Raw genomic sequence first — 113,950 nt, forward strand, 5'->3', positions numbered from 1 at the left:
CGCCTTGCGATGCACCGCACCAGACGCCGCGCCCTACCCGACCCTGATCCGCCGGACAGGCCCTAGCCGGGGTGGCGACGCGCCGGTCTGCCGTGTCCCCTTCCGCCGCAGAACTGAAACGAGTGATCTCCCATGACACGTCGCCGTGCCCATATCGCCATGATCGGCATCCCCGCCGTGAGCCATGTCCTGCCGAGCATCGAGGTCATCCGCGAACTGGTGGCCCGCGGCCACCGCGTCACCTACGCCAACGACCCGGTGATGGCCGAGCGCATCGAGGCCACCGGCGCCACCTTCGTGCCGTACGACTCCGTGCTCCCGGTCGGTGACAACGTCTGGCCCGACGACCCGATCGCCGCCATGGGCCTCTTCCTGGACGACGCCGTCCAGGCCCTGCCGCAGCTGCGCGCCGTCTACGACGAGGACCCGGCCGACCTCTACCTGTACGACATCGGGGCCTACCCGGCCCGGGTGCTGGCCGAGTCCCGGAACCGCCGCCTGATGCAGCTCTACCCGACCTTCGTCGGCTGGCGGAGCTACGAGAAGGACGTGGCGGCCCAGCTGTGGACGCTGCCCGGGGCCGACGCGTACCGGGCGCGGTTCACCGAGTGGCTGGCCGGGAACGGCGCGACCACGCGGGACATGGACACCTTCGTCGGCCGCCCCGACCACACCCTCGCCCTGATCCCCCGGGCGATGCAGCCGCACGCGGACGACGTGGACATGGACACCGTCACGTTCGTCGGGCCGTGCTTCGCCGGGCGCGGCGAGGAGCAGAGCTGGACCCGGCCCGCCGGGGCGGACAAGGTGCTGCTGATCTCGCTGGGTTCCGCGTACACCAACCGCCCGGAGTTCTACCGCAACTGCCTGGCGGCCTACGGCGACCTGCCCGGCTGGCACGTCGTCCTCCAGGTCGGCAAGCAGACGGACCTGGCGTCGCTCGGCACCGTACCCGGCAATGTCGAGGTGCACCGGTGGGTGCCGCAGCTGGCCATCCTCCAGCAGGCGGACGCCTTCGTCACGCACGCCGGGATGGGCGGCAGCTCCGAGGGGCTGTACAGCGGGGTGCCGATGATCGCCGTGCCGCAGGGCGTCGACCAGTTCATGAACGCCGACAAGCTGGTCGAGCTGGGCGTCGCCCGCCGCGTCGACACCGACGACGCCACCCCGGAGGTCCTGCGCGCGGCGCTCACCGCGCTCGTCAACGACCCCGAGGTGGCCCGGCGTTCGGCGCGGCTGCGCGAGGACGCCCGGGCGGAGGGCGGCACCCCGCGCGCCGCCGGCCTGGTGGAGGAACTGCTCGGCTGAAACGGGCCCGGCCGGGGCGGTGAGCGGGTCGTCCGCGCTCATCGCCCCGGCCGGGCACCTCAGCTGAGGGAGTGTCAGCCCTTGCGGGTGTTGATCTCCTCGGTGAGCTGCGGGACGACGGCGAAGAGGTCGCCGACGACGCCGTAGTCCACGAGGTCGAAGATCGGGGCCTCGGCGTCCTTGTTGACCGCGACGATCGTCTTCGAGGTCTGCATGCCCGCCCGGTGCTGGATCGCGCCGGAGATGCCGTTGGCGATGTAGAGCTGCGGCGAGACGGACTTGCCGGTCTGGCCGACCTGGTTGGTGTGCGGGTACCAGCCCGCGTCCACGGCGGCACGCGAGGCACCCACCGCGGCACCCAGCGAGTCGGCCAGCGCCTCGATGATCGCGAAGTTCTCCGCGCCGTTGACGCCACGGCCACCGGAGACCACGATCGCGGCCTCCGTCAGCTCGGGGCGGCCCGTCGACTCACGCGGCGTACGGGACAGCACCTTCGTGCCCGTGGCGGCGGCGGAGAACTCCACCGCCAGCTCCTCCACCGCACCCGCACCGGCGACCGGCTCGACGGGCGCCGAGTTCGGCTTCACCGTGATGACCGGGGTGCCGTGCGTGATCCGGGACTTCGTGGTGAACGAGGCGGCGAACACCGACTGGGTCGCCACGACACCCTCGGCACCGGCCTCGACGTCGACCGCGTCGGTGATGATGCCCGACCCGACCCGCACCGCGAGGCGCGCCGCGATCTCCTTGCCCTCCGCCGAGGAGGACACCAGCACCGCCGCCGGGGAGACCGCCTGGTGGGCGGCCTGGAGCGCGTCCACCTTCGGTACGACGAGGTAGTCGGCGAACTCGGCGGCCTCCGAGACCAGGACCTTGACCGCGCCGTGCTCGGCGAGGACATCCGCCGTCGCGGACGCACCGGCGCCGACGGCGACGGCGACCGGGTCACCGATCCGCCGCGCGAGCGTCAGCAGCTCCAGCGTCGGCTTGCGGACCGCACCGTCCACGTGATCGACAAAGACGAGAACTTCAGCCATCAGACCCACTCCTGCACATCAGTGAAAACGAACGACGAAACCCCGAAGCGGGATCAGATGAACTTCTGGCCGGCCAGGAACTCGGCCAGCTGCTTGCCGCCCTCGCCCTCGTCCTTCACGATCGTTCCCGCAGTGCGGGCCGGACGCTCGGTCGCGGAGTCGACCGCGGTCCACGCACCCGCCAACCCCACCTGCTCGGCGTCGATCCCCAGATCGTCCAGGTCCAGGGACTTCACCGGCTTCTTCTTCGCCGCCATGATCCCCTTGAACGACGGGTAACGCGCCTCGCCCGACTGGTCGGTCACCGACACCACCGCCGGAAGCGACGCCTCCAGCTCCTCCGACGCACTGTCCCCGTCACGACGACCACGTACGACACCGCCCTCGACCGACACCTGCGACAGCAGCGTCACCTGCGGCACACCCAGCCGCTCCGCGAGCAGCGCCGGAACCACACCCATCGTGCCGTCCGTCGACGCCATCCCCGAGATCACCAGGTCGTACCCGGTCTCCTCGATCGCCTTCGCCAGCACCAGCGACGTACCCAGCGCGTCCGTACCGTGCAGATCGTCGTCCTCGACGTGAACCGCCTTGTCCGCACCCATCGACAACGCCTTGCGCAACGCGTCCTTGGCATCCTCCGGACCCACCGTCAACACGGTGACCTCCGCATCATCAGCCGCCTCCGCGATCTGCAACGCCTGCTCGACCGCATACTCGTCCAGCTCCGACAGCAGACCGTCGACATCCTCACGGTCCAACGTCAGGTCATCGGCGAAATGCCGGTCACCGGTCGCGTCGGGCACGTACTTCACAGTGACAACGATCCTCAAGCTCACGCCGGCTCTCCCTGTACCTGGTGGTCTCCTGCGGGAATCCTATGGCACTCAGTACCCTTCGTAAAGGTACCCAGTGTCGGCGGGCTGCTTTCGGTGTTACGTTTCCGGCATGACCGAAGACCGGCGGCCGGCCAAGAAGCCCCCCATGCGTGACGTGCTCGCCGAGGCGGCCTTCGCGCTCTTCCTGGAGCGCGGGTTCGAGCGGACCACGGTGGACGACATCGTCGCCCGGGCCGGAGTGGGGCGGCGCTCCTTCTTCCGTTACTTCCCCTCCAAGGAGGACGCGGTCTTCCCCGACCACGAGGGGTGCCTCGCGGACATGACCGCCTTCCTGGCGGACGCCGACGGGACCGACCCGGTCGCCACGGTGTGCGACGGCGCCCGGCTGGTGCTGCGGATGTACGCGGAGAAGCCCGAGTTCTCCGTGCAGCGCTACCGGCTCACCCGCGAGGTGCCCGGCCTCCGCACGTACGAGCTCTCCGTGGTGCGCCGCTACGAGCGGACCCTCGCCGGCTATCTGGAGCGGCGCTGGGCCGGGGACCCGGACGCCGGGCCCGACTTCGCGCTGCGCGCCGAGGTGATCGCCGCCTCGGTCGTCGCCGCGCACAACAACGGGCTGCGGTCCTGGCTGCGTTCGGGCGGCAAGGGCGACGCGGGGGCCGAGGTGGACCGGGCCCTTGAGCTGGTGCGCGCGGTGTGGGGCGGGGCGGACGCGCGGCCCGTCGCACCCGCGCCGGAGCCTTCGCAGGCCCCCGTCTCCTCCGCCGTGAGCGACGACGAGGTCATCGTCATGGTCGCGCGCAAGGGCGCCCCGATGTGGCGCGTGGTGCAGCACATCGAGTCCGCGCTCGGCACCGCCTGACGCCGCCCGCGAGAGCCGCATCCGCACTTAGTGGCACGCAGTGCCTTTACTCCTGGAACTAAGTGCCATACGGTGCCGGTGTGCCGTCGCCGAAGCTGCGGCGCACCGAGTCGAGCGCGGGAGGCGGAACGTGTTCAGTACCGGAACCGACGTGATGGGGCGGCCGACACGCGAGGCGGAGGGGGCGCACACCAGTCAGGAAGGGCTCGTCTATCAGGTGTGCCGCTGGTGCCACACCGCCTCCTTCCGCAAACTCCTGTGCCCCGTCTGCGCGTCGAGCGATCTCGAATCCGAGCACAGCGACGGCCACGGCGTGGTCATCCGCTCCAACGTCGTCAACCGCTACTCGCGCGTGATGCGCAACGAGTCCCTGGTCCGCTTCCCCGAAGGCTTCGTCTACCGCTGCCGGATCGTGGGCGCGGCCCCGCACATGGTGAACGTCGGCGACCGGGTGCGCCCCCTCGGCGGCCGCACCTCCGTGGCGGGCGAGGTCGTCCTCGAGGTCTGCGACCCGCCCGGCTCCTCCAGCTGGTACTGAGGGACGCCCGGCCTTCACGCTTCCAGGTAGCGCAGCACGGCGAGGACGCGCCGGTTGTAGCCGGTGGTGTGCGCGAGGCCCAGCTTGTCGAAGACGGTGTTGAGGTTCTTCTCGACGGCGCTCAGCGAGATGTGCAGCTTCCGCGCGATGGCCGCGTTGGTGTGGCCCTGGGCAAGCGCCTCCAGGACGGTGTGCTCGCGCGGGGTCAGCCGGGACAGCGGATCACCGTGCGTGCTGCGGATGACCAACTGCCGTACCACCTCCGCGTCGAAGACGGCCCCGCCCGCGTGGATGCGCTCCAGCGAGTCCAGGAACTCCTCCACCTGCGCGACCCGGTCCTTGAGCAGATAGCCGACCCGCTCCGCGTTCTCTGCGAGCAGCCGGGCGGCGTAGCTCCGCTCCACGTACTGGGAGAGCACCAGCACGCCGACGTCCGGCCGCCGCTCCCGGATCTCCACGGCCGCGCGCAACCCCTCGTCCTTGTGCGTCGGCGGCATCCTGATGTCGGTGACGACGACGTCCGGCGCGTGCGCCGCGACCTGCGACAGCAGCGACTCCGCGTCACCCACCGCGCCCAGGACCTCATGGCCCTCCTCGGTGAGCAGGCGGACCAGGCCCTCCCTGAGCAGGATCGAGTCCTCGGCGAGAATCACACGCACGGCAGCTCCGCGGTCACGGTGGTGGGGCCCCCTGAGGGGCTGTGGACGTCCAGCATGCCGTCGATCGCGGCGACCCGGCCGCGCAGCCCGGCCAGTCCGCCGCCTTCCGGATCCGCGCCGCCGCATCCGTCGTCCCGGACGCGCACGGTCAGCAGGCCGTCGCGGCGCACCACGGCCACCACGATGCCCTCGGCGCCGGAGTGCTTGGCGGCGTTGTTCACGGACTCGGAGACCACGAAGTACGCGGCCGTCTCCACGGGCGAAGGCAGCTCCCCGGAGACTTCGTACGTCACCCGGACCGGGATCGGTGAGCGCTCCGCGACCCCGCCCAGCGCCTCCCGCAGCCCCACACTGTCCAGCGCCGTCGGATACACCCGCCAGGCCACCTCGCGGAGTTCGGCGAGCACCTCGCCCGCCTCCCGGTGCGCCTGCGCCAGCAGTGCGTCGGCGCGGTCGGCGTCCCGGGCGCGGCGGGCCCGGCCCAGCAGCATCGCGAGTGCGACGAGCCGCTGCTGGACCCCGTCGTGCAGATCGCGCTCGACGCGCCGCCGCTCCCGGTCCACCGCCCGCACCACGGCGGCCCGGCTGGCGGAGAGTTCACCGATGCGCCGCCTCAGCAACTCCCGCTCCCCGGGCCCGAAGCACTCCTGGGCGAGCCGGGCGTCCAGCGCGGCGAGCGAGAACAGCCCCTGCACGTCGAGGAAGAGGAGGACGGAGCCCAGGACCGCCTGGGTCAGCAACTCGCCCCAGCCGAGCGTGCCGCGGGCCACGCCCGCCGCGAGCAGCCCGGCCAGCACCAGGCCGAACCCGAGCAGCGCGGTCACCACCGTGCACAGCAGCCCCGAGGGGATGCGGCCGGCCAGATAGCGCAGCACCTGCTGGTCGGAGGCGCGGTGCGCGGGGAACCGGTCGCCGAAGAACACGGACCGGCGCCACCGCTCCGCCTCCGCCGGCCTTCTGGCCCCGGCCACCAGGAGGCGGCGCGCGGAGACCCGGGTGCGGGGCCATAGCAGGAACGGCCCCAGGAGCGCCCCGGCTGCCGCGAAGTACATCAGCCAGGCGAAGGCCGTCACGCAGCCGAGCAGCACCCCCGCCATCCGGGACAGCCGGGCCGCCGGGCCGTGACCGGACGCGCCCGGCACCCAGGGGGTCTCCTCCAGCACCGCGCCCCGCCCCTCCGTCTCGCGCCCGGGGCCCCCTCGCCCGGGCCCGGTCGGCCGAACCATAGTTCCCGGCCCCCTCATCCGGCATCCCGACGGTGCCTGGCCCGCCCCGCCGCGCGTGACCGGACGCGCACGACGACGTACAGCACGAGCGCCACCGCGCATAGCAGCAGTACGGCTTCGGAGAGCACGCCGACGTAGTCGCCGACGGTGTCCCACTGGTCGCCGAGCCAGTAACCGGCCATCACCAGCACGGAGTTCCAGGCCAGACTGCCCACCGCGGTCAGCCCGAGGAACGTCGGCAGCGGCATGCGTTCCAGGCCCGCCGGTACGGAGATCAGGCTCCGGAAGATCGGCACCATCCGGCCCAGCAGCACCGCCTTCGTGCCGTGCCGCAGGAACCACGCCTCGGTGCGCTCCAGGTCGGCCGCCCCGACCAGGGGCAGCCGCGTCCACAGGGCGTGCACCCGGTCCCGTCCGAACAGCGCCCCGATCCAGTACAGGGCCGTCGCTCCCGCCACCGAACCGAGCGTCGTCCAGAACAGCGCCGAGGCGAGCGACAGCACCCCCTGACCGGCGGCGAACCCGGTCAGCGGCAGGATCACCTCGCTCGGCAGCGGCGGGAAGAGATTCTCCAGGGCGATGGCCAGACCGGCCCCCGGAGCGCCGAGGGCGTCGATGAGGTCGGCCGCCCAGCCGGCGAATCCTCCGGCGGGTTCCTGAGGCAGAGCGAGCGGGACGGGGTGCATGCGGGGCTCCAGACGGACGGGCCGCCGGGGCACCCTGCCCCGGCTCCCCGCCACGCTAGAAAGCGGCGGACCGCGCCGGTATGAGGGTCGCCGCCGTCCGGGGTGCGGTTTACCGCAGGGGCGCCCGTCGAGGGCGGCACACCCGAGTCATCCGATGAACTTTGCGCCCGCCCTTCTCCCGGAGGGGCGGCGCCGCTACCATCGGGACGCGAAATGGGAGCGCTCCCACATCCGTTCACGCCCTTGACCGCCCTTGTCGGCGGACCTGTTCGGAGGAGACGTTTCCGTGCGCAGAAGCGCAAGACCCTTCGCTGCCCTGGTGGCGGCACTCACCCTCACCGCCGGGCTGTTCGCCGCGGGCGCACCGGCGTCGGCGCGCGACAGCGACGCCTCCGCAGCCGCCCAGGCATCCGATGTGTCCCTCGCGGCGGACACGTACGACTGGAAGAACGTCCGTATCGACGGCGGCGGTTTCGTCCCCGGGATCGTCTTCAACCGGACCGAGAAGAACCTCGCCTACGCCCGCACCGACATCGGCGGCGCCTACCGCTGGGACCAGTCGGGCAAGCAGTGGAAGCCGCTGCTCGACTGGGTGGACTGGGACCACTGGGGCTGGACCGGGGTGGTGAGCCTCGCCTCGGACTCCGTCGACCCGGACAAGGTGTACGCCGCCGTGGGCACGTACACCAACGACTGGGACCCGACCAACGGCGCGGTGCTGCGTTCGTCGGACCGGGGCGCGACCTGGAAGGCGAGCACCCTTCCCTTCAAGCTCGGCGGCAACATGCCGGGCCGGGGCATGGGCGAACGCCTCGCGGTCGACCCGAACAAGAACTCCGTGCTCTACCTCGGCGCGCCCAGCGGCAACGGCCTCTGGCGGTCCACCGATTCGGGCGCCACCTGGTCCGAGGTCACGGCCTTCCCCAAGCCGGGCAACTACTCCCAGGACCCGACCGACACCAGCGGCTACGGCAACGACAACCAGGGCATCGTCTGGGTGACGTTCGACGAGCGCAGCGGCAGCGCGGGCAGCGCGACCCAGGACATCTACGTCGGGGTCGCCGACAAGGACAACACCGTCTACCGCTCGACGGACGGCGGGACCACCTGGTCGCGGATCGCCGGACAGCCGACGGGATACCTGGCGCACAAGGGCGTACTCGACTCCGACAACGGCTACCTGTATCTGACCCTCAGCGACACCGGCGGCCCGTACGACGGCGGCAAGGGGCGGATCTGGCGGTACACCACCGCGACCGGTGAGTGGAAGGACGTCAGCCCGGTCGCCGAGGCCGACACCTATTACGGCTTCAGCGGACTCACCGTGGACCGGCAGCATCCCGGCACGGTGATGGCGACCGCGTACAGCTCCTGGTGGCCCGACACCCAGATCTTCCGCTCCACGGACAGCGGCGCGACCTGGACCCAGGCGTGGGACTACACCAGCTACCCCAACCGCTCCAACCGCTTCACCCAGGACGTGTCCTCGGTGCCGTGGCTGACCTGGGGCGCCAACCCGACGCCGCCGGAGACCACGCCGAAGCTGGGCTGGATGACGGAGGCGCTGGAGATCGACCCGTTCGACTCGAACCGGATGATGTACGGGACCGGCGCGACGATCTACGGCACCGAGAACCTCATCAACTGGGACTCCGGCAGCCAGTTCAAGATCACGCCCATGGTGAAGGGCCTGGAGGAGACCGCCGTCAACGACCTGGCCAGCCCGCCGTCCGGAGCGCCGCTGCTCAGCGCGCTCGGTGACATCGGGGGCTTCCGGCACACCGACCTCGACGCCGTGCCGGACATGATGTTCACCTCGCCCAACCTGACCTCCACCACGAGCCTCGACTTCGCCGAGAGCAGCCCGAACACGGTGGTCCGGGTCGGCAGCGCCGACGCGGACCCGCACATCGGCTTCTCGACGGACAACGGTTCCAACTGGTTCCAGGGCTCCGAGCCGTCCGGGGTGACCGGCGGCGGCACGGTCGCGGCGGCGGCCGACGCGAGCGGCTTCGTCTGGAGCCCCGAGGGCACCGGGGTCCATCACACGACCGGGTACGGGAGTTCGTGGTCGGCGTCCACCGGGATACCGCAGGGCGCGACGGTCGAGTCGGACCGCGAGAACCCGAAGAAGTTCTACGGGTACAAGGCCGGCACCTTCTACGTCTCCACGGACGGCGGCGCGACCTTCACGGCGAAGGCGTCGAGCGGCCTGCCCACCGAGGGCAACGTCCGCTTCAAGGCGGTCCCCGGCACCGAGGGCGACATCTGGCTCGCGGGCGGCGCCACGACTGGCGCGTACGGCCTGTGGCACTCGACGGACTCGGGGGCGACCTTCACGAAGCTGAGCGGTGTCGGCGAGGCGGACTCCGTCGGCTTCGGCAAGGCGGCGGCGGGCGCCTCGTACCAGACGCTCTTCGTGTCGGCGAAGATCGGCGGGGTGCGCGGCATCTTCCGGTCCACCGACGCGGGCACGAGCTGGACCCGCATCAACGACGACGCCCACCAGTGGGGCTGGACGGGCGCCGCGATCACGGGCGACCCGCGCGTCTTCGGCCGGGTGTACGTGTCCACCAACGGGCGCGGAATCATGTACGGCGACTCCTCGGACAGCGACGGGGGCGGTACGGACCCGGGCACGGACCCCGGTACCGATCCCGGTACCGACCCGGGCACGGACCCCGGCACCGACCCCGGTGACGCGGCCTGTTCGGTGACGTACAAGGTCACCAACCAGTGGTCCGGCGGCTTCCAGGCCGATGTGACCCTCACCAACACCGGTAGCGCGGAGCTGGACGGCTGGAAGCTCGCCTGGACCTTCCCGGACGGTCAGAAGGTCGGCCAGGCGTGGAACGCGACGGTTGATCAGGACGGGGCGAAGGCGACGGCCACCAACGTCTCCTGGAACGGCCGGGTGGCGCCGGGCGCGTCCGCGGGCTTCGGCTTCACGGGCACGCTGACCGGCGGCAACACGGCACCGGGCGCCTTCTCGCTCGGCGGGGAGGCCTGCGCCACCGGCTGACGCGGGGCGCGGGGCCCCGCACCGGGGGGCGGGCCGGGCGGCCCGGGCCCGCCCCCGACACGGTCTTACTGGCCCTGTACAGGTTCGTCGGCCATACTGCCCGCCGTGGAGCAGCGCATAGACCCCAAGACCCAGCCCGCGTACGCCGCAGGGACCGATCCGGCGTACATCCCCGGTCTCACGGCCCCCCGACCCGCGGAAGCGGTGGAGGAGGAGCCGGAGAAGGAGACCACCGAGGAGCCCGCCGTCGCGGACGCCGTCCCCGAGCCGGCCGACGAGGCGCCCGTGGCGCAGGAGGACGAGGAGGACGAGCAGGAGAAGAGCGACGAAGAGGCGGCCGAGGGGCCCTCGTTCGAGGTGAGCGACCGGCGCGGCTCGATCTCGGCCGGGCCCGAGGGCGTCCGGTTCACGCTGGACGACCAGCAGGCGGACTTCGGCTGGGACGAGATCGGCGCGGTCGAGCTGAAGCCGGCCCGCTTCGGCCGCCGGTTCACCGTCACCGTCCACCTGTCGTCCCAGCGTTGGTTCAACGGCGAGGTCGAGGCGCCGTCCCGCGGCAGCCTCAAGGAGTGGACCGAGGGCTTCGACGCGGTCCTGGACACGCACTTCGAGGAGTCCTGACCCCAGTCCTCAAACGCCGGACGGGCTGACATCCAGCCCCGCCGGCGTTTGAGGCGCGGTACGGCATCAGGCGTCCGCCAGGACCACCGAGCGGGTCAGGTGGCGGGGGGCGTCCGGGTCGAGGCCGCGCGCGGCGGCGCGGACCACGGCCAGGCGCTGGACGCGGACCAGGTCGGCCAGCGGGTCCAGGTCGGTCTCCACCCAGCGGGCGCCGGTCTCCAGGAGCTGCTCGCGCAGCCCCTCGGGGGCGGCACCGAACATCCAGGTGGCGGTGGTGTCGGTGGCGATGGAGATCGGGCCGTGGCGGTACTCCATCGCGGCGTACGACTCGGTCCAGGAGAGCGACGCCTCCTTCATCTTGAGCGCCGCCTCGTTGGCGAGCCCGGCCGTCCAGCCGCTCCCGAGGAACGTGAACTGCGTGCAGTCCACCAGGCCCTCCGGCAGCGGCTCGGCGAGCGCCCGCTCCGCGTCCCGGACCACGGCGTCGGTGTGCAGGCCGAGGTGCGCGCGCAGCAGCGTGAGCAGCGTGGTCGCGAACCGGGTCTGGACGACGGACTGTTCGTCCGCGAAGTCGAGGACGACGACCGCGTCGGCGGCCGTCATCACCGGGGTCTCCGGGTCGGCGGTGATGGCCACCGTGGGCGTGGTGCCGCTCAGCCGGCCGAGGAGTTCGAGGACCTCGGTCGTGGTGCCGGAGCGGGTGAGCGCGACGACCCGGTCGTAGCGGCGGCGGGCGGGGAACTCGGACGCGGCGAAGGCATCGGTCTCGCCCTGCCCGGACTCCTCACGGAGCGAGGCGTATGCCTGAGCCATGTAGAACGAGGTGCCGCAGCCGACGACGGCGACGCGCTCGCCCGGCGCGGGCAGCGCGGCGGCGTGACTCGGTGCCAGCTCCGCTGCGCGGCGCCAGCACTCCGGCTGACTGGCGATCTCGATCTCGACAAATGACACTTTTGCACTCCGTACTCGGGAGGGGATGCTCGTTTCCGCACGATACTCGCGAGGAGCGAGCATTTTCAAGCATTCTGCGCGCATGAGACTTGACTCGTCGGAGCCTTGTGCGACGCTTGCGCCCTGTCCGGTGATCGCGCCCAAGGGGATGGGCGCCTACGGCCCGGACCTGTGAGGAGAACCGTCTTGTCCAGGGATGCCCGGTGGAACGCACTGCTGGAACTCGTAGGTAAGCACGGCCGGGTGGACGTCGAGGATGCCGCGAAGACGCTGGACGTCTCGGCCGCGACCATCCGGCGGGACCTGGACCAGCTCGCCGAGCAGCAGCTGCTCACCCGCACCAGGGGCGGCGCGATCGCCCACGGCGTCAGCTACGAGCTGGCCCTCCGGTACAAAACGGGGCGCAACGCCCCGGAGAAGCAGGCCATCGGCCGCGCCGTCGCCGAACTCGTCGCGGTCGGCGAGGTCGTCGGCCTCACCGGCGGCACCACCATCACCGAGGTCGCCCGCTCGCTCGCGGTCCGCGCGGACCTGGTGGGCGACGGCGCCGGCGGCGCGGCCGGGCAGCCGACGCTGACGGTGGTGACCAACGCCCTCAACATCGCCAACGAGCTGGTGATCCGGCCGCAGATCAAGATGGTCGTCACGGGCGGGGTCGCCAGGCCCCAGTCGTACGAGCTCACCGGCCCGCTGGCCAGCGGCGTGCTCGGCGAGATAACGCTCGACGTGGCCGTGCTCGGCGTCAACGCCATCGACACCGAACGCGGCGCGTACGTCCACCACGAGGGCGAGGCCAGCATCAACCGGCTGCTCGCCCAGCAGGCCCAGCGCGTGGTGGTCGCCGCCGACTCCTCGAAGATCGGCAAGCGGGCCTTCGCCCGGGTCTGCGACCTCTCCCTGGTCGACTTCCTGGTCACCGACCGGGGGATCGCCCCCGAGGCGTCCGCCCGCTTCACCGAGGCCGGTGTCACGGTCATCGCCGTCTGACCCCTCGCCGTACCCCCAGCGGGCCGCCGTGCGCACACTGCGCGGCGGCCCGCTTTTTCGCGCACACCCAAACCGGTTCAGGGGGTCGGACCGTGCGTGAAGTGTGCACGTTCAAGCACAACCGCGCGCCGGATAGCTGGTTCTGACGGAGGAACAGTGCATTCCGGTCCCATTTTGCAGGCATCGAGCGCCCGTTATGGGGTGATTGTCTGGCCTGTAACGCCCTGCGGCGCCCCATGGGGTGACTTTTGCCTGCCCATAGATGTTCGTTACCTCTGCGAAATGAACAACTCTTGCCATATGGCCGCACGGTCGTGAACTATGTGCCTGTCGCCGCGAAGAGGCAGCGGACGCGCTTCCCCGAAGTGCGCGCCGCCCTCCACGTATGCGGGACGTTCTCTCGCTCCATCAGCCCTGGAGGTGCCTGTGACGATGGCAAACCCGCCGGTCACAGCTGCGCGGCCGCCCGTGCCGCAGCCCCGCGACCCGGAAGACGCGGAACGCCCCGCGGGGAGGAAGGGCAAGAAGAAGCGAATACGGCAGCCGCTCCGGCAGCGGCTCAAGCGGGACAAGGCGCTGCTGCTCTTCTGTCTCCCCGGAGTGCTGTACTTCGTCCTCTTCTTCTATCTGCCGCTCGCGGGCAACGTCATCGCCTTCCAGGACTACCAGCCGTTCCTGGGCTTCAAGCAGAGCCCGTTCGTCGGGATGGCGAACTTCACCGCGCTGCTGGCCGAGCCCGAGTTCTGGAGCGCGGTGTCCAACACCCTCCAGATCACGGCGATCCAGCTCCTCCTGTACTTCCCGGCGCCGATCGCCCTGGCCCTGCTGCTCAACTCGCTCATCAGCGAGAAGATCAAGCGGTTCATCCAGACCGTCGTCTACCTGCCGCACTTCCTGTCCTGGGTCGTCGTCGTCGCGATGTTCAAGCAGGTGCTCGGCGGCGCCGGATCGGTCACCACGCTCCTCATGGAGCACGGGGTCAGCATCGGCAACGTGATGACCGACCCGGGAACCTTCAAGTTCCTCATCACCGCGCAGGCCATCTGGAAGGACTGCGGCTGGGGCACGATCATCTTCCTGGCGTCCATCGCCTCGATCGACATGGGTCAGTACGAGTCGGCCGCCATGGACGGCGCCGGCTGGCTCCGCCGGATCTGGCACATCACCCTGCCCGGCATCCGGCCGGTCATCCTGATGCTGCTCATCCTGCGGCTCGGCGACATCCTCTCGGTCGGCTTCGAGCAGATCCTGCTCCAGCGCGACGCCGTCGGCCCGGACGCCGCCGAGGTCATGGACACCTATGTCTACTTCCACGGCGTCGTGGACGGCGACTGGGGCATGAGCACCGCCGCCGGACTGATGAAGGGCGTCATCGGATTCGCCCTCATCCTCGCCGCCAACAAGCTGGCCCACCGCTTCGGCGAGCAGGGAGTGTACCGATGAGTGAGTCCGTCGCGACCCGGCTGCGCGCCGCCCGGTCCGGGGCCGCCCGGCCCCGCAGGTCCAACGGCCGCCCGCCGTGGATGGAGCGCCCGCACTGGTACGGGCAGGGCGCCAAGGGCCTCGCGCTCATCGTGCTGACCGTGATCGTGCTCTACCCGTTCCTCCTCGCCATCGGCACCAGCCTCGCGGGCCGCGAGGAGCTGAACGCCAACGGCGGCTACGTGCTGATCCCGCACCACCCGACGCTGGAGGCGTACCGCGTCATCCTGTCCGGGGGCGTGGTCACCCGGGCCGCGGTGGTGTCCATCTTCATCACGCTGATCGGGACCGCGCTCAGCCTGGCGTGCACGGTGATGATCGCGTACGGCACCTCGCGGCCGGGCACGGTCCTCGCCAAGCCGATCCTGCTGCTCGTGCTCGGCACGTTCCTCTTCGCGCCCGGCATCATCCCGACGTACCTCGCGGTCCAGCAGTTCCACATGCTGGATACGTACGCCTCACTGGTCCTTCCGGTCCTGCTGAACGCCTTCAACATCGTGGTGGTCCGCTCGTTCTTCCAGTCCATTCCGGAGGAGCTGTACGACGCGGCGCGCATCGACGGCGCCAACGAGGTCACGGTCCTCTTCCGGATCGTCCTCCCGCTGTCGAAGGCGGTCCTGGCGGTGGTCGGCCTGTTCTACGCCGTCGGGTACTGGAACAGCTTCTTCAACGCGGTGCTGTACCTCAACGACTCCAGCAAGTTCCCCATCCAGGTGATCCTGCGGAGCTACGTCCTCAACGGGCAGAGCATCAACGCCTCCGCGATGGGTGTCCACTCCATCCCGCCCGCGACCTCGCTGCAGATGGCCGTACTGATCATCGCGATCGTGCCCATCTTCTGCGTCTACCCCTTCCTGCAGAAGTTCTTCGTCAAGGGCGTTCTCACCGGGGCGATCAAGGGCTGACCCCGCCCGCCCCGCACCACCGCCCCGTACGCCACCCACTTCAAGGAGCCCCATGTCCACCCACCTGTCCCGACGCGGTTTCATGGGCGCCGCGGGAATCGCCGGCCTCACCGTCGCCGGTCTGACGACCCTGAGCGCCTGCGGCAGCGGCGCCACGGTCAGCAAGGGCGGCGCCAAGGCGTCGGCCAAGCTCAAGCTTCCGACGTACGTGGCGGCCCAGACCGCCCCCGCCGACCTGGCGGGGAACGCGGCGGGCCTCGACGCGACCTACCTGCGCTACCCCAAGAAGCTCACGAAGTCCGTCGCGAAGACCCCTGGTGACGGCAGCCGCATCACCGCCCTCACCGAGACGTTCACCACCCCCGCCCCGCCGCAGGCCAAGAACGGCTACTGGCAGGAGCTGAACAAGCGGCTCGGCGCGCAGTTCGACATGACGATCGTCGTGGACCAGGGCGTGGACGCGTACCTCACCAAGTTCAACGCGATGATGGCCGGCGGCGACATACCCGACCTGGTCTGGTTCCCGCCGAACCAGGGCATCCAGCGCGTGCCCGAGCTCCTGGACGCCAAGTTCCACGACCTCACCCCCTATCTGTCGGGCGACGCGGTCAAGGCGTACCCGAACCTCGCGAACCTGCCGACCACCGCCTGGAAGACCGCCGTCGTCAACGGCAAGATCCGCGGCGTCACCGTCGCGTACGGCTCCATGGGCCAGGTCTACGTCGTCAACCAGGACTTCTGGAAGCCGGTCGGCGGCGCCGAGTTCAGCAGCGCCGAGGACTTCCTCGCCAAGGGCAAGGAACTGCTGGACGTCAAGCGCAACAAGTACGTCCTGGAACCGGCGTACGTGAACCACATCGCCCAGTTCGCCCAGTGGTTCGGCGCCCCCAGCGCCTGGCGCCTCGAAGGCGGCAAGCTGACGCACCAGTACGAGACGGAGGAGTACCAGGAGGCCCTGGCCTTCGCCGTGAAGTGCGCCCGGGCCAAGCTCTTCTGGCCGGACCCCAACCTCAGCACCACCATGGAGAAGATGGCCCAGGGCTCCCTCGGCGCCTACGTGCAGTCCTTCCCCAGCTTCCTGGTCGACGCCAAGACGTACGACTTCCCGTTCGGCGTCATCGTGCCGTTCGCCGCCAAGGAAGGCGCCACGCCGCACTACAACATGGGCTACGGCTCCGTCGGCTATACGGCCATCAACAAGAAGGCCGACGACAAGCGCGTCAAGATGCTGCTGCGCGTTCTGGACTACCTGGCCGCCCCCTTCGGTACGGAGGAGCGCCTCTTCCTCGACAACGGCATCGAGGGCAAGCACTGGAACCGCACCTCCGACGGGGACGTGAAGCTCACCCCCAAGGGCAACTCCGAGGCCGTCACCACCGCGATGCCGCTGGCCTTCCTCGCCGCCGGGCCCGAGTACATCTACCTGCCGGGCCGGGGCGACCTGGCCGGAAAGATCCACGGCTGGCAGCAGGACCTCCTCAAGATCGCCCAGACCAACCCGACGAGCGGCCACTTCTCGGACACGTCCACCAGCAAGAGCCCGTCGCTCACCACCGCCATGAGCGATGTCCAGCTGGACATCGTCGCCGGCCGCAAGCCGATCTCCGCCTTCAAGGACGAGCTGCGCAAGTGGCGCTCCGGCGGCGGCGACAAGATGCGCGCCGAGTTCGAGGCGTCGCTCGCCGGCAAGTAACGTCCGCCCGCACGACCCGCACCAACTGAAGGGACTCCCGTGTCAGACCTGCGAATCGGCGTCATCGGGCTCGGCCTGCGCCGGTCCATCGCGACGTCGGCCCACCACCCCGGCAAGGGGTCGGCGATCACCGCCGTCTGCGACCTCGACCCGGAGGTGCGCAGCCGGGAGGCCGAGCGCTTCGGCGCCGAGATCGCGGTCGAGGACTACAAACTGCTCCTCGGCCGGGACGACCTGGACGCGATCATCGTCGCGACCCCGGACGACACCCACGAGGTCATCGCCATCGACGCCCTGAGGGCCGGCAAGGCGGTCTTCGTGGAGAAGCCGCTCGGCATCTCCGTCGAGAGCTGCGACAACATCCTGCGCGCCGCGTACGAGACCGGCACCCGGCTCTACGTCGGCCACAACATGCGCCACATGGGCGTCGTCCGGCTGATGCGCGACATCATCGCGCGCGGCGACATCGGCGAGCCCAAGGCCGTCTGGGTACGCCACTTCGTGGGCTACGGCGGCGACTACTACTTCAAGGACTGGCACGCCGACCGCACCCGCACCACCGGCCTGCTCCTCCAGAAGGCCGCCCACGACATCGACGTGCTGCACTGGCTGGCCGGCGGCTACACGCAGCGCGTCAACGCCCTCGGCGACCTGCTCGTCTACGGCAACCTGCCGCGCCGCGAGCCGGACACCCCGCGCCCCGACAACTGGCTGCGCGAGTTCGACTGGCCGCCGACGGCCCGCAAGGACCTGCACCACATCGTGGACGTCGAGGACGTCTCGGTGATGAACATGCAGCTGGACAACGGGGTCGTGGCCGCTTACCAGCAGTGCCACTTCACCCCCGACTACTGGCGCAACTACACGGTCATCGGCACCGAGGGCCGGCTGGAGAACTTCGGCGACGGCCCCGGCGACGAGGTCAAGGTCTGGAACACCGGCCCCAGCGGCTACCGCGCCGACGCCGACATCACCTACCGGGTGCCCGAGGCCAAGGGCTCCCACGGCGGCGGCGACAGCCGGATCATGCAGGAGTTCGTCCGCTTCGCCCGCGAAGGGGGACTCACCGACACTTCCCCGGTCGCCGCCCGGATGAGCGTCGCCGCCGGTGTCCTCGCGACCCGCTCCCTGCGCGAGGGCGGTGCGCCCTTCGAGGTGCCGCCGCTCGACCCGGAGCTGATCGCGTACTTCGAAGGCGGTCAGGTCCGTTCCTGACGGCTGACCCCACGGGCCCCCGGCGCACCGCTCACGCGGTCGCGACGGGGGCCTTTCGGCGTCTCTTTTCAGCCATGCTCAATGGGTAATCGGCCCCTTCCGGTTTGACGGTGCCGTCTCCCGTAATGGTGACGAAGGCGGTCCGAAGTGGTGTCGTACGGTCACCGCCCGGCCGTCCGTACGGCGGGTCAAGGTCTGTTTCCAGCCAATCACGTGCCCATCTGGCCGGGTTCGAACGCGCGACCGGAAACCGGTCGGCATAATCGCGTCCATGTCGATCACGGGTGGGGATGTCGTTGACCTTGGCAGGGGCCTGTACGCCTGGCTCCCGCCGAAGCGTGGCTGGGGGCTGGCCAACTGCGGCCTGCTCGTCTCGCCCCGCGGCGCACTGTGGATCGACACCCCGTACGACCCGGTGCTCGCCGGTCAGTTCCTCGCCGAGTCCACCAAGCGGCTGCCCGACGGCGTGACCATCGACCGGGTGGTCGTCACGCACGCCAACGGCGACCACTTCTGGGGCGCGGGCGTGCTCCCGGACGCCGAGATCATCGTGACCCGCGAGGCCCGGGAGCACATCCACTACGAGCCCTCGCCGCAGCAGCAGCACGCGCTCGTCACCGGCGGCGACCCGGCCACCCCGCTCGGGGCCTACCTCGCCCGCCACTTCGGCCCGTTCGACTGGTCGCGGACCGAGCCCGTCCGGCCGACCACCTACTTCACGGGCGAGCTCGAACTGAGCCTCGGCGACTACCCGGTGCAGATCACCTCGCTCGCCCCCGCGCACACCACCGGCGACCTGATGGTCCACCTGCCCGCCCAGTCCACCGTGTTCAGCGGCGACATCATCTTCTCGTCGTCCGACGAGCAGCCCGGCGACCACCCGATCCACTGGGAAGGCCCGCTGAGCAACATCATCGCGGCCTGCGAGCAGGTGCTGGCCACCGGTGCCGAAACGATCGTCCCCGGCCACGGACCCGTCCTCGACCGGAACGGCGTCCGCGAGCACATCGCGTACCTCGCGTACATCCAGGAGCGCGCCCACGCCCTGCACGCCGCGGGCGTCCCCGCCATCGACGCGGCCCGCCAGGTCATCGCCGAGGGCCGCTACCCCGGACTCGGCCTGCCCGAGCGCCTGGTGGTCACCATCGGCAGCGAATACCGGCAGCTCGACGGCTCGGAACGGCGCAGCGTCGTCCAGGTCATGACCGATGTCGCCACGGTCGCCCACGAAGTGGAGCAGGTCAGTGAGCCGGCAGGCAGCGCGGGCTGACCGCGCGGTCCCGCCCCGCGCGCACCGGCGGACCGACCCGACGAGAGAAACGCGGTAACGGCATGGCATGGATCATCGCACTGCTCGCCGTCGTCGCCGCGGTGGCGGGCTTCACCCGCGCCTACCGGACCGGCCTCCTGGAACAGCAGGCCGTCACCCGCGCCGAACTCGCCGAACGCCAGGCCAAGGCCGCCGAGGCCCGCACCGCCGCCCTCCTGGACGAGATCCGGCAGCTCGCGCGCAGGCGGATACCCGCCGCCGCCCTCGCCCTCTCCCACCCCAGCGCCACCGTCCCCGGACTGCGCGAGGCGGCCGAGGTCGACGGCGGCGCCGCCCTCCTGCTCACCGAGGCCGTCCAGGCCGCGCGGACCGCCGTCCTCGAAGAGCGCGGACGCGTCGACGCGGCGGCCCGCGCCGCGATGCGCGGCACCGCCGCCAAGATCCAGTCGCTCCTGAACCAGTCCCAGCAGCTGCTGCACGAGCTCCAGCACGAGTACGACGACCCGCGCATCCTCCAGCTCGACTTCCGCAACGAACTCGCGCTGCGCCGCACCCAGTCCACCGCCGTCCTCTGCGACGCCTGGCCCGGACTCGCCCGGCAGAACTCCCCGCTGGTCGAGATCGTCCTCGGCGCCCAGTCCCGCGTCGCCGGCTACGAGCGGATCAAGGTCTCCAACCACCTGCGCGACGAACGCCTCGCGCTCGCCGCCCGCGCCGCCGAACCCCTCGCCATCGCCCTGGCCGAACTCCTCGCCAACGCCACCGCGTACTCCCACCCCGACACCGACGTCCAGGTCACCGTCCAGCAGAGCGGCGGCCGAGGCGCCTTCCTCGTCGTGGACGACGCGGGCATCGGCATGGACGAGGACGCCCTCGAACGGGCCCGCGCCCTGCTCGCCGGACCCGCAGAGGTCCTGCTCACCGAGCTCGGCGACCCGCCGCAGACCGGCTTCGCGGTCGTCGGCCGGCTCGTCGTGCAGTACGGCTTCGAGTGCCACATCGAGGCGTCCCCGTTCGGCGGCATGCGGACGATCCTGCGCGTCCCGGCCCACCTGCTCACCGTGCTGGACGAGGACCGGAACCTCTCCGCCCTCGCCCCCGCACCCGTGACCGCCGCCGCGGCCCAGCCCGCGCAGACCACCACGGACACCCCCGCGCCGGACGCCGCCGGGCCCGGCGGACTGCCCAGCCGGCGCCGTCGGGCGCCGCGCCGCACCCCCGCCGCGGCCACCGCCGCCCGGGCCGCCGAGCCGGACGCCGCCCAGCCGGCCCGTACTCCGGAGGCGGCAGGGGCTTCCTGGGCGGCCCTCCAGCAGGGCACCCTCAACGGCAGGAGCGTCACCGGGCGGCCCGCCGCACCGGACACCGGCGCCCCCGACCACCAGGACGACCAAGGAGACGACGAGAAGTGAGCACCCCCAGTCCCCACTCAGGCGACCTCGCATGGGTGCTGACCCCGCTGCTTGAACTGCCCGGAGTCCAGCACGCCGTGGTCGCCACCGGCGACGGCCTGGTCGAAGGCGCGTCCCCCGGCCTCGACCGCGCCTCCGGCGAACGGGTCGCCGCGATGACGGCCACCCTGCACGCCGCCGCCCGCGCCTTCACGACCGCCTTCACCGACGCCGAGGCCCCGCAACTGGCCCAGACCGTCGTGGAGTCGGACCTGGGCTTCGCCATCGTCGTCCCGGCCGGACGCAACACCACCCTCGCCCTGTTCGCCGAACCCGGTGCCAAACTCGGCGACATCGCCTACCAGATGCAGGTCCAGGTCACCGCGCTCACCCGGGCGATGCACGCACCCGCCCGCCAATCGGACACCGCCGCCCGGCCATGACCCCCGGCCCAGCACGCCGTCTGATCCCCGCCTATCTGGTCACCGGCGGCAGGTCCCGCCCCGCCGGCCCCGCGCTCGACCGGCTCGCCGTCCTCGTACGCACCGACGCGCCCGTGCCCGACGACGCCGGAACCCAGGCCCGCAGACTCTGCGACCTGCTGGAACCGGGTGCCCTCACCGTCGTCGAGTGCGCGGCCCACCTGGACCTGCCGGTCAGCGCCACCGTCTTCCTGGCCACGGACCTCGCGGCCACCGGACTACTGCTCACCCGACCGCCGATACCCAGTGCCGGGCAGATCGACAGGTCGCTTGTCGAGAGGCTGCTCGATGGACTCCGCTCCCTCCCCTGACCGGACCGGCGTCGGCTATCTGCCGGCCGCCGCCCGGACCCTGATGAAACTCGTCGTCACGGGTCCCTTCGGCGTGGGCAAGACCACCCTGATCCGCACCCTCTCGGAGATCGCCACGCTCCACACCGAGGAGGCGATGACCCAGTCCAGCACCCGCGTCGACTCCACCGCCGGACTCCCCGACAAGACCACCACCACGGTCGCCATCGACTTCGGCCGCCTGACCGTCCCGGACGACCTGGTGCTCTACATGTTCGGCACACCCGGCCAGGAACGGTTCCTGCCGCTGTGGGAGGACATCGCGCGCGGCGCCCTCGGCGCGCTCGTCCTCGTGGACACCCGACGGCTCGCCGACTCCTTCGCCGTGATGGACATGGTCGAGGAGCAGGGGCTGCCGTACGCCGTCGCGGTGAACCGTTTCCCCGACGCCCCCGCACACAGCGACGAGGTCCTGCGCAAGCACCTCGACCTGGACGACACCACCCCGCTCGTCCAGTGCGACGCGAGGGAGCGGCGCGGCAGCATCGACGCCCTGATCGCACTCGCCGAACACGTGCTGACCCGCATGCCGCAGCCCGAGGACGCCTCATGACCACGTACGCACCGCCGCCGCAGCCCCTCGCGCTCTTCGGCCCGGCCTTCGCGGCCGACCCGCAGGGCCACTACCGCGCCCTGCGCGCGCACGGCCCGCTCGCACCGGTGCGGATCGCCCCCGACGTCGAGGCCCTGCTCGTCACGGACTACCAGGCCGCCATCGACGTGCTCCGCGACACCCACACCTTCAGCAAGGACCCCCGCACCTGGCAGGCGACCATTCCGCCGGACTCGCCGGTGCTGCCCGTGCTCGGCCACCGCCCCACCGCCCTGTTCAGCGACGGCGCGGTGCACGCCCGCTACCGCGAGGCCATCAACGACAGCCTCGCGCTGATCGAACCGCACGTCCTGCGCGCCGAGGTCGCCCGCGTCGCCCGCCAGCTCATCGGCCGGTTCGCCGCCACCGGCAGCGGCGACCTCATCGCCCAGTACGCCCGCCGCCTCCCCATGCACATCTTCGTCACCTGGTTCGGCGCCGACCCCAAGGACGGGGAACGCATCGTGGACGGGATCGCCGGGATGATGAACTCGGCCGCCGACGCCGCCGCCGCGTACGCCGACCTGGTCGACGTCGTCACCCGCCTCGTCGCCGACCGGCGCGCCCGGCCGCGCCGCGACCTGACCTCGTACTTCGTCGCCCATCCCGCCGGGCTCGACAACGACGAGACGGTGCGTCAGATCACCCTGGTGATGAGCGCGGGCAACGACCCGATGACCAACCTCATCGGCAACGCCACGCTCCACATGCTCACCGACGAGCGCTACGCGGGCTCGCTGCACGGCGGCGCGATGACCGCCCACGAGGCGATCAACGAGGTGCTGTGGCGCGATCCGCCGATCGCCAACCTGGCCGCCCACTACCCGCGCCACGACACCGAGTTCCACGGCGTCCGGCTGCGCGCCGGACAACTCCTCCTGGTTTCCTACGCCGCTGCCAACTCCCAGTCCCCGCCGCCCGCGTCCGACGACGGGCTCCGGTCCGGGGCCAGCGCCCATCTCGCCTGGTCGGCCGGGCCCCACCGCTGCCCCGCCAAGCAGCCGGCCCTGCTCATCGCGATGACCGCCATCGAACAGCTCACCAGTCTCCTGTGCGACGCGCGGCTCGCCGTGGCGCCGGAGGAACTGCTGTGGCGCCCCGGCCCGTTCCACCGCGCGCTGGCCCACCTCCCGATCCGCTTCACCCCACTGGACACCACCGCCGCGCCGACCGGCGCCATCACGGTCGCGGAGCCCGCGGACGTGATTCCGGCGGCGGCAATCACCATCTGAGCCGTGTCGCTCGTAGGCCGAACGGGTGAGGGAGGGGACAATCGCCCGATGAACAGTGAGCGTGACCGGCACAACGCCGACCGATGTGCCGACGGGGTGGTCCGGTGAGCAGGTACGACAGGTACGACGTCACGGACGAGCAGTGGGAAGGGCTGGCCCAGGTCGTACCGCTGCGCAGCCGCGACGAATGGCCCTCCCGGGTGGACCACCGCACCGTCCAGGACGATCCGGAGCCCGCCGAGCAGCGGCGCATGGTCGTGCTGCGGGTCCAGGTGTTCGCCGACGCCCGCGAGGTCGCGGAGTACCTGGTCGCCCAGGTGCCGGTGCTGCTCGACCTGACCAGTGCGGAGGCCGATGTGGCCAAGCGCATCCTGGACTTCGCCAGCGGTGTCGTCTTCGGGCTCGGCAGCGGCATGCACCGGGTGGACCGCAACGTCTTCCTGCTGTCGCCCGCCGGCATGGAGGTCGAGGGCGTCACGGCGGCCGGGGTGCCGGGGGCGTAGGAAAGCGGTGACCGAACTCGACGTACACACCCTCCAGCGGCGGCTGGCCGCCTTCGCGGACGCGCGCGACTGGGGGCAGTACCACACCCCGAAGAACCTGGCCTCGGCGCTGAGCGTGGAGGCCGCCGAACTCCTGGAGATCTTCCAGTGGCTGACGCCCGAGCAGTCGGCGCGGGTCATGGAGGATCCGGAGCGGGCGCCCCGCGTGGCGGACGAGGTCGCGGACGTGCTCGCGTATCTCCTCCAGTTCTGCGAGGCGCTGGGGATCGACGTCCTTGCGGCGCTCGCGGCCAAGATCGAACGGAATGAGTCGCGCTTTCCGGTCCCTGGATCAACGGGCGACCAAGATCGTCACTCTTCGGAGTGATCGACTTGTTCACATTCGATTCTGTGTCCACAGATTTCCGAAATCCTCTGGCCTTTCGGTGCGACCGCCTTCACTGTGGGTAATGAACGTGGTGAGCGGGTTTTCCGCAGCGACGAGCGGGATTTCGCGTCGAACGGGGGCAGTCGATGGAAGCGGAACGGCTGGTAGCGGTCATCAGGCAGGCGCTGGCGCAGAGCCGGGGCACACCGGACATCATCGCCGAGGCGTGGCAGGCGCAGGCCCTGGCCCAGGCGGTCGGCAGCCGGCTGGCCGCGGCCGGTCCCAAGGAGCTGAGGGCCGAGGCGGGCGCCCTCAGCGAGACCGGGGGCCGGAGCAGCGGCGCGCTGGACCACCCGGCGGCCCGTGCCGGGGTGGCCCGGGCGGCGCGGCTGACCGAGGTCGCCGATCCCCGCGCGGCCCTGACGGGCCTCGCCGCGCTGCTCGGGGAGGTCGGTATGGCTCTGGTCGGGGTGGCGTGCGAGACCGATGAACAGAGCCTGTACTGGCAGTGCATGGAGGCGATCGACGCCGCCGACGAGTCGACGGACCGGGTCCACTCCATGCTCCGTCTCCTCGACGAGCGGGAGCGCGAGCAGCGGGAGGACCTGGAGCGCGGCCGGGAGCGGGACGGCCCGCACGGGATACTGCGCGAATCCGTGGGCCCGGTGACCGGTATTCAGTGACCGGTACGCCCTCCGGTACGCCCTCCGAGGCCGCGACTCCGTGCCGACGGTGCCCCGGAGCGGGGCGGGCGGCGCGTGCGGGTGCAGGATGGAGGCATGGATCTTCGCATCTTCACCGAGCCCCAGCAGGGCGCGAGCTACGACACCCTCCTTACCGTCGCCAAGGCCACCGAGGACCTCGGCTTCGACGCCTTCTACCGGTCCGACCACTATCTGCGCATGGGTCAGGGCGACGGCCTGCCCGGCCCCACGGATGCCTGGATCACGCTGGCCGGGCTGGCCCGCGAGACCAAGCGCATCCGCCTGGGCACGCTGATGACGGCGGGCACCTTCCGGCTCCCCGGCGTCCTCGCCATCCAGGTCGCCCAGGTCGACCAGATGTCCGGCGGCCGGGTCGAACTGGGCCTGGGCGCGGGCTGGTTCGAGGAGGAGCACAAGGCGTACGGCATCCCGTTCCCGAAGGAGAAGTTCGGCCGCCTGGAGGAACAGCTCGCGATCGTCACGGGGCTGTGGGCGACCGAGGTCGGCAAGACGTTCAGCTACGACGGCACGTACTACCAGCTGACGGACTCGCCCGCGCTGCCCAAGCCGGCGCAGGCCAAGGTGCCGGTGCTCATCGGCGGGCACGGCGCGAAGCGCACCCCGCGCCTCGCCGCCCAGTACGCGGACGAGTTCAACATCCCGTTCGCCTCGCTGGAGGACAGCGAGAAGCAGTTCGGCCGGGTCCGGGAGGCGGCCGAGGCCGCGGGCCGCAAGCCCGACGACCTGATCTACTCCAACGCGCTGGTGGTCTGCGTCGGCCGGGACGACGCGGAGGTGGCGCGCCGGGCCGCCGTCATCGGCCGGGACGTGGCCGAGCTGAAGGCCAACGGGCTCGCGGGGTCGCCCGCCGAGGTGGTCGACAAGATCGGGCGGTACGCGGCGATCGGGGCGTCGCGGATCTACCTCCAGGTCCTCGACCTGGACGACCTGGACCACCTGGACCTGATCTCGTCCCAGGTCCAGTCCCAGCTGGGCTGAGAGCGGGGACGCGATGACACCGGGGCCCGCCCGCCCGCTGGCCGCCGCGCTGGCCGAGGGCACGCTCGTCCTCGACGGCGGGCTCTCCAACCAGTTGGAGGCGCAGGGCTGCGATCTGTCCGATGCGCTCTGGTCCGCCCGGCTGCTCGCCGACGGACCCGGGCAGATCGAGGCCGCCCACACGGCGTACGTGCGGGCGGGGGCCCAGGTGCTCATCACGGCCGGCTATCAGGCGAGCTACGAGGGGTTCGCGCGGCGCGGAATCGGGCGGGACGACGCGACTCGGCTCTTCGCCCGCAGCGTGGAGCTGGCCCGCCGGGCGGCCGGCACGGTGGACCGGGACGTCTGGGTGGCGGCGTCGGTCGGCCCGTACGGGGCGGTGACGGCGGACGGGGCGGAGTACCGGGGCCGCTACGGGCTCACCGTCGGGGAACTGGAGCGCTTCCACCGCCCCCGCGTCGAGGCGCTGGCCGCCGCCGGGCCGGACGCGCTGGCCCTGGAGACGGTGCCGGACATGGACGAGGCGCGGGCGCTGCTGCGGGTGGTGAGGGACTACGGGCTGCCGGTGTGGCTCTCCTACACCGTGGCCGGGGACCGGACCCGGGCCGGACAGCCGCTGGACGAGGCGTTCGCCCTGGCCCGGGGGCACGACGAGGTGATCGCGGTCGGCGTCAACTGCTGCGACCCGGCCGACGCGGAGGCCGCCGCCCGGACGGCGGTCCGCGCGACCGGGAAGCCCGCCGTGGTCTACCCGAACAGCGGCGAGCACTGGGACGCGGCGTCGGGCGCCTGGACCGGGGCCGCCACGTTCGACCCCGGACGGGTGGAGGCGTGGCAGCGGGCGGGCGCCCGCCTGGTCGGCGGCTGCTGCCGGGTGGGGCCGGCGGAGGTCCGGGAGATCGCGGCTGCGCGGTGCGATGCGGCTGGGGAGACCGCGAGGGGAAGCCGCCCGGGCTGACGCGATGGCGGCCCGCGCGGAAGCCCCGTTCGCGTCGGCGGCCCCCGCCCCGGCCCGGCCGAGGTCGCGCCGGACAGGAATGGTCGGACAGGCCCTGGAAGTCGGACAGGCCCTAGAACCGGTGGATGCCGGACCAGGTGTCGACCTCGCACTGTCCGTCCGCGTTGTTCCCCGTGCCGACTACGGTGCCGTCGCCACGCAGGCCGAGGGTGTGCGTCGAGCCCGCCGCCACGGCGACGATGTCGCGCCAGCCATCGACCCCGCACTGCCCGTAGCTGTTGTCGCCCGCCGCGAGGACCCGTCCGGACGCCGTGACGCCGACGGTGTGGTGACTGCCCGCGTCCAGCGCCACCACGTCCTCCCACGCATCCACCTCGCACGCCCCGGTCGCCCGGTCGCCGGTGGCCAGGGCGCGCCCGTCGGTTCCGAGGCCGACGGTATGGAGGTACCCGGCAGAGATGGCGGCCAGCCCCCGCCACCCGTCCACGGCGCACTGCCCGCGCCGGTTGTTTCCCGTAGCCACCGCGGAACCGTCCGACCGGACGCCGACCGAGTGCCAGTCACCGCACGAGAGAGCGACCATCTCGCGCCAGGGCTCCACCTCGCACTGCCCTTCCGCGCACCGGCCCGCTGCCACTACGCGGCCGTTCGCGAGCAGCCCGAGCGTGCGGCGCCACCCCGCCGCCACGGCCGTGACGCCCCGCCATCCGGAGACGTCGCACTGCCCGTCGCCGTTCCAGCCGGTCGCCAGGACTATGCCGTCCGAACGGAGCGCCACCGTATGGGATCTGCCCGTGTTCCTCGCGGTGTGGACGTTGCCCGCCACGACCGAGACCACGCCGGCCCATCCCTCGACACGGCACTCGACGGCGGCGAGGCCGCTGCCTGCGGCGAGGACGGTGCCGTCGCGGCGCAGGCCGACCGAATGACGCCTTCCGGCGGCCAGCGCCGACGAGTGCGCGGACATCTCGCCTCCTGGGGACTGGTGTGTGTGCTGCGAGGGACACGGAAATTGCCTGGTGAGGGGAGCGCGGGCGGATCATACTCAAACGTGTGTTCTTGACGATCAGTACCACCGGCTCCCCGGAACGTCCCGCCACCGACCTCGGGTTTCTGCTGCACAAGCATCCCGATCGGGCGCAGGCGTTCTCCACCTCCCATGGCACCGCGCACGTCTTCTATCCCGAGGCGTCCGCGGAGCGGTGCACGGCTGCTCTGCTGCTGGAGGCCGATCCCATCGCGCTGGTGCGCAAGGGGAAGGGCAAGGGCCGGGGTGGGGCACCCGACGCCGCGCTCGCGCAGTACGTCAACGACCGCCCCTACGCGGCATCCTCGCTGCTGTCCGTCGCGATGAGCACCGTCTTCAAGTCCGCGCTGAGCGGTGCCTGCAAGGCGATGCCCGAGCGGGCGGCGGCCCCCATGGAGCTGCGGATCGAAGTGCCCGCCCTGCCGGCCCGTGGTGGTGCCGAGCTGGTGCGCAAGCTCTTCGGTCCGCTCGGATGGACGCGGGTGGAGGCGGAGGCCGTACCGCTGGACGAGACGTTCCCGGAGTGGGGCGACTCACGGTACGTACGGCTGGTGCTCGAAGGCGAGCTGCGGCTCGCCGACGCGCTGCGCCAGCTGTACGTACTGCTGCCGGTGCTCGATGACGCCAAGCACTACTGGGTGGCGCCCGACGAGGTGGACAAGCTGCTGCGCGCGGGCGAGGGGTGGCTGGCGGAGCACCCCGAGCACAAGCTCATCACCAGCCGGTATCTGGCGCGGCGCTGGGGGCTCACCCGGCAGGCGATGGAGCGGCTGGAGCTGGTGCGGCTCGCGGAGGCGGACGACCTCGACGTCGAGAGCGTCGACAACGCCGTGGACGAGGGCTCCGACACCGAGGAGCGGCCGGTGCCGCTGGCCGTGCACCGCCGTGACGCGATCCTCGCCGCGCTCACCGCTGCCGGGGCCGCCCGCGTGCTCGACCTGGGCTGCGGACAGGGACAGTTGGTGCAGGCGCTGCTGAAGGACCCGCGCTTCACGGAGATCGTCGGCCTCGACGTGTCCATGCGCGCCCTGACGATCGCCTCGCGCCGGCTGAAGCTGGACCGGATGGGGGAGCGGCAGGCCGCCCGCGTGACACTGCGCCAGGGCTCCCTGACCTACACGGACAAGCGGCTCCAGGGATACGACGCGGCGGTGCTCAGCGAGGTCATCGAGCACCTGGACCCGGAGCGGCTGCCCGCGCTGGAGTTCGCCGTGTTCGGCTCCGCGCGCCCCCGCACGGTGCTCGTCACCACCCCCAACGTCGAGTACAACGTCCGCTGGGAGACCCTTCCGGCCGGGCACACCCGCCACGGTGACCACCGCTTCGAGTGGACCAGGGCCGAATTCCGGGCCTGGGCCGAGGCGGTGGCCGCACGGCACGGGTACGGCGTCGCGTACGTGCCCATCGGCCCGGACGACCCCGAGGTCGGCCCGCCCACCCAGATGGCCGTGTTCACGACGGGCACCGCCACCACCGACGAGACCGAGAAGGAGGCGAAAGCCGCATGACCACCGAAGACACGGGGCACGCCCCGCACCGCACCCTCCCCGTCACCGACCTCTCCCTCGTCGTGCTCATCGGCGCCAGCGGGTCCGGCAAGTCCACCTTCGCCCGGCGGCACTTCAAGCCGACCGAGGTCATCTCCTCGGACTTCTGCCGCGGCCTCGTCGCCGACGACGAGAACGACCAGAGCGCCAGCAAGGACGCCTTCGACGTCCTGCACTACATCGCGGGCAAGCGCCTCGCCGCCGGCCGGCTGACCGTCGTGGACGCCACGAACGTGCAGCCGGAGGCCCGGCGCCAGCTCGTCCGCGTGGCCCGGGAGCACGACGTGCTGCCCATCGCCATCGTGCTCGACCTGCCCGAAGAGGTCTGCCTCGCCCGCAACGCGGCCCGCCCGGACCGCGCCGACATGCCCCGCCACGTCATCCAGCGCCACCGCCGCGAGCTGCGCCGCTCCCTGCGCGGCCTGGAGCGCGAGGGCTTCCGCAAGGTGCACATCCTGCGCTCCGAGGACGAGGTCGAGCAGGCCGAAGTCGTCCTGGAGCGCCGCTACAACGACCTGCGCCACCTCACCGGACCGTTCGACATCATCGGGGACATCCACGGCTGCCGCTCCGAACTGGACACCCTCCTCGGCAAGCTGGGTTACGTGGACGGCGCCCACCCCGAGGGCCGCACCGCGGTCTTCGTCGGCGACCTGGTCGACCGCGGCCCCGACAGCCCCGGCGTCCTGCGCCGCGTGATGTCGATGGTGGCCGATGGGAACGCGCTGTGCGTCCCCGGCAACCACGAGAACAAGCTCGGCCGCTACCTCAAGGGCCGCAAGGTCCAGCTCACCCACGGCCTCGCCGAGACCGTCGAGCAGCTGGAACGGGAAGACGCGAAGGACCCCGACTTCCGCAAGCAGGTCGGCGCGTTCATCGACGGGCTCGTCAGCCATTACGTGCTGGACGGCGGACGCCTCGTCGTCTGTCACGCCGGGCTGCCCGAGAAGTACCACGGCCGCACCTCCGGCCGGGTCCGCTCGCACGCGCTGTACGGGGAGACCACCGGCGAGACCGACGAGTTCGGGCTGCCCGTGCGCTACCCGTGGGCCGAGGACTACCGGGGCAGCGTCGCCGTGGTCTACGGCCACACGCCCGTGCCCAACACCTCGTGGATCAACAACACCATCTGCCTGGACACCGGTGCCGTCTTCGGCGGGAAGATGACCGCGCTGCGCTGGCCGGAGCGCGAGCTCGTCGACGTACCGGCGGAGCAGGTCTGGTACGAGCCCGTGAAGCCGCTGGAGACGGAGGCGCCCGGGGGCCGGGAGGGCCGGCCGCTGGACCTGGCCGACGTGCAGGGCCGCCGGATCGTGGAGACCCGGCACATGGGCCGCCTCGCCGTCCGCGAGGAGAACGCGGCCGCCGCCCTGGAGGTCATGAGCCGGTTCGCGGTCGACCCCCGGCTGCTGCCCTACCTGCCGCCGACCATGGCGCCCACCGCCACCTCACGCGAGGACGGCTACCTGGAGCACCCGGCCGAGGCGTTCGGCGAGTACCGGGCGGCCGGCGTGGCCAGGGTCGTGTGCGAGGAGAAGCACATGGGCTCCCGCGCCGTGGCCCTGGTCTGCAAGGACGCCGCCGCGGCCCGGGAGCGCTTCGGCACCGCGGACGGCGGGCCCACCGGCGCGCTGTACACCCGCACCGGGCGCCCGTTCCTGGACGACTCCGCGCTCACGGAGACCGTGCTCGGGCGGCTGCGCGCGGCCGTGACCGCGGCCGGACTGTGGGAGGAGTGGGGCACCGACTGGGTGCTGCTCGACGCCGAGCTGATGCCCTGGTCCCTGAAGGCGCGCGGCTTGCTCCGCTCGCAGTACGCGGCCGTGGGCGCCGCGTCCGGCGCGGTGTTCCCCGCCGCCACCGGAGCCCTCGCGGCGGCCGCCGCGCGCGGCGTCGACGTGGGCGCGCTCGCGGACCGGCAGCGCGAGCGGGCCGGGGACGCGGCCGCGTTCACGGCGGCGTACCGGCGCTACTGCTGGGGCACCGACGGGCTGGACGGCGTGCGCCTCGCGCCGTTCCAGATCCTCGCCGTACAGGGCCGCTCCCTCGCCTCCGTACCGCACGACGAACAGCTGGCCTGGCTGGACCGGCTGGTCGAGCACGACCCCACCGGGCTGCTCCAGGTCACCCGGCGGCTCGTCGTGGACACCGCCGACGAGGCGTCCGTCCGCGCGGGCACCGACTGGTGGCTGGAGATGACCGGCCGGGGCGGCGAGGGCATGGTCGTCAAGCCGCTCGGCGCGCTCGTCCGGGACGGCAAGGGCCGCCTGGTGCAGCCCGGGATCAAGGTGCGCGGCCGGGAGTACCTGCGGATCATCTACGGCCCCGAGTACACCCGCCCGGACAACCTGGACCGGCTGCGCGGCCGCTTCCTCGGCCACAAGCGCTCGCTGGCCCTGCGCGAGTACGCCCTCGGCCTGGAGGCCCTGGACCGGCTCGCGGACGGGGAGCCGCTGTGGCGGGTCCATGAAGCGGTCTTCGCCGTCCTGGCGTTGGAGTCGGAGCCGGTCGACCCCCGGCTCTGAGCACACCGGGAGAACAAGCGGGCGATTCGCCGGGTGAACGGCGCGCCGCGCGGTGAGGATGTGGGCATGGGATTCCATGTCGACTCCGAGGCCGGGCGGCTGCGCCGCGTCATCCTGCACCGCCCCGATCTGGAACTGAAACGGCTCACGCCGAGCAACAAGGACGCGCTCCTCTTCGACGACGTGCTCTGGGTCCGCCGGGCCCGCCAGGAGCACGACGGGTTCGCGGACGTGCTGCGCGACCGGGGCGTCGAGGTGCACCTCTTCGGCGACCTGCTCCGCGAGGCGCTGGAGATCCCGGTCGCCCGGCGCCTCGTGCTGGACCGGGTCTTCGCCGAGAAGGAGTACGGCCCGCTCGCCACCGAGCATCTGCGCGCCGCCTTCGAGGAGTTGACCGCCGCCGAGCTGTGCGAGGCGCTGGTCGGCGGGATGACCAAGCGGGAGTTCCTGGACCGGCACAAGGAGCCGGTCTCGGTGCGCTTCCACGTCATGGACCTGGACGACTTCCTGCTCGGGCCGCTCCCCAACCACCTCTTCACCCGGGACACCTCGGCCTGGATCTACGACGGCGTGTCCATCAACGCCATGCGCTGGCCCGCCCGGCAGCGCGAGACGGTCCACTTCGAGGCGATCTACCGGCACCACCCGCTGTTCACCGGCCCGGAGGCGGGCGCCTTCCACCACTGGTCCGAGGGGCAGGACGACTACCCCTCCACCATCGAGGGCGGCGACGTCCTCGTCATCGGCAACGGCGCCGTGCTCATCGGGATGAGCGAGCGCACCACCCCGCAGGCCGTCGAGATGCTGGCCCGGGGGCTCTTCGACGCGGGCTCGGCCCGGACCATCGTGGCGCTGGACATGCCCAAGAGCCGGGCCTTCATGCACCTGGACACCGTGATGACCATGGTCGACGGGGACACCTTCACCAAGTACGCGGGCCTCGGCATGCTCCGCTCGTACACGATCGAACCCGGCGACGGGCCGCGCGACCTCAAGGTCACCGACCACCCGCCCGAGCAGATGCACACCGCCATCGCCGAAGCGCTCGGACTCGGCTCGATCCGGGTGCTCACCGCGACCCAGGACGTGCACGCGGCCGAGCGGGAGCAGTGGGACGACGGCTGCAACGTGCTCGCCGTCGAACCCGGCGTCGTCGTCGCGTACGAGCGCAACGCCACCACCAACACGCATCTGCGCCGCCAGGGCATCGAGGTCATCGAGATCCGGGGCAGCGAGCTGGGCCGGGGCCGGGGCGGTCCGCGCTGCATGAGCTGCCCGGTCGTGCGGGACCCGGTGTGACGGGCGGCGGGGGATCCGTACCGCGAGACGGCTCTGTATAGCGATGCATTGCGTCGTATAGGGTTCCAGCGTTACGGTATGCGTCCCCCCGTCCGACCCAGGAGCAGTCACCATGGCCATAGACCTCGCAGGCCGCCACTTCCTCAAGGAGCTGGACTTCACGGCCGCGGAGTTCCGCGGCCTGATCGAGCTGGCCGCCGAGCTCAAGGCCGCCAAGAAGTCGGGCACGGAGGCGCGGCGGCTGCGCGGCCGGAACATCGCGCTGATCTTCGAGAAGACGTCGACCCGCACCCGGTGCGCGTTCGAGGTCGCCGCCGCCGACCAGGGTGCCTCGACCACGTATCTCGACCCCTCCGGCTCCCAGATGGGGCACAAGGAGTCGGTCAGGGACACCGCGCGCGTCCTCGGCCGGATGTTCGACGGGATCGAGTACCGGGGCGACAGTCAGGCGGCCGTCGAGGAGCTGGCCGCGTACGCCGGGGTGCCGGTCTTCAACGGGCTGACCGACGACTGGCACCCGACCCAGATGCTCGCCGACGTGCTGACGATGACCGAGCACAGCGCCAAGCCGCTGGAGGAGATCGCGTTCGCCTACCTCGGCGACGCCCGCTTCAACATGGGCAACTCCTACCTGGTCACCGGCGCCCTGCTCGGCATGGACGTGCGCATCGTCGCGCCCAAGGCGTACTGGCCCGCCGAGACGGTCGTCGCCGAGGCCCGCGCGCTCGCCGAGAAGTCCGGCGCGCGGGTCACGCTCACCGAGGACGTGGCCGAGGGGGTGCGCGGCGCGGACTTCGTCGCCACCGACGTCTGGGTCTCGATGGGGGAGCCCAAGGAGGTCTGGGACGCCCGTATCGCCGCCCTCCTGCCGTACGCCGTCACGATGGACGTCCTGCGGGCGACCGGGAACGCCGGGGTGAAGTTCATGCACTGCCTGCCCGCGTACCACGACCTCGGCACCGGGGTGGCGCGCGAGATCCACGAGCGGCACGGGCTGAGCGAGCTGGAGGTCAGCGACGAGGTGTTCGAGTCGGAGCACTCCGTCGTCTTCGACGAGGCGGAGAACCGCATGCACACGATCAAGGCCGTCCTCGTGGCGACGATGGCCGGTCGGTAGCCCGGCGGCCCGCATGTTCATACATCCAATTGGGTGAATATGCGGACAGGTGTCTATGATGGTGCCGATTGGTGGGGTTCGAGCTCGCACGCTCGAACCCCCTTTTCGTGCGCGCGACGGCCCCCACCGCCGGTCCGCGCCTCCCCCCACGCGTACCACCGAAATGAGACACCGCCGTGAGCCCCCTGCGCCTCCCCGGCCCCCCGCACCGCGTCAAGGATCCGCACCGGCTGATCGCCGAATCGGGCGCCGACCTGGAGGGCCACGGCCTCAAGCGCACCATGGGCCTGTTCCAGCTGGTGTGCTTCGGGGTCGGCGCGGTCGTCGGCACCGGCATCTTCGTGGGCCTGTCCGACAGCGTGGCCGAGGCCGGGCCCGCCGTCGTGGTCTCCTTCGTCCTCGCGGCCGTCACCTGCGTCTTCACGGCGTTCTCGTTCGCCGAGCTGGGCAGCGCGATCCCCGTCTCCGGCAGCTCGTACTCCTTCGCCTACGCCACGCTCGGCGAACGCCTCGCCTTCCTCGTCGGCTGGTGCCTGCTCCTGGAGTACGGCGTGTCGGTCTCCGCCGTCGCGGTCGGGTGGAGCCAGTACGTCAACGAACTCCTCGACAGCCTCTTCGGGCACCAGCTGCCCGCCGCGCTCTCCGCCGGACCGGCCGACGGCGGCGTGATCAACCTGCCCGCCGTGATCGTGGTCATGATGGCCGCGACGCTGCTGGTGCGCGGGGTACGCGAGAGCGCGACCGCCACCGCCGCGATGGCCGTCCTCAAGCTGGTCGTGCTGGCCCTGTTCTGCGTCATCGCGTTCACCGCGTTCGAACGCGGCAACCTCGCCCCGTTCGCCGCCCACGGCGCGGGCGGGGTCACGGCGGGCGCCTCGCTGGCGTTCTTCTCGTACATCGGCTTCGACGCGATCACCACGGCGGGCGAGGAGGTCAGGAACCCCCGGCGCAACATCCCGCTCGCGATCATGATCTGCATCGGCCTGGTCACGCTGCTCTACTGCGCGGTCGCCCTCGCCGCGATCGGCGCGCTCGGCCCGGACGCCGTCTCCGACAAGCCCGCCGCGCTCTCGCTGATCGTGGACCAGGTCACCGGCTCGTCCGTGGGCGGCGGCGTCATCGCCTTCGGCGCGGTCGTCGCCATCGCCTCGGTGGTCCTCGCGGTGATGTACGGGCAGACCCGCATCCTGATGTCGATGTCCCGCGACGGCCTGGTCCCGAGGGTCTTCGAGCGGGTCTCGCCGCGCACCGCGACCCCGGTCGCCAACACCTGGATCGTCGCCGTCGTCTTCGCGGTCCCGGCGGCCTTCTCCTCGCTCGGCATGGTGGTGAACCTGACCACCATCGGCACGCTCGCCACCATGGTCGCCGTCAACGCCGCCGTCCTCGTGCTGCGCCGCCGCAACCCCGAGGTACGCGGCTCCTTCCGGGTCCCGTTCTACCCGCTGAGCCCGCTCATCGGCATCGGCTTCTGCGTCTACCTGATGTACGGCACCGGCTGGACGACCTGGGTCCAGTTCGCGGTGTTCCTCGCGGTCGGCGCCCTCGTGTACGCGGTCTACGGGCACCGCCGCTCGCGGCTGGCGAACGCCTAGAGCGGCGGCAGCCGGAACCAGACCGCTTTGCCGCGCTCGGTCGGGCGGTGACCGCAGGACGAGCTGAGCGTGCGGATCAGCAGCAGCCCCCGGCCGTGCTCCTGCCACGGGTCCGGTACGTCGTCGGGCTCCGGGCGGGACAGGTCGCCGGGCGGGGCCGGGTCGCCGTCGTGCACCTCCACCTGGCAGCCCGCCGGAAGCAGCTCGACCACCAGCTCTATGGGGTCGTCGCCCGGGGTGTGCTCCACCGCGTTCGCGACCAGCTCGGCGGTGAGCAGTTCGGCGGTGTCGCTGTCGGCGGGCGCGTCGATGTCCGTCAGCACCGACCGGATCAGCGCGCGGGCGATCGGCACGGCGGCCGTGGAGTGCGGCAGGGTGATGCGCCAGGAGGGGGGTGGCGGTCCGTCGGGGGGCACGAGGTTTCCGTTCGGGTGAGCGCGGGGGTCCTGGGCTCAGACGTTTCCGCGCTCAAGACGTGTCGGGTTCAACCTTACGAAGTGGCGCGACGCGGACAAGGGCCTGCGGTCCGGGAGCTTGGGGACATTCGTCACGGGACCACCGCACGCACCGATGTATCGCGTACTCGTGACGGCAGTCACGTAACGGTGATAAATTCGGGGTCAGCAGCAGCGACGGCCGAAGGGGATACCCCGTCATGAGCCCGTTCACCGGCTCCGCACCGCGTACGCAGCACTGGCGCCATCTGCGGGTCACCGTCGAGGAGGGCGTCGCCACCGTCACCCTCGCCCGGCCCGACAAGCTCAACGCCCTGACCTTCGGCGCCTACGCCGACCTCCGCGACCTGCTGGCCGAGCTGGCCCGGGAGCGCTCCGTGCGGGCCCTGGTGCTGGCCGGCGAGGGGCGCGGCTTCTGCTCCGGCGGCGACGTGGACGAGATCATCGGCGCCACCCTCGCGATGGACACGGCCCGGCTCCTCGACTTCAACCGGATGACCGGCCAGGTCGTCCGCGCCGTCCGCGAGTGCCCCTTCCCCGTCGTCGCCTCGGTGCACGGGGTGGCCGCCGGGGCCGGCGCCGTCCTCGCCCTCGCCGCCGACTTCCGCGTCGCCGACCCCACCGCCCGGTTCGCCTTCCTCTTCACCCGGGTCGGGCTCTCCGGCGGCGACATGGGCGCGGCCTATCTGCTGCCCCGCGTCGTCGGCCTCGGTCACGCCACCCGCCTCCTGATGCTCGGCGAACCGGTCCGCGCCCCCGAGGCGGAGCGGATCGGACTGATCAGCGAGCTCACCGACGAGGGCGACGCCGACAAGGCCGCCGCCGCGCTCGCCCGCCGCCTCGCGGACGGGCCCGCGCTCGCCCTCGCCCAGACCAAGGCGCTGCTCACCGCCGAGCTGGACATGCCGCTGGCCGCCGCCGTCGAGATGGACGCCGCGACCCAGGCCCTCCTGATGCACGGCGAGGACTACGCCGAGTTCCACGCCGCGTTCACCGGGAAGCGGCCGCCCGCCTGGCGGGGCAAATGACCGGCCCGCAGCGGATCGCGGTCATCGGCGGCGGCCCCGGCGGGCTCTACGCGGCGGCGCTGCTCAAGCGCCTCGGCCCGGCCCGCGACATCACCCTCTGGGAGCGCAACGCCCCCGACGACACCTTCGGCTTCGGCGTCGTCCTCTCCGACGAGACCCTGGGCGGCATCGAACACGCCGACCCGGTCGTGCACCGCGCCCTCCAGCGCGAGTTCGTCCGCTGGGACGACATCGACATCGTGCACCGGGGCCACACCCAGACCTCCGGCGGCCACGGCTTCGCCGCCCTCGGCCGCCGCCGGCTCCTGGAGATCCTGCACGAACGCTGCGCCGGACTCGGCGTCGACCTCCGCTTCCGTACGCAGGCCCCGCCCGCCGCCGAACTCGCCGCCACGCACGACCTGGTCATTGCTGCCGACGGCGTGCACAGCGCCACCCGCGACGCCCACGAGGACAGCTTCCGGCCCCGGATCACCGGACACCGCTGCCGCTACATCTGGCTCGCCGCCGACTTTGCCCTGGACGCCTTCCGCTTCGAGATCGCGGAGACCGCCTACGGCGTGATGCAGCTGCACGCCTACCCCTTCTCGCAGCACGCGTCCACGGTCATCGTGGAGATGCGCGAGGAGGTCTGGCGGGCGGCCGGCTTCGACGTACCCGACCCGGCCGAGTCGGTCGGCCAGTGCGCCAAGATCTTCGCGAACGCGCTCGGCCACCGTCCGCTGCGCTCCAACAACTCCGCCTGGCTCACCTTCCGTACCGTCGTCAACGACCACTGGTCGCACGGGAACACCGTCCTCATCGGGGACGCCGCGCACACCGCGCACTTCTCCATCGGCTCCGGCACCAAGCTCGCCGTGGAGGACGCCCTCGCGCTCGCCGCCTGCGTCGAGGAGCAGCCCTCGCTGCCCGCCGCGCTCGCCGCGTACGAGAGCGAGCGGCGGCCCGTCGTGGAGTCGACGCAGCGCGCGGCGGCGGCCAGCCTGCGCTGGTTCGAGGAGCTGGGCACGTACGTGGACCAGCCGCCCCGGCAGTTCGCGTTCAACCTCCTGACCCGCAGCCGCCGCGTCACCCACGACAACCTCCGGCTGCGCGATCCGGCGTTCACGGCCGGGGTGGAGGAGGAGTTCGGCTGCCCGCCGGGCACCCCGCCGATGTTCACCCCGCTGCGGCTGCGCGGCCTGGAACTGCGCAACCGCGTCGTCGTCTCACCGATGGACATGTACTCGGCCACCGACGGCGTCCCCGGCGACTTCCACCTCGTCCACCTCGGCGCCAGGGCGCTCGGCGGCGCCGGGCTCGTCATGACGGAGATGGTCTGCGTCAGCCCCGAGGGCCGCATCACTCCCGGCTGCACCGGCCTCTACACCGACGAACAGGCCGCCGCCTGGACCCGGGTCACCGACTTCGTGCACACCGCGTCCCCCGGCACCGCGATCGGCGTCCAGCTCGGCCACTCGGGCCGCAAGGGCTCCACCAGGCTCATGTGGGAGGGCATCGACCAGCCCCTCGACCACGGCAACTGGCCGGTGACCGCCGCCTCGCCGCTGCCGTACGCGCCCGCGGTCAGCCAGGTCCCGCACGCCCTGGACCGGGCCGGTCTGGACGAGGTCCGGGAGCAGTTCGCCGCCGCCGCCCGGCGCGCCAACGCCTGCGGGTTCGACCTCCTCGAACTGCACTGCGCCCACGGCTATCTGCTCTCCGGCTTCCTCTCGCCGCTCACCAACCGGCGCACCGACGCCTACGGCGGACCGCTCGCCCACCGCCTCCGCTTCCCGCTGGAGGTCTTCGACGCGGTCCGGGAGCTGTGGCCCGACGACCGGCCGATGACCGTCCGGATCTCCGCCACCGACTGGGCGGAGGGCGGCACCACCGCCGAGGACGCCGTGGAGATCGCGCGCGCGTTCGTCGCGCACGGGGCCGACGCCATCGACGTCTCCACCGGCCAGGTGGTGCCCGGCGAGCGGCCCGAGTACGGGCGGTCGTACCAGACCCCGTACGCGGACCGCATCCGGAACACCCTGTGCGTGCCGGTGATCGCGGTCGGCGCGATCTCCTCCTGGGACGACGTCAACTCACTGCTCCTCGCGGGCCGCGCCGACCTCTGCGCCCTGGCCCGCCCCCACCTCTACGACCCGCACTGGACGCTCCACGCGGCCGCCGAGCAGGGCTACACCGGCCCGGGCGCCCCCTGGCCCCTCCCGTACCGCGCGGGCAGCCGCACCCCGCCGACCGGCCGCACCGACGCCCCGAAGCCGCGCCTCAGCCTGGGCTGATCTCCGGGGCGACCGGCAGGCACTCGTGGCACAGGCACGGGTCCGGATGCGGGGCCGCGTGGTGGGTGTTCCGGCCCAGCCGCGCGATCCGCTCCAGGAACTCCGCCCACTCTACCGCCTCCTCCCTCGACCACACGAGCCGGTCCTCGCAGCGCCGGAGCACGGCGGGGGAGTACACCAACTGCGCCCGAAAGGTGTGCAGATGGCGGGTACCGGTGTCGATGGTGATCCAGTGACCGGTGTGACGGCCGTGGCCGATCGCCGTCAGCTGCTCGCTGCCCATGCCGGGGTAGGTGTCGACCACATGGACCTTCGCGCCCGCCCGGAACGCCTTGGTGCCGGAGCGGAACTCCTGGCCCAGCTCCCCGTACCGCCGCCACCGCACGACGTTCGCCGCGACCAGCCAGCGCGGCTCGGGCGCCTCAGCCATGGTCCGGCTCCGCGCCGACCACCAGCCGGTCCGCGACCGGCCGGAAGCCGATGCGCCGGTACACGCCGTTGCTCGTCGGGTTCGCCGGGTCCGCGAACAGCAGGACGTGCTCCGCGCCCCCGTCCAGCGCGGTCCGGGCGACCTGGGCGGTGACGGCGGCGGCGTAGCCCCGGCCCCGGTGCTCCGGCGGGGTGTAGACGGCGACGACGCGGACCGCTCCGGCGACGCGCGGCGAGACCACCGCCATCGAGACCAGGGCGCCGCCGTCCTCCCAGAGCGTCAGCCCGTCCCCGCTCAGCCGCCGGTCCGCCGCCTGTGCCCCCGTGTCCGGGCGCCCCAGATCCGCCGCGAAGCCCCGGTGCCAGCGCGCCAGCAGCGCCCGGTCGCCGGGGCGCGCGGACCTCGCCCGGCCCGGGGGTGCCGGGCACGGCGGGACCAGCCCGTCCAGCCGGTACAGCCGGCGCTCCTCGTCCACCCGGTACCCCGGCCAGTGCGCGGCCACCGCGAGGGCCGTCGCCCGGTCGGCGTTGGCCGAGGTCAGCGGGCGGGCGGTCAGCAGCGCGGCGACCGCGTCGGGGCCGAGCCCGTCGAGGAGCGGCGGCCGGGGCGGGGTCTGCACCAGGGTGCCCGCCACCTCCCCGTCCGGTCCGCGCCACCAGCCCAGCACCGGGGCCGGTGCGCCGTCTCCGCCGGGGACGCGGCCGCGCAGGGCGGCGGTGACGGTGAGCGGCACGGTGCGCTCGGCCGGGCGGGCGGCGAGCCAGGCGCCGGCCGCGTCGAGGAAGACTCCGGGGTCATCGGTGAAGGTCCAGCTCATGGACCCGCATTCTGCCGCGCCCGTCCCGGCCAGGCAGCGCTATTTCCGGTGCGCGAACTCCGCCCCCGCGTCCCGCAACCGCTCGTGCAGCGCCCGGAACACCTCGGCCGACCTGGCCCCCGGCCACGCGTCGGGCAGCAGCTCCCCGGGCAGCCCCGGGTCGGCGTAGGGCACCCGGCGCCAGGAGTCCAGGGCGGTGAGGTAGTCCCGGTAGGCCGCCTCCGGGTCCACCGCCGCGTCCCCACGCGCCTCCCAGGCCCTGAGCACCGGTTCGTGGCGTTCCAGGAAGCCGTGGTGGAGCCGGGCCACCGCGTCCAGGTCCCACCAGCGGGCCACGGCGTCCCGGGTCGCGGAGAAGCCCAGGTGCTCGCCCCGGAACAGATCGACGTACGGGGCGAGTTCCAGCCGTTCCAGGGTGTGCCGGGTCTCGTCGTACAGCCCCGCCGGGGCGATCCAGACACCGGGGGCCGCGGTGCCGAAGCCGAGCCGGGACAGCCGCGAGCGCAGCAGGTGCCGCTTGTGGCGCTCCGCCTCGGGCACCGAGAACACCGCCAGCACCCAGCCGTCCGCCAGCGGCGGGTCCGGGTGGCGGTAGATGCGCCGGTCGCCGTCGTCCAGGAGCTGGCGGGCGTCCGCCGACAGCGCGTATCCGGCCGCCCCGTCCGCCGTGCGCTCGGCGACGAGCAGCCCGCGCCGCTTCAGCCGGGAGACGGACGAGCGTACGGCGGGCGCGTCCACGCCGACGGCGCCGAGCAGCCGGACCAGACCGGCGACCGGCATCGGCCCGTCGCCGGGGGTGCGGCCGTACGCCCCGTACAGGGTGACGATCAGTGAACGGGGGGTGTGCGGTTCGACCATGTGATCATTCTCGGCCCGAGCCGGGCCCGTCCGCACCGGGTTCGCCCGCGCGGAGCCTGAACCGTTGCAGTTTCCCCGTGGCCGTACGGGGCAGAGCCGGCAGGAACGTGAAGCGGCGGGGGCACTTGTGCGGGGCCAGCTCCGCCCGCATGAACGTGCGCAACTGGTCCGCCGTCAGCTCCGCGCCCTCCCGCTCCACCACGTACGCCGCCACGATCCGGCCGCGCAGCTCGTCCGCCTGCCCGACCACCGCCGCCTCCGCCACATCGGGGTGGCGCAGCAGGGCCTCCTCGACCTCGGGGCCCGCGATGTTGTACCCGGAGGAGATGATCATGTCGTCGGCGCGGGCCACGTACCGGAAGTAGCCGTCCGCGTCGCGCACATAGGTGTCGCCGGTGATGTTCCAGCCGTGCCGTACGTAGTCGCGCTGCCGCTCGTCCGCGAGGTAGCGGCAGCCGACCGGGCCGCGCACGGCCAGCAGGCCCGGCTCCCCGTCCGGCACGGGAGCCCCGTCGGCGTCCACCACCCGGGCCTGCCAGCCGGGGACCGGGACGCCCGTGGTGCCGGGGCGGATCGCGTCGTCGGCGGCCGAGACGAAGATGTGCAGCAGCTCGGTGGCGCCGATGCCGTTGATGATCCGCAGCCCGGTCCGCTCGTGCCAGGCGTGCCAGGTCGCCTCCGGCAGGTTCTCGCCCGCCGAGACACAGCGCCGCAGCGCCGACAGGTCGTGCCCGTCGAGCTGGTCCAGCATCACCCGGTACGCGGTCGGCGCGGTGAACAGCACCGAGACGCGGTGCTCCGCCAGGGCGGGCAGCAGCTGCTTCGGGCCCGCCTGTTCGAGCAGCAGCGCCGACGCGCCCACCCTCAGCGGAAAGACCACCAGGCCCCCGAGCCCGAAGGTGAAACCGAGCGGCGGACTGCCCGCGAACACGTCGTCGGGCCCGGGCCGCAGCACGTGCCGCGAGAAGGTGTCGGCGATGGCCAGCACATCGCGGTGCAGATGCATGCAGCCCTTGGGGCGGCCCGTGGTCCCCGAGGTGAACGCGATCAGCGCCACGTCGTCCGACGCGGTGTCCACCGCCGGGTACGGGCCCGGCCGGGCTTCCGCCAGCCGCAGCAGGTCGTCCGGTGCCTCACCCCCGTACGCCGTGATCCGCAGCCCGGGCACCTCCGCCTGCGCCAGGTCCTCGACCGACCGCGCGTCGCACAGGGCGTGGCTCACCCGGGCGATCGAGCAGATCGTCGCCAGCTCGGACGCCCGCTGCTGCGCCAGTACGGTGACGGCGACCGCGCCCGCCTTGAGCACCGCCAGCCAGCAGGCGGCGAGGTGGGGCGTGGTGGGGCCGCGCAGCAGGACGCGGTTGCCGGGGACGACCCCGAGGTCCGAGGTGAGGACATGGGCGATCCGGTCGACGAGCCCGCGCAGCTCCCCGTAACTCAGCACCCCGCCGTCCGGCGTGCGGAAGGCGGGGCGGTCCGGGCCGAGGCGGTCGGCCGTGCGGTCCAGGAGCTCGGCGGCGCAGTTGAGCCGGTCCGGGTACCGCAGCTCGGGCAGCTCGAAGAGCAGCTCCGGCCATTGCTCCACGGGGGGCAGATGCTCCCTGGCGAAGCCGTCGATGTGCGCTGAGGTTTTCGGGTCCATGGTGTTCGGGTCCATGAAGGATCGCCCCCTTGTCGCCCTTGGAGCGTATCGTTTGGGTGACGGTAGTCAACGGTCCGCGATAAAGATGCTCAAGTGCCATCGATTTGAAAATCTTTGATCAGATTCGACCAGAGAGGCGCCGGTATGACGGCATTCTCGCTCGATCCGGCACAGACCGCCTGGTGCGAGGAGCTGCGCACCCTGGCCCGTGACCGGCTCGCCCCGCTCGCCGCCGAGGGCGCGCCGGGGCACGTCAACCGCCCGCTGCTCGCCGCCCTCGGCGAGCTGGGCCTCCTCGACCGGCTGTTCGGCTCGGGCGCCCTGGACCTCTGCCTGCTGCGCGAATCGCTCGCCCGGGGCTGCACCGAGGCGGAGACGGCCCTCGCGCTCCAGGGCCTCGGCGCCTTCCCCGTGCTCCGGTCCGGCACCCCCGCCCAGCGCGAGCGCTGGCTCCCCGGGGTCCGCGCCGGCCGCCACGTCGCCGCGTTCGCGCTCAGCGAGCCGGGCGCGGGCTCCGACGCGGGGGCCCTCGCGCTCGACGCCGCCCCGGACTCCGGCGGCTGGCGGCTGACCGGCGAGAAGTGCTGGATCTCCAACGCGCCGGAGGCCGACTTCTACACGGTCTTCGCCCGCACGACCCCCGGCGCCCGGGCCCGTGGCGTCACCGCCTTCCTGGTCCCCGCCGACCGCGCCGGACTGACCGGCACCGCCCTGGACATGCTCTCCCCGCACCCGATCGGGGCCCTCGCCTTCGACGGGGTCCGGGTCACCCCCGACGACCTGCTCGGCGAGCCGGACCGGGGCTTCGCGGTCGCCATGGACACCCTGAACCTCTTCCGCCCCAGCGTCGGCGCCTTCGCCCTCGGCATGGCCCGCGCCGCCCTCGACGCCACCGTGGAGCACACCGCGACCCGGACCGCCTTCGGCGCGCCACTCTCCGCCCTCCAGGCCGTGTCGCACCAGGTCGCCGAGATGGCCACCCGCACCGAGGCCGCCCGGCTGCTGGTCTACGCGGCCGCCGCCGCCCACGACGCGGGGGAGCCCGGGGTGCCGCGCCGGGCCGCGATGGCGAAGCTGTACGCCACGGAGACCGCGCAGTTCGTCGTGGACACCGCCGTCCAGCTGCACGGCGCCCGCGCCCTGCGCCGCGGCCATCTGCTCGAACACCTCTACCGGGAGGTCCGCGCCCCGCGCATCTACGAGGGCGCCAGCGAGGTCCAGCGCACGATCATCGCCAAGGAGCTGTACGCGAACCGGGAGCCGACCGCATGAGCCCTATCCACCGCATCAACCCGCACGAACTCTCGCCCGCCTCCGGCTTCTCTCACGCGGTCACCGCGACCGGCGGCCGGCTCGTCTTCCTGGCCGGGCAGACCGCCCTGGACCAGCACGGCGAGGTCGTGGGCGACACCCTGCCCGAGCAGTTCGCGACCGCCCTCGGCAACCTCCTCACCGCCCTGCGCGCGGCGGGCGGCTCCCCGGCGGACCTGGCCCGGGTCACGGTGTACGCCACCGATGTCGCCGACTACCGGGCCCACGCCCCGGAACTGGGCCGGATCTGGCGCCGGATGGCGAGCCGCGACTACCCGGCCATGGCGGTCATCGGGGCTGCCCGCCTCTGGGACGAACAGGCCCTGGTCGAGATCGACGGCATCGCGGTCCTGCCCTGAACAACGAACGCGCCTGCCCTCGAACGCCGAACGCCCCCGCCGATCCCGGAATCCGGGCCCGGCGGGGGCGTCACGCGCAACGCCTCACCTCAGTACGGCTGCACCAGCACATGGGCCGCGCCCGGGATGCCGATCTTCAGCAGCTCGTCCTCCTCCGGCGTGGTCTCGCCGCCCGTCTCCTGCTTCAGCACCGCGCGGGACATCGCCTGCACCCACATGGCGCGCGGGCGGCGCCGGGCCTCCCACACGTCCAGGGCCGCGTCGACGTCCGCCTCGGCGTCCAGCGACTCGGCGAGCACCAGCGCGTCCTCCACGGCCATCGCCGCGCCCTGCGCGATGTGCGGGGTGCTCGCGTGCGCCGCGTCGCCGGCCAGGACCACCCGGCCCACGTGCCACGGCTCCTCGACCGTCACCTGGGAGATCCGCGAGTAGACGACCGCTTCCGGCCCGGTGACCTCGGCCAGCGCCTCGGCGACCGGGCCCGAGAACATCGCCAGCCGCTCCTTCAGCTGCTCGTGCGCCTTCGCCGGGTCCGGCCGGAAGTCCTCGGCCTCCGCGAAGACCGAGCCCAGGTACATCAGCTCATCGGTGATCGGAGTGAGCAGCGCCTTCGCGGCCTGGCCCGCGGTGCCCATCACGACACCCCGCACCTGCTCCTGGCGGGGCATGGTGACGCGCCAGTTGGCGAAGCCGGTGTACTCGGGGGCGTAGCGGTCCCCGTACAGCCGGGTGCGCAGCGGCGAGCCGATGCCGTCGAAGCCGACGACCAGGTCCCAGCGCCCGGACGAGCCGTCGGACAGGGTGACGTCCACGCCGCTGCCGTCGTCGGCGAGCTCGGTGATGGTCGCGCCGAACCGGATCTTCGCCCCGGCCGAGGTGGCCGCCGCGCTGAGCACCCGGGCGAGCGCGGGGCGGGGGATGCCGTTGTTGGAGGGGGCGTCGCCCATGCGCGGCTGCGGTATCTCGGCCAGGGTGTTGCCGGCCGGGTCTGCGATGGTCAGCACCTCCCACTCGAAGCCCGCCGCCAGGCAGTCCTCCAGCACCCCGATCTCCCGCATCACGTGCAGGGCGTTCGACGGCTGGATGATGCCGACGCCGAGGGCGTCGAGCTCGTCGCGGAGCTCGGCCACCTCGACGGTGTGGCCCCGCCGGGCCAGGGCGGTGGCGAGCGTCAGCCCGCCGATGCCGCCGCCGTGGATCAGGACGCGCAGAGGTGTTGCCATGTCGGATCTCTCCAGAGCGAGGAAGTAAAGGGGGAAAGGGTCAGCCGACCGCGACGGGCAGGCTCATCAGGTGGTCCACGAGGGCCAGCAGCACGTCCCGGCCGAAGGGCCGCTCGCGTACGTCGCCGACCAGCAGCGGCACGTGCGGGTCCAGGTCCAGGGCGGCCCGGATCTCGTCCGTGGTGCGGGTGTTGTGCCCGTAGAAGCAGTTGATCGCGACGACGAACGGGATGTCCCGGCTCTCGAAGAAGTCGATCGAGGCGAAGCTGCTCTCGAGGCGCCGGGTGTCGGCGATCACGACCCCGCCCAGGGCCCCGTTGACGAGGTCGTTCCACATGAACCAGAAGCGCTCCTGGCCCGGGGTGCCGAACAGGTAGACGACGAGGTCCTGGCTGACCGTGATCCGGCCGAAGTCCAGGGCCACGGTCGTCGTGTCCTTCTGTCCGACGCCGGCCAGGTCGTCCACGCCGATGCTGGCCGTGGTCAGCAGCTCCTCGGTGCGCAGCGGGGCGACCTCGCTGACGGCTCCCACGAGGGTGGTCTTGCCGACGCCGAAACCGCCGGCTATCAGGATCTTGACGGCGGCGGGCGCCGCCTGACTGATGGTCATCTTGGGTCAGAGTCTCCGGAGTCCGTCGCGAACAGCGGCCAGTACGCCCATGTCGGCGCCGCCGGACGCCCGGGCCACCGAGAGCGGGGCCCGGGCGGTCAGGAGGCCGGTGGCGACCAGGTCGGCCAGAAGGATCTTGGTCACCGAGACCGGCAGGTCGAGGTCCGAGGCGACCTCGGCGACTGCCGCGGGCCGGCGGCAGCGCTCCAGGATCAGCCGGTGTTCCGGCTGGAGCCGGCCCGGGCGGGCCGCCGCGCCGTGCTCGTCCCGCGGATCGTGCGCGGTCGTGAGCACGGTGATGAGGGTGAGGTCGTCCCGGTCGGGAGCCGTCCGGCCGCGGGTGATGGTGTACGGGCGCACCATCGTTCCCGCGGCGTCCTCGCCGTCGTCCTCGAATTCCCCCTGCCCGTACGGCCAGTGGCCGGTCACGCCCGCGGCCTGTCCCCGGCGCCGAATGCGTCGAAGTCGTCCCGCGCCGGGGTGCTGAGCTTCTGGCCGACCTGGAGGACGAGGTTGTGCATGGCGAGCGACATGATCTCGGCGTCCACCTCCTGGGAGGCGATGACGGCCAGGTGGGTGCCCTGGCCCGCCGAGATGATGAAGAGCCAGAGGTCCGCCAGCTCCACGATCACCTGGTGGACGCCGCCGCCGTTGAAGAGCTGGCCCACCCCCCGGGCCAGGCTCTGCTGGCCGGTGCAGATCGCGGCAAGCCGCTCGGCGTCGGGCCGCTCGATGGTGCGCGAGTGGCTCACCACCAGCCCGTCGTCCGAGAGCAGGACGGCGTTGATGGTCTCGGCCACCGAGTCGACCAGACCGTCGAGGAGCCAGTCGAGGTCCTGGCGGGTGGCGGTAGTGCGTGTCATGTCCGTTCTTCTCTCGTGAGGTCGGGCCGCGTCGGCGGCTCGTCGGTGGCGCGGGCGGCACGGGAGCGGCGCTGGAATGCTCCGATGGCCGCACCCGCGCGGTGCGGGGCGGTCCGGGGCGGCGGGTCCTCGGCCCTGACCTCCGGCCGGGCCGCGGCGGCCGGCGCGGCCGGGTCGACCCGCAGCTCGTCGGCGAGGCTGGCCTGGCGCACCCGGCGCGGCAACGGTGGCTCCCCGAGGGGCTCCCCGAACGGCGCGCCCGGAAGACCCGGCCCCGGCCCCGGCGCGGGCTGCGGAGGCGGCGCGGGCTGCATGGCCTGGGCGGGCGGCCCGGCATGCGTGACCGGCCCGCTGTGTACGGCCGGTCCGGCGTGTGCGGCCGGTTCCGGCTGCGGGGGCAGGGACACCGGGAAGCCGTCCGCGTCCAGCTCGCCCGTCAGATACGTGTCCGGGTAGGGCTGCTGGGGAGCGCCGTACGGCTCCGAGGGCTCCGGATACGCCTGGTGCGCGACCGGGTACTGCCCCTCGGCGGTCATGTAGGGCTGCCCGGCGTCCGCGTACCCGCCGTGATGCGCCGCCTCGTCCTGCCGGGCGGCGGTGCCCCCGAACACGTCGTCCCGCTGCCCGTACGCGTGCCCGTCCGCGTCGGCGTACGGGGCCTCGGGCTCGGGTGCGGGCGGGGCCGGTGCGTGCAGGGAGGTGACCCCGGCGAGGGCCCTGCCCCGGCCCCGGCTGGGCAGCGCGTCGCTGTCCCGGAGCGGGGCGGGAGCCTGGGCGGGCTCCTCCGGCTCCGGCGCGGGAACGGCCACCGGACCGGCGTGCGGACCTGGGACGGTGAGCGCGTCCGGGACCAGCACGACGACGCGGGTGCCGCCGAACGCCGACTGGCGGAACTCCACCCGCAGCCCGTGCTGGTGGGCGAGGCGCGCGATCACGTACAGGCCGAGGCGGATGTCGTCGGCGTGGGCCAGCACGTCCATCCGGGGCGGCCGGCTCATCAGCTCGTTGGCCGCCGCGAGCTGGTCCTCCTCCATGCCGAGCCCGCGGTCCTCGACCTCGATGGCCAGGCCGCGGCTCACCTGGGCGGCCCTGACCTCGACGGGGCTGGGCGGCCGGGAGAAGGTGAGGGCGTTCTCGATGAGCTCCGCCAGCACATGGGAGACCGGGCCCACGGCCCGCGCCGCGAGCCACGGCGAGCCGTCCAGGTCCAGCACCACGCGCTGGTAGTCCTGCACCTCGCCCTGGGCGGAGCGCATGACGTCCAGCAGCGGTACGGGCTTGCGCCAGCGCCGGTGCGGGGAGCCGCCCGCGAGGATCACCAGGTTCTCCTCGTACCGCCTCAGGCGTGCGGTGAGGTGGTCGAGGTCGAAGAGGCCGTCGAGCACCTCGGGGTCCTCGTGCTTGCGCTCCAGCTCGTCCAGCTTCTTCAGCTGCTGGCCGATGAGCTGCTGGGTGCGGCGGGCGATGCGCTGGAGCAGCCGCTCGAAGCCCCGGTGCTGGTCGGCCTGGTCGACGGCGGCGCGCAGGGCGCTGGTGCGGGCCAGGTCGAGCGCGTGGCCGAGCTGGGACAGCTCGTCCTTCGCACCGGGATCGCCGCCGTCCCCGATCGCCCGGGCCTCGGCCTCGACGTCGATGCGCTCGCCCCTGCCGAGCCGTTCGACCACCTCGGGCAGCGCCTTCTCCAGCTCCTCGGCCCGCTCCTGCAGCCGGCTGATCCGGCGGCGCAGGTTGCGGGAGAGCCGCCAGGTGAACCAGATGACCGCGACGACGGCGGCGAGGCCGACGACCGTGGTCAGGACGACCTTGATCAGGAGGGAGATGACACTGTCCTTGCCCTCCGCGACCACCTCGTCGGTGCGGGCCTCCATCAGCTCGACCAGCTGGGGCGTGAGCTCGTCCATCGCGCCGCGCCAGTCCGCCTCCTTCGCACCGAGGGGGACGGCGCCGGAGGAGCCCGGGCCGGCCGCGCGCAGCACCTGGGTCTCCACCCGGGTCTTGGCCTTCCAGGCCGTACTGCCGAAGACCTGCTGCCACTTGGCCTTCTCGGCCGCCGGGAGATAGGGGACGACCTTGGACGTGTACTGGAACGACTGGGCGGAGACGGCCTGCCGGACCTCCTGGAGGTCCGCGGCGCTCAGCTCGCCCTTCTTCCAGCCCCGCGCGAGCAGGGCGTCCGAACGGGAGATCATCTCCTTGGCCCAGAACATGTCCACCAACGGCTGCGAGATGGTGGTCATCCGGCCGTTGTCGACATGGCTGAGGGACGTGAAGAGCCTCAGGTCGACGGCGATCAGGTCCGTGTAGTAGAGGTACACGGCCTTCTGCTGGTCGTTGTCGCCCTCGTCCACGAGCGCGCGCTGCGCCGGGAGTTGGGTGATCGCCGTACGGGCCTCGCCGACCGCGTCGCGTACCTCGCCGGGGGCGTCGTCGGTGTCGGTGTCGGACAGCGACTGGAAGCTGGTGATCGCCTTGTCGGTCAGCTTGCGCTGCTCGCGCAGGGCGTCGGCGGCGCCTCCCTTGCGGGCCAGCACCTCGGCGCTGAGCCGCCGCTCCTCCTGGAGGTTGTAGTACACGATGTTGGACGGCTGGCCGGCCTTCTGGGCCAACTGCCCTTGGGCCGCTTGCTTCTGGAAGTCGAGCAGAGTCTGACCACTGGTGACGGCCCAGAGGGCGGCCAGGGCAACACCGGGGACGACGGCCAGTACGAGCAGGGCCGTCCGCAGCGCCATTGTGGTCGAGCTGCTCCGCCGTGACGCGCGCGTGCGCAGGGCATGCTCCTTGACGTGGTACCGACCTCACGGCCGGTCAAATCCGTTGAGAACCAGGACGGATAGATAGTAGTCACAGTGCAAAAAAGAACTGTAAGTGGGATCACATGTTCAACATCTGGCACGCACATGATCACCACGAAGCGGCGATGCCTCTTGTGTTGTGACCGGCCGCCCGGGGTGCGGCGGGTCGGACGGGTGAAGCGGCGCCGGGGATATATCTGTATTTAGTGCCCTCTGTCCGTTCGGTAGCCCCGCACACCCCGCCGCCCGCCGCCGCGCCCCGCAGCCCCGCCGCATGACCGCGCTCATCGTCGCCCACTTCGTCCTCGCGGCCTTGGCGCGCCCGCTGGTGCGACGGCTGGGCGCGCGCGCCTTCCTCGTCCTCGCGCTGCCGCCCGCCGCCACCACCTGCTGGGCGTTCACCCGGTGGGAGACGGCCGCCTCCGGCTCCTCGGTGAACTGGTCCTGGGCCTGGATGCCCGACTACGGCGTCTCCGTGGACCTGCGCCTCGACGCGCTCGCCGAACTCATGGTGCTGCTCGCGTCCGGCGTCGGCACGCTCGTCCTGCTGTACTGCGCCTCCTACTTCAGCGACACGACCCCCCGGCTGGCCGGATTCGCCGGGAACCTCCTCGCGTTCGCCGGCGCGATGCTCGCCCTCGTCCTCAGCGACGACCTGATCTCCCTCTACGTCTTCTGGGAGCTCACCACCGTCTTCTCGTACCTGCTCATCGGATACGACAGCGAGCAGCGCCACAGCAGACGCTCCGCACTCCAGGCGCTGACCGTCACCACGCTCGGCGGCCTCGCCATGCTGGTCGGTTTCCTGATCGTCGGTCAGGAGGCCGGGACCTACCGCATCTCCGAGATCCTCGCCGACCCGCCCCCGGCGACCACCGCCGTCGAGGTCGCCGTCCTGCTCATCCTGTGCGGGGCCCTGTCCAAGTCGGCCGTCTGGCCGTTCAGCCTCTGGCTGCCCAACGCCATGGCCGCGCCCACCCCCGTCAGCGCCTATCTGCACGCCGCCGCGATGGTCAAGGCCGGGGTCTATCTGGTCGCCCGGCTCGCCCCGGCCTTCGCCGACGTGCCCGGCTGGCGGCCCGTCGTGATCATCTTCGGCGCCGCGACGATGCTCCTCGGCGGCTGGCGGGCCCTCAGGCTGAACGACCTCAAGATCGTCCTGGCGTACGGGACCGTCAGCCAGCTCGGCTTCCTCACCCTCCTCGCGGGCGTCGGCAACCGTGACGCCGCGCTGGCCGCCGCCGTCATGATCCTCGGCCACGCCCTCTTCAAGGCCCCGCTCTTCCTCGTCACCGGCATCGTGGACCACGCCGCCGGCACCCGTGACCTGCGCAAACTCTCCGGCGTCGGACGCGCCCTGCCCCACGTGTGCGCCGTCGCCGTGCTCGCCGCCCTCTCCATGGCCGCCCTGCCCCCGATGCTCGGCTTCGCCGCGAAGGAGTCGGCGTTCGAGGCGCTGCTGCACGGCGACACGGCGGACCGCTGGGCGCTCGGCATCACGGTCGCGGGCTCGGCGCTCACCGTCGCGTACACCGCCCGGTTCATCTGGGGCGGCTTCTTCCGCAAACCCGGGGTGGCCGACACCCCCGTGCACCGGGTCGGCCCGGCCTTCCTCGCCGCGCCCGCCGCGCTCGCCCTCTGCGGGCTCGTCCTCGGCCCCGGCGTCGGCTGGACCGACCGGCTGCTCAGCGCCTACGCCGACGCGTTCCCGGCCCCCGCCCACCCGTACCACCTCGCGCTCTGGCACGGCTGGGGCACCGCCCTCCTCCTCTCCGCCGTCGCCACCGTCGGCGGCGCGGTCCTCTTCGCCGCGCGCGACCGGGTCGCCCGGCTGTCCCGGCGCATCGCCTGGCCCACCGCCGACGGCGTCTTCGGCCAGCTGCTCCTGGGCCTGGAACGGCTCTCCCTCCAGGCCACCGGCTTCGTCCAGCGCGGCTCCCTCTCCGTGTACCTCGCCACGACCCTGCTGGTGATGCTCGCCGGACAGCTCTCCGTGTTCGTCGTGGACCGGCCCTGGCAGGGCGCGTCCGCGCCCCGCCTCTGGGACGTCCCGCTCCAGGGCGCCGTCGCCGCCCTGACCTGCGCGGCGGCCATCCTCTGCCTCACCGTCAGACGCCGGATGAAGGCCGTGGTCCTGGCCGGACTCACCGGTTACGGGACCGCCCTGCTGTTCGTCGTCCAGGGCGGCCCGGACCTGGCGCTCACCCAGTTCTGCGTGGAAACCGTGTCGATGATCGTGTTCGTGCTGGTCCTGCGGCGCATGCCGGTGCACTTCCAGGAGTCCGTCAGCCCCTGGCGGCGGGCCGTGCGCATCCCGGTCGCCCTGGCCGCCGCCGCCACCCTCGGCGTGGTCGTCTGGGTCGCCGCCGCCGCGCGCACCGCGTCCCCGGCGGGCGCCGCCATGGTCGAGGAGACCGCGCACCACGGCCTCAAGGACGTCGTCGCCACGATCCTCGTCGACCTCCGCGCCTGGGACACCATGGGGGAGTCCGCCGTACTCGCCGCCGCCGCGATCGGCGTCACCAGCCTCATCTACCTGCACCGCCGCGCCGAGGGGACGGCCGCGCCCGCCGAAGTACGCGGACACACCGCCTGGTCGGTGACCGCCGAGCCGCTGACCGGGGTGCCGCAGGGTGACGAGGGGGCGCCCGAGCGCGGCTGGCTGGCGGCCGGCGCCACGCTGGCACCCGAGCACCGGTCCGTGGTCTTCGAGGTGGTGGCCCGGCTGCTGTTCCATCCGATCCTGGTGCTCTCGGTCTACCTGCTGTTCTGCGCCGAGAACATGCCGGGCGGCGGCTTCGTCGGCGGCCTGGTCGCGGGCCTCGCCATGATCACCCGATACCTCGCGGGCGGCCGCTTCGAACTCGCCGAGGCCGCGCCCCTGCAACCCGGACTCTTCACCGGGCTCGGCCTGTTCATCTCGACCGGCGTCGCCCTGCTGGGCCTCTACGACGGAACGGTCCTGCACGCCTGGACGTACCACGGCCACTGGCCGCTCATCGGCGACTTCGAGTTCGGCACCCCGGTCGTCTTCGACTGCGGGGTCTATCTGCTGGTCCTCGGCGTCGTCCTCGACATCGTGCGGGCCCTCGGCGCCAAGATCGACCGGCAGATCGAGCGCGCCGCCGCCGAGAAGGCCGCCGCCCGCCGGGCCGGACCGGAGACCGGGGAGGCCACCCCGTGACCGTCAGCGCCTCGCTCCTCGCCACCGCGGCGGTCCTCTGCGCCGTCGGCGGCATCCTCATGCTGACCCGGCCCCTCACCCGCATCCTGCTGGGCGCGGTCATCGCCGGCAACGGCATCAACCTGTTCATCCTGTCCGCCACCGGCACGGCCGGCCGCGAACCGCTGCTGTACGGGGTCGACCTCGCCCGGGTCACCGACCCGCTGCCCCAGGCCATCGCGCTCACCGCCATCGTCATCACCCTCGCCACCACCGCGTTCCTGCTCGCCATGGCCTACCGCGGCCACCAGCTCACCGGCACCGACGAGGTGCACGACGACCTGGAGGACCGCCGCATCGTCCTGCGCGCCGAAGTGCTGGACGAGCGCGACGAATTGCGCGCCCGCTTCCGCGAAGACGGCGACCGCAGTGCCGGGGCCCGCCGCGCCTACCGCGACGAACGCCGCCGCCTCCGGGCCCGGCTGCGCGCCGACCGCGCCCTCCAGGCCCGGGGCCGCGACGCCACCGGCGACCTGTGGCACGACGTCCTGGGCGCGGACCCGGAGGACTACGCCAGGAACCCCGAGGACTCCGACAACCCAGGAGGCACCGGATGAACGCCCTCGTCCCCCTGCCGGTGCTGCTGCCGCTCTGCGCGACCGGCCTGAGCCTCGCCTTCGGCACCCGGCTCAAGCAGATGCAGCGCCTCATCAGCGTCGCCGTGCTCACCGCCGTACTCGGCCTCTCGATCGCCCTGATGATCGCCGCCGACACGGACGGGCCGCTCTCCGTGCACCTCGGGGACTTCGCGCCGCCGCTCGGCATCACCCTGGTCGCCGACCGGCTCTCCGGGCTGATGCTGACCATCTCCTCCGCCGTCACCCTGTGCGTCCTCGTCTACTCCCTGGGCCAGGGCATGGCCGACCGGGACGAGGAGACGCCCGTCGCCGTCTTCCACCCCGCGTACCTGATCCTGGTCGCCGGGGTCTCCTGCACCTTCCTCGCCGGTGACCTGGTCAACCTCTACGTCGGCTTCGAGATCATGCTCGTCGCGAGCTTCGTCCTGCTCACGCTCGGCGGCACCGGTCCGCGCATCCGGGCGGGCTCCACGTACGTGATCATCTCGCTGTTCTCCTCGATGCTCTTCCTGACCGCCATCGCCATGACGTACGCGGCGACCGGCACCGCCAACTTCGCCCAGCTCGCCGAACGCCTGGGCGCGCTCCCGCTGGGCGTCCAGACCCTCATCCAGGCCATGCTGCTCACGGTCTTCGCGATCAAGGCGGCCGTCTTCCCGCTCGCCGCCTGGCTGCCCGACTCCTACCCGACCGCGCCCGCCCCCGTCACCGCCGTCTTTGCCGGACTGCTGACCAAGGTCGGCGTCTACTGCATGCTGCGCACCGAGACCCTGCTCTTCCCCGGCAACCGGCTCGGCGACCTGCTGATGGCGGCGGCCCTCGCCTCGATGATCGTCGGCATCCTGGGGGCCGTCGCCCAGACCGACCTCAAGCGGCTGCTCTCCTTCACCCTCATCAGCCACATCGGCTACATGGTGTTCGGCATCGGCCTCGCCACCCGGGAGGCGTACGGCGGCGCGATCGTCTACGTTGTCCACCACATCACCGTCCAGACCACGCTGTTCCTGGTCGCCGGGCTCATCGAACGCCGGACCGGCACCACCGAGCTCACCCGGATCGGCGGCATCGCCCGGGCCGCCCCCGCCCTCGCCGTCCTCTTCTTCGTGCCCGCGATGAACCTCGCGGGCATCCCGCCGCTGTCCGGCTTCATCGGCAAGCTGGGCCTCATGCGCGCCGGTGTCGCCGACGGCGGGGTCTGGGCCTGGATCCTTGTCGTCGGGGCGACCGTGACCAGCCTGCTCACGCTGTACGTGATGGCCAAGGTCTGGAACCTCGCCTTCTGGCGGGCCGCGCCCCCGGGCCAGGCCGCCACCGGCACCGTCCTGGAGTCCGACGACGACAGCGACGACGACGATGCCGACGAGGGCCCCGACCGGATGCCGGGCACCGGCGACGAGGGCGTCCGCGTCCGCCACCAGCCCGCCGGGCTCGCCGTCGCCGCCACGCTCCACGGCCACGCCGTCACCACCACCAGCGTGCTGCCCCGCCCGATGACCTGGGCGACGGCCGCCGCGGTCGGCCTCGGGCTCGCCTTCACCGTGTTCGCCGGGCCGCTCACCTCGTACACCGACCGCGCCGCCGCCGAACTCCTCGCCCGCACGCCGTACACCCAGGAGGTGCTGGGCCGGTGAAACGCCTCGTCACCTTCTCCTTCCGGAACAGGGAACTGCCGCCGTTCAGCGCCGCGTTCGGCGCCCGGGGCCGCCGGGTGCTCGACCTGCCGCTGATCGCCTGGCTCACCGTCATCTGGGTGCTGCTCTGGTCCAGCCTCAACTGGGCGAACCTGCTGACCGGGGCCGTGGTCGCGGTGGTCGTCTGCCTGGCCTTCCCGCTGCCCAAGGTCGACCTGGGGCTGCGGCTGCACCCCTGGGGCATCCTGCGGCTGGCCGGCTATCTGCTGTACGACATGTACACCTCCGGCGTGAAGGTCACCCGGCAGATTCACGGCCGGCAGCCGCGCCGGGCGGCCGTCATCGCCGTACCGCTGCGCTGCCGCTCCGACCTGATGCTCACCGCGACCGCCGTCACCGTCTCGAACGTGCCCGACGGCTCCGTGGTGGAGGTCCGCCGCGCCACCGCCACCGTCTTCCTGCACGTCCTGGACGCGGGCGACCCCGCCGAACTGGAAGCCGCCCGGCGCTCCGTGTGGCGCCTGGAGGAGCTGACCGTACGCGCCTTCGGCACCCGCGACGAGATCGAGCGGGTCGCCGCCCCGCCCCCGCGGACACCGCACACCGGCCGACCGCCGGAAGACCAGGAGGACGGACGATGAACGCGACCCAGACCGTGGACCGGGCGCTGCTCGTGGCGGCCGTCGTCCTCATCCTCGTCGCCGGAGCGCTGCTGCTCGCGCGCATCTGGCGCGGCCCCTCGATGCTCGACCGGGCCATCGCGCTCGACGTCTGCGCCGCACTCATCATCGCCGGGCTCGGCGCCAAGTCGGCGTTCGCCCGCGACCCCTTCTACTTCCCGATCATGCTGGTCCTGGCCTTCCTCGGCTTCACCGGCTCGGTCGGCATCGCGCGCTTCATCGCCGTACGCGACCGGCCGCCGGGCCATCGGCACGGGGAGCGGGCCCGGAACGGCGGGGAGGAGAGGCCATGAGCGTCTGGCTCCAGATCCTGGACACGGCGGGCGCGGCGCTGGTGCTGACCGGCGCCGCGATCTGCCTGCTCGGCGTGGTCGGCATGCTGCGGCTGCCGGACGTCCTCTCCCGCAGCCACGCCGCGACCAAGCCGCAGGCGCTCGGCATGCTCATCGTGCTCGCCGGGGTCGCCCTGCGGCTGCGCAGCGGCATGGACCTGGCGACGCTGGCTCTGATCGGCTTCTTCCAGCTGATGACCGGCCCGGTCGCCGCCCACCTCGTCGCACGCTCCGCGTACCGCACGGGCCAGGTCGACCACACGGAACTGCTCTTCGACGACCTGGACCAACAGCTCACCGAGGAGACGTAGCGGGCGGGCGCCTGCCGCCGCTCAGTCCGTGAGGAACGCGCCCTCGCGGCAGGGGCGGCAGACGAAGACGTAGCCCAGCTGACCACCGAGGTTCATCGCGGTCTCCCAGGCGGCCCCCTCCTCCAGATGGGCCGCGAACTCCATCGCGACCGAGCAGGAGGGACACGCGGGCACCCGGTCGTCCTCCAGATAGGAGGGACTGCCTCCGAGCGAGCCGAGCACTTCCCGTTGCTTCCCGAACCGTTCTCCGGGTTCCCGCCGCCACCCCGCCCGGCCGAGGTCGTACGCGTCGGGGTCGGCGTCCTCGTCGCAGTCCTCCGGGTCGACCGTCACGACCTGGGTGCGGATGGCCGAGACCACCGGCAGGACCGTCACCCCGGTCTCCGGCACGGCGACCGGCCGCAGCCCCTCCCGGGGGAACAGATGGACCCGGTTGGCGCGGGACCCGGCCGCCCAGAACTCGCACGCGCCGGGGTCGTTCTGGCACACGAACACCGACAGGACGCCGTCCTCCACGGGGAGGTGCGCGAAGAACCGCAACGGCCCCCCGCAGCCGCACACGGGCCAGCTGAAGCCCGCCGGAGCCAGCGGCACACCACCGGTGCGCGGGACGTCGGAGTCGGGCGCCGCGGTGCCGTCGTGGATCATCAGGTTGGTCTGCATGGAGAGAGGCTACGGGCGGCTTTTCTCACACCGGCGGCGCGCCCGCTGTGCGACGAGCGTTACCGCCCATGATCGGCCGGTGCCACACCGGCGTAACGGCGCTTTCCTACCGTCGGGGCACGATCCGATTCACGGAAGGTCTCCCGGTGCCCCCACAGAGCTCGTCGGCCGACGCCACTCAGGTCCGTACGGTCTGCTCGTACTGCGGGGTGGGCTGCGGCATGGTCCTCGACATCGCGGCCGGGCCCGACGGGCGGCGTACGGTGCGCAGGGCGTCGGGCGACAAGGCGCACCCCGCCAACGCGGGGCGGCTCTGCACCAAGGGCGCGACCACCGCCGACATGCTCGCCGCGCCGGGACGGCTGACCACCGCGCTGGTCCGGCCGGAGCGCGGCGCGGAGCCCGTACCGGTGGGCGTGGACGAGGCGGTCGCGTCCACCGCGCGGCGGCTGCGGGCGGTCATCGACACGCACGGACCGGACGCCGTCGCCTTCTACGTGTCCGGGCAGCTGAGCCTGGAGGCGCAGTACCTCGCGAACAAGCTGGCCAAGGGGTTCGTCCGCACCAACCGGGTCGAGTCCAACTCCCGGCTGTGCATGGCGAGCGCGGGCAGCGGCTACAAGATGTCGCTCGGCGCCGACGGGCCGCCCGGCTCCTACGACGACCTGGACCGCGCGGACGTCTTCCTCGTCATCGGCTCCAACATGGCCGACTGCCACCCGATCCTCTTCCTGCGCCTCCTGGACCGCGTCAAGGCGGGCGCCAAGCTGATCGTCGTGGACCCCCGGCGCACCGCCACCGCCGACAAGGCCGACCTCTTCCTGCGCGTCAGGCCGGGCACCGACCTGGCCCTCCTCAACGGCCTCCTGCACCTGCTCCACGCGAACGGGCACACCGACCCCGCGTTCATCGCCGCGCACACCGAGGGCTGGGAGGAGATGCCGGAGTTCCTCGCCGACTACCCGCCCGACGCCGTCGCGGAGATCACCGGCATCCCGGAGGAGGACATCCGCGAGGCCGCCCGGTGGATCGGCGAGGCGGGGGAGTGGACGAGCTGCTGGACGATGGGGCTCAACCAGTCCACGCACGGCACCTGGAACACCAACGCGCTGATCAACCTCCACCTCGCGACCGGCGCGATCTGCCGCCCCGGCAGCGGCCCCCTCTCGCTCACCGGCCAGCCCAACGCCATGGGCGGGCGCGAGATGGGCTACATGGGCCCGGGGCTCCCCGGGCAGCGGTCGCTCCTGGACGACGAGGACCGCGCCTTCACCGAAGAGCTGTGGGGCCTGGCCCCCGGCACCCTCCGCAAGGACGAGTGCGGCCGGGGAACGGTCGAGATGTTCGAGCGGATGGCGGCCGGTGACATCAAGGCGTGCTGGATCATCTGCACCAACCCCGTCGCCTCCGTTGCCAACCGCCGCACCGTCATCGAAGCCCTGGAGGTCGCCGAACTCGTCATCACCCAGGACGTGTTCGCCGACACCGAGACCAACGCCTACGCCGACGTCGTGCTGCCCGGCGCCCTGTGGAGCGAGGCGGAAGGCGTCCTCGTCAACAGCGAACGCAACCTCACCCTCGCCCGCCCCGCCGTCGAGCCGCCCGGCGAAGCCCTCGCGGACTGGCGGATCATCGCCCGTATCGCCTGCGCCCTGGGCTACGAGGACGCCTTCACGTACGACAGCGCCGAGGAGGTCTTCGAGGAGATCAAGCGCGCCGCGAACCCCCGCACCGGCTACGACCTGCGCGGCGTGACGTACGAACGGCTGCGCACCGCCCCCGTCCAGTGGCCCGCGCCCACCGCCGAAGGCCCCGACCGCAACCCCATCCGCTATCTCGCCCCGGACGGCGGCGGACCCGTCTTCCCGACCCCGACCGGACGCGCCCGCTTCTTCGGCCGCCCCCACATCCCGGCGGCCGAGATGCCGGACGACGACTACCCCTTCCTGCTCAACACCGGCCGGGTCCAGCACCAGTGGCACACCCTCACCAAGACCGGCAAGGTCGCCAAGCTCAACCGGCTCAACCCCGGACCGTTCGTGGAGGTGCACCCCGAGGACGCGGCCCGCCTCGGGCTCGCCGAGGGCGACTCGGTGGAGGTCGAGTCCCGGCGCGGGCGCGCCGTGCTGCCGGCCGTGGTCACCGACCGCGTGGCGCCCGGCTGCTGCTTCGCGCCCTTCCACTGGAACGACCTGTTCGGCGAATACCTCAGCGTCAACGCGGTGACCGGCGACGCGGTGGACCCGGTCTCCTACCAGCCGGAGTTCAAGGTGTGCGCGGTGACCCTGACGAAGGTGGCGGCGGCGCCCGTGCCGCTTCCCGTACCGGCCGTTCCCGAAACCGCCGCCGTCTTCGGCCTGGAGACCACCCCGCCCCCGGTCCTCGCCGAGCACGAGCGGCAGTACCTCGTCGGCTTCCTCGCCGGGCTGCCCCTCGGCGCCCCCGGCGTCCCCGTCCTCCCGGCCGGCGCGCCCTTCAGCGCCGAGCACGCGCGCTGGGTCAACGGCGTCCTGGCCGGGATGTACTCGCGCACCGGGCCGCCCGCCGAGGACCCCGAGCCCGTCCCCGCCGCCGAGGCCCCCGGCCGCGAGGTCGTCGTGCTGTGGGCCTCGCAGACCGGCAACGCCGAGGAGTTCGCCGTCGCCACCGCCGACCGGCTCACCGCCACGGGCCACCGCGCCCGGCTCCTCGGCATGGACGAGGCGGACCCGCGCGCCCTGCCGCCCGCCGCCGACCTCCTCCTGATCACCAGCACCTTCGGGGACGGCGACGCGCCCGACAACGGCTCCGGGTTCTGGGAGGCCCTGACGGCCGCCGACCTCCCGCCCCTGGACGGCAGGCGGTTCGCCGTCCTGGCCTTCGGCGACTCCTCGTACGACGACTTCTGCGGGCACGGGCGGCGGCTCGACAGCCGACTGGACGAGCTCGGGGCCGTCCGCCTCGCCCCCCGTACCGACTGCGAACCCGACTACGAACCCTCCGCGCTGAGCTGGCTCGACCAGGTCCTCGCCGGTCTCACCGCCCCGCCCGCCGAACCGGCCCCGGCGCCCCCGTCCGCCCCCGCGCCCGCCCCGGTCCGCACCCCGAAGCCCGCGCCCGTCACCGCGAGGCTGGCCGGCAACCGGCTGCTCGGGCTGCCCGGCTCCGGCAAGGAGGTGCGCCGGTTCACCTTCGACACCAGCGGCACCGGGACCGCCCTCGACTACGCGGCCGGGGACGCGCTCGGCGTCCACGCGGCCAACCACCCGGACCTGGTGGCCGAATGGCTCGCCGTCACCGGCCTCGACGCCGACGCCGAGATCGAGGTCTCCGGCCTCGGCGGCCTGCGGCTCGGCGACGCGCTCCTCACCCGGCTGGACATCACCCGCCTCACCCCCGCCCTCCTCGGCTTCGTCACCGAACGCACCGGCGACCGGGACCTGAAGAAGATGCTGCGGCCCGACAACAAGGGCGAGCTGGCCCGCTGGTCCTGGGGCCGCCAGGCCGTGGACGTCCTCGCCGAATACCCGGTCAAGGCCACCCCCGAGGAGTGGGCCGCCCTCCTCAAACCCCTGCAACCGCGCCTGTACTCGATATCGTCCAGTCCGCTCACCGACCCCGACCGCCTCTCCCTGACGGTCTCCGTCGTCCGCTACGAGAACACCCAGGGCCGCCCCCGCTCCGGGGTCTGCTCGCCGTTCCTCGCGGACGCCGCCCCCGACACCCGCGTCCCGGTCTTCGTCCGCCGCGCCCCGCACTTCCGGCCACCGGCCCGCCCCGACGCACCGATGGTCATGGTCGGCCCCGGGACCGGGGTCGCCCCCTTCATCGGCTTCCTGGAGGAGCGCCGCGCCCGCCGCGACCCGGGCCCCAACTGGCTGTTCTTCGGGGAGCAGCACCGGGCCACCGACTTCTTCTACGAGGAGGAGCTGACGTCCTTCCTCGCCGACTCCACCCTCACCCGCCTGGACACCGCCTTCTCCCGCGACCAGCGCGCCAAGGTCTACGTACAGGACCGGATGCGCGAGCACGGCGCCAAGCTGTGGACCTGGCTGCGCGACGGCGCCCACTTCTACGTGTGCGGCGACGCGGCCCGGATGGCCAAGGACGTCGACCGGGCGCTGCGGGACATCGCCGTCGCGCACGGCGGGCTCGACCCGGAGGCCGCCGCCCTGTACGTGAAGCAGCTCGCCGCCGACAAGCGGTACGTGCGCGACGTCTACTGAGGTTCAGAGCGCTACGAGCGTCACTTCGGTGGCCTTGACGCTCGTCCACACCCGCGCCCCGTCCGCGAGGGACAGCTCGGCCGCCGCCTGCGGGGTGATCTCGGCGACCAGGTCCGGCGCCTGATCCGACCCCACCAGCACCCGCAGCCTGCTTCCGCCCGCCGTGATCTCGCGCACCGTCCCCGGCCACACGTTGCGCGGGCTCCCGGCCGGCTTCTCCCGGTGCACGGAGACGGCCTCGGGCGCGACGACCGCGAGCGCGGGCGTCCCGGCGGGCAGCGGGTCGGCCGCGACGAGGCGACCGCCGCCCGAGGGCTCCAGGCCGTCGGCGGTGGCGGTGCCGGGCCAGGCGTTGCGGCCGAGCATCCGGGCGACCCAGGGGGAGCGCGGATGCCGCGTCACGTCGGCGGGCGGGGCGTCCTGAAGCGTGCGGCCGTCCTCCAGGACGAGGACCCGGTCGGCGAGCGCGACAGCCTCCACGGGGTCGTGCGTGACGAGGAGGCAGACGCCGCCGAACCCGTCGAGGTGGCGGCGCAGGGTGTGCCGGACCTGGGACCGGGTCGTCTGGTCGAGCGCGGCGAGCGGTTCGTCGAGGAGCAGCAGGCGCGGACGGGCGGCCAGCGCGCGGGCCAGCGCGACGCGCTGCGCCTGGCCGCCGGAGACCTGGGCGGGGCGGCGCGAGGCCAGATGCCCGACCCCGAGCCGGTCCAGCCACTCCTGCGCGGTGCGGCGGGCCTCGGCGCGCGGTACGCCCCGGGCGCGCAGCCCGTACGCGGTGTTGGCGAGGGTGCTGAGGTGCGGGAACAGCGCGCCGTCCTGCGGGACCCAGGCGACGCCCCGGCGGTGGGCGGGCAGAGCGGTCACGTCGGTGTCGCCCAGGAGGAGCCGGGCGTGGGCGCGCGGGGTGAGGCCGAGCAGGGCGCGCAGCAGGGTCGTCTTGCCCGCGCCGTTGGGGCCGACGACGGCGATGGTGGTCCCGGCCTCCGCGTCGAGGGTCAGCTCGTTGAAGCCGGTGACCTCGGCGTGCAGCGGCCAGCTCTCCCGTACGTCCTTCGGAGCGGGAACGGCGGGCACGTCGGCCACGGGTTCGTCGTCCGCGGCCACCTCCGGCCGCGTGCGCTCCGGCGGCGTCCCGGTCCACCGCCCCCGCAGCGCCAGCAGCACCGCCATCGCGATGACGAGCAGCAGCAGCGACACCGAGGTCGCCGCCTCCGGGCTGTCCTGGAGCAGCAGGTAGACCTGAAGCGGCAGGGTCTGCGTGGTGCCGGGGAGGTTGCCCGCGAAGGTGATGGTCGCCCCGAACTCGCCGAGCGCCCGCGCCCAGGTCAGCGCCGCGCCCGCGGCAAGACCGGGCGCCACCATCGGCAGGGTGACCGTGAAGAACACCCGTACCGGCGAAGCTCCCAGGGAGGCCGCGGTCTCCTCGTAACGGGGGCGCAGCCCGCCCAGCGCGCCCTCCAGGCTGATCACCAGGAACGGCATGGCGACGAAGGTCGCCGCGAGCACCGCGCCCGAGGTGTGGAACGGCAGCGTGATCCCGAACCAGTCCTCCAGCCACGGCCCCAGCAGCCCCCGGCGGCCGAAGCCGAGGAGCAGGGCGACGCCGCCGACCGTGGGCGGCAGCACCATCGGCAGCAGCACCAGCGAGCGGACGAAGACCTTGCCGGGGAAGTCGACCCGGGCGAGCAGCCAGGCCAGCGGCACCCCCAGGACGAGCGAGAGCGCCAGCGCCCAGCCGGAGACGATCAGCGACAGCGTCAGCGCCTGGGTGGTGCCCTCACTGGTGAGGTGGGTGCCCAGCTCGCCCCACGAGGTCCGGGCCAGGATGCCGGCCAGCGGCAGCAGCAGGAACGCGACGGCCAGGAGCGCGGGCAGGGCCAGCACGATCGGTGCGCGGGGGCGGCGGTTCATCGGGTTCCCTGGTGATGGAGAAACGGAGGGCCCGGCCCCTTGCCGGAGCCGGGCCCTCGCCTACGTTACGGCTGCTGGAAGCCCGCGTCGGCCAGGATCTTCTGCGCCTCGGGAGTCGAGAGCCACTTCACGAACGCCTCGGCCGCCGCGCTGTGCTTGCTGCTCTTCAGCGTCGCCGCCGGGTACGAGGCGACGGCGTTCTGCTCGTCCGGGATGTCGACCGAGTCGACCTTGCCCGCGGCGGCGGAGACGTCCGTCTTGTAGACGAGCCCGGCGTCCGCCTCGCCCAGCTGGACCTTGCTGAGCACCGCGCGCACGTTGGGCTCCTGCGAGACCGGCTTCACGGTGATCTTCTGGGCGTCCAGGATCTGCTTGCTGTACCGGCCCACCGGCACCTCGGGCGCGGCCAGGACCACCTTCAGCTTGGTGTCGGCCAGGTCCTTGAGGTTCTCGACCTTCTCCGGGTTGCCCTTGCCGGTGGCGATGACGAGACGGTTCTTCGCGATGACCGTGGGCGTGCCGGTGTCCGACTTCAGGCCGTCCATCGTCTTCGTGTCCGCGGTGACCAGCGCGTCGGCGGGGGCGCCCTGCTTGACCTGCGCGGCCAGCTCCTGCGACCCGGCGAAGGAGAACGTCACCTTCGTCCCCGGGTGCTCCTTCTCGTACGCCGCGCCCGCCTCCTTGAACACATCGGTGAGGGAGGCGGCGGCGAGGACGGTGAGGTCGGCGGCGGGCGCGCCGGAGGCGGACGCGGAGGCGCTGGAGCCGGTGGACGCGTCCTTCGTGTCGTCGTCGCTGCCGCACGCGGTCAGGGGCGTGAGCAGGCCCACGACGACGAGAGCCGCCGCGGCGCGTCGACGGGTGAGGGCGGGGGTGAAGGACATGAGAGCGGGGCTCCTTGGGAAAGCGTGAGGCCGATGCCGCCGGGCCGGTGAGCGGACCACCCGGTGACGGGAGACAGCATGTGCCAAAGAATAGGTGTTGTGGGGTGGCATTTACATATGTCCATGCGAAAACACATCGCAGATGCGCATATGCCTGGAGGAAGGTCCGAGCCGCGCGCGGGGGCCGCGGGCCGTGGGCGGTCCGGCGCCGGGCTCCGTTGTCAGTGCCCCCACCTACTGTGAGGACGTCGCTTGGGGAGCCTCGCAGAAGGAGCAGCAGTGCCTGCCAACAAGATCCAGCACAAGGTGAATCACGTCGCGCTCGTCGTGGACTGCTCGGGCTCCATGCGCCCGCACCAGGGGCAGCTCGTGCGCGTCGTCGACGAGTTCGTGGCCGGTCTGAAGGCCGAGTCGGACAGCCTCGGACACGAGACCCGGATCAGCCTCTACTCCTTCGACCACCGGGTGGAGAACCTGGTCTGGGACATGGACGTGAAGCACCTGCCGTCCATGCGGGGCCTGTACCACGTGAACAACGGCGCGACGGCCCTCATCGAGGCCTCCCTGAAGTCCCTGGACGACCTGGGCCACATCTGGGAGGAGTACGGCGAGCACAGCTTCCTCCAGATCGTGGTGACGGACGGCGAGGAGAACGCCTCCGGCGGCGACCGCAGGCACGACGGGGACATGTCGATCCTCGGCCCGTGGCTCGACCGCATCTCGGCGAAGATGGGCGGCCTCCCGGGCCACTGGACGTCAGCGATCCTCGTCCCCAACTCCCTGGCCAAGCGCACCGCGCAGAACTACGGCTTCCCGGCCGGCAACATCGCGATCTGGGACGCCGATTCGAAGGAGGGCGTCGAGGAGGCGATCGGCACCGTCCGCGCCGCCGCCACCAGCTTCCTGCGCGGCCGCGAGCAGGGCGTGCGCGGCACGAAGAACCTCTTCGCGGTCGGCCAGGACATATCCGTGGACGACGTCCGGGCCAGTCTCGAACCGGTCCCGGCCGACAAGTACCGGCTCCTGAAGGTCGACAAGGAGGTCGAGATCCGCTCCTTCGTGGACTCGCACCCGGGCGTCACGTACGAGCGCGGCTCCTGCTACTACCAGTTGGGCGCCCGCGTCCAGGTGCAGCCCGACAAGGAGGTCATCGTCGTGGAGAAGGACACCGACCGCGCCTACTCGGGCGACGCGGCCCGCAACCTGCTGTTCGGCTCGGGCGTCCGCGGAACGGTGTCCGTGAAGGCGGGGAACAACCCCGACCTGGAGGTGTACGTGCAGAGCCGCTCGGTCAACCGGAAGCTCAAGCCGAAGACCCGCCTGCTGATCATGCTCTGACGGCTCCGGCCGCTCGGGGGACGCTCCCGGAGCCGGGCGCCCGGGACCCGTCCGGAACCGGCCAGTAGAGTTCGGGAGCGTCAGCCCCCGAAACCCGAGGTACCGTCCGTGACCCCCCAGCCCCCCGAGCACCCGCTCCCACCTGCAGTGACCGTGGTCGGGATCGGAGCCGACGGATGGGCGGGCCTGCCCGAGGCGGCCCGCGCGGAGCTGGCGGCCGCCCAGGTCCTCATCGGCGCCGGACGCCAGCTGGACCTGCTCCCGCCCCGGTGCGCGGGCACCCGGGTCCCCTGGCCCTCGCCCCTGCGCCCCGCCGTCCCCGGCCTGCTCGCCGCGCACGCGGGCAGCCGCATCGCCGTCCTGGCCAGCGGCGACCCCATGTTCTACGGGATCGGCCGGGCCCTCACCGAGGTCCTGGGCCCGGACCGGCTGCACGTCCTGCCGCACCCCTCGTCCGTCTCCTACGCCTGCGCCCGGATCGGCTGGCCGCTGGAGGACACCGAGGTCGTCACCCTCGTCGGCCGCCCCGCCGCCCGGCTCGCCGCCGCCCTCCACGAAGGACGCCGCATCCTCGTCCTCAGCGCCGACGCCACCACCCCGGCCACCGTCGCCGCACTGCTGCGCGACCACGGCTTCGGGCCCAGCCGCATGCGGGTCCTGGAACAGCTCGGCGGCGAGGACGAGGCGTGCGCCGAGGGCACGGCGGACGGCTGGGACCACCCGGCGGGGGACCCGCTCAACGTCGTCGCCGTCGAGTGCCGGAGGGCGCCGGGGGTGCTGCGCCTCGGCGCCGTACCGGGCCTGCCGGACGAGGCGTACGCACACGACGGGCAGCTGACGAAGCGTCACGTCCGGGCCGTCACCCTCGGCGTGCTCGCCCCCGCCCCCGGTGAACTCCTCTGGGACATCGGCGGCGGCTCCGGCTCCATCGCGATCGAGTGGATGCGCGTCCACCCCTCCTGCCGGGCCGTCACCGTCGAACGCGACCCCGTCCGCGCCGCGCGCATCGCGGAGAACGCCGACCGCCTCGGTGTGCCCGGCCTCCGCGTCGTCACCGGCCGCGCGCCCGACTGCCTGGACCAACTGCCCACCCCGGACGCCGTGTTCATCGGCGGCGGCCTCACCGCGCCGGGGCTCCTCGACACCTGCCTCGCCGCGCTCCCGCCCGGCGGCCGGCTGGTCGCCAACACGGTCACGCTGGAATCCGAGGCGCTGCTCGCCGCCCGGCACAAGGAGCACGGCGGGGAGCTGACGCGCCTCGCCGTGTCGCACGCCGTGCCCGTCGGCACATTCACCGGCTGGCGCCAGGCCATGCCCGTCACCCAGTGGTCCGTACGCAAGGCCACGCAACTCCCTGGAGACGACAGATGACCGTGTACTTCATCGGCGCGGGCCCCGGCGCCGCCGACCTGATCACGGTGCGCGGCGCCCGCACGCTCGCCGCCTGCCGGGTGTGCCTGTACGCGGGCAGCCTGGTGCCCCGCCAACTCCTGGCCGAGTGCCCGGACGACGCCCGCCTGGTGGACACCGCGCAGCTCGACATCGACGCGATCACCGCCGAACTCGTCGCCGCGCACCGGGCCGGCCACGACGTGGCGCGGCTGCACTCCGGCGACCCGTCGGTGTTCAGCGCGGTCAACGAGCAGATGCGCCGTCTGGACGAGGCGGGCGTGCCGTACGAAGTGGTCCCGGGCGTGCCCGCGTTCGCGGCCGCGGCGGCCGCCCTCAAGCGCGAGCTGACCGTGCCGACCGTGGGCCAGACCGTCATCCTGACCCGGATCGCGCAGCGCGCCACCGCCATGCCGGAGGGCGAGGACCTGGCGACGCTCGGCCGCAGCGGCGCCCTGATCGTCCTGCACCTGGCCGCCCGTTACGTGGACCGCGTCGTCGAGGAGCTGCTGCCGCACTACGGCGCGGACTGCCCGGCCGCCGTCGTCGCGATGGCCTCACGCCCCGACGAACTCGTCCTGCGCGGCACCCTGGACGACATCGCCGCACAGGTGAAGGACGCGGGAGTCATCCGTACCGCCGTGATCATGGTCGGCCGCACCCTGGGCGCCGAGCAGTTCCACGACAGCCACCTCTACTCCCCGGCCCGCGACCGCCACACCTGCTGAGCCCCGCCCGGGCGGGTCAGCGCACGGAGCTGCGCCCCACCACCGTGCCCGCCCGGTCGACGCAGATCACGTTCACGGCCACCGGCGCCCCCCGCAGCACCGACAGCGCCTGGTCCCGCGCGGCCACGGCCACCAGATCGCCCAGCGGCACCCCGCGTGCCTGGCACAGCTGAAGCGCGGCGAGCCCGGTGTTGGCGACGGCGATCTCGGCGGCCAGGGCCTCGTCGGCGCCGCCGTGCCGGGCGAGCTCCGCCAGGTGCGCCTTGTCGACCTGGGAGCGCCCCGAGTGCAGGTCCAGATGGCCGGCGGCGAGCTTCGACAGCTTGGCGAACCCGCCGCAGATCGTGAGCCGCTCCACCGGGTGGCGGCGTACGTATTTCAGTACCGCGCCCGCGAAGTCGCCCATGTCCAGCAGCGCGATCTCCGGCAGCCCGTACTCGGCGACCACCGTCTTCTCCGAGGTGGACCCCGTGCACCCGGCGACATGGGTGTGCCCGGCCGCGCGCGCCACGTCCACACCGCGCCGGATCGAGTCGATCCACGCCGAGCAGGAGTACGGCACCACGACCCCGGTCGTGCCGAGGATCGACAGACCGCCCAGGATGCCGAGGCGCGGGTTCCAGGTGGAGCGGGCGATCTCCTCGCCGTGGTCCACGCCGATCGTCACCTCGACGTCCCCGGACCCGCCGTGCGCCGCCGCGACCTTCGCGATGTGGTCCCGGATCATCTGGCGCGGCACCGGGTTGACCGCCGGTTCGCCGACGTCCAGCGGCAGCCCCGGCAGCGTCACCGTGCCGACGCCGGGGCCCGCCCGGAACACCACGCCCGAGCCCGGCGGCAGCGCCCGCACGCTCGCCCGCACGAGGGCGCCGTGCGTCACATCGGGGTCGTCGCCCGCGTCCTTCACCACGCCCGCCGTCGCCCGCCCGTCGCCCAGCTCCTCCACGGCGAGCGCGAACGCCGGGGTCTGGCCCCGGGGCAGGGTGATGGTCACCGGGTCCGGGAAGTCGCCGCTCAGCAGCGCCGTGTACGCGGCCGCCGTGGCGGCCGTCGCGCAGGCGCCGGTCGTCCAGCCGGGCCGCAGACCGGTGTGCTTGAGTTGGGCGCCGCGCCCGCCTTTCGCCTCACTCATGGATGGTCCCTGTGCACGTACTGATTCTGGGCGGGACGACGGAGGCCCGCCGCCTCGCCGAGCTGCTGGTGGCGGAGCTGCCCGCCGGAAGCAGGGTCACCAGCTCCCTGGCCGGGCGGGTGGCCCGGCCGAAGCTGCCGCCGGGGGAGGTCCGGGTGGGGGGCTTCGGCGGGGCCGACGGGCTCGCGGACTGGCTCCGCTCGCACCGGGTGCACGCGCTCATCGACGCCACCCATCCTTTCGCCGGGACGATCACCTTCAACGCGGCCGCCGCGGCCGCCGCCGCCCATGTTCCCCTGCTCATGCTGCGACGGCCCGGCTGGGTGCCCGGTCCGGGCGACGACTGGCACCCGGTCGGCTCCCTGGCCGAGGCGGCCGAGGCGCTGCCCGCACTGGGGCGGCGGGTGTTCCTCACCACTGGGCGGATGGGGCTCGCCGCCTTCGCGGGCCTGGACGAGCTGTGGTTCCTGATGCGGTCCGTGGACGCCCCGGAACCGCCGTACCCGGCCCGGATGGAGACCCTGCTCGACCGGGGCCCCTTCACCCTGGAGGGCGAGCGCGAGCTGATCCGCCGCCACCGCGTCGACGTCCTCGTCACCAAGGACAGCGGCGGCGCCGCGACCGCCCCCAAGCTGACCGCCGCCCGCGAGGCGTCGATCCCCGTGGTCGTGGTCCGCCGGCCACCGGTCCCGGAAGGAGGCGCGGTGGCCGGCACCCCGGAGGAGGCCCTGGCCTGGCTGACGGATCAGTCCTCCGGGTAGCGGCGCGGCGTCCACACGATCTGCGTGCCGTCGCCCCGCCGCCCCCACCGGGTCTGCGAGGACCCGACGATGAGGATCGTGCGCATGTCCACCTCGGCCGGATCGAGGTCCGCGAGGCGCACGGTCCGTACGCTCTCGGACGGCCCGCCGACGTCCCGGCCGAGGACCACGGGCGTGTCCGGCGAGCGGTGTTCCAGGAGCAGGTCCCGGGCCTTGCCGACCTGCCAGGTCCGGCTCCGCGAACCGGGGTTGTACAGCGCGAGCACCAGGTCCGCCGATGCGGCGGCGCGCAGCCGCTCCGCGATGACCTCCCACGGCTTGAGCCGGTCCGACAGCGAGATCGTCGCGTAGTCGTGGCCCAGCGGCGCACCCGCCCGGGCCGCCGCCGCGTTCGCCGCCGTCACCCCGGGCAGGACCCGCACCGGCACGTCCGCGTACTCCTCCTGCGACGCGACTTCGAGCACGGCCGTCGCCATCGCGAAGACCCCCGGGTCCCCACCGGACACCACGGCGACCCGCCGCCCGCGCCGGGCCAGGTCGAGCGCGAACTCCGCCCGCTCCGACTCCACCTTGTTGTCCGAGCCGTGCCGTGTCTGCCCCGGCCGGACCGGCACCCGGTCGAGATACGTCGTGTAGCCGACCAGGTCGTCGGCGGCGGCCAGCGCCCCGCGCGTCTCGGGCGTCAGCCACAGCGGTCCGGCCGGACCGGTGCCGACGACGGTCACCTCACCGTCGCCCGGGGCACGCTCCGGGCGGGCGTCGATCCGGCTCGGCAGCACGGCGACCGCGAAGTACGGCACGGAGCCGGCGTCCGTGTCCGCGAGTTCGCCCAGCCGCTCCCCGGCCATCGTGGCGCGCTCCACATAGCGGGCCTCGGGCAGCCGGCCCGACGCCTCGAAGGCGCGGCGCACGGCGGGGAAGGTGCGGCCCAGCTTCATCACCACCGCCGCGTCGGTCGCGGCCAGCCGGGCGGTCAGCTCCTCCTCCGGCAGGGTGCCGGGCAGGATCGTCAGGACCTCCTCGCCCTCCGCGAGCGGGGTGCCGAGCCGGGCGGCGGCCGCGCTGACCGAGGTCACCCCGGGGATCACCTCGGTCGGATAGCGGTCGGCCAGCCGCTTGTGCATGTGCATGTACGAGCCGTAGAACATCGGGTCGCCCTCGGCGAGCACGGCGACCGTGCGCCCCGCGTCCAGGTGCACGGCGAGCCGGGCCGCCGCCTCGGTGTAGAAGTCCTCCATCGCGCCCCGGTAGCCGCCCGGGTGGTCCGTGGTCTCCGTCGTGACGGGGTAGACCAGGGCCTCCTCGATGTGGTCGGCGCGCAGGTGCTTCGCCGCGATGGACCGGGCGATGGACCGGCCGTGCCGGGCGCTGTGGTAGGCGACGACGTCCGCCTCCGCGATGACCTCCACCGCGCGCAGGGTCATCAGGTTCGGGTCGCCGGGGCCGAGCCCGACCCCGTAGAGCCGTCCCGTCCGCTCGTCCGGGCGCCCCGTCTGCTGCTCGCTCACGGTCACTCTTCCTCGCTGGCGATGGCGTTGAGCGCGGCGGCCGCGATGGCGCTCCCGCCGCGTCGGCCGCGCACGATCAGGTGGTCGAGCCCCGACGGGTGGGCGGCCAGCGCGTCCTTGGACTCGGCGGCCCCGACGAACCCGACCGGGACCCCGATGACGGCTGCGGGGCGCGGGGCGCCCTCCTCGATCATTTCGAGCAGCCGGAAGAGGGCGGTCGGCGCGTTCCCGACGGCCACGACCGCCCCGTCCAGCCGGTCCCGCCACAGCTCCAGGGCGGCCGCCGAGCGGGTCGTGCCCAGCTCCGCCGCGAGCCCGGGCACGGCCGGGTCGGACAGGGTGCACACCACCTCGTTGTCCGCGGGCAGCCGCTTGCGGGTGACCCCGCTGGCGACCATGGCCACGTCGCACAGGATGGGCGCGCCGGACCGCAGCGCGGCGCGGGCACGGGCGACCGCGTCAGGCGTGTAGCCGAGGTCGCGTACGAGGTCGACCATGCCGCAGGCGTGGATCATCCGGACCGCGACCTGGCTCACGTCCGCGGGCAGCCCGGCGAGGTCCGCCTCCGCCCGGATGGTGGCGAAGGACTGGCGATAGATGGCCGGTCCGTCCTTCTCGTACTCGTACACAGTGGTGTCGCTCTCTTCTCAGGGCGGGGGGTCGGACAGAAAAAGTGTGGGGGCGGTCAGCTACGGGGGATACGGGCCGCCGCCACGGCGTCGGCCAGCGCGGCGGGGTCGTCGGCGACGTCGACCGGGTCCGCGTGCCCGTCGTCCCGTACGACGGACACCCGGTAGCCGCCGTCCGGTCCCGCGACGACGTCGACCCACGCCCCGCGCGGATGCCCGCACCGCCGCTCGCACCCGGACCAGTGCACGGGCAGGACGTCCACGGGCGGGGCGACGGGCAGGGCTGACGCGGCGTCACCCCGCACATCGGCCCGGGACTTCGCGCACCCCGGCCGCCCGATGCACGCCCCGACCCCGGTCCACGGCGAGCGGTCCCCGGTGACGAGGCCCAGGCCCTCCAGCGCGTCGAGCGCGCCGGACGCCCGGTCCCGTCGCACACCGGGCACGACGACTCCGCGCCACGGGGTGAGCCGCAGTTCGCCAGCGCCGTGGTCCCGGGCGAGGTCCGTCAGCGCCCGCCACCGCACCGCGTCCGCCCGCCCGAGCGGCAGCCCGACGGACAGCGCGTCCGTGTCGCCGGGCCCCGTCACCACGCCGAGCGCCGGGGGAGTGCCGTCCGGCACCGGTACGGTCCCGAGGGCGACGGGCAGCCCGGCCGCACCCCACCTGCGTACCACCTCGGCGAACAACGGTTCCGCGCCCCCGGGCAGCTCGGCCGCCCGCCACGCACCGGAACCGGACGCCAGGGACAGGAACACCGTCGCCGCGAGCAGCGCGGCGCGCGGCGCCTCGTCCGCCGGGATCCGGGCCACTGAGTCCAGCGCCCCGATCCGCAACTCCGCGTCCCCGTCCGCCCGCGCCCGCAGCGTCACGTCCGCGCCCAGCGCGTCCACGTCGCCGCGCCCGTCGTCCAGCGCGAACAGGAACCGGCCCGACAGGCCGGCCGCCTCCTCGCTCGCGCACACCAGCGCGTCCAGCGCGGTCAGCCACGGGCGGACATCGCGCGCGCCGAGGCCGTCGAGCCCGGACAGCGGGGAGGCCACCACATTGCGGACCCGCTCATGCCGCTCGGAGGGCAAAAGCCCTATTTCGTCCATGCGTGAGGCCAGTTCGCCCCCGCACTCCGCACCCAGCCCGCGCAGCTGCACATTGCCGCGCGAAGTGAGATACAGCTCACCATCGCCCAGCCGTCCGGCCAACTCCCGCAGCCCGTCCGCCTGCTCCGCGGTGAGCACACCACCGGGCACCCGGACCCGCGCCAACGCCCCGTCGTCCGCCCGGTGAAGCCGCAGCGCACCGGGGCAGGCGTCGCCGTGCGACCGGAAACGGGCGTCGTCGGGCTGGGCGAAATGGGGGGCTGGGGGAGGCATGGCGGCGAGCATACCGACCATCTCATCCGATCCGTATGACCCGTCTTCCGATCCGTATGACCGGTCGGCCACCCCGGCCCGTACTATGCCTGCGGGGCCCGTCTTCGCGGACGGACCCCGGCGGACCTCCGGGTCCGTCGTCGCCACAGACGGCGACAGGGGAGGAAGCCCGGTGCGATTCCGGCGCGGTCCCGCCACTGTGAGCCCGGCCCCACCAGGCCGGGCGAGTCAGGAACTCCCTTCCCCGCACGTTCGGCAGGTCCGAGCAGGGGATCACGACACCGCCCGGGGCGTGGACACCCCGAGGAAGGCCAGACGCCGCATGATCCTGCTCCTGTCGACGTCCGACACCGACCTGCTCAGCGCCCGCGCCTCCGACGGACCCGTCCGCTACCGGTACGCGAACCCCTCCCGCCTCCCGCTCGACGACCTGCCCGCCCTCCTGGACGGCACCGACCTCGTCGTCGTACGCCTCCTCGGCGGGGTCCGCGCCTGGCAGGACGGCCTCGACCACCTGCTCGCCACCGGCCGCCCCGTCGTCGTCCTCACCGGCGAACAGGCCCCCGACGCCCAGCTGATGGCCGCCTCCACCGTGCCGATCGGGATCGCGGCCGAGGCCCACGCCTACCTCGCGCACGGCGGCCCGGCCAACCTGGACCAGCTCGCCCGCTTCCTCTCCGACACCGTGCTGCTCACCGGCCACGGCTTCGAACCGCCCGCCCCCGCACCCTCCTGGGGCCCGCTGGAACGCACCCCCCGGGAGACGGCGGACGGCGCCCCCACGGTGGCCGTGCTCTACTACCGCGCCCACCACATGAGCGGCAACACCGCGTTCATCGAGACCCTGTGCCGGGCCGTCGAGGCCGAGGGCGCCAAGGCCCTCCCGCTGTACGTCGCCTCGCTGCGCGCCCCCGAACCCGAGCTCATCGAGACCCTGCGCGGCGCCGACGCGATCGTCACCACGGTCCTCGCGGCGGGCGGCACCCGGCCCGCCGAGGCGTCGGCCGGAGGCGACGACGAGTCCTGGGACGCGGGCGCGCTCACCGCGCTCGACGTGCCGATCCTCCAGGCGCTCTGCCTCACCGGCTCCCGCACCGACTGGGAGGGCAACGACGAGGGCGTGTCCCCGCTGGACGCCGCCAGCCAGATCGCCGTGCCCGAGTTCGACGGCCGCCTGATCACCGTCCCGTTCTCCTTCAAGGAGATCGACGAGGACGGCCTCCCCTCCTACGTCGCCGACGACGAGCGCGCCTCCCGCGTCGCAGGTATCGCCGTCCGCCACGCCCGCCTGCGCCACATCCCGAACGCGGAGAAGCGCGTCGCGCTCGTCCTGTCCGCGTACCCGACCAAGCACTCCCGTATCGGCAACGCCGTCGGGCTCGACACCCCCGCCAGCGCGGTCGCCCTGCTGCGCCGACTGCGCGAGGAGGGCTACGACTTCGGTACGGAGGAGGTCCCCGGCCTCGCATCCGGCGACGGCGACGAGCTGATCTACGCCCTCATCGAGGCGGGCGGCCACGACCAGGAGTGGCTCACCGAGGAACAGCTCGCCCGCAACCCGGTCCGCATCCCCGCCGCCGACTACCGCCGCTGGTACGCCACACTCCCCGCCGAACTCCGCGAGGCCGTCGAGGAGCACTGGGGCCCGCCGCCCGGCGAGATGTTCGTGGACCGCTCCCGCAACCCGGAGGGCGACATCGTCCTCGCGGCCCTGCGCCGGGGCAACCTGCTCATCCTCATCCAGCCCCCGCGCGGCTTCGGCGAGAACCCGATCGCGATCTACCACGACCCGGACCTGCCGCCCTCGCACCACTACCTGGCCGCCTACCGCTGGATCGCCGCCCGCGCCGACGACAACGGCTTCGGCGCCGACGCGATGATTCACCTCGGCAAGCACGGCAACCTGGAATGGCTGCCCGGCAAGAACGCGGGCCTGTCCGCCGCCTGCGGCCCGGACGCGGCCCTCGGCGACCTCCCGCTGATCTACCCGTTCCTCGTCAACGACCCGGGCGAGGGCACCCAGGCCAAGCGCCGGGCGCACGCCACGCTCGTGGACCACCTGGTGCCGCCGATGGCCCGGGCCGACAGCTACGGGGACATCGCCCGCCTCGAACAACTCCTGGACGAGCACGCCCAGATCGCCGCCATGGACCCGGCCAAGCTGCCGGCCGTCCGCGCCCAGATCTGGACCCTGATCCAGGCCGCGAAGCTCGACCACGACCTGGGCGTCGAGGACCGCCCGGAGGACGAGGGCTTCGACGACTTCATCATGCATCTGGACGGCTGGCTCTGTGAGATCAAGGACGTCCAGATCCGCGACGGCCTCCACGTCCTCGGCTCCGCGCCGACCGGGGCCGCCCGCGTCAACCTGATCCTGGCCATCCTGCGCGCCCGCCAGATCTGGGGCGGCACGACGTCCCTGCCGGGCCTGCGCGAGGCACTGGGCCTGGACGAATCGGCGGCGACCCGCACGGACGCGGACACGGTGGAGGAGGAGGCCCGGGCCCTGGTCCAGGCGATGGAGGACGCGGGCTGGGACCCGTCGGCATTGGGCCGGGCAAATCAAGCCCCTGCGGCGATTGAGCAGCGGGGTCCGGGGCAGAGCCCCGAGCAGACGACCCGCACACTGCTCCACGACCTCAGCCCAGACGTGGCGGCCATCCTCAACTTCGCGGCCGAGGAGGTCGCCCCCCGCCTGGCCAGGACCACCGACGAACTGGACCACTGCGTCCACGCCCTCAACGGCGGCTTCGTCCCCGCAGGCCCCTCCGGCTCCCCGCTCCGGGGACTCGTCAACGTCCTCCCGACCGGCCGGAACTTCTACTCGGTCGACCCGAAGGCCGTCCCCTCCCGGCTCGCCTGGGAGACCGGGCAGGCCCTCGCCGACTCGCTGCTGAACCGCTACCGCGAGGACAACGGCGACTGGCCGGTGTCCGTGGGCCTCTCCCTCTGGGGTACGAGCGCGATGCGCACCGCGGGCGACGACGTCGCCGAGGCGTTCGCGCTGCTCGGCGTGCGCCCGGTCTGGGACGACGCCTCGCGCCGCGTCACCGGCCTCGAACCGATCCCCGCGGCCGAGCTCGGCCGCCCCCGCATCGACGTCACCCTCCGCATCAGCGGCTTCTTCCGCGACGCGTTCCCGCACACCATCGGCCTCCTGGACGACGCCGTGCGCCTGGCCGCCTCGCTGGACGAACCCGCCGAGCTCAACCACGTACGGGCGCACACCCAGGCGGACCTGGCCGAGCACGGGGACGAGCGCCGGGCCACCACCCGTATCTTCGGCTCGCGCCCCGGCACGTACGGCGCCGGGCTGCTCCAGCTCATCGACTCCCGCGACTGGCGCACCGACGCCGACCTCGCCGAGGTCTACACGACCTGGGGCGGCTACGCCTACGGCCGCGACCTGGACGGCTGCCCGGCCCGCGAGGAGATGGAGACCGCGTACAAGCGCATCGCGGTCGCCGCGAAGAACACCGACACCCGCGAGCACGACATCGCGGACTCGGACGACTACTTCCAGTACCACGGGGGCATGGTCGCCACGGTCCGCGCGCTGAAGGGGACCGCCCCGGAGGCGTACATCGGGGACTCGACCCGTCCGGAGACGGTCCGCACGCGCACGCTGACCGAGGAGACCTCGCGCGTCTTCCGCGCCCGCGTCGTCAACCCCAAGTGGATCGAGGCGATGCGCCGCCACGGCTACAAGGGCGCCTTCGAGCTGGCGGCGACCGTCGACTACCTCTTCGGTTACGACGCCACGACGGGCGTGGTCGCGGACTGGATGTACGACAAGCTGACCGAGACCTACGTCCTGGACCCGGCCAACCGCGCCTTCCTGGAACAGGCCAACCCGTGGGCCCTGCACGGCATCGCGGAACGCCTTCTGGAAGCGGAGTCGCGCGGCATGTGGGCCAAGCCCGACCCGGCGGTGCTCGAAGCGCTGCGCCAGGTCTTCCTGGAAACGGAAGGAAACCTGGAGGGCGAGGAGTAAGGCCCTAGTCGGCGGTGCCGGGCTTCACACCCCAGACGTACACGACGTCGTCGAGCGCGAGCAGATCCCACAGCTTCGCCGCGTCGTCCACCGTCAGGTTGACGCAGCCCGCCGACCCGCCCCCGTCGTACAGGTCGCCCGGGTGTCCGTGCAGCGCCTGACCGCCGTCGAAGAACTGCGAGTACGGCATGGGGGCGTCGTCGTAGAGGTCGGAGACGTGGTCGCGGTCGCGCCAGTAGATGGTGTGCCGGCCGGGCCGCGTCTCCTCCGCGTCGCGGCCCGTACGGATGGGGACGGGCCCGAAGACGACCTTCTTCCCCTTCTGCACCCACAGCAGTTGGCGGTCCATGTCGACGCAGGTCACCCGGCCGGTCTCGACCGGGCAGTTCCCGGCTGCGTTCGGATTCGGCGTGGCCTCGACCACCAGCATCGCGCGGTACGTGCCGAGGTCGGCCAGCCCGTCCGGGTGCGGGCGGCCCTGCTCGGTCTGGAAGGACCGGATCGCCCGGCAGTCGGCGTCGGACTGGCGGCCGTCCACGGGCAGTCCGAGGTGGGTCTCCAGCTGCCGCTGATACGGCCCGGCCGGGGCGGTGCACGCGGTGTCGCGGCCGGGGGAGGCGGCCGAGGGGGCCGCGGTGCACAGCAGCGCCGTGGCCGCGGTGGCGACGGCGGCGGCGATGAGGCGGTGGGGACGGGACACGGCCGGACCTCCTGCGGGATTAACGGGAACGGTGTACTGGCGAGCCAATCAGCGAAAACGCCCGGCCGCCCACGAGTGGGCGGCCGGGCGGGTGACCGTGTCAGCCGCGAGCGGCCTTGTGCGTGTCGTCCTTGCAGTCCTTGCCCTTGCAGGGCTCACCGCGGTCGTTGGCCAGCTCCACGGTGACGCCCTCCTCGCTGTTCTCCTCCGTCACCTCGTACGGACCCGAGACCGGGTTCGCGGGGAGCACGTAGCCCTCCGGGACGGCGATCTCGCGGAGGTAGTACTCACCGAGCGGCAGGTCGTCGAAGGTGCACTGCCCGTCCTGGTCGGTGGAGCAGCCCGCGTCCGCGAGGGTGTCGGGGTTCGCCCCGCCCGTCTGGAGGCCGGGCACGTCGTTGCTCTCGCGCCACAGCTCGAAGACGGCACCGGGCAGCGGCTCCCCGTTCTTCGCGTCCGTCTTGTCCAGCGTCAGCGAACCGGTCACGGGCGGCACGGGCGTCTTGCTGTTGACGGCCTCGGCCTGGACGCCGTCCTCGGCGTTGGCCTCGGTGAGGGTCAGAGGCCCGAAGACGTTGGGGTCGGGCAGGTCGTAGCCGTCCGGGGCCGCGGTCTCGCGCCAGTAGTAGGTGCCCGGGACGGTCGTCGCGGTGCAGACGCCGTTCGCCGGGGTGGTGCAGTCCGAGACGTGGGTGTCGGGGTTGATCCCGATCGTCTGGAGACCCGGGGTGTTGTTGGTCTCGCGCCACAGCTCGAAGTCGGCCCCGGCCAGCGGGTCACCGGTCTCCGCGTCCGTCTTGTGTACGCGGACCTCACCGGTCACCGGCGGCACGGGGGTCTTGGTGTTGACGGCCTCGGCCTGGACGCCGTCCTCGGCGTTGTCCTCGGTGAGGGTGAGGGGGCCGAAGACGTTGGGGTCGGGGAGGTCGTAGCCGTCGGGGGCTTCGGTCTCGCGCCAGTAGTAGGTGCCCGGGACCGTGGTCGCGGTGCAGACGCCGTTCGCGGGGGTCGTGCAGTCCGAGACGTGCGTGTCCGGGTCGGTGCCGTCGGTCTGGAGGCCGTCGACGCCGTTGGTCTCGCGCCACAGCTCGAAGTATGCCCCGGCGAGCGGGTCACCGGTGTCGGAGTCGGTCTTGCGTACGCGGACCTCACCGGTCACCGGCGGCACGGGCGTCTGGCTGTTGACGGCCTCGACCTGGACGCCCTGGTCCGCGTTGTCCTCGGTGAGGACGAGCGGTCCGAAGACGTTCGGGTCGGGCAGCTCGTAGCCGTCCGGGGCGGCGGTCTCGCGCCAGTAGTACGTGCCCACGGTCGTGGTGTCGGAGCAGACGCCGTTCGCCGGGGTGGTGCAGTCGGAGACCTGGGTGTCCGGGTCGGTGCCGTCGGTCTGGAGGCCGTCGACGCCGTTGGTCTCGCGCCACAGCTCGAAGTCGGCCCCCGCGAGCGGGTTTCCGGTGTCGGCGTCGGTCTTCAGCACGCTCACCGCGCCCGTTACCGGCTGCGGACCGTTGCAGTCCGGCAGGTCGCCGTCGAACGGGTAGGCGTGGAACTCCACCCCGGCGTTGTCGCTGGTGTGGGTGAGCGAGCCGGTGGTGAAGAACCTGCCGTTCATGCCGGGCAGGCTTACGGTGGTCATGGACGCCTGCTCGCCCACCAGCACGCTGCCCTGGAACTGCCCGGACCCCTGGAAGGACGCCGTGGTGGCGTCGGGCAGGTTCCACAGCAGCCGCTCGCGGTACTGGCCCAGCGTGTCGCTCCCGCTGGTGGTGTTGATGACCCGGTTCGTCCCGACCACGTTGACCAGGATCGTCGCGTCGTCGGGGATGCCCGCGAACTCGATGGACTGGCTGCCGTTGGGCGAGTTCGGGTTGACCAGGTCGAAGTCGACGTTGAACACCTGGAGCTGAGACGTCCCGTCGCCGGTGAACAGCGTCCGGTAGCCCTCGTTGACCGCGGTCCCGGTGGGCGTCCGGGTCGTGCCGTCCGGCCGCGCGTAGCACTGGCTGGCCGCCGTCAGCTCGTCGCGCAGGCCCACGTACGGGGCCGTCGCGTCGTCGTCCTGGACGGTCGTCCCGGTGACGTTCCCGGTCAGCGCGCCCGCGTAGCGCACGGTGCCCAGCTCGTCGGGCAGGCCGCCCGTCGTGTCCAGGGTCTGCCCGGCGGCGATGGTCACGTCCCCGCCGGCGGCCAGGAAGTCCGCGTCGACGGGCGGCGCGACGCGCGAGCCGACCCCGACGATCCCGAGGTTGTACAGCCCGCCCGCGTCCGCGTCCTTGTTCTGGTCGAAGTCGTCCAGCACGACGACCCGGCCCTCGGCCTCCGCCGCCCGCCCCCGGACGAGGAAGTCGTCACCCACGAAGATGTTGATCCCGGCGTCCCGGCCGGCGATCGGCCCGTTGTTGACGTCGGGGAACGGGTCGGGACAGTCGCCCGGCACACACGGCCCGAGACCGCCGGGCAGGGGAGCGGCGGCGGCCGGCGTCGCGCCGAGACCGAGGGAGAAGACGGGGACGACGGTCGCCAGGACGGCGCAGGCCGCACCCGTGGCGCGGGCGCGTGAGCGCAGCGCGGCTAGCCGTTTGGGCATGGGTTTCATACCGGCATCCTGGGCAGCCGGGGCCCCCGCTCCGCGCGCGCGACACGAGGCGTTGCGCCGGGCGGCGGGACGGCGCCACCCGGACGGAGGGGCGGCCGCGGCGGGGTCCGCCCCGCGACCGCCCGGCCCGCCCCGGTCAGGCCGGGAGGGTCCAGAGCTGGTTGTCGCTGCCGTAGCAGGTCCAGAGCTGGAGCCGGGTGCCGTTCGCCGAGCTGGGCCCGGTCGCGTCCAGGCACTTCCCGGACGCGGGGTTCAGCAGCTCGCCGGTGCTCCGGTGCTGCCAGACCTGCGCCCCGGAGCCGTTGCAGTCGTAGAGCTGGACCTTCGCGCCGTTCGCGGTCCCGGCCGCGGCGACGTCCAGGCACTTGCCGAGCGCCCTCAGCGTGCCGTCAGTGCCGGTCGTCCACTGCTGGGCCCCGGTGCCGTTGCAGTCGTAGAGCTGGACGGCCGTGCCGTTGGCGGAGCTCGCGCCCGCCACGTCGACGCACTTGCCGCCGTAGCCGGTGATCCGGCCGGTGGCGCCCTCGGGCGGGGTGACCGGGCCGCCGTCCTGCCCGGCGGCCCAGGCGATCTCCTGGAGCAGGAGCTGATTCTGCCGGGCGCTCGCGAAGGTGGAGGAGAGGGCGGTGTTCGTCGCGTAGTCCATCGCGTTGTGGCCGAAGTTGTTGTAGACCATCCGGTAGTCGCGGTTCGACCAGACGATCGGGTAATCCCCGCTGTACCAGGTCTGGTTGGGGTCGGTGCCGATGGGGAACGTCGAGGGGTCCATCGAGGCGAGGACGTCGATCGCGGGGTTCTTCCGCAGGTCGTTCTGCCAGCTGTACCACTCGCTCACCGACGAGGTGATGGTGGCCGGGAGCCCCGCCGTCGCCGGGTGCCCGGGGTCGTCCACGCGCAGCGTCTCCTGCGTGGGCCCCCAGGTGTTGGAGCGGAACGTGCCGGTGCCCAGGAAGGTGTTGTGGTACCAGGGCCAGTCACTGGTGTCCGTGTTGAACGCGGAGACGTGGAAGCCGACGAACCCGCCGCCGTTCTGCACGTACGACTGGAAGGCGGAGCGCTGCGCGGCGGTGTGCGGGTAGTTGTCGAGGAACATCACCACCTGGTAGCCGGCCAGCTCGGAGCTGTTGAGCCGGTTCCAGTCGGTCGTGGCGGTGTACGTGAAGCCGTGTGAGGCGCCCTGCTGGGCGAACCAGGTGTTCGCCTCGTGGTCGAAGCTGATGTGCGCCGCGTCGTACGTGCCGTCGTAGAAGGCCAGCACCCGGAACGTACCGGCGGCGGGGGCGGCGTGTGCCGGGGCGGCCTGCAGGCCGAGCACGAGGGCGGCGAGGGCGAGGAGCCGGAGCAGGAGTGCGGTGCCGTGTCTGACGCGCATGGGGGACTCCAGAGGTGGGCGGTGGAGCGCAGCGGCTGAGCAGAACCGGAGTCTGCGCGTGTACACGACAGCCCGTCAAGGCATCTGTCAGGAAACCTTCCTGGCAGAAATGCGCGCACAACTCGAACGCTGCACGTCAGCGCAGCTGACCTGCGACTTCAGAAGGCGTACGAGGGTGCTGCGGTTTCCCGTGATCACGGGCGAAGTGCCTACAGAGGTTGAAATACCGGCCCGTGCAAGGGGGTTGACGGGTGGTCCGCGACGCCTCTAGCTTCACGGCTTGAAATAAGGCCGGACGTGTCTCCTGTCATGGACCTGACTTCCTACCCCCCGCCCGCCACAGGAAGGCTCCCCATGCTTCATCCGCCCCATCGCCGCCGCAGACGGCGCACCGCCCCCCTGGCCATGGCGCTGTCCGCCTCACTGGCCGCAGCCGGGGCCCTGGTCGCCCTCGGCTCGGGAACCGCCGGTGCCGCGACCCCCGGCGCCCTGACCAACACCGGCAACGGCAAGTGCCTCGACCTCACCGACGGTTCGACCGCCGACGGCACGCCCGCCCAGATGTGGACCTGCTACCCCGGCAGCCAGAACCAGAGCTGGACGCTCAACGCCGACGGCTCGCTGACCGTGAAGGGTAAGTGCCTGGACCTGGCCGCGAACGGCACGGCCAACGGCACCGCTGCCCACCTGTGGACCTGCTACGGGAGCGTCGCCAGCCAGAAATGGCGGCTGACCTCCGCCGGTGACCTGGTCAACACCGCCGCGAACAAGTGCCTGGACATCAAGGACAACAGCAACGCGGACGGCGCCCGGCTCCAGGTCTGGGACTGCGCGGGCACCGGCAACCAGAAGTGGAGCTTCTCCGGCGCGGTGGACCCGACCGACCCCACGGACCCGCCCACGGGGAACAACCCGGACCTCGGCCCGAACACGGTGATCTTCGACCCGTCGATGTCCGCCTCGTCCATCCAGTCCAAGCTGAACAGCATCTTCAACCAGCAGCAGTCCAACCAGTTCGGCTCCCAGCGCTACGCGGTCCTGTTCAAGCCGGGCACGTACAGCGCGGACGTCAACGTCGGCTTCTACACCCAGGTCGCCGGCCTCGGTCTGTCCCCGGACGCGGTGAACATCAACGGCGCGGTCCACGCCGAGGCCGACTGGTTCCAGGGCAACGCCACCCAGAACTTCTGGCGCGACGCGGAGAACCTGTCGGTCACGCCCAACGGCGGCAGCGACCGCTGGGCCGTCTCGCAGGCGGCCCCGTACCGGCGCATGCACGTGCGCGGGAACCTCAAGCTGGACGACGGCGGCTGGTCCAGCGGCGGCTTCATCTCCGACTCGAAGATCGACGGCCAGATCCAGTCGGGCAGCCAGCAGCAGTTCCTGACCAAGAACACCCAGATGGGATCCTGGTCCGGCTCCAACTGGAACATGGTCTTCGTCGGCGACCAGGGCGCCCCCGCCCAGTCCTTCCCGACCTACACCACCGTCCCCTCCGCCCCGGTCAACCGCGAGAAGCCCTTCCTGTACGTGGACGGCGCGGGCGCCTGGAAGGTCTTCGTCCCCGCCGCCCAGACCAACGCCTCGGCCACCACTTGGAGCGGCAAGAACCAGGCGGGCTCCTCGCTGCCGCTGGACGACTTCTACATCGCGAAGCCCGGCGCGAGCGCGGCCGACATGAACGCCGCGCTGGCCGCCGGCAAGAACCTCCTCATCACCCCCGGCGTCTACCACCTCAACCAGACGCTCAACGTCACCCGCCCCGACACCGTCGTCCTCGGCATGGGCCTCGCCACGCTCATCCCGGACAACGGCATCACCGCGCTGACCACCGCCGATGCCGACGGCATCAAGATCGCGGGCGTCCTGGTCGACGCCGGTACGACCAACTCCCAGACGCTGATGCGGATCGGCCCCGACGGCTCGTCGGCGAACCACGCCGCCAACCCCGTCACGCTCAACGACGTGTTCTTCCGTATCGGCGGCGCGACCGTCGGCAAGGCCACCCAGTCGCTGGTCGTCAACACCAACAACACGATCATCGACCACACCTGGATCTGGCGCGCCGACCACGGCAACGGCGGCACGGTCGGCTGGACCACCAACACCGCCGACACCGGGCTCGTCGTCAACGGTCAGAACGTCACCGCGTACGGGCTGTTCGTGGAGCACTACCAGAAGACCCAGGTCATCTGGAACGGCAACGGTGGGCGCACGTACTTCTTCCAGAACGAGCTGCCCTACGACCCGCCCAACCAGAGCGCCTGGAAGAACGGGAACACCAACGGCTACCCGGCGTACAAGGTCGGCGCCTCCGTGACCAGCCACGAAGCGTGGGGCCTCGGCAGCTACGCGTACTTCAACGTCAACCCGTCGGTGGTCGAGGACCACTCCTTCGAGGTGCCGCAGACCTCCGGCGTGAAGTTCCACGACATGGTCACCGTCGTCCTCGGCGGCGCCGGAACGATCAGCCACATCATCAACAGCACCGGGGCGGCCGTCACGCCCAGCAGCAACGTCGCGTACCTCACCACCTACCCGTAAACCGGAGGGACCCCCATGCCCGGATCACGCAGCAGATGGCTCACCGCCCTGCTCGGCGTCGTGCCGCTGGCCGCCGCCGGCCTGGTCGCCACGGCCGCCGCCCCCGCCTCCGCCGCCGCCAACCCAGGCCCCGGCTTCCCCGCGCACTACGCGGCTCCGTACGCGGAGATGTGGAACAGCCCGTCCAGCCTGATGAACGCGTACAACGCGACCGGCAACAAGTACTACACGCTGGCCTTCATCGTCAGCCAGGGCACCTGCAACGCCACCATCAACGGTGACACCCCGGTCACCGACTCCGGCTGGAACAACGCGATCAACAGCCTGCGCGCGGTCGGTGGCGACGTGATCGCGTCCTTCGGCGGCGCGAGCGGCAGCGAACTCGCCTCCTGCAGTTCGGTGTCCGCGATGCAGGCCCAGTACAAGAAGGTCATCGACCAGTTCAACCTGACCCGCATCGACCTGGACATCGAGGGCAGCACCCTCGACAACACCGCCGCCAACGACCGCCGCAACCAGGCACTGGCCAACCTCCAGAAGGATTACGCGGCCCAGGGCCGGAAGCTCGACGTCGACTTCACCCTCCCGGTCAGCCCCAGCGGCCTGGAGTCCAACGGCATCGCGCTCCTCAAGAACGCCAAGAGCCACAACCTGAACGTCAACCTGGTCAACATCATGACCATGGACTACGGCCCCGCCATGGACATGGGCCAGGCCGCGATCAGCGCCGCGAACGGGCTGCACACCCAGCTCGGCCAGATCTGGACCGACAAGTCCTCCGCCCAGCTCTGGGCGATGGAGGGCAACTGCCCGATGATCGGCATCAACGACACCGCCGCCGAGGTCTTCACCGTCCAGGACGCCCAGGAACTCGAAGCCCTCGCCGCGAGCAAGGGCATCCAGGAACTCACCTTCTGGTCCCTCGGCCGCGACAACCAGGGCCAGAGCGGCACCCCGCAGAGCACCTGGCAGTTCACCAACACGTTCAAGGCCATCACGGGCGGCGGCGGCCCCGTCGACCCACCGGCCGGCACCACCACCATCAAGGGCTACGGCGGCAAGTGCGTCGACGTCGCCGGAGCCAACAGCGCCAACGGCACCAAGGTCGACCTCTACACCTGCAACGGCACGTCGGCGCAGCAGTGGACCCGTAACGGCAACACCTTCCGCGCGCTGGGCAAGTGCCTCGACGTCGCGGCGGCGGGCACCGCCAACGGCTCGAAGGTCCAGCTCTACGACTGCAACGGCACCGCCGCCCAGTCCTGGACGACCGGCGCCAACGGCAGCCTGGTCAACGCCGGTTCGGGCAAGTGCCTGGACGTCACGGACTGGAGCACCACGGACGGCAACCAGCTCCAGATCTGGACGTGCGGCGGCACGGCGAACCAGTCCTGGACGCTGGCGTAAGAACCCGACGGGGCGCGATCGGCATCACCCGCGCCGGTGATGCCGATCGCGCCACGCCCGTGGAGAGACGCCGTAAGCATCCTTGAAGACCTTGCTGAAGTGGGCGGCGTTCACGAAACCCCAGCTCCGCCCGATCGCCGCCACGGTCCGCGCCCGCCCGGCCGCCCCGGCCAGCTCCCGCTTGCACGCCTCCAGCCGCTGGGCCCGTATCCAGTCCCCGAGCCCGATCCCCGCCCGGGACAGCACGGTGTACAGATGCCGTACGGAGATGCCGTGCGCGGCCGCGATCTGCGCCGCCGACAGTTCGGGATCGGCCAGATGCTCCCGGATGTAGTGCCTGATCCGCAGCCCGAGCGTCGCCTCCATCGGCTCCTTCGCCGGCGCGATGTCCCCGTGCCGGGAGACCAGCACGGCGCGCAGCAGCTCCACGCTCGGCGGCAGCACGGCGGCCGCCTGGTCGCTGCGGTGCAGCTCGTCGCTCCGGGCGAGCTGCGAGAAGTACGCGTACGCCAGCCGCGCGAGCGGGTCCCCGGCGCCGAACGTGAGCGTGGTGGTGTCCCGGATCAGCCGGTCGGGCAGCCCGAGCACGGAGAGGGGCAGCCGCAGGAAGTGGTGGTCGACCCCTTCGTCGAAGAGCAGCGTGTACGGGGCGTTCGACCGGAACACCGCGAACTCGCCGGGCCCGACGACGCATTCGCGCCCGTTCTGCGCCCCCATGCTGGTGCCCGTCACCTGAAGACTGAGGAAGAGCGAAGGCTCCTCGTCCTTCCGCACCAGCTGTTCGGTGCGCCGTAACGTCACCGCCGTCGACCGGGCCGAGGACACGCGCAAGCCTCCGACCGCCTTCACGTCCATCCGGGCCCGGATCTCCCCGTCGGGCGCCCGGTGATCGATGTCCACCGGCACCACGGAATCCCACACCGCGTGCCGGATGATCTCCTCCCGGTCCTGCGGCGGTATGTACGCAGTATCCAGCGACGGACTCATGTGCGCCCCCTCGACATGAACGGCCGCAGTCGAGTGTGGAGTACACGCTCCCACGGTGCAACGGCTGTGGCGCGGGATGCGCCTGTGCGGTCCGGGGTGGCGCACTCCTGGCAAAGAGTCGTGCACAACGGGCAAAGTCAGCCACCGCTGGCGACCCTAAGGTCCATCAGCGAGACCGTCACGAACCTCCGAAGCAGGAATGGGAGCCCGATGTCGCTGAGGACCAGACTCACAGCAACCGCGTTCGCTCTGGGTGTCGCCGCCGCCGCGATGCCCCTGGCGGCGTCACCCGCCCAGGCCGCCAGCATGCACGGCTGTAGCTACCCGAATGTCTGCCTGTACAAGGGGTCCTACACGACGGGTACCATCTGGGGCCGCTACCAGGATCCGGGCTACCAGTCGATGCCGACCGCCTACCGGAACGTCACGGACGCGGTTGTCAACACGCGAAACGACGACTCCGTCTGGCTGCTCGACACCGGCCCCTCCCCGGACCGGTACATCTGCATCCCGCGGAAGACCGCCGTGAACCTTGGCGCCTACGCCCACCCCAACGGCGGTACGTGGGCGAACGACGTCGACGTGATCAACATCTGGCAGCCGTCCGACAACGGCTTGTGCAGCGGCACGACCCAGGTCCGCCAGGGCAGCAAGCCCGACGGCTGGCGCCCCTGACCCGTTACGCGCGAAGAGCCCTGCCGGTCCGCGATTCGGACCGGCAGGGCTCTTGCGCGTACAAGCGCCGCCTGTACTATTCCGCTGCGGCGAGCCCGACGAGCTCGGTCCATGCGTTGGGCGATACGCGGAGGACGGGCCCGGCGACGTCCTTGGAGTCGCGGACGTGCACGGCTCCGGCGCCGGTGGCGACCTCGATGCAGTCGCCGCCCTCGGCTCCGCTGTAGCTGCTCTTGAACCAGGCGAGGGGTTCGGTCGTTTCCATGGCTCTCCCAACAGCGTTCTGAAGCAGACGAGTTGTGCCGTGATGGTCCCACGCCGGGTCCGCGCAGACGAGAGCCCCGCCGGTCCACTGAGGTCCGGCGGGGCTCCGATGCGTACAAACGGCGCCTGTACTACTCCGCCGAGGCGAGCCCGACGAACCCGGCCCAGGCGTCCTGCGATACGCGGAGCACGGGCCCGGCCGCGTCCTTGGAGTCACGGACATGCACGGCTCCGGTACCGGCCGCGACCTCGATGCACTGGCCGCCCTCGGCTCCGCTGTAGCTGCTCTTGAACCACGCGAGGGGTTCGGTGTTGTTCATAGTTCTCCCAGCAACTTCTCGATGAACGCCAGCGACTCTCGCGGGCTGAGAGCCTGTGAACGGATGATCCCATAGCGTGCCGCGGCCAGGACCGTCTGCCTCGGGTCGGTCTCCAGCGAGCTCGTGCCCTGGGCTTCGACGTACAGGAACTTCTTGCCGTCCTCCCGGGTGACGACCGTGAACGGACCGTCCACGCCCGAGTTCTCCTCCGAGCTGAGCGGCATGACCTGCAACTCCACGTTGCTCCGCTGCCCGATGAGGAGGAGGTGTTCCAACTGGCCTCGCAGCACGTCGTCGCCGCCGAACCTGCGACGCAGGACCGACTCGCACATGACGAAGCTCAGCAGGGGCGCCGGGCGGCGATCCAAGATCGCCTGGCGGGTCAGTCGGGCAGTGACACGCTGCTCGATGACCTCAGCGTCGAGGGCGGGTCGCCGCATGGCGAGCACCGCCCGCATGTACTCCTCCGTCTGAAGCAGGCCGTTGACGGCGAGCGTGTCGTAGCAGAGCAGCTCGATCGCCTGCTTCTCCAACTGGGCCATGCCCTGGAAGAACACCGGGTACTGCGCCTTCTCGACCTGCTCCTTCCACAGGACCAGCAGCCCGCCCGCATCCACTTCCAGGTCCGCGCGGTCGATCGCTCGCGGCGGTGGGATCCGGCGTCCTTGCTCGAACGAGGCGATGGTCGACGCGGAGTAGCCCAGCCGACGGCCCAGTTCCTCCCGCTCGATGCCCGCCCGCAGTCGTAACGTCTTCAGGCTCTGCCCGAACGCGGTGATGATTCCCTGACCCGCCTTGTCCGGCGCGTAGGCGCCGTCCATCTCCCCGGGGTCCACCCGCTCAGCCGTCATCGCACCCTGCCTCGCTCGATCGCGCCGTGTTCCACGTACCGGTGCCGACAGCGCGCGTACAAGGAGATCGCGTCGGTGCGTCACCACTGGTCACGCTACGCCACGGCGAGGACGCTCGTGGTCATGACGAGCAACATCGACAGCCCCCACCGCACCACGCAACCCACCCTCAACTTCCCCCACTTGGGTACCCCCAGCTTCGACATGCGGTTCACCTCCACACCCCGGGGCGCCAGGCTGGCCCGCCGTCTGTCGGCGGTCCGGCTGGACGCCTGGGGTCTGCCGTACGGGACGGAGACGCACGAGGCGGTCGTCCTGATCACGGCCGAGCTGACGGCGAACGCGGTGCGCCACGGCCACGTACAGGGCAGGGACTTCCACCTGCTGCTGCGCGTCGTGGAGCGGCCCGGTCCGACCGCGCGCATCGAGGTGACCGACACCAGGGGCGAACGGGTCCCGCCCCGCCCCGGCAAGCTGCCGGACGCGGGCCTCGCGGACGACGGGCGCGGCCTGCTGCTGGTCGAGGGCCTGGCCACGCGCTGGGGCTGGTATCCGAGGACGCAGGCGCCGGGGAAGACGGTGTGGGCGGAGTACGACCTGACGGCCGGCGGCGCGGATTAGCGTGGGGGCATGGGAACGAAGACGGCACAGGTGGCGTACGTGAACGGCGAGGTGGTCCTGGACCTGGCGGCCACGCGATGACCAGCTTCCTGACCCACCGGGCGCGCGTGCACGATGCCGGTCTCCCGGTCCACCGCCGCCACAACGCACTGCGCACCTGCCTCACCGTCTTCGCTCCGTACGGCTTCCGGGCGACGTACCACCACCTCACGCTCAGCGCCGCGATCCCCCGGCGGCTGGAGGCGGACCCGGACGCCCTCGTGCGGGCGGTCGAGGAACTGCACGAGGCGCGGGTGCTGTGGCTCGCGCGCACGGAGGAGTACGCCGCGCAGCGCCGGGCGGAGAAGCGGGCCGGGCGGCGGGCCGTGGCGGGCCCGCCGCCGTGGTGGCTGTGGAACTGGTCGGAGAGCCCGAACCGCGGCTGGTACGAAGCCCCGTTCCGTCATCCACCGCTGCGGCTGCCCGCGTACGTCCGGCGCCAGAACGCGCTGCTGGACGGCGCCGACCTCCCTGGCTGCCCCGCCTGCGGGGACGAGCGACCACCGGTGTCCCACTCGTCCGGGCACGGCTGGGTGACGCTGTGCCCCGGGTGCGCCCGGGTGCTGGAGCCCTGCCCGTGCGGGCAGCGGCACCCGGTCGTCCCGCAGACCCCGTACACCTGGACGGGGCTGTGGCGGCGCACCCACATGGGCAACGACGGCCTGCCGAACCCGCATTGGCCCTAGGGCGGAGCTACAGGCCCAAGCTCGCGACGAAGCCCGAAAAGCTGGTCGCTACGACCCGCCACCGGCACAGAGCGGCGTCCGTCCAGAAGTCGCTGCCGACGACGCGGGGATCCGAGGGGTGCGTCCGGTAGTCGAGAGCCAGGGCGCCGTCATCGCCGGGGTTGCGCGTTGTGGCGATCAGTACGGCCTGTTCCACGTCGAGCCAGGGAAGTTCGAGCGGGGCGACGCCCCTGCTTCCGCGTGCCTGGCGAAAGAAGGCGCAGTGCGGATCATCGGCGAACATGTCCATCGACCGGGACGTGTACTCCATCTGCGGGGGGTTCGGCACGAAGCGAAGCGGGTCCTTGAACCAGGGGATGACCCTCGCCAGCACCTCATCCCCTGGATGGTGCCAGAGGCCGCGATCGATGAGCGAGGTCAGCAGTGCGGGCAGCGCGAGGCCACGGACTGTCGAGGGCGCCATGGCGCACAGCTTCGCATGGCGGACAACGCCAAGGAGACAGAGCCCGCGGCTGGTCACCACACGTCGACAGACCAGACGTCGCCCCTTTGATGCCCGTCGGGATCCGGGTCGCCCGTCCCGTACGGGTCGGGGTCGGCGACGACGTGGATGCGGGCGGTGGACGCGGATACGCGGTAACAGTCCATGTCACGCGACGTGTTCTGCTTGTCGAGTGTGATCGTGCGGCCCAGGGCCAGGATGGCGGCCTGCAGTTCCTTGAAGGGGACTGTGGGTGCGAATTCCCCGTACTCCCGCGAGAGCGGGGCCGGCACGGTGCTCGGGGACCGGTCGTACAGCAGGCGTTGGACCTTCACGCCGAAGCCGAAGCACGACAGCTGCCCGGACGGCCCCGGCTGGTCCGGCGAGAAGTTGATCTCCACGAGCCCGTAGTCCCGCCGCAGCAGACCGCCACCGGGAACATCGAGGCATGTCACCCCCAGGGCGGCTTCCCAGGCCCCCGGGTCCGCACCGACGCCCACTCCCAGGACCTCGCCGCGGACGGCGACGTGAGCGTAGAAATCCACAGCGGACACCCGCCAATCCCTCCGAACCATCCGCACAGGGCGCCACGTGGAGCAGCGCCATTGTTCCGCGATCGTACAGAGCGGCCTTCAGGAGCGGCCGTCAGCAGGCGATGGAAGGCGCGGGGCTGTCAGTGGGCGGGGCTAGCGTGCGGTGCATGGGAGCGAAGACGGCAATACTTGCGTATGCGGACGGGGACGTGGCCCCGGTACTGAAGGCGGCCGGTGAGCCGCAGGCAGCGAGAACGGCGGAGCTGGTCGCCCGGGTCTTCCCGGGCCCGGGGACGGTGCCGACAGTGGGGGACGTCCTGGGCGAATCGACGTATCCGCCGGAGGGCATCACGTTCGCGGCCAGCTTCCCCGGCGTGGACCTGGTCTGCGACCGGCGGCTGATGTTCGACCGCCCGTCGGAACTCCCGGCGTACCTCTTGAAGGCCGCCGAGGGCCGTCGCGTGATCCTGCACGCGATGCACAGCGTCTCGGACTGGCTGGCGTTCGCGGTCTGGGAGGAGGGCCGCCTCCGCCGCTCCCTGAGCCTGTCGCCGGACGGCGGCATCGTGGAGAACGTCGGCACCCCGTTCCCCTTCGAGGCGCCGTACTGGGCGGGGGACCGGGCGATGGAGGACTACGCGCTGCCGTTCCACCCCCTCGATCTGGGCAACGAAGCCCTCCGGGCTTTCTTCGGCTTCCTGCTGGAGGGCAGCCCCTCGCCCGAGGACGTCGACCCGGAGGCGGTCCCCCTGCTGGGCTTCGCCCTCACGAACGATGGTGCGGTCCGCCGCCCGGGATCAGGCCGCTGAGGTGCCCGTCCAGAGGCGCGCCCCGGCCGCGAACCCGATCGGGTCCAAGGCGGACAGCTCGGCCCGCACGCGGGCCTCGAAGAGCAGGTGGACGACGCCGTCACTGGGCAGCCACGGGCCAGCGCGGCAGCGGTCAGCGCACCCCGCGTCCGGCGCCCAGGTCGAGGACCCGGGTGCCGGACGCGGGAGCGAGCCACGCGACAGGTTCAGTCGGTGATTTCGACGCCGAACCCTCGGGCCAGTGCGTCGAGGCCGTGGTCGTAGCCCTGGCCGACGGCGCGGAAGCGCCAGATGAGGCCGCGACGATAGAACTCGCCCAGAAGCAAGGTGCGTTCGGTAGTGGCGGCGTCCAGGGTGGCGCGGGCCGACGGGGCGGCGTCACTGCCGGAAGCAGTACTGATCTGGACCGCGCCGATGTCGCCGAAGGTGGCCGTGCCATCGATGGCGGCAGCGACGACGACTTTGTGGGAGGCGGGTGGGAGGGCGGCGAGGTCGATGGCGACCGTCTGTTCGGTGGGCCCGCCGGTCAGGAGCCGCACGGTGCCTGCGGGGTTCTCCGGTGCGCCGTAGAAGACGAAGTCCTCGTCGAAGGTGACCTGTTCGTCCTCGTCGAGTACGAATGCGACGACATCGACCTCGCAATGGCCCTTGGGTGCCCACGAAGCGGTGAGATGCCACTCAGGGGTGGACAGATCGATGACTCCGCCGCGGGGGAGCACCTGGAATTGCGGCACCGTGATGTTCGTAGGCGCCTCCTCACCCGTTGCCGCGTCGGCCTGAACGATGCTGATGCTCGCGGCAGTTGGGTCGGCAAGCCAGCGCTCGTCCTGCACGGCGAGTTCCAGTTCCGCGATCCGGCGCATGCGACGATCCTTTTCCCCACCCGTGAGGACGACGACGTCGGTGACGCTCCGAGAGAGATTGACCGCAGCGGATCCACCCAGCTCGACGACCCGCGTACGTGCGGCGACAGCCTCTTCGTGCGTGCCGCCCAGGACAAGCACGCGACGGTCCTGCAACGGCTTGTCGGACGACCTGGTCGGCGTGGTTGCCGGCCGACGAGGCGCCGGAACGCTGGGCGCCGCCCCAGGTGCCTCGTGCGACGTTCCGGGTTCCACGGTGTCGAGCAGCTTGAGGAAGGCACCCTCGTCTATGGCGGGAATGCCCTCGGCGGCTGCCCGCCGGGCCTTGGCCGAACCGGACGCGGGCTCATTGGTGACCAGGACGCTGGTGTGGTGGCTGACCGAGGTCATCATGTTGAGCCCGGCTGCCACGCCTCGGCCGATCAACTCAGCTCGGGCGGTAGAAGTTTCACCGGTGATCGCGACCTTCATCCCCTGCTGCAACGTCCCGCCGGGCTCAAGCCGCCCCGGATTGCGATATGCGCACGGAGTCTTGGGCGGCTTCGGCGTGAACTGGGACTCCGCCCGCGGCGGGCAGGGTACGAGTGGCAACGGCAAGGCGAGCCGCGCGGCCTCGCGCAGCGATGCCCGCAGGATCCCGGCGAGCACCCGGGTGTCGTCCAGTGCGTCGTGCGCGTGCTGCTGCGGTACGCCGTAGTGGGCGGCCAGCGTGCCCAGCTTCAGGTCAGACGTTGGCGGGTCCACCTGCCGGTTCAGTGCCAGAGTGCATAGCCTCTGCGACACCGGTAGCCACATCCGAGCGTGAGCGAACTCGTAGGCGAGGAAGTCGTAATCGAACTGCGCGTTGTGAGCAACGAGGACCCGGCCCTTCAGCATCTCCCCGATCCGCTCGGCAACCTGCTCGAAGGCCGGTGCTCCGAGCAGCCGCTCAGCGGTCAGCCCGTGCACCTCGACCGGCCCCGGGTCACATCCGGGGTTCACCAGTGTGGAGAACTCCCCGGTCTGCCGCCCATCCGCCCCGATGGTCACGACGGCGACCGACAGCACCCGGTCCCGGCGGGGTATGAGCCCGGAGGTCTCGACATCGACGAGGGCCCAGTCGTGGGCGTAGTCGCCCATGGCGGGTGGCGGGAAGGAAGGCGTGGCGAGACTCATGGCGCCAAGGATGAGCGGACATACGCCCTTCCCTCAACCTGCATCTGCTTGCCCTGATATGGGACGGCGGGACTCGAACCTGCGGCCAAGCGCTGGGAATGCACCTGCAGGGGGAGACGTAGTGACTCTGACCTTCAGGAAGCCAAGCTCTTGCGGCGGACCCTGAGGGAGTACATGGTGCCCTCGGGTCCGCTCCAGAGGCTCCATCCGACCGAGGTGGCCACCGCCCAGCCCTTCTGTTCTCGCATCTGCTCGGCGAACACACGGAGATTCTCGATCTTGCACCCGCAGTCCAGTAGGACCTCGACGCTGATGTACGGGCTGCGAGGATTCTGCTCGTCGTCCGACGCGGTCCATCGGACCTGGTGCACGTGCTCGGCCAGCCCCGTCCGCTGCACGTCGTGCTTGATGCCGCGGGCCCTGGCGTACTCGTCCAGATCGTCGATCACGAAGAGATGACTGGACCACTCTCCAGGCCACACGGCGTACAACTTGGACTCGCCGACCACCGCTCGCTCGTACGTCGCCCGGTCCGCGCCGTGGGTGACGCGGCCGTCCTTGTGGATTTCGATGTAACAGGTGGTTCGTGCGTCGTAAGGGAAGTCTCGTCCCGCCGCTGCAGCACTTCTCGGCTCCACTACACGCCCTCCCGTTTCCCCGCCCGTCCTCCTGAAAGAGCATGACGGCGCGGCCCAAACACTCTATTTGCGTCGGCCGTGTTGCCGTGCAAGAAGTGCACATGATGCGGCTTTCCACCGATGACAGTTGTTGCGGTCCTGCCCTATTGCCGTCCGACGCCCCCAAAGCGTGGTGTTGCAGGCCGGCACGTGAACAAGCGGCGTTCGGCGAAGGGCCAGGGAGTTCTTGCGGCGCTGGTAAAGGCGGCTGGGCCTTCGGGGAGGCGGGTGAGGACGCCGAGGAGGAGGGTGTGGGAGACGGCCAGTATCGGCCCGTGGAGACCGGCGGTGTGGTGGAGAAAGGCTGCGCCGTCCTGGGCACGGTTGTGGAGGTCGGTGAGGCTTTCGCCGTCTTCGCAGCGTAGGGAAGGGTTGGCCAGGCGCCGGGCTCGCCAGGCGCGATAGGCGGGCGGGTAGGTCTCGGCGCTGCGGCCGAGGACGATGCTCGGGGCGCGCCACTCGGCGAGGAGGCCGGAGGTGGCCACGATCGGCAGGCCCGTGAGATGCGAGACGAGGGTGGCGGTCTGGCGGGCACGGGGAATCGGGCTGGTGACGATCGCGGTGATGCCCTCGGGGAGGGGGAGCGAGCGGCACACCTGGTCGCGGCCCTGCTGCGTGAGGGTGGCTTCGTGTGGGGCGTGGTAGCCGGGGCGGTGGCCTTCGTAGGCGCCGTGGCGCATGAGCCAGATGTCAGCCAAGGATCCAGCCTCCGTCGACGCGCAGGGTCTGGCCGGTGATGAAGCCGGCGTCCTCGGTGGCGAGGAAGGCGACGGCCGCGGCGACGTCTTCCGGTCGGCCTCGGCGTTGGACGCACTGGCGGGCGAGCTGGCGGACGGTCATGGCTTCCGGGTCGTCGACGACGGCGTCTTCGGCGGGGACGCGGATGGAGCCGGGAGCGACGCAGTTCGCGGTGATGCCGGCTGGGCCGAGTTCGCGTGCGAGGGCGCGGGTGAGTCCTTCGAGGCCGGCTTTGGCACTGATGTAGCCGGCGAGCTCGTGGCGGCCCGCCGTGGCGAGGACGGAGCCGATTGTGATGATCCGGCCCCAGCCGGCGGCCGTCATTCCGGCGGTGAGTTCGTGGGCGAGGAGGTAGTGGCTGGTCAGGTTGGTGGCCAGGGTGTCTTCCCAGTGGGCCGGTGTCGTCTCCGGCCATGATCGGCGCGGGTAGGCACCGGCGTTGCTGACCAGGATGTCCACCGGGCCCAGCGCCTCTTGGGCTCGACGGCACAGGGACCGTACGGCCTCGGCTTCTCGAAGATCTGCCGACAGGGAGATGCAAGAGGGGAGGGAGGCTGAGAGTTCTCCTGCCGTTCGGTCGTCGTCGAAGTGGGCCACTGCGATTGTGGCGCCGTCGGCTGCGAGGCGGTGGGCGATTGCCGTGCCGAGGCCGCCGGTGGCTCCGGTGACCAGGGCGGTGCGGCCGTTCAGGGGGCCGGGCATGACGACTCCAGTGGGCAGAAGTAGGTGGCGGGGTCGAAGGTGGGGCTCATCGCTTCGGCGAGCCGGGCGAGGAGGACGAGCCGGTCCGGTGGGGCCAGGTCGGCGAGGTTGTAGACGCCGAGGATGCGCATGGCCAGGTAGGGGCGGAGAAGGTTCGCCAGGTCGGCACCGGGCCAGAGACGGTCGGCGACCGGCCGTACGAGCTGGTTCCAGTACGTGGTCACGGCGGCCCGCCGGGGAGCCGCGAGCCGAGGGGCGTAGTCGATGTGGATAGTGCTCGTGGTGTGCTCGATGTCCGCTCGTCGGATCTCGGGGATGTTGTCCTGGACGCGGGCGAACGTGGCGGGGTGGTCGGCGAAGGCCGCCGGGTTGTACGTGGGCACGAGCCAGCCGCCGAGGGCGGAGGCGTACCAGAGGAAGTTGGCGAACTCGCCGGGGATGCTGTTCATCCCGGCGGTGTCGTAGTCGAACCAGGCGAGTGGGTGGGCGAGGTTGACGTCGGTGGGGTCGCCCTGGGTGAGGGCCGCCCAGACCGGCTCGGTCGCGGCGAAATGAGCCCGGAGCCAGCGGAGGGTGGCAACCCAGTCCAGGTGGTGCCGACGACTGTTGGCGTACAGGGTGTAGGTGTTGAGGCGGGAGACCGGGACGTCGATGAGGCCGTCGGCGATCAAGAAGTCCCTGCCGCCGTAGTACTCGTCGAGTCGGCCGCCGGGGGCCGCACGGTCCCAGTACAGCTTGCGTACCACGCGTGTCGGGTCGGTGGGTTCCGCCGTCGCAACGATGGCCTCGCGGTACGCGGCGGTGAGTTGATCCATGTAGGCGCGGAGGTCGCTGCTCGGCTCGTCGGCGTTGAAGAGATCGAGCAGGAGCCCGTGATCGGTGCCGCCGGCCAGACGTTCGTACGTGAGGAGCCGCCCGCCCGGCACACGCAGGTGGGCGTGGAGGGTCGGCACCCGGTAGTGCTGGGCCAGGCGTGCGTGTCCGCGAACCTCGGCTCGGCTTCCCACCGGGTCGCGCGTGTACTTCAGGAGCAACGGGCGGCCGAGTAGGTCGACTGGACAGAGCAGGTTGCGAGTGAAGCGCCGCACCGGGCCGAGACGCAGAGGGCTGCGGAGGGTCATGGCCGCACCCCGTTGAGCAGGTCGAGGCACACTCGGGCCAGTTCGGCGGGCGGGAAAGCGTCCATGTGAACATCGACGTCTGAAGGGATGGCGTCTCGGCCGGGGCAGAGGTCGCCCTGGTGCATGCGGTCGGAGAGGTCGGTGGCGACGGCGTGGTGGTGGGGGAGCCCGGTGCGCCACTTGCTGTGGCTGTGGCGCGCGTACAAGCCGATGACGTGCCTCTCGGGACTGCGCGTCATCGCGGCGAGGTGGGTGAGGCCGGTGTCATTGCCGACGACCAGGTCGCAGTGCGGGAAGAGATCGGCGAGCTGTTCGGCCGGCACCCCGTCCAGGTGGAGCACCTGAACGTGGCGTCGAGGGGCCTCGGCGCTGACGCGGAAGCCGTCTTCCGCGTTGCCGCCGATGAGCAGCAGCCGGGCCTGTGCTTGCTGGGCTTCGGCGATCTGCTCGGCGAGGGCCATGTACCGCTGGGCGGTGTAGTCCTTGCGCTCCGGCCAGCTGGTGGCGGTGATGGCGGCGATGGTCAGGCCGCCCAGCCAGCCCACCGATCGCAGCTCCTCCACGAGATCATTCGGGCCGGTCGCGAGGGTCGGCGCGAAGGGAGCCGTGCCGGGGAGGCGGATACCGAGGCGGCGTTCCAGCGCCAGGTAGTGGCGGGCCAGCAGGTCAGGGTGGGCGCGGCCGTCGCTCGACCAGCAGGGCGGGGCCGCTGGATCGAGTACCAGGCTCACCACTGCTTCGGAGCCGTGCGCCTCGATCCCCGCGCGGTCTCCGATCACGGCGCGTCGACCGTGGGGCGTGGTGACTGGGTGGTGAGCGATCAGCCCGGTCCGGGCGATCAGCCCCGCGTACGGCCCCACCGCCCGGACGGACGTGCGAACCGACCGCAGCCGCAGCCAGTCGAGCACCGCGCGTACCCCCGACAGAGCGAGGAGGGTGTCTCCGAGCTTCCCCTCGAAGGCCACCACGACCTCGCCGCACCCGCTCAGGCGGTGGACCAACTCGGCGGAGGCAGCCAGCGGGAGCGGTGCGCCGCTGGGGACGCTGCCACGGTCGTACCCCAGCGGGGTGGTGTGGACGGCCCCGGCAGGGACGACCACGGAACCGTGGTGGAACCGGACCCCTGGCGGGGCGACCGAGCTCACGCCGGGCCCTCGATCGTGGTGAGCGCGACCAGCGGCAGCTCCAGCTCGTTGAGCAGGGCGCGGGCTCCGCGCGTGGTGTCCTCCACCAGGCAGGCCGCCGCCAGCGGCACGGCGCCGGCCTCGCGGAGGCGGCGGGTGAGGTCGGCCAGGGTCCGACCGGTGGTGATCTCGTCGTCCACGATGACGATGCGCTGTCCCGGAGCGATGCCGTAGGCGAAGACGTCGGTGCGCATGGCGTGCGGCTCGCTGAAGCGGACCGCGCCGTCCAGGGGGAGGTGCAGCTTCCAGGCGATCTTGTACGGGAGGCGGGCGGCGTCGGCCAGGGAGACGGTCGGGAGGATGCCGCCCGCGTCCAGGCCCAGGAGGAAGTCCACGGAGCCGGCCCCGTCCGGCAGCTGCTTCTGGAGCAGACGCCACAGATCGGCCCCCGTGCTGGCAAGGGTGTCGGGATGCACCGGGCTTTCCAGGCCGTCCAACGAGTGGATGACACGCTCGCGGCGGCTGGTGGCTCCCACGCTGAGCCGTTCGACGATTCGGGCGGAGAAGGGCGGCAGGGTGATGGTTTCGGGCATGACGAAGCTCCTGTCGGTGGAGAGGGGAGGAGGAGAGGTGCGTGGTTCAGGCGGCGAGCTGGAGGGCGTACCAGGTGAGGAGCTGGTCGACCGCCGCGGTGACGGGCTTGAGCACGAGCTCGGTGTCACCGTCACGCCAGGCGTTCGCGACCTCGGCCAGAGGAGGGACCACGAGGGCCGTCAGACCCGGCATGCGGGAGGCGGCGGCGAGGATCCGGTCGGGGCCGGACTCCCACTGGTTGTGCTCGCGCAGGAGAAGGCGGCAGGCGAGCACGAGGTGTTTGTAGAGCTGCCGCAGGGCGGTCGCCCCCTCCGCAGTACGCAAACGGCGCATGGTGAGCATGACCTGGGGCAGTTCGCGGACGGCGGCGAACGCGAGCTCGTCCCGGCTGATCGTCGGAAGTTCGAGGTCGGATGCCGCATGCAGGACGGGGCTGCCCTGCTGGAGCTGGTGAAGGACGAAGGCCAGGCGCGGAGTGAGGCGTCGGGCGGTCAGTTCTCCGGGCGTGACGAGAGTGGGGCCGAGAGAGGCCGCATTGCCGAGGGCCGTCCGGTACCGCTCCAGGGCCTCTTGGATGCCGCCGCAGACCTCGTGCTCGGCGATCACCATGAGGTCCAGGTCGGACCAGCCCGCGATCCAGGTTCCCTCTCCGGGGCTTCCGGTCAGGGCGACGAGCCGTACGCCGGGGCCGTACGCCCGTACCGCGTCGGTGAAGTCGGCCGTCGCCGACGCGACCGCTGCCGGAAGACCGAGCCCGTACGGGGTGGCCACGCGCAGCGCAGTCGTGGAGGGCGGGGCGGCGATGCGCCGGAGGCGGGCGCGAAGGGCTGCGATGCTGCCGGTGTTGTCGATGACGTGGTCGGCCAGAGCGGCGACCTGGTGGGCGCCGCGGCTCATCTTGATCTCGTCCTTCGCGGCGACGGCCTGGGCCGGAGTGCCCGACCGCTCGACGCGTACGACGAAGGAGGCGTCCAGGTAGACGATCTGGAGCGTGTCGCCCATGAGCCCCTTGAGCTCGGCGATCGAGGCATCGTCGTGGACGGACTCGATGGTGAACAGCTTCGTGTCGACGTGGGCGTCCGCAAAGCGGTTCAGCTCGCCGAGCAGCAGTTCGGCCTGCCGACGGGCCGAGAGTGCGTACGGGTCCGCGAGCCCTTCCCGATGGGCTGCCTGCCGTAACAGGAAGCCGATCTTGAGGCGCTGGGCGCCGCAGGTCAGCTGGACGAACTGTGCGCTGGTGCTCTTCCCGCACTCGCTCAGCCCGCCGAAGGCGAGTACCTGGCGCAGATGCCGACTCGGCTTGATCTCCGCCGGAGCGACGTCCTCCCGCCCGTACAGCTTGAAGCGGGCCGACACGGGGAGCCGACGACGGCCGGCGACGACATCGGAGACCAGTGCGTCGAGGGCGGCGCACAGCTCCTCACGTTGCCCGTGAAGGGCAGGGACACGTCGTGCGGCCAGCTCATCGCGGCCCGCCGCCCGCACGCTGTGCCAGATCCGCAGTGTCAGCACAGACATGCGGTCCACGACGGAGGCGAGCGTCTCGGTGTGCAGGGGCACATCGGCGCGGCCCGCGTCCGCCAGCGAGCCGAGGACTTCGTCAGCGCGCTCGGCGAGGGCGTTGCGTTCGGCGTTGAGCTGGTCGATCTCTCGCTTGCAGTCGGCGACCTGGGCGGCGGAGAGCAAAGCACTGCGCACTCGGTCCTCTGTGTCCCACAGACGCCCGTTGACGGTGTGGAGCCGGGTGACGGTGTCATCCAGGCGCTGCCGGTCCTTGTCCTGGAGGGTGGCCATGGCGCGGGTGAGCCCCGGAGGCAGCACCAGGGGCGGGGAGTTCTGAGTCATCGGGGACTCCCGTCGGTGAGTGGAGTGAGGCCAAGGTGATCGAGTACGTCGCTGTGTACGTCGTCCAGGGAGCGGTTTTCGCAGTCCACGACGGCGGCGTACGTGCCGTGGCCGGCCTGGTGAAGCAGAACGGCGTGCAGTGTCTTCTGGTAGGCCGGGTAGATCCCGGTCCACGGGCGGCCCTCGCGGGCGCTGGTGATGGCGTAACTGCGCTCGGCGTCGAAGGACGCGAGCAGCAGCACTGAGGTCTCCGATGCGGTGGCGCGCGAACCGGCGATGTCCGTCACGGTCTTGAACGCCTCGCCCACCGTCAGCCCGTCCTTGACCACGCATGTCGCGGTGGCCACAGCGAGGAGCATGGGCAGGCCACGGTCCAGCAGTCCCGTACGACCGGGCTCGCGTGCGGCGGCCCGCTTGGCGTGACCGACGAGCAGCATCTCTGTCAGCTCGACCGTCGTGGACGTCTCGAACCACCACCGGGCGTAGTCGCCGGCCGCTGCTCGCGCCCACGGCTCGGGGTCGTGCTCGTGGACGGCCCCCAGCGGCTGAAAGACGTGTCGGCGCGCGGCCAGCCGATCGAGGTGAGTCGTCTTGCCGACGTTGTCAGGACCGTTGAGGCTGACGAAGTCCGCTAACCGCACCATCGCTCACGCCTCGCGAATCGGTGTGTCGAGGACGGAGGTGATCGCGTCGGTGTTCGTGGCGATGAACTCGGCCAGCTCCGGCGGCATCAGGTTCAGCTCACGGACGGCCTGGGCGGTGAAAGGCACCCGGACCACCTCGTACCCGCCTCGCTCCGGCTTGTCGAACTCGGTGCCCGTCCGTGCGGCCAGGTCCATCGACTCCAGGCGTGCCGCGAAGATGTGCTGGACTCCGACGCCTCCCTCCAGCGCATCGGTGATGAGGTGCACGAGCTCGGCGCGCTCCAGCTTGCCGCCCAGCTCCTCGAACACCTCCCGATGCAGAGCCGCCTCGATGGTCGCGTCCTCTTCCTCGACGCCTCCGCCGACCGACACCCAGTACGGCTCCCTGCCGAGCTTGGTGCGCTTGATGAGGACCAGTTCGTCGCCGTCGAGAAGGACGGCGCGGGCGTTGCGCTTGACGATGTCGGTCATGCCGTTTGCTCCTTGGGTGTGTAACCGGGGAGAACGGGCGGAGGGGCGCTTTTTGGCTGTGGCCACTTTCCCCGGTTCGTGAATACAGCATGGTGCAAACTGATCGCTGAGTGTGACGCACGGGTGCTGCAGCAATGCCGCAGTAATGCCGAACAGGACTGCTCGCACAGGGTGTTTCGACGTTTCACCAGGTGACGGACGGGGGGGTACGACGGTGGTGACTGTGCAGAGATGGTCCGGGCGCGAAGCACGGCTGCTGCGCGAGGCCCTTCGCATGAGCCTGCGTGACTTCGCTGCCTACCTCGGAGTCAGTGACCGGACCGTGTCGAACTGGGAGGGCGGTGGCGCGGGTTACCAGCCGCGTGCCGAGTCCCAGGCTGTGCTCGACACCGCACTCGACCATGCGTCGGGCGAAGCGCAGACGCGGTTCGCGGCGGCACTGGGAACAAACGGCGCTGCGCCACCCGTGACAGGCCGAATCGAAGTCGACTCCCACAAGTTCCTGCCAGTTTTCATCGGCGCCGAACGCGCTGGCCGACTCCGTGCACACATGAGACCGAGTGCGCACGACGGTTGGCTGGAGTCCTCCTCGGCCCGCGTCGACCACCCCGAGGCACAGGAGTGCGTCCTTCACGTCTTCGCGTGCGGGGTGGCCGTCTTCCACCTCGTTCAGCCGCACCAGCCTGCCGCGCTCACCGACCTTGCGGTCTGGCGGTACCGCTCCTACGCCGCCGACCTTCCCTGGGCACGAGACAAGCTCCGTGACCTCCTGGACGAGCAATCCGCCCGCGTTCCCAACCCCGAGTACGTCCTCTCCCTCTACTGGCTCACCTCGGGCCCCTGGTCCGGCGATGCCCACGACACCGCACTGCGCCTGCTGTCCACGCCCTCTGTCCTGGTCGACCGCGGCGCCCCGGACGGCCCCGCTCCTCTGGGCGGTGCGGTCGAAGAGTCTCTCCTCGCCACCGGCTTCGACCACCCCGACATCGTGTCCTTCGGCGTAAGGGGTGTGTCCACCGCCTACGCGGGCTGGTCCGGCGTCGCCTACGCGTCCCACTCCCGCGAGCGCAGACTCACCATCGACGAGTTGGTCACCTGCGAACTGACCGTCCAAGCCCTCTGGTGTTTCACCCGCCAGGTGCAGCAGATGATCGAGGACGGCCAGGACCCCTTCATGCCCGAGCAGTACGGCTGGCGCTTCCTGCGTGCCGCCTCCTCCCGGCTCACCACCGCCCGAGCCCAGGAGACCGCTCAACACGTTCTGATGCGGGAGGCCATCATGAAGACCAGCGGACTGGCCGAACGGCTGCGCGCCGCGCAGGACGCTCTGCGAGAGGGCGTCGGGTGAGAACACAGGGCAGGAGAAGCAACGGATGGACATCGGCAGCGCCGCGCTGGTCGTGATCGACATGCAGAACGGCTTCGTGAACGAGCGAAGCCGCCATGCCGTGCCTGCGGTCTCCGATCTCGTCGCCCAGTGGATCGGCGCCGGCCGTCCCGTGATCTTCACCCGGTACTTCAACTATCCGGACAGCCCGTACGAGCGCTTCTTCCAGTGGCGCCGACTCCAAGAACCACCGGAGACCGACATCGTCCCCGAACTCGCGGAGGCGGCAGCCCGCGCGCACGCGGTCGTCGACAAGACCGGCTACACACTCTTCACCGCCCAGGCAGCCGAACTGGTCCGCGGGGGTGGCTGGACCGACCTCGTCTTCTGCGGGATCGCCACCGAGAGCTGCGTCCTGAAGTCCGCGGCCGACGCCTTCGAACATGGCTACGCCCCCTGGATCGTCACCGACGCCTGCGCCAGCGACGCCGGCCCCGACGTGCACGACGCTGGACTCGTCGTCGCCCGCCGTCTGATCGGAACCGGCCAACTTGTCACCACGGACCACGTGGCCGGCCAACTCACCGCGTATGCAGGGGCCCCAGTGCTGGAATAGCCCCATGGGCGACACGCTGTACGACACCGACCTCATCATCATCGGCGGCGGACCCGCCGGATGCGCTGCAGCACGCATGGCCGCCAGCGTCGGCATGCGCTCGATTCTGGTCGAGCCGGACCGGCTGTGCCGGAACCTGTACCGGATCCCGGCCCTGAACAACGTCCTCGGCGGCTACACCAGCGGCCCCGAGCTGGCCGACGCCATCGTCGCCGAGCTGAAGAACACGGAGCTGTGCCACCTCGAACTCGGTCGGTACGTCACCGAGCTTCACGCCGACGACGACCAGGTGACCGTCACGTTGGACAAGGGCGCTTCCCTCACCGCCCCGTACGCCATCGTCGCCACGGGCGTCGGCCCTCTCCAACCCAGCGACACGACCTGGATCACCGCCCCAGCCGGCCTGACCCTGCCTGCGCTCTGGCAGGCCGACGCCGACGACGCCCAAGGCCGGACCCTCCTCGTACTCGGCGGCGACCGCCCGATCGGCACCTTCCTGCGCGCCCACCCGACCACGGACACGCACCTCCTCGTGGCGTACCCGGCGACGGACGAGTACAAGATCGACGAGATCCGCGAGGACCCACGGGTCACGCTGCTCCCCGTCGATCACCTGACGCTGCACGGTGGGGAAGGCGCCCAGCTGTCGGCCGAGGCCGTGGGACAGGACGGTATTCACCGGACGATCACGGCGGACGCGGCCTTCCTCAGCCTGGGAAGCGCCCCCGCCGCCCCACCCGGAGACCTGACCCGCAGCACGGACGGATACTGCCCGCCCACCGACCAGCACCCCCGCCTCATCGTGGCCGGCGACCTCCGCTCCGCCCGCTTCCAACGGATCATGACCGCCCTGGGCTCCGGCAGCGAGGCGGCGCTGCATGCGTACTACGCGGCCCGGGAGCCCTTCACGTGAGGCTGAGGTTGCATTGGATCCGCGTGGAGCGGCCCGGTCCGACTGCGCGGACGGCGGCGTGAGCGTAGAACTCTACTGATCTCCGCTCAGGATGGGCGGACTTCCTCGCCCGGGGGAGGGCCGTGACCTCACCGTCCGGAGACCGCCCGCGACCGCGCTGGGCGGCCCACGCAGCGCACCAGCGACTTCTAGGACACGGCCCTGCGTTCCCGGGGGAGTTCGGCGTCCCGCACAGCGCTCGACGTGAGGGCGATGACGACGCCGAGGGCGGCGAAGGCGCCGCACCCGGCGAACACGGCGGCGGACCCCCACGCCCCGATGGCGACGCCGACCAGGGGATAGCTGAGCGGGGCGAGTCCGACCATGGCGAGCATGACGACGGAGGTGACCCGGCCGAGGTAGGCCGGGTCCGTGGCGGTCTGGATGAGGGCGTTGTCCAGGCTGCCGAAGATGCCTGCGGTGAGGCCGATGAGCGCGGCGAGGAGCGCGGCCTGCCAGAGGGCGGGTACCAGGGCGATGGCTGCCGCTCCCGCGCAGCCGGTGAGCAGGGTTCCGGCCAGGACCAGTCCCGCGCGAGGCAGCCATCCGGCGACGGCCAGCAGCGCGGCGCTCGCCGCGGCGCCCGCGCCGAAGCTGCTGACGATCCAGCCGTACCCGGCCGGGCCCCAGCCGCGTTCGGCGTTGAGGAGCACCATGCCGACGTTGAGGGTGCCGACGAGCCCGAGTTCGCAGACGGCGCAGGCGGCGACGAGCGGGCCGATGAGGCGGTGGCGGCGGATGTAGCGCAGCCCGTCGAGCAGTTCGGCCCGCGAGGTGCCGGGCCCCGGCGGCTCCGCGCCCTCGGACGCGAGGGGCCGTATGCGTACCGTCAGCAGCAGCGGCACGGACAGCGCGAAGAGCACACCGGCGACGGCGAAGGCGGCCGCGGGCCCGCCCAGTCCCATGGCCAGGCCGCCGACCGGCGGGCCCGTGATCTGGCCGAGGCGCATCGACAGCGAGCGCAGGCCGGTGACGCGGGCCAGCTGGCCGGGGCTCGTGATGCGCGGTGGGAGGGCGCCGACAGCGGGCACGAAGAGCGCGTCCACGGCGCCGAAGGCGAGTGCGACCGCGACCAGGATCCACAACGCGGGCGAGGACAGGGCAATACCGGCGGCCGCAGCCAGGATGAGGAGGCAGCGCAAGATGTCACTGCCGAGGATCACCCGACGAGGGTCGAGCCGGTCGGCCACCACGCCGCCGCCGAGCATGAGTATCGCGCGCGGTAACGCCCCGGAGGCCATGACGAGACCGACTTCGGTGGGCCCGGCGACCTTCTGGGCGGACCAGCCCAGGGCGACGAAGTACACGCTGTCGCCGATGAGGGACGCGGTGTACGCGGTGAGCCAGCGCAGCACGTTGCCGTCCCGGTGGGCCGGTGCGGTGGCGGGCTCGGACAGGGCTGTTTCCGGGGTGGCGGTCATGGTGGGCTCCGGTCGGGGCGGGGGAGGGCCGGGTCAGGGCCGGAAGGGGAAGCCGTACATGTGCACGGACACGTGCTCACGGTCCTCGGTGTCACCAGCGGCCTTGGCGGCCTTGCCGCGCTCCCGCCATCGCCGGGCCAGCGCCTCGAACTCGTCGCTCATCAGGTCGAGTTCGTCCGGAGTCAGGTCGAGCAGCCACTCCGAGGTGTAGGCGGCGTCGGTCCACCGCTTCCCCCAGGCGGCCCTCTGGTCGAGATACGTGCGGTACTGGGCGACGCGGGTGTCGAAGATCCCCCGGGTCACCGCACCGACGGCGGCGGCGCCCTCCGGTGTGTCGGCGAAGTCCGAGTCCCGGAAGCCCCACCCTTCTTCGGACGCCACCTGCCACCACCGCTCCCGGCCGTCACCGCCCTCGCCGCTCGCCTGGGCCACGAAGCCGTGCTCGGCCAGTTTGCGCAGGTGGTAACTGACCAACGAGGGAGTCTCATCGACGTGCTCGGCGAGCTGGGAGGCGGTCGCGGTGCCTGCGGCGTACAGCAGCCGGTACAGCTGCATCCGCAGCGGGTTCATGAACGCCCTCAACCGGGCCAGGTCGGTGATCTGCTCGGGCTCGTGCTTCGGTCGCATGCTCGGCACGGTAGATGTGAAGCGTAAACTTCGCAATATCTGCTTCAGAGTTGGCCACCGGGCGACAGGCTGCGGGGTTCGGGTCAGGCCGGCGTGGTGCCCTTCCAGAGGCGCGCCCCGGCCGCGAACACGATCGGGTCCATGGCGGCCAGCTCGGCCCGCACGCGGGCTTCGAACTCGGTACGGGCGTCGGCCGGGAGGGCGTCGAAGTAGGCGCGGGAGCCGTGGGAGAGGCCCCAGTTCCAGAACGTGTCGGCGTCCGGGACGGGCAGGTGTTGTTCGATGGCGGTCTCGCCGATGTCGGTGAACCCGGCGGCCGAGAGCAGGCGCTCCGGGTCCAGGGGACGGCTGAGTCGCCCCTGACCCTCGGGAATCAGGGGCTGGAACTCCCGGAAGAGGGCCCCGTAGAACTCCCACTCCGGCGCGTCCTCCACGTCACCGGGGACGGAGAAGGAGAACACCCCGCCGGGCGCGAGGACGCGGCGGATCTCCCGGGCCGCCGCAGCCGGATCATCGAGCAGGTGGACGACGAACCCCGCGCAGACCAGGTCGAAGGAGTCGTCGGGGAAGTCCAGTTGGTGAACGTCCATCACCCGCGCCTCGCGCACCTGCGGGTACTGCGCCGCCAGCCGCTCGACCATGCCGGGCGCGCAGTCCACCGCCGTCACCCGGCAGCCACGGGCCAGCGCGGCACCGGTCAGTGCGCCGCGCCCGGCGCCCAGGTCGAGGACCCGGGTGCCGGGCGCGGGAGCGAGCCACTGCATGTGCTGGTGCGCGAACCCGGCGAAGAACGGCAGCACCTCGTCGTACACCGAGGCCAGTTGGTCGAAGAGGGCGGTGGCGCGCGCGGCGGTCATGGCCGGTCATCCTGGCAGAGGGGACATACGGTCCGCCCGTCCTTTTCCGGCTGACGAACGCCGCGTCTTGCCGTTGACGCAACGGCAGCTTCTACGGTCGTGGGACAGGGCCGGAAACACCGGCCCGGTACGGCGAAAGCGCGAGGTGAGGGCGATGGAGTGGCCGACCGCCGAGGTGGTGCGGATGTCCGGGGTGACCGCCCGGACACTGCGGCACTACGACGCGATCGGGCTGTTGCCGCCCGCCCGGACGGGGGCCGGCGGGCTGCGGTACTACGGCGAGCCCCAGCTCCTGCGGCTCCAGCAGATCCTGGTCCTGCGGGAGCTGGGGCTCGGGCTGGGGGACATCGGCCGCGTCCTGGCCGAGCAGGTCGACGCGGTGGAGGCCCTGCGCGGCCATCACCGGCGGCTCCTGACCGAGCGGGACCGGCTCGACACGCTGGCCACCACCGTCTCGCGCACGATCGCCGAACTGGAACAGTCCGGGAAGGACGACGCACCCATGACCATCAACCGACCGGAGAACCTCTTCGAGGGCGTACAGCCGGAGCAGTACCAGGAGAGCCTGCGCGACTTCCCCGCCCACGCGGAGCGGGTCGCCCGGCACGTCGAAGGAAGCAGCCCCGAGGACATCGAGGCCGGGCAGCGCGAGCGTACGGCCAGGATGATCCGCCTCGCCGAACTCCGGGCAGAAGGGCACGCGGCCGACTCCGCGCCGGTCCAGGCCGAGGTCGACGCCCACTACAGGCTGCTGTCCGCCCTGCGCCCGGTCACCGCCGAGGAGCACCTGGCCATGGGCCGCTCCGTCGTGGACAACCCCGACTGGCGCGCGGCCTACGAGGCCATCGCGCCCGGCCTCGCCGCCTTCCAGCGCGACGCCATCGAGGCGTACACGGCGGACCGGCTCGGCTGAACGCACGCCTGTGCGAGGATCACCGGCGTGACGAGCGACTTCGAACTGTCCCTGGACGAGCTGAGAACCGTGGCCCGTTACGCCACCGAGGCGGCGCGGGGCGTCCTGCCGGTGTTCGAGGACGCCCACCCCGACGACGCGCGACCCCGGGCCGCCATCGACGCGGCCCGGGAGTTCATCGACGGCGCGCCCCGCACCAGGCTCCAACGCACCACCTCGATGGACGCCCACCGCGCGGCCAAGGACGCGTCCACGGAACCCGCCCGCCTCGCCGCACAGGCGGCGGGCGACGCAGCCTCCGCCGCCTACCTGCACCCGATTGCGAAGGCCCACCAGGTGGCCCACATCCTGCGCGCCGCCGCGAACGCGGCCCGCATCGCGGAGATCGCGGCGGGGGAGGACCCCGGAGCGGGGGACCGGGCGCTCAAAAGGGCCCGCGAACGGGCCACCCCCGCCCTGATCGACGTTCTCCGCCGCTACCCGCCCGCGCCCACGGGCAGGAGCCGTGCCGCGCAGTTCATGGTGGCTCTGGATACCTCGCTTCGGGGCGAAGTGGATCCAGCGTGCGGTGCGGGAGAGATACGACGGCCGTGATGCCGAGGACCGAGGAGGAGCTGCTCGTAAACCGGTCGACGGCCTCTTCTTCGTGCCAGATAGTGACGCGGTGAGCAGAATCGATCTCGACGCGCTGTCAAAGCGGTGGTCGCGGCAGTGGCCGCCGCCGGAAGGCGACCCGCGGATGTGCTTCGCGTACGCGGACCGGTGGGTTCGTTTTCACAGCCTCCCCGAGTCCAAACGCTATGCCGACGATGAAGCGGAGTACGCCGTGATACTCGACCGGCATCACACGCTGCTGGGCGAGCTGGGGCCGGATGACGAGGAGGTCTATGTGGTCACCCGGGAGTGGAGCGGAGACCTCGCTCCGGGTGCTCGCCGGCCCGAACTGCGCGACGCCGATCCCGACGCGGAGCACTGGGGCAGCCACGTCCACGACGACGACTTCCCCGACGACATCGTCTACGAACACGAATACGTCAGCCGCCGTCCACGCACGAGGCACGCGTTGGACCCCTTGCTGCGGCTGGTGGCGGACGACGTTGTCTCAGGAGTGACCATCGCCCCGCTCGACCTCCGCTGGATCTACCACCCCTACGACGGCGGAGGAGACGTCGTCGCACCCGACGGCGCGACCAGAGATGCGCTGAGAGCTGCGCATCAGAGCTGGCTCTCCGCGCATCCCTTGGGCCTGTAGTCCGCCTCCCCCTCTCCCGCCTGCCGCATCCGGCTCTCACCCAAAGGAGCAGCGCTTGCCCCCGTACCACCATCGTGACGCCACCGGGAGCCTCACCAGCAACGATCTGCGCGCCGGATTCGAGGCGCTCGGCCTTCCCGTCGGCGCGACGGTCGTCGTGCACGCCTCCCTGTCCGCCTTCGGCCGCGTCGACGGCGGCGTCGCGACGGTCCTCGGTGCGCTGCGCGACCGCCTCGGCCCGCAGGGCACCGTGGTGGTGCCCGCGTTCACCGGTGACGCGGTACGGGACCCGCACCCGGGGGCGGGAGCCGACGTGGACCGCTCGGGCGTGCCGCTGTTCCATGACCGGCTGCCCACCCTCATGTGCGCGCTCCCCACCGCCGTGCTGGCCGACCCCCAGCGGCTGCGCAGTACCCACCCGCAGGCGTCCGTCGCCGCGCTGGGGCCGCTGGCCCGGGACATCACCGCCCGGCAGCCGCTGGCCTACGCGGTGGGGCCCGGCTCGCCCTTCGACCGGCTGCACGAACTCGGCGCCCACATCCTGCTGCTGGGCGTGGGTCACAACCGCAACTCGTTCCTGCACTACGCCGAGTCCCTGATCCCCAACCACCGGCGCAAGCTGCGCCGCTTCCCGTACATCGTCGACGGCGAACGGGTCTGGGTGGAAGTGCCGGACGTGGGCGACGACAACGGCCGGCACTTCCCCGGGGTCGGCGCGGAGGCGGAGGACGCGGGGCTGGTGCGCGTGGGTGCGATCGGTGCCGCCGAGTGCCGCCTGATGGAGAGCCGCCCCTTCATCGAGTTCGCCGCCCGACGCCTTCAGGAACGGCTGTCACAGGAGGGGCGCGGCATCACCGGGTGCGCACCCCTCAGCAGCTGACGCTGCCCCGCCGCAGCGCGTGCCCGCCGTCATTCGCGTCGTCCGACCAGTACACCGGCTTCGACCCCGACACGCACTCGTCCGCGCCCGCCAGCGCGAAGCCCTCGTTGTTGTAATTCGGCATGCCGGACGGGCGGTTGTACGCGCCGGTCACGGCGAACGTGCCCGCCGCGTTGACCGTCAACGTCTGGTGCCGGCCGTCGCAGGTGTCGTCGCACACCGCCCAGAGGCGGGACGCCTGGGGCTCCCACTGGAGTTCCATCACGCCGGACATGCCGCTGCTGAAGGAGGCGACCCGGGTGTACGAACCGGAGTCCGCCAGCACGTACCCGTACACCATGCCCGTGCCCTCGACGCCGACGAAGAAGACGCCGCCGCTGTGGGCGGCGTAGTGCGCCGGGTCGTACGCCGCGCCCGTCGACGCGTCCTTGAAGCCGGCGCCCGTCAGCGACGCGTCCGGCACCCAAGTCACGGCTTCCAAGCCCAGGTTGGAGCCCGTGGACGGGAGGTCCGAGGTGAGGTTCCACTCCTTGGTGGCCGTCAGCGACGAGCCCGAACCGCTCACGTCGTACCGCAGCACCGACAGGCGGCTCGTGCCCGAGGCGTCCCCGTTGCGCTCGCTCGCGACGAAGATGCTGCCGCCCGTCGCGGTGACGCCCTCACTGTCCGGGCTGCCCGAGCCACCCGGGAAGCGCAGGGTCTTGCCGGAGGACCAGCCGTTCGCGGTGTCCGGCTTCCAGCCGCCGGACCCGTCCCGCACCAGGCGCCACAGCTTGCCGCTGTTCTGCGCCGCCCACAGCACGCTGCCGTCCTGGTAGAGCCCGCTCAGGTCCTCGCCGAACACGTTCGAGCCGTCCGCGGTGGCGACCGAGCTGCCGCCGGGCCACGCGACGGGGGTCGTCGAGCCCCCACCCGTACCGCAGGCGTTCGCGGCGCCCAGCGTCACCGATGACGCCTGCTTGAACGCGCCCGTGCCGTCGGGGCAGCGGGACCAGGACGGACCCGAGTGCTTGCTCCACGAGAAGCCGTCCACCTGCGTCTTGCCGTCCGCCAGGTAGAGCCGCGCCTCATCGGCCGACCCGAGCCCGAACGCACCGCTCACGTCGAACGCCCGGAAGCCGCCCGGTGCCAGCGTCGTCCCGGAGGGGATCTTGTACGCGTGGTCGTTGTCGTCGTCCTTCAGGACCCAGCCCGACACGTCGACCGACGAGCCGCCCTTGTTGTACAGCTCGACCGAGTCGTTCACGTCGCCGGTAGTCACCACCTCGTTGATGCGTACGTCGTCGGCCGGGGCCGCCTGCGCCGCCGGCACCCCGGTCAGCGCACCGGCCGCCAGCAGCGGCGCGGCGACGAGAAAGCGGGTGAGAGCGCGGGGCCGTCGACTAGGGGTCGGTGCAGTCACGGAGTCCATCCTGACGTCGTTGTGGAGCGGGCGGCCCGACGTTCTCGGTCCAGCCCGAACGGGATGCCTACCCCCAGGAGGACGGTTCACGAATGCCAGGCAAACTCTGCGCCGCCCCGGGCAGCCGTCGCCGGATGTCTGAATGCGCTTCCATGCCGGCGCCCCGCATGTGGGAACATCTCCCCACCACAGGGGAAGAGAGGTGACGCGGCGCGATGAGTACTCCTACGGTGTACGACGTTGCCGAGCGGGCGGGGGTCTCCATCGCCACGGTGTCGCGGGTGTACCGCAGCCCGGAATCGGTGCGCGGGGAGACCCGCGAACGGGTACTGGCCAGCGCGCGCGAACTCGGGTACGTGCCCAGCGGCAGCGCCCGGGGCCTCGCCAGCCGCAGCACCGGGGTACTCGGCCTGTGCTACCCGGACTTCCACGACGCGGAGGCGGACAGCGCGTCCGCCGCCGACCCCGGCGAGGTCACCCTCTACTCCGACGAGGTCATAAGGGGCATGGAGCGCGCCGCGAGGCGCCACGGCTACGCGCTGCTCATCGCCTCCTCGCACGCCGACGACGCGGGCATACGGCTCACCGAGGTCGCGGGCCGGGTGGACGGGCTCGCCGTCCTCGCCCAGGCCGTGCCGGACGAGACCCTGGAGATGGTGGCCCGGCGGGTCCCGGTCGTGCTGCTCGCGGGCGAGCCGTACGACGGCATCGACCACGTGAAGGTGGCCAACTTCGACGGACAGCTCCAGATCACGAGGCACCTGCTCGGCCCGCACCGGCTGCGGCGGCTCGCGTTCGCCGGCGGGCCGGAGGACTCCCCGGACGGCGAGGCCCGGTTCCTCGGCTACCAGGCCGCCCATCTGGAAGCCGGCCTCCCGCTGCCCAAGGCCCCCGACCTGCGGGGCGACCTCACCCAGGCCGCCGGACGGCAGGCGGTGGAGACGCTGTTCGGGGCGGCGGGGGA

General features: G+C 72.0%; 103 protein-coding genes, 1 pseudogene and 1 riboswitch (1 of these 105 running past the window's edge). Of the genes and pseudogenes, 57 read left to right on the forward strand and 47 right to left on the reverse strand.

Going from position 1 to position 113,950, the window contains the following annotated elements; translation table 11 throughout:
• Positions 1–132: 132 nt before the first annotated feature.
• The gene (locus AMK18_RS00950) at positions 133–1,308 is read left to right on the forward strand and encodes a macrolide family glycosyltransferase (RefSeq protein ID WP_073861266.1); all 1,176 of its coding nucleotides are present in this window, start codon (positions 133–135) and stop codon (positions 1,306–1,308) included.
• Between the two features lie 74 nt (positions 1,309–1,382).
• Here the strand turns inward: AMK18_RS00950 and AMK18_RS00955 are convergent, their stop codons facing one another.
• Both AMK18_RS00955 and AMK18_RS00960 read right to left on the reverse strand, forming a co-directional pair.
• Positions 1,383–2,345: an electron transfer flavoprotein subunit alpha/FixB family protein gene (locus tag AMK18_RS00955; RefSeq protein ID WP_073861267.1), complete on the reverse strand. Its 963-nt coding sequence runs from the start codon at positions 2,343–2,345 to the stop codon at positions 1,383–1,385.
• 53 nt (positions 2,346–2,398) lie between these two features.
• Complete coding sequence (locus AMK18_RS00960) at positions 2,399–3,184, reverse strand: electron transfer flavoprotein subunit beta/FixA family protein (protein WP_073861268.1); 786 nt, start codon at positions 3,182–3,184, stop codon at positions 2,399–2,401.
• A 109-nt stretch (positions 3,185–3,293) separates the two neighbouring features.
• Here AMK18_RS00960 and AMK18_RS00965 point away from each other — a divergent pair, with 109 nt between their 5' ends.
• Positions 3,294–4,046, forward strand: a complete 753-nt coding sequence (locus tag AMK18_RS00965) for a TetR family transcriptional regulator (protein ID WP_020207330.1) — start codon at positions 3,294–3,296, stop codon at positions 4,044–4,046.
• 130 nt (positions 4,047–4,176) lie between these two features.
• Positions 4,177–4,584, forward strand: coding sequence for a Zn-ribbon domain-containing OB-fold protein (locus AMK18_RS00970; RefSeq protein ID WP_073861269.1), 408 nt, complete (start codon positions 4,177–4,179; stop codon positions 4,582–4,584).
• 14 nt (positions 4,585–4,598) lie between these two features.
• Here the strand turns inward: AMK18_RS00970 and AMK18_RS00975 are convergent, their stop codons facing one another.
• From AMK18_RS00975 to AMK18_RS00985, 3 genes are all read right to left on the reverse strand, one after another.
• Positions 4,599–5,243, reverse strand: a complete 645-nt coding sequence (locus tag AMK18_RS00975; RefSeq protein ID WP_073861270.1) for a response regulator transcription factor — start codon at positions 5,241–5,243, stop codon at positions 4,599–4,601.
• Entirely contained in the window at positions 5,234–6,406 is a 1,173-nt protein-coding gene (locus tag AMK18_RS00980) for a sensor histidine kinase (protein WP_443333209.1), read from the reverse strand. The genes AMK18_RS00975 and AMK18_RS00980 overlap by 10 nt, the downstream gene beginning before the upstream one ends.
• Before the next feature lie 77 nt (positions 6,407–6,483).
• A complete protein-coding gene (locus AMK18_RS00985) occupies positions 6,484–7,155 on the reverse strand; it encodes a DedA family protein (RefSeq protein WP_073861271.1) in 672 nt (223 codons plus the stop codon).
• A 286-nt stretch (positions 7,156–7,441) separates the two neighbouring features.
• Between AMK18_RS00985 and AMK18_RS00990 the strand changes: the two genes are divergently transcribed.
• Together AMK18_RS00990 and AMK18_RS00995 are read left to right on the forward strand one after the other, a co-directional pair.
• Positions 7,442–10,177: a cellulose binding domain-containing protein gene (locus tag AMK18_RS00990; protein WP_443333210.1), complete on the forward strand. Its 2,736-nt coding sequence runs from the start codon at positions 7,442–7,444 to the stop codon at positions 10,175–10,177.
• A 105-nt stretch (positions 10,178–10,282) separates the two neighbouring features.
• Positions 10,283–10,798, forward strand: a complete 516-nt coding sequence (locus AMK18_RS00995; protein WP_073861273.1) for a hypothetical protein — start codon at positions 10,283–10,285, stop codon at positions 10,796–10,798.
• 66 nt (positions 10,799–10,864) lie between these two features.
• Here the strand turns inward: AMK18_RS00995 and AMK18_RS01000 are convergent, their stop codons facing one another.
• On the reverse strand, positions 10,865–11,749 hold the full coding sequence (locus AMK18_RS01000) for an SIS domain-containing protein (protein WP_073861274.1): 885 nt from the start codon (positions 11,747–11,749) through the stop codon (positions 10,865–10,867).
• A 186-nt stretch (positions 11,750–11,935) separates the two neighbouring features.
• On the opposite strand from AMK18_RS01000, the gene AMK18_RS01005 reads away from it, so the two are divergent.
• The 16 genes from AMK18_RS01005 (at position 11,936) to mmuM (ending at position 26,879) form a co-directional block, all read left to right on the forward strand.
• On the forward strand, positions 11,936–12,736 hold the full coding sequence (locus AMK18_RS01005; protein ID WP_026171883.1) for a DeoR/GlpR family DNA-binding transcription regulator: 801 nt from the start codon (positions 11,936–11,938) through the stop codon (positions 12,734–12,736).
• Between the two features lie 432 nt (positions 12,737–13,168).
• Positions 13,169–14,179 (forward strand): ABC transporter permease, encoded by a 1,011-nt coding sequence (locus AMK18_RS01010; RefSeq protein WP_443333211.1) that lies wholly within the window; start codon positions 13,169–13,171, stop codon positions 14,177–14,179.
• Positions 14,176–15,123 carry a carbohydrate ABC transporter permease gene (locus tag AMK18_RS01015; protein WP_073861276.1) on the forward strand — a complete coding sequence of 316 codons (948 nt, stop codon included), beginning with the start codon at positions 14,176–14,178 and terminating at the stop codon, positions 15,121–15,123. The genes AMK18_RS01010 and AMK18_RS01015 overlap by 4 nt, the downstream gene beginning before the upstream one ends.
• 52 nt (positions 15,124–15,175) lie before the next feature.
• Positions 15,176–16,816, forward strand: coding sequence for an extracellular solute-binding protein (locus AMK18_RS01020; protein ID WP_073861277.1), 1,641 nt, complete (start codon positions 15,176–15,178; stop codon positions 16,814–16,816).
• Positions 16,817–16,855: 39 nt separating this feature from the next.
• Positions 16,856–18,031: a Gfo/Idh/MocA family protein gene (locus tag AMK18_RS01025; RefSeq protein WP_073861278.1), complete on the forward strand. Its 1,176-nt coding sequence runs from the start codon at positions 16,856–16,858 to the stop codon at positions 18,029–18,031.
• A gap of 271 nt (positions 18,032–18,302) precedes the next feature.
• Positions 18,303–19,301 (forward strand): MBL fold metallo-hydrolase, encoded by a 999-nt coding sequence (locus AMK18_RS01030; protein ID WP_073861279.1) that lies wholly within the window; start codon positions 18,303–18,305, stop codon positions 19,299–19,301.
• A 62-nt stretch (positions 19,302–19,363) separates the two neighbouring features.
• On the forward strand, positions 19,364–20,713 hold the full coding sequence (locus tag AMK18_RS01035) for an ATP-binding protein (RefSeq protein ID WP_073861280.1): 1,350 nt from the start codon (positions 19,364–19,366) through the stop codon (positions 20,711–20,713).
• Complete coding sequence (locus tag AMK18_RS01040; RefSeq protein ID WP_018105823.1) at positions 20,710–21,135, forward strand: roadblock/LC7 domain-containing protein; 426 nt, start codon at positions 20,710–20,712, stop codon at positions 21,133–21,135. Before AMK18_RS01035 ends, AMK18_RS01040 begins: the two co-directional genes overlap by 4 nt.
• The gene (locus tag AMK18_RS01045; RefSeq protein ID WP_018105822.1) at positions 21,132–21,485 is read left to right on the forward strand and encodes a DUF742 domain-containing protein; all 354 of its coding nucleotides are present in this window, start codon (positions 21,132–21,134) and stop codon (positions 21,483–21,485) included. The genes AMK18_RS01040 and AMK18_RS01045 overlap by 4 nt, the downstream gene beginning before the upstream one ends.
• Positions 21,463–22,077 (forward strand): GTP-binding protein, encoded by a 615-nt coding sequence (locus AMK18_RS01050; protein WP_018105821.1) that lies wholly within the window; start codon positions 21,463–21,465, stop codon positions 22,075–22,077. The genes AMK18_RS01045 and AMK18_RS01050 overlap by 23 nt, the downstream gene beginning before the upstream one ends.
• Complete coding sequence (locus AMK18_RS01055; protein WP_073861281.1) at positions 22,074–23,348, forward strand: cytochrome P450; 1,275 nt, start codon at positions 22,074–22,076, stop codon at positions 23,346–23,348. The genes AMK18_RS01050 and AMK18_RS01055 overlap by 4 nt, the downstream gene beginning before the upstream one ends.
• An 83-nt stretch (positions 23,349–23,431) precedes the next feature.
• Positions 23,432–23,851 carry a cell division protein SepF gene (locus AMK18_RS01060; protein WP_198956924.1) on the forward strand — a complete coding sequence of 140 codons (420 nt, stop codon included), beginning with the start codon at positions 23,432–23,434 and terminating at the stop codon, positions 23,849–23,851.
• Positions 23,852–23,858: 7 nt separating this feature from the next.
• Positions 23,859–24,218, forward strand: coding sequence for a nucleotide pyrophosphohydrolase (locus AMK18_RS01065; RefSeq protein WP_073861283.1), 360 nt, complete (start codon positions 23,859–23,861; stop codon positions 24,216–24,218).
• 146 nt (positions 24,219–24,364) lie between these two features.
• Positions 24,365–24,901, forward strand: a complete 537-nt coding sequence (locus AMK18_RS01070; protein ID WP_073861284.1) for a DUF6099 family protein — start codon at positions 24,365–24,367, stop codon at positions 24,899–24,901.
• Between the two features lie 96 nt (positions 24,902–24,997).
• On the forward strand, positions 24,998–25,921 hold the full coding sequence (locus tag AMK18_RS01075) for an LLM class F420-dependent oxidoreductase (RefSeq protein WP_018105816.1): 924 nt from the start codon (positions 24,998–25,000) through the stop codon (positions 25,919–25,921).
• Positions 25,922–25,934: 13 nt separating this feature from the next.
• Positions 25,935–26,879 (forward strand): homocysteine S-methyltransferase, encoded by a 945-nt coding sequence (gene mmuM / locus AMK18_RS01080; protein WP_073861285.1) that lies wholly within the window; start codon positions 25,935–25,937, stop codon positions 26,877–26,879.
• Positions 26,880–26,991: 112 nt separating this feature from the next.
• Here mmuM and AMK18_RS01085 read toward each other — a convergent pair whose 3' ends face one another.
• Positions 26,992–27,846 (reverse strand): RCC1 domain-containing protein, encoded by an 855-nt coding sequence (locus tag AMK18_RS01085; protein ID WP_073861286.1) that lies wholly within the window; start codon positions 27,844–27,846, stop codon positions 26,992–26,994.
• An 86-nt stretch (positions 27,847–27,932) separates the two neighbouring features.
• On the opposite strand from AMK18_RS01085, the gene AMK18_RS01090 reads away from it, so the two are divergent.
• The 5 genes from AMK18_RS01090 to AMK18_RS01110 all read left to right on the forward strand — a co-directional run bounded on the left by AMK18_RS01090 (position 27,933) and on the right by AMK18_RS01110 (position 35,989).
• Positions 27,933–29,414, forward strand: a complete 1,482-nt coding sequence (locus AMK18_RS01090) for a 3' terminal RNA ribose 2'-O-methyltransferase Hen1 (RefSeq protein ID WP_073861287.1) — start codon at positions 27,933–27,935, stop codon at positions 29,412–29,414.
• Positions 29,411–31,978, forward strand: coding sequence for a polynucleotide kinase-phosphatase (locus AMK18_RS01095; RefSeq protein ID WP_073861288.1), 2,568 nt, complete (start codon positions 29,411–29,413; stop codon positions 31,976–31,978). Before AMK18_RS01090 ends, AMK18_RS01095 begins: the two co-directional genes overlap by 4 nt.
• Positions 31,979–32,044: 66 nt before the next feature.
• Positions 32,045–33,277: an arginine deiminase gene (locus AMK18_RS01100; protein WP_073861289.1), complete on the forward strand. Its 1,233-nt coding sequence runs from the start codon at positions 32,045–32,047 to the stop codon at positions 33,275–33,277.
• A gap of 112 nt (positions 33,278–33,389) precedes the next feature.
• Positions 33,390–34,394 carry an ornithine carbamoyltransferase gene (gene argF / locus AMK18_RS01105; protein WP_073861290.1) on the forward strand — a complete coding sequence of 335 codons (1,005 nt, stop codon included), beginning with the start codon at positions 33,390–33,392 and terminating at the stop codon, positions 34,392–34,394.
• A 176-nt stretch (positions 34,395–34,570) separates the two neighbouring features.
• Positions 34,571–35,989, forward strand: a complete 1,419-nt coding sequence (locus AMK18_RS01110; RefSeq protein ID WP_073861291.1) for an amino acid permease — start codon at positions 34,571–34,573, stop codon at positions 35,987–35,989.
• On the opposite strand, the gene AMK18_RS01115 is transcribed toward AMK18_RS01110, so the two are convergent.
• Complete coding sequence (locus AMK18_RS01115) at positions 35,986–36,405, reverse strand: ATP-binding protein (RefSeq protein WP_073861292.1); 420 nt, start codon at positions 36,403–36,405, stop codon at positions 35,986–35,988. The genes AMK18_RS01110 and AMK18_RS01115 overlap by 4 nt on opposite strands.
• 239 nt (positions 36,406–36,644) lie before the next feature.
• Between AMK18_RS01115 and AMK18_RS01120 the strand changes: the two genes are divergently transcribed.
• Positions 36,645–37,472: an enoyl-CoA hydratase family protein gene (locus AMK18_RS01120; protein ID WP_073861293.1), complete on the forward strand. Its 828-nt coding sequence runs from the start codon at positions 36,645–36,647 to the stop codon at positions 37,470–37,472.
• A complete protein-coding gene (locus AMK18_RS01125) occupies positions 37,469–39,748 on the forward strand; it encodes a bifunctional salicylyl-CoA 5-hydroxylase/oxidoreductase (protein ID WP_073861294.1) in 2,280 nt (759 codons plus the stop codon). The genes AMK18_RS01120 and AMK18_RS01125 overlap by 4 nt, the downstream gene beginning before the upstream one ends.
• Here the strand turns inward: AMK18_RS01125 and AMK18_RS01130 are convergent.
• The 4 genes from AMK18_RS01130 to AMK18_RS01145 are packed head-to-tail and all read right to left on the reverse strand — an operon-like array spanning position 39,735 to position 43,510.
• The gene (locus AMK18_RS01130; protein ID WP_073861295.1) at positions 39,735–40,178 is read right to left on the reverse strand and encodes a hypothetical protein; all 444 of its coding nucleotides are present in this window, start codon (positions 40,176–40,178) and stop codon (positions 39,735–39,737) included. The two genes, AMK18_RS01125 and AMK18_RS01130, sit on opposite strands and share 14 nt — an antisense overlap.
• Positions 40,171–40,995 (reverse strand): GNAT family N-acetyltransferase, encoded by an 825-nt coding sequence (locus AMK18_RS01135; RefSeq protein WP_073861296.1) that lies wholly within the window; start codon positions 40,993–40,995, stop codon positions 40,171–40,173. The genes AMK18_RS01130 and AMK18_RS01135 overlap by 8 nt, the downstream gene beginning before the upstream one ends.
• A gap of 39 nt (positions 40,996–41,034) precedes the next feature.
• Complete coding sequence (locus AMK18_RS01140) at positions 41,035–41,853, reverse strand: PaaX family transcriptional regulator (RefSeq protein WP_026171879.1); 819 nt, start codon at positions 41,851–41,853, stop codon at positions 41,035–41,037.
• Between the two features lie 4 nt (positions 41,854–41,857).
• Complete coding sequence (locus AMK18_RS01145; RefSeq protein WP_107422319.1) at positions 41,858–43,510, reverse strand: AMP-binding protein; 1,653 nt, start codon at positions 43,508–43,510, stop codon at positions 41,858–41,860.
• 129 nt (positions 43,511–43,639) lie between these two features.
• On the opposite strand from AMK18_RS01145, the gene AMK18_RS01150 reads away from it, so the two are divergent.
• Both AMK18_RS01150 and AMK18_RS01155 read left to right on the forward strand, forming a co-directional pair.
• Positions 43,640–44,767 (forward strand): acyl-CoA dehydrogenase family protein, encoded by a 1,128-nt coding sequence (locus tag AMK18_RS01150; RefSeq protein WP_073861297.1) that lies wholly within the window; start codon positions 43,640–43,642, stop codon positions 44,765–44,767.
• Positions 44,764–45,165 (forward strand): RidA family protein, encoded by a 402-nt coding sequence (locus AMK18_RS01155; RefSeq protein WP_073861298.1) that lies wholly within the window; start codon positions 44,764–44,766, stop codon positions 45,163–45,165. Before AMK18_RS01150 ends, AMK18_RS01155 begins: the two co-directional genes overlap by 4 nt.
• 89 nt (positions 45,166–45,254) lie before the next feature.
• Here the strand turns inward: AMK18_RS01155 and AMK18_RS01160 are convergent, their stop codons facing one another.
• Genes AMK18_RS01160 through AMK18_RS01180 form a run of 5 tightly spaced genes read right to left on the reverse strand, consistent with a single transcriptional unit; the run spans position 45,255 to position 50,590 of the window.
• Positions 45,255–46,388, reverse strand: a complete 1,134-nt coding sequence (locus tag AMK18_RS01160; RefSeq protein WP_073861299.1) for an FAD-dependent monooxygenase — start codon at positions 46,386–46,388, stop codon at positions 45,255–45,257.
• Between the two features lie 40 nt (positions 46,389–46,428).
• Positions 46,429–46,998: a GTP-binding protein gene (locus tag AMK18_RS01165; RefSeq protein WP_073861300.1), complete on the reverse strand. Its 570-nt coding sequence runs from the start codon at positions 46,996–46,998 to the stop codon at positions 46,429–46,431.
• A 6-nt stretch (positions 46,999–47,004) separates the two neighbouring features.
• Positions 47,005–47,427 carry a DUF742 domain-containing protein gene (locus tag AMK18_RS01170; protein ID WP_018105798.1) on the reverse strand — a complete coding sequence of 141 codons (423 nt, stop codon included), beginning with the start codon at positions 47,425–47,427 and terminating at the stop codon, positions 47,005–47,007.
• Positions 47,424–47,861 (reverse strand): roadblock/LC7 domain-containing protein, encoded by a 438-nt coding sequence (locus AMK18_RS01175; protein WP_018105797.1) that lies wholly within the window; start codon positions 47,859–47,861, stop codon positions 47,424–47,426. Before AMK18_RS01175 ends, AMK18_RS01170 begins: the two co-directional genes overlap by 4 nt.
• Positions 47,858–50,590 carry a nitrate- and nitrite sensing domain-containing protein gene (locus AMK18_RS01180; protein ID WP_073861301.1) on the reverse strand — a complete coding sequence of 911 codons (2,733 nt, stop codon included), beginning with the start codon at positions 50,588–50,590 and terminating at the stop codon, positions 47,858–47,860. The genes AMK18_RS01175 and AMK18_RS01180 overlap by 4 nt, the downstream gene beginning before the upstream one ends.
• Positions 50,591–50,927: 337 nt before the next feature.
• On the opposite strand from AMK18_RS01180, the gene AMK18_RS01185 reads away from it, so the two are divergent.
• The 6 genes from AMK18_RS01185 to mnhG are packed head-to-tail and all read left to right on the forward strand — an operon-like array spanning position 50,928 to position 57,408.
• The gene (locus tag AMK18_RS01185; RefSeq protein WP_073861302.1) at positions 50,928–53,837 is read left to right on the forward strand and encodes a Na+/H+ antiporter subunit A; all 2,910 of its coding nucleotides are present in this window, start codon (positions 50,928–50,930) and stop codon (positions 53,835–53,837) included.
• Complete coding sequence (locus tag AMK18_RS01190) at positions 53,834–54,433, forward strand: Na(+)/H(+) antiporter subunit C (protein WP_073861303.1); 600 nt, start codon at positions 53,834–53,836, stop codon at positions 54,431–54,433. The genes AMK18_RS01185 and AMK18_RS01190 overlap by 4 nt, the downstream gene beginning before the upstream one ends.
• Positions 54,430–56,085: a Na+/H+ antiporter subunit D gene (locus AMK18_RS01195; RefSeq protein ID WP_073861304.1), complete on the forward strand. Its 1,656-nt coding sequence runs from the start codon at positions 54,430–54,432 to the stop codon at positions 56,083–56,085. Before AMK18_RS01190 ends, AMK18_RS01195 begins: the two co-directional genes overlap by 4 nt.
• On the forward strand, positions 56,082–56,726 hold the full coding sequence (locus AMK18_RS01200) for a Na+/H+ antiporter subunit E (RefSeq protein ID WP_018105792.1): 645 nt from the start codon (positions 56,082–56,084) through the stop codon (positions 56,724–56,726). Before AMK18_RS01195 ends, AMK18_RS01200 begins: the two co-directional genes overlap by 4 nt.
• Positions 56,723–57,058: a monovalent cation/H+ antiporter complex subunit F gene (locus AMK18_RS01205; RefSeq protein WP_073861305.1), complete on the forward strand. Its 336-nt coding sequence runs from the start codon at positions 56,723–56,725 to the stop codon at positions 57,056–57,058. Before AMK18_RS01200 ends, AMK18_RS01205 begins: the two co-directional genes overlap by 4 nt.
• Positions 57,055–57,408 (forward strand): monovalent cation/H(+) antiporter subunit G, encoded by a 354-nt coding sequence (gene mnhG / locus AMK18_RS01210; RefSeq protein WP_018105790.1) that lies wholly within the window; start codon positions 57,055–57,057, stop codon positions 57,406–57,408. Before AMK18_RS01205 ends, mnhG begins: the two co-directional genes overlap by 4 nt.
• A gap of 21 nt (positions 57,409–57,429) precedes the next feature.
• On the opposite strand, the gene AMK18_RS01215 is transcribed toward mnhG, so the two are convergent.
• The gene (locus tag AMK18_RS01215) at positions 57,430–58,071 is read right to left on the reverse strand and encodes a hypothetical protein (protein WP_073861306.1); all 642 of its coding nucleotides are present in this window, start codon (positions 58,069–58,071) and stop codon (positions 57,430–57,432) included.
• A 221-nt stretch (positions 58,072–58,292) separates the two neighbouring features.
• Between AMK18_RS01215 and AMK18_RS01220 the strand changes: the two genes are divergently transcribed.
• Entirely contained in the window at positions 58,293–62,276 is a 3,984-nt protein-coding gene (locus tag AMK18_RS01220; RefSeq protein ID WP_241836499.1) for a bifunctional nitrate reductase/sulfite reductase flavoprotein subunit alpha, read from the forward strand.
• Positions 62,277–62,279: 3 nt separating this feature from the next.
• On the opposite strand, the gene AMK18_RS01225 is transcribed toward AMK18_RS01220, so the two are convergent.
• Both AMK18_RS01225 and modA read right to left on the reverse strand, forming a co-directional pair.
• Entirely contained in the window at positions 62,280–64,187 is a 1,908-nt protein-coding gene (locus tag AMK18_RS01225; RefSeq protein ID WP_073861308.1) for an ABC transporter permease, read from the reverse strand.
• A 65-nt stretch (positions 64,188–64,252) separates the two neighbouring features.
• Positions 64,253–65,071 (reverse strand): molybdate ABC transporter substrate-binding protein, encoded by an 819-nt coding sequence (modA, locus tag AMK18_RS01230; RefSeq protein WP_018105787.1) that lies wholly within the window; start codon positions 65,069–65,071, stop codon positions 64,253–64,255.
• Between the two features lie 279 nt (positions 65,072–65,350).
• Here modA and AMK18_RS01235 point away from each other — a divergent pair, with 279 nt between their 5' ends.
• The 3 genes from AMK18_RS01235 to cobM all read left to right on the forward strand — a co-directional run bounded on the left by AMK18_RS01235 (position 65,351) and on the right by cobM (position 68,526).
• On the forward strand, positions 65,351–66,409 hold the full coding sequence (locus tag AMK18_RS01235) for a vWA domain-containing protein (RefSeq protein WP_018105786.1): 1,059 nt from the start codon (positions 65,351–65,353) through the stop codon (positions 66,407–66,409).
• A gap of 147 nt (positions 66,410–66,556) precedes the next feature.
• Positions 66,557–67,780 (forward strand): precorrin-6y C5,15-methyltransferase (decarboxylating) subunit CbiE, encoded by a 1,224-nt coding sequence (gene cbiE, locus AMK18_RS01240; RefSeq protein WP_073861309.1) that lies wholly within the window; start codon positions 66,557–66,559, stop codon positions 67,778–67,780.
• Positions 67,777–68,526, forward strand: coding sequence for a precorrin-4 C(11)-methyltransferase (gene cobM, locus AMK18_RS01245; protein WP_073861310.1), 750 nt, complete (start codon positions 67,777–67,779; stop codon positions 68,524–68,526). The genes cbiE and cobM overlap by 4 nt, the downstream gene beginning before the upstream one ends.
• A 16-nt stretch (positions 68,527–68,542) precedes the next feature.
• On the opposite strand, the gene AMK18_RS01250 is transcribed toward cobM, so the two are convergent.
• The gene (locus AMK18_RS01250) at positions 68,543–69,658 is read right to left on the reverse strand and encodes a cobalt-precorrin-5B (C(1))-methyltransferase (RefSeq protein WP_073861311.1); all 1,116 of its coding nucleotides are present in this window, start codon (positions 69,656–69,658) and stop codon (positions 68,543–68,545) included.
• Between the two features lie 11 nt (positions 69,659–69,669).
• Here AMK18_RS01250 and AMK18_RS01255 point away from each other — a divergent pair, with 11 nt between their 5' ends.
• A complete protein-coding gene (locus AMK18_RS01255; RefSeq protein WP_073861312.1) occupies positions 69,670–70,419 on the forward strand; it encodes a cobalt-precorrin-6A reductase in 750 nt (249 codons plus the stop codon).
• Here the strand turns inward: AMK18_RS01255 and AMK18_RS01260 are convergent.
• From AMK18_RS01260 to cobG, 3 genes are read right to left on the reverse strand one after another with little or no spacing between them, the layout of a single operon-like run.
• On the reverse strand, positions 70,404–71,933 hold the full coding sequence (locus AMK18_RS01260; protein WP_073861313.1) for a precorrin-2 C(20)-methyltransferase: 1,530 nt from the start codon (positions 71,931–71,933) through the stop codon (positions 70,404–70,406). The genes AMK18_RS01255 and AMK18_RS01260 overlap by 16 nt on opposite strands.
• Positions 71,930–72,556: a precorrin-8X methylmutase gene (locus tag AMK18_RS01265; protein WP_073861314.1), complete on the reverse strand. Its 627-nt coding sequence runs from the start codon at positions 72,554–72,556 to the stop codon at positions 71,930–71,932. The genes AMK18_RS01260 and AMK18_RS01265 overlap by 4 nt, the downstream gene beginning before the upstream one ends.
• A 56-nt stretch (positions 72,557–72,612) precedes the next feature.
• On the reverse strand, positions 72,613–73,947 hold the full coding sequence (gene cobG / locus AMK18_RS01270) for a precorrin-3B synthase (RefSeq protein ID WP_073861315.1): 1,335 nt from the start codon (positions 73,945–73,947) through the stop codon (positions 72,613–72,615).
• A 116-nt stretch (positions 73,948–74,063) separates the two neighbouring features.
• Positions 74,064–74,164: riboswitch (cobalamin riboswitch) on the forward strand.
• Between the two features lie 84 nt (positions 74,165–74,248).
• Here cobG and cobN point away from each other — a divergent pair.
• Entirely contained in the window at positions 74,249–77,920 is a 3,672-nt protein-coding gene (cobN, locus tag AMK18_RS01275) for a cobaltochelatase subunit CobN (RefSeq protein WP_073861316.1), read from the forward strand.
• Between the two features lie 4 nt (positions 77,921–77,924).
• On the opposite strand, the gene AMK18_RS01280 is transcribed toward cobN, so the two are convergent.
• From AMK18_RS01280 to AMK18_RS01290, 3 genes are all read right to left on the reverse strand, one after another.
• Entirely contained in the window at positions 77,925–78,620 is a 696-nt protein-coding gene (locus AMK18_RS01280; RefSeq protein WP_018105777.1) for a L,D-transpeptidase, read from the reverse strand.
• A 100-nt stretch (positions 78,621–78,720) separates the two neighbouring features.
• The gene (locus tag AMK18_RS01285; RefSeq protein ID WP_073861317.1) at positions 78,721–81,216 is read right to left on the reverse strand and encodes a SpaA isopeptide-forming pilin-related protein; all 2,496 of its coding nucleotides are present in this window, start codon (positions 81,214–81,216) and stop codon (positions 78,721–78,723) included.
• 136 nt (positions 81,217–81,352) lie between these two features.
• Positions 81,353–82,588 (reverse strand): ThuA domain-containing protein, encoded by a 1,236-nt coding sequence (locus tag AMK18_RS01290; protein ID WP_073861318.1) that lies wholly within the window; start codon positions 82,586–82,588, stop codon positions 81,353–81,355.
• Between the two features lie 354 nt (positions 82,589–82,942).
• Here AMK18_RS01290 and AMK18_RS01295 point away from each other — a divergent pair, with 354 nt between their 5' ends.
• Both AMK18_RS01295 and AMK18_RS01300 read left to right on the forward strand, forming a co-directional pair.
• Positions 82,943–85,132 (forward strand): RICIN domain-containing protein, encoded by a 2,190-nt coding sequence (locus AMK18_RS01295; RefSeq protein ID WP_443333212.1) that lies wholly within the window; start codon positions 82,943–82,945, stop codon positions 85,130–85,132.
• Positions 85,133–85,147: 15 nt separating this feature from the next.
• Entirely contained in the window at positions 85,148–86,539 is a 1,392-nt protein-coding gene (locus AMK18_RS01300; RefSeq protein WP_073861319.1) for a chitinase, read from the forward strand.
• 24 nt (positions 86,540–86,563) lie between these two features.
• On the opposite strand, the gene AMK18_RS01305 is transcribed toward AMK18_RS01300, so the two are convergent.
• Positions 86,564–87,526, reverse strand: a complete 963-nt coding sequence (locus tag AMK18_RS01305; RefSeq protein WP_198956925.1) for a helix-turn-helix domain-containing protein — start codon at positions 87,524–87,526, stop codon at positions 86,564–86,566.
• Between the two features lie 210 nt (positions 87,527–87,736).
• On the opposite strand from AMK18_RS01305, the gene AMK18_RS01310 reads away from it, so the two are divergent.
• A complete protein-coding gene (locus tag AMK18_RS01310) occupies positions 87,737–88,201 on the forward strand; it encodes a hypothetical protein (RefSeq protein WP_073861320.1) in 465 nt (154 codons plus the stop codon).
• Positions 88,202–88,277: 76 nt separating this feature from the next.
• Here the strand turns inward: AMK18_RS01310 and AMK18_RS01315 are convergent, their stop codons facing one another.
• The 3 genes from AMK18_RS01315 to AMK18_RS01325 all read right to left on the reverse strand — a co-directional run bounded on the left by AMK18_RS01315 (position 88,278) and on the right by AMK18_RS01325 (position 89,636).
• The gene (locus tag AMK18_RS01315; RefSeq protein WP_073861321.1) at positions 88,278–88,466 is read right to left on the reverse strand and encodes a DUF397 domain-containing protein; all 189 of its coding nucleotides are present in this window, start codon (positions 88,464–88,466) and stop codon (positions 88,278–88,280) included.
• Between the two features lie 130 nt (positions 88,467–88,596).
• A complete protein-coding gene (locus AMK18_RS01320; protein WP_073861322.1) occupies positions 88,597–88,785 on the reverse strand; it encodes a DUF397 domain-containing protein in 189 nt (62 codons plus the stop codon).
• Positions 88,782–89,636, reverse strand: a complete 855-nt coding sequence (locus AMK18_RS01325) for a helix-turn-helix domain-containing protein (RefSeq protein ID WP_073861323.1) — start codon at positions 89,634–89,636, stop codon at positions 88,782–88,784. The genes AMK18_RS01320 and AMK18_RS01325 overlap by 4 nt, the downstream gene beginning before the upstream one ends.
• Before the next feature lie 123 nt (positions 89,637–89,759).
• On the opposite strand from AMK18_RS01325, the gene AMK18_RS01330 reads away from it, so the two are divergent.
• Together AMK18_RS01330 and AMK18_RS01335 are read left to right on the forward strand one after the other, a co-directional pair.
• Positions 89,760–90,257: an ATP-binding protein gene (locus AMK18_RS01330; protein ID WP_198956926.1), complete on the forward strand. Its 498-nt coding sequence runs from the start codon at positions 89,760–89,762 to the stop codon at positions 90,255–90,257.
• 77 nt (positions 90,258–90,334) lie between these two features.
• Positions 90,335–90,982 carry a hypothetical protein gene (locus AMK18_RS01335; RefSeq protein WP_073861325.1) on the forward strand — a complete coding sequence of 216 codons (648 nt, stop codon included), beginning with the start codon at positions 90,335–90,337 and terminating at the stop codon, positions 90,980–90,982.
• Positions 90,983–90,989: 7 nt separating this feature from the next.
• Here AMK18_RS01335 and AMK18_RS01340 read toward each other — a convergent pair whose 3' ends face one another.
• Entirely contained in the window at positions 90,990–91,445 is a 456-nt protein-coding gene (locus AMK18_RS01340) for a hypothetical protein (protein ID WP_073862267.1), read from the reverse strand.
• Between the two features lie 53 nt (positions 91,446–91,498).
• On the reverse strand, positions 91,499–92,008 hold the full coding sequence (locus tag AMK18_RS01345) for a hypothetical protein (protein WP_241836412.1): 510 nt from the start codon (positions 92,006–92,008) through the stop codon (positions 91,499–91,501).
• A gap of 155 nt (positions 92,009–92,163) precedes the next feature.
• On the opposite strand from AMK18_RS01345, the gene AMK18_RS01350 reads away from it, so the two are divergent.
• The gene (locus tag AMK18_RS01350) at positions 92,164–92,805 is read left to right on the forward strand and encodes a DUF6928 family protein (protein ID WP_073862268.1); all 642 of its coding nucleotides are present in this window, start codon (positions 92,164–92,166) and stop codon (positions 92,803–92,805) included.
• Between the two features lie 206 nt (positions 92,806–93,011).
• Here the strand turns inward: AMK18_RS01350 and AMK18_RS01355 are convergent, their stop codons facing one another.
• From AMK18_RS01355 to AMK18_RS01400, 10 genes are all read right to left on the reverse strand, one after another.
• The gene (locus AMK18_RS01355) at positions 93,012–94,823 is read right to left on the reverse strand and encodes a TerD family protein (protein ID WP_073861327.1); all 1,812 of its coding nucleotides are present in this window, start codon (positions 94,821–94,823) and stop codon (positions 93,012–93,014) included.
• Between the two features lie 134 nt (positions 94,824–94,957).
• Positions 94,958–95,272 carry a hypothetical protein gene (locus AMK18_RS35095; protein WP_241836414.1) on the reverse strand — a complete coding sequence of 105 codons (315 nt, stop codon included), beginning with the start codon at positions 95,270–95,272 and terminating at the stop codon, positions 94,958–94,960.
• A 332-nt stretch (positions 95,273–95,604) separates the two neighbouring features.
• A complete protein-coding gene (locus AMK18_RS01365) occupies positions 95,605–96,198 on the reverse strand; it encodes a histidine phosphatase family protein (protein ID WP_073861329.1) in 594 nt (197 codons plus the stop codon).
• Positions 96,191–96,940 carry an SDR family NAD(P)-dependent oxidoreductase gene (locus tag AMK18_RS01370; protein ID WP_073861330.1) on the reverse strand — a complete coding sequence of 250 codons (750 nt, stop codon included), beginning with the start codon at positions 96,938–96,940 and terminating at the stop codon, positions 96,191–96,193. The genes AMK18_RS01365 and AMK18_RS01370 overlap by 8 nt, the downstream gene beginning before the upstream one ends.
• A complete protein-coding gene (locus AMK18_RS01375) occupies positions 96,925–98,061 on the reverse strand; it encodes a hypothetical protein (protein WP_073861331.1) in 1,137 nt (378 codons plus the stop codon). The genes AMK18_RS01370 and AMK18_RS01375 overlap by 16 nt, the downstream gene beginning before the upstream one ends.
• The gene (locus tag AMK18_RS01380) at positions 98,058–99,206 is read right to left on the reverse strand and encodes a glycosyltransferase family 9 protein (protein ID WP_073861332.1); all 1,149 of its coding nucleotides are present in this window, start codon (positions 99,204–99,206) and stop codon (positions 98,058–98,060) included. The genes AMK18_RS01375 and AMK18_RS01380 overlap by 4 nt, the downstream gene beginning before the upstream one ends.
• Complete coding sequence (locus AMK18_RS01385) at positions 99,203–99,778, reverse strand: phosphoribosyltransferase family protein (protein WP_073861333.1); 576 nt, start codon at positions 99,776–99,778, stop codon at positions 99,203–99,205. Before AMK18_RS01385 ends, AMK18_RS01380 begins: the two co-directional genes overlap by 4 nt.
• Positions 99,779–99,824: 46 nt before the next feature.
• A complete protein-coding gene (locus AMK18_RS01390; RefSeq protein WP_073861334.1) occupies positions 99,825–101,624 on the reverse strand; it encodes a DUF4254 domain-containing protein in 1,800 nt (599 codons plus the stop codon).
• Positions 101,621–102,268 (reverse strand): hypothetical protein, encoded by a 648-nt coding sequence (locus AMK18_RS01395; protein WP_073861335.1) that lies wholly within the window; start codon positions 102,266–102,268, stop codon positions 101,621–101,623. The genes AMK18_RS01390 and AMK18_RS01395 overlap by 4 nt, the downstream gene beginning before the upstream one ends.
• A 3-nt stretch (positions 102,269–102,271) precedes the next feature.
• A complete protein-coding gene (locus AMK18_RS01400; RefSeq protein WP_073861336.1) occupies positions 102,272–102,739 on the reverse strand; it encodes an NUDIX hydrolase in 468 nt (155 codons plus the stop codon).
• A 145-nt stretch (positions 102,740–102,884) separates the two neighbouring features.
• Between AMK18_RS01400 and AMK18_RS35570 the strand changes: the two are divergent.
• The 4 genes and pseudogenes from AMK18_RS35570 to AMK18_RS01415 form a co-directional block, all read left to right on the forward strand.
• Positions 102,885–103,064 (forward strand): annotated as a pseudogene (locus AMK18_RS35570) (hypothetical protein); the annotation flags it as partial.
• A 225-nt stretch (positions 103,065–103,289) separates the two neighbouring features.
• A complete protein-coding gene (locus tag AMK18_RS01405) occupies positions 103,290–104,087 on the forward strand; it encodes a hypothetical protein (RefSeq protein ID WP_241836415.1) in 798 nt (265 codons plus the stop codon).
• A gap of 25 nt (positions 104,088–104,112) precedes the next feature.
• On the forward strand, positions 104,113–104,682 hold the full coding sequence (locus AMK18_RS01410; protein ID WP_073861338.1) for an isochorismatase family cysteine hydrolase: 570 nt from the start codon (positions 104,113–104,115) through the stop codon (positions 104,680–104,682).
• Between the two features lie 4 nt (positions 104,683–104,686).
• Positions 104,687–105,595, forward strand: a complete 909-nt coding sequence (locus AMK18_RS01415) for an FAD-dependent oxidoreductase (RefSeq protein ID WP_073861339.1) — start codon at positions 104,687–104,689, stop codon at positions 105,593–105,595.
• A 188-nt stretch (positions 105,596–105,783) separates the two neighbouring features.
• Here the strand turns inward: AMK18_RS01415 and AMK18_RS01420 are convergent, their stop codons facing one another.
• The 3 genes from AMK18_RS01420 to AMK18_RS01430 all read right to left on the reverse strand — a co-directional run bounded on the left by AMK18_RS01420 (position 105,784) and on the right by AMK18_RS01430 (position 108,539).
• Positions 105,784–107,055, reverse strand: coding sequence for an MFS transporter (locus AMK18_RS01420; protein ID WP_073861340.1), 1,272 nt, complete (start codon positions 107,053–107,055; stop codon positions 105,784–105,786).
• Positions 107,056–107,088: 33 nt separating this feature from the next.
• Complete coding sequence (locus AMK18_RS01425; protein WP_018105765.1) at positions 107,089–107,682, reverse strand: ArsR/SmtB family transcription factor; 594 nt, start codon at positions 107,680–107,682, stop codon at positions 107,089–107,091.
• An 83-nt stretch (positions 107,683–107,765) separates the two neighbouring features.
• Positions 107,766–108,539: a class I SAM-dependent methyltransferase gene (locus AMK18_RS01430; protein WP_073861341.1), complete on the reverse strand. Its 774-nt coding sequence runs from the start codon at positions 108,537–108,539 to the stop codon at positions 107,766–107,768.
• Positions 108,540–108,693: 154 nt separating this feature from the next.
• Here AMK18_RS01430 and AMK18_RS01435 point away from each other — a divergent pair, with 154 nt between their 5' ends.
• From AMK18_RS01435 to AMK18_RS01450, 4 genes are all read left to right on the forward strand, one after another.
• Positions 108,694–109,452 carry a MerR family transcriptional regulator gene (locus tag AMK18_RS01435; RefSeq protein ID WP_073861342.1) on the forward strand — a complete coding sequence of 253 codons (759 nt, stop codon included), beginning with the start codon at positions 108,694–108,696 and terminating at the stop codon, positions 109,450–109,452.
• 27 nt (positions 109,453–109,479) lie between these two features.
• Complete coding sequence (locus tag AMK18_RS01440) at positions 109,480–110,046, forward strand: putative immunity protein (RefSeq protein WP_073861343.1); 567 nt, start codon at positions 109,480–109,482, stop codon at positions 110,044–110,046.
• Between the two features lie 70 nt (positions 110,047–110,116).
• On the forward strand, positions 110,117–110,704 hold the full coding sequence (locus tag AMK18_RS01445) for a DUF3885 domain-containing protein (protein WP_073862269.1): 588 nt from the start codon (positions 110,117–110,119) through the stop codon (positions 110,702–110,704).
• A gap of 55 nt (positions 110,705–110,759) precedes the next feature.
• On the forward strand, positions 110,760–111,584 hold the full coding sequence (locus AMK18_RS01450; protein ID WP_241836416.1) for an aminoglycoside N(3)-acetyltransferase: 825 nt from the start codon (positions 110,760–110,762) through the stop codon (positions 111,582–111,584).
• Here the strand turns inward: AMK18_RS01450 and AMK18_RS01455 are convergent.
• A complete protein-coding gene (locus tag AMK18_RS01455) occupies positions 111,574–112,923 on the reverse strand; it encodes a lamin tail domain-containing protein (protein ID WP_241836501.1) in 1,350 nt (449 codons plus the stop codon). The genes AMK18_RS01450 and AMK18_RS01455 overlap by 11 nt on opposite strands.
• Before the next feature lie 278 nt (positions 112,924–113,201).
• Between AMK18_RS01455 and AMK18_RS01460 the strand changes: the two genes are divergently transcribed.
• Positions 113,202–113,950 carry the 5' portion of a LacI family DNA-binding transcriptional regulator gene (locus tag AMK18_RS01460; RefSeq protein WP_073861345.1) on the forward strand. Its footprint extends 313 nt past the window's final position, so only the first 749 of its 1,062 coding nucleotides appear in the window; it begins with the start codon at positions 113,202–113,204; its stop codon lies beyond the right edge, outside the window.

It is taken from the genome of Streptomyces sp. CB01249 (genome assembly GCF_001905735.1).
In the GTDB taxonomy this organism is placed as follows: Bacteria; Actinomycetota; Actinomycetes; order Streptomycetales; family Streptomycetaceae; genus Streptomyces.

Excerpts from the sequence above, each read along its gene's own strand:
- AMK18_RS01075 (WP_018105816.1), top strand. The coding sequence starts at position 24,998 with ATGGATCTTCGCATCTTCACCGAGCCCCAGCAGGGCGCGAGCTACGAC.
- AMK18_RS01135 (WP_073861296.1), bottom strand. The coding sequence starts at position 40,995 with ATGAGCTGGACCTTCACCGATGACCCCGGAGTCTTCCTCGACGCGGCC.
- AMK18_RS01295 (WP_443333212.1), top strand. The coding sequence starts at position 82,943 with ATGCTTCATCCGCCCCATCGCCGCCGCAGACGGCGCACCGCCCCCCTG.
- AMK18_RS00955 (WP_073861267.1), bottom strand. The coding sequence starts at position 2,345 with ATGGCTGAAGTTCTCGTCTTTGTCGATCACGTGGACGGTGCGGTCCGC.
- AMK18_RS01035 (WP_073861280.1), top strand. The coding sequence starts at position 19,364 with ATGGCATGGATCATCGCACTGCTCGCCGTCGTCGCCGCGGTGGCGGGC.
- AMK18_RS01070 (WP_073861284.1), top strand. The coding sequence starts at position 24,365 with ATGGAAGCGGAACGGCTGGTAGCGGTCATCAGGCAGGCGCTGGCGCAG.
- AMK18_RS01415 (WP_073861339.1), top strand. The coding sequence starts at position 104,687 with ATGGGCGACACGCTGTACGACACCGACCTCATCATCATCGGCGGCGGA.
- AMK18_RS01350 (WP_073862268.1), top strand. The coding sequence starts at position 92,164 with ATGGGAGCGAAGACGGCAATACTTGCGTATGCGGACGGGGACGTGGCC.
- AMK18_RS01045 (WP_018105822.1), top strand. The coding sequence starts at position 21,132 with ATGACCCCCGGCCCAGCACGCCGTCTGATCCCCGCCTATCTGGTCACC.
- AMK18_RS01185 (WP_073861302.1), top strand. The coding sequence starts at position 50,928 with ATGACCGCGCTCATCGTCGCCCACTTCGTCCTCGCGGCCTTGGCGCGC.
- AMK18_RS01405 (WP_241836415.1), top strand. The coding sequence starts at position 103,290 with ATGAGACCGAGTGCGCACGACGGTTGGCTGGAGTCCTCCTCGGCCCGC.
- argF (WP_073861290.1), top strand. The coding sequence starts at position 33,390 with ATGGCCATAGACCTCGCAGGCCGCCACTTCCTCAAGGAGCTGGACTTC.
- AMK18_RS01385 (WP_073861333.1), bottom strand. The coding sequence starts at position 99,778 with ATGCCCGAAACCATCACCCTGCCGCCCTTCTCCGCCCGAATCGTCGAA.
- AMK18_RS01370 (WP_073861330.1), bottom strand. The coding sequence starts at position 96,940 with ATGCCCGGCCCCCTGAACGGCCGCACCGCCCTGGTCACCGGAGCCACC.
- cobG (WP_073861315.1), bottom strand. The coding sequence starts at position 73,947 with ATGGTCGGTATGCTCGCCGCCATGCCTCCCCCAGCCCCCCATTTCGCC.
- AMK18_RS01015 (WP_073861276.1), top strand. The coding sequence starts at position 14,176 with ATGAGTGAGTCCGTCGCGACCCGGCTGCGCGCCGCCCGGTCCGGGGCC.
- AMK18_RS01150 (WP_073861297.1), top strand. The coding sequence starts at position 43,640 with ATGACGGCATTCTCGCTCGATCCGGCACAGACCGCCTGGTGCGAGGAG.
- AMK18_RS01225 (WP_073861308.1), bottom strand. The coding sequence starts at position 64,187 with ATGAACCGCCGCCCCCGCGCACCGATCGTGCTGGCCCTGCCCGCGCTC.
- AMK18_RS01315 (WP_073861321.1), bottom strand. The coding sequence starts at position 88,466 with ATGGAAACGACCGAACCCCTCGCCTGGTTCAAGAGCAGCTACAGCGGA.
- AMK18_RS01145 (WP_107422319.1), bottom strand. The coding sequence starts at position 43,510 with ATGGACCCGAACACCATGGACCCGAAAACCTCAGCGCACATCGACGGC.
- AMK18_RS01140 (WP_026171879.1), bottom strand. The coding sequence starts at position 41,853 with ATGGTCGAACCGCACACCCCCCGTTCACTGATCGTCACCCTGTACGGG.
- AMK18_RS01060 (WP_198956924.1), top strand. The coding sequence starts at position 23,432 with ATGTGCCGACGGGGTGGTCCGGTGAGCAGGTACGACAGGTACGACGTC.
- AMK18_RS01355 (WP_073861327.1), bottom strand. The coding sequence starts at position 94,823 with ATGAGTCTCGCCACGCCTTCCTTCCCGCCACCCGCCATGGGCGACTAC.
- AMK18_RS01120 (WP_073861293.1), top strand. The coding sequence starts at position 36,645 with ATGAGCCCGTTCACCGGCTCCGCACCGCGTACGCAGCACTGGCGCCAT.
- AMK18_RS00965 (WP_020207330.1), top strand. The coding sequence starts at position 3,294 with ATGACCGAAGACCGGCGGCCGGCCAAGAAGCCCCCCATGCGTGACGTG.
- modA (WP_018105787.1), bottom strand. The coding sequence starts at position 65,071 with ATGTCCTTCACCCCCGCCCTCACCCGTCGACGCGCCGCGGCGGCTCTC.
- AMK18_RS01300 (WP_073861319.1), top strand. The coding sequence starts at position 85,148 with ATGCCCGGATCACGCAGCAGATGGCTCACCGCCCTGCTCGGCGTCGTG.
- AMK18_RS01010 (WP_443333211.1), top strand. The coding sequence starts at position 13,169 with ATGGCAAACCCGCCGGTCACAGCTGCGCGGCCGCCCGTGCCGCAGCCC.
- AMK18_RS01330 (WP_198956926.1), top strand. The coding sequence starts at position 89,760 with ATGACGAGCAACATCGACAGCCCCCACCGCACCACGCAACCCACCCTC.
- AMK18_RS01305 (WP_198956925.1), bottom strand. The coding sequence starts at position 87,526 with ATGAGTCCGTCGCTGGATACTGCGTACATACCGCCGCAGGACCGGGAG.
- AMK18_RS01250 (WP_073861311.1), bottom strand. The coding sequence starts at position 69,658 with ATGAGTGAGGCGAAAGGCGGGCGCGGCGCCCAACTCAAGCACACCGGT.
- AMK18_RS01335 (WP_073861325.1), top strand. The coding sequence starts at position 90,335 with ATGACCAGCTTCCTGACCCACCGGGCGCGCGTGCACGATGCCGGTCTC.
- AMK18_RS01420 (WP_073861340.1), bottom strand. The coding sequence starts at position 107,055 with ATGACCGCCACCCCGGAAACAGCCCTGTCCGAGCCCGCCACCGCACCG.
- AMK18_RS01030 (WP_073861279.1), top strand. The coding sequence starts at position 18,303 with ATGTCGATCACGGGTGGGGATGTCGTTGACCTTGGCAGGGGCCTGTAC.
- AMK18_RS01390 (WP_073861334.1), bottom strand. The coding sequence starts at position 101,624 with ATGACTCAGAACTCCCCGCCCCTGGTGCTGCCTCCGGGGCTCACCCGC.
- AMK18_RS01195 (WP_073861304.1), top strand. The coding sequence starts at position 54,430 with ATGAACGCCCTCGTCCCCCTGCCGGTGCTGCTGCCGCTCTGCGCGACC.
- AMK18_RS01325 (WP_073861323.1), bottom strand. The coding sequence starts at position 89,636 with ATGACGGCTGAGCGGGTGGACCCCGGGGAGATGGACGGCGCCTACGCG.
- AMK18_RS01125 (WP_073861294.1), top strand. The coding sequence starts at position 37,469 with ATGACCGGCCCGCAGCGGATCGCGGTCATCGGCGGCGGCCCCGGCGGG.
- cobM (WP_073861310.1), top strand. The coding sequence starts at position 67,777 with ATGACCGTGTACTTCATCGGCGCGGGCCCCGGCGCCGCCGACCTGATC.
- AMK18_RS01290 (WP_073861318.1), bottom strand. The coding sequence starts at position 82,588 with ATGCGCGTCAGACACGGCACCGCACTCCTGCTCCGGCTCCTCGCCCTC.
- AMK18_RS01435 (WP_073861342.1), top strand. The coding sequence starts at position 108,694 with ATGGAGTGGCCGACCGCCGAGGTGGTGCGGATGTCCGGGGTGACCGCC.
- AMK18_RS01180 (WP_073861301.1), bottom strand. The coding sequence starts at position 50,590 with ATGGCGCTGCGGACGGCCCTGCTCGTACTGGCCGTCGTCCCCGGTGTT.
- AMK18_RS01430 (WP_073861341.1), bottom strand. The coding sequence starts at position 108,539 with ATGACCGCCGCGCGCGCCACCGCCCTCTTCGACCAACTGGCCTCGGTG.
- AMK18_RS01085 (WP_073861286.1), bottom strand. The coding sequence starts at position 27,846 with ATGTCCGCGCACTCGTCGGCGCTGGCCGCCGGAAGGCGTCATTCGGTC.
- AMK18_RS01400 (WP_073861336.1), bottom strand. The coding sequence starts at position 102,739 with ATGACCGACATCGTCAAGCGCAACGCCCGCGCCGTCCTTCTCGACGGC.
- AMK18_RS01320 (WP_073861322.1), bottom strand. The coding sequence starts at position 88,785 with ATGAACAACACCGAACCCCTCGCGTGGTTCAAGAGCAGCTACAGCGGA.
- AMK18_RS01095 (WP_073861288.1), top strand. The coding sequence starts at position 29,411 with ATGACCACCGAAGACACGGGGCACGCCCCGCACCGCACCCTCCCCGTC.
- AMK18_RS01160 (WP_073861299.1), bottom strand. The coding sequence starts at position 46,388 with ATGGCAACACCTCTGCGCGTCCTGATCCACGGCGGCGGCATCGGCGGG.
- AMK18_RS01395 (WP_073861335.1), bottom strand. The coding sequence starts at position 102,268 with ATGGTGCGGTTAGCGGACTTCGTCAGCCTCAACGGTCCTGACAACGTC.
- AMK18_RS01220 (WP_241836499.1), top strand. The coding sequence starts at position 58,293 with ATGGTCCTCGACATCGCGGCCGGGCCCGACGGGCGGCGTACGGTGCGC.
- AMK18_RS01130 (WP_073861295.1), bottom strand. The coding sequence starts at position 40,178 with ATGGCTGAGGCGCCCGAGCCGCGCTGGCTGGTCGCGGCGAACGTCGTG.
- AMK18_RS01165 (WP_073861300.1), bottom strand. The coding sequence starts at position 46,998 with ATGACCATCAGTCAGGCGGCGCCCGCCGCCGTCAAGATCCTGATAGCC.
- mnhG (WP_018105790.1), top strand. The coding sequence starts at position 57,055 with ATGAGCGTCTGGCTCCAGATCCTGGACACGGCGGGCGCGGCGCTGGTG.
- AMK18_RS01100 (WP_073861289.1), top strand. The coding sequence starts at position 32,045 with ATGGGATTCCATGTCGACTCCGAGGCCGGGCGGCTGCGCCGCGTCATC.
- AMK18_RS01020 (WP_073861277.1), top strand. The coding sequence starts at position 15,176 with ATGTCCACCCACCTGTCCCGACGCGGTTTCATGGGCGCCGCGGGAATC.
- AMK18_RS01285 (WP_073861317.1), bottom strand. The coding sequence starts at position 81,216 with ATGAAACCCATGCCCAAACGGCTAGCCGCGCTGCGCTCACGCGCCCGC.
- AMK18_RS01310 (WP_073861320.1), top strand. The coding sequence starts at position 87,737 with ATGTCGCTGAGGACCAGACTCACAGCAACCGCGTTCGCTCTGGGTGTC.
- AMK18_RS01375 (WP_073861331.1), bottom strand. The coding sequence starts at position 98,061 with ATGACCCTCCGCAGCCCTCTGCGTCTCGGCCCGGTGCGGCGCTTCACT.
- AMK18_RS01050 (WP_018105821.1), top strand. The coding sequence starts at position 21,463 with ATGGACTCCGCTCCCTCCCCTGACCGGACCGGCGTCGGCTATCTGCCG.
- AMK18_RS01205 (WP_073861305.1), top strand. The coding sequence starts at position 56,723 with ATGAACGCGACCCAGACCGTGGACCGGGCGCTGCTCGTGGCGGCCGTC.
- mmuM (WP_073861285.1), top strand. The coding sequence starts at position 25,935 with ATGACACCGGGGCCCGCCCGCCCGCTGGCCGCCGCGCTGGCCGAGGGC.
- AMK18_RS01340 (WP_073862267.1), bottom strand. The coding sequence starts at position 91,445 with ATGGCGCCCTCGACAGTCCGTGGCCTCGCGCTGCCCGCACTGCTGACC.
- cobN (WP_073861316.1), top strand. The coding sequence starts at position 74,249 with ATGATCCTGCTCCTGTCGACGTCCGACACCGACCTGCTCAGCGCCCGC.
- AMK18_RS01425 (WP_018105765.1), bottom strand. The coding sequence starts at position 107,682 with ATGCGACCGAAGCACGAGCCCGAGCAGATCACCGACCTGGCCCGGTTG.
- AMK18_RS00985 (WP_073861271.1), bottom strand. The coding sequence starts at position 7,155 with ATGCACCCCGTCCCGCTCGCTCTGCCTCAGGAACCCGCCGGAGGATTC.
- AMK18_RS01175 (WP_018105797.1), bottom strand. The coding sequence starts at position 47,861 with ATGACACGCACTACCGCCACCCGCCAGGACCTCGACTGGCTCCTCGAC.
- AMK18_RS00950 (WP_073861266.1), top strand. The coding sequence starts at position 133 with ATGACACGTCGCCGTGCCCATATCGCCATGATCGGCATCCCCGCCGTG.
- AMK18_RS01055 (WP_073861281.1), top strand. The coding sequence starts at position 22,074 with ATGACCACGTACGCACCGCCGCCGCAGCCCCTCGCGCTCTTCGGCCCG.
- AMK18_RS01155 (WP_073861298.1), top strand. The coding sequence starts at position 44,764 with ATGAGCCCTATCCACCGCATCAACCCGCACGAACTCTCGCCCGCCTCC.
- AMK18_RS01215 (WP_073861306.1), bottom strand. The coding sequence starts at position 58,071 with ATGCAGACCAACCTGATGATCCACGACGGCACCGCGGCGCCCGACTCC.
- AMK18_RS01410 (WP_073861338.1), top strand. The coding sequence starts at position 104,113 with ATGGACATCGGCAGCGCCGCGCTGGTCGTGATCGACATGCAGAACGGC.